The organism is Kitasatospora sp. NPDC091335 (genome assembly GCF_044757205.1).
In the GTDB taxonomy this organism is placed as follows: Bacteria; Actinomycetota; Actinomycetes; order Streptomycetales; family Streptomycetaceae; genus Kitasatospora.
Genome location: NZ_JBIVUM010000009.1, coordinates 57,672 through 173,014 on the forward strand (window position 1 = coordinate 57,672; position 115,343 = coordinate 173,014).

A 115,343-nucleotide genomic window follows, 5' to 3' on the forward strand; every position below is an offset into this window, starting at 1 on the left:
GCGCGAGGGCGCTCAGGCCGTCGTACGGACGCCTGCGGCGAGGTCTTCCACACGAGCGTGCAGGGTCGGTAGGTAGTGCTCGAACTCCGGCTTGATCAGCACGCTGCGCATCACCCGGGCCGCCTCCGCGTCCGCTGCCACGTGCGGGTGACGTCGTGTGAACGCACCGGCATCGGCGCGCAGCACACTCAGGAACACCGGGTCCGCCTCCGCTGTCATGGCGTCTCGCAGCAGCCGCTGCGACGCCGCGTCGATCGAGGACAGCGAGGCGTCGGCGGTCGCCGGGAAGTACGTCACGATGTCGAGGTCCGGGTGCTGGTACAGCTCCAGTTCGCCGGACGCGGTCAGCAGGTCCGCCCACCTCAGCGCGGCCCTGCGGTTCGCGGAGAGGATCCGCCCGAAGCCGTCCGGGGTGAGCAGCAACAGTTGCAGGGTCAGCCACAGGCCGGCGGCCGCCGCGCCCGCCCGCGAGCACTCCAGCTGATCTCGCCGAGGTGCAGGTCCGAGTCGGTGAAGTATGTGTACGGCGAGTCGTGCGCGAAGTGCCGGCCCGCGTGCGGGTCCGGGAAGAGGACCGCCCCGCAGCCGTACGGTTGCAGCCCCTGCTTGTGCGGGTCCACCACCACCGAGTCGCATTCGGCGATCGCTCGCCAGAGCGCCGCTTCGATGTCTGCGGCGCCCGCCCTGCCGAGGACCGCGTAGAAGCCGCCGTACGCGGCGTCGACGTGCACCCGCGCCCCGTAGCGGCGCGCCAGTGGCAGCACCTCGTGCACCGGATCGACCGCTCCGAGCCCGGTCGTGCCCGTGGTGACGACGACCGTGCCGATCCGCCCGCCGCGTAGCGCCGACTCCAGCGCACCGAGTTCGATGCGGCCGTGCTCGTCGGCCGGGATCCGGTGGCCCTGCATGCCCAGGACGTGACACATCCGCTCATGGGTGTAGTGGCACTCGCTGCTGTACGCGATCCCGCGTTGCGGGTGCAGCTGCCGGGCGACGTACAGGGCCTCCAGGTTGGCGATCGTGCCGCTGGTGGTGAGGTGCCCGGTGCACTGGCCGAGGCCGAACATGGCCGCCGGCTCCGCAACCGCCTCACGCTCCATCTCGGTGGTCGCGGGACCGCCCTCGGCGGCGTGGTTGTTGGGGTTGAAGAGCATGGCGGTGAGGTAGCCGGTGACCGCCGCCGGGTGGGGCGGCTTGACCATCTGTCCCGCGTAACGCGGGTGAAGAACGGATAGTTGTGGTCCATCCGTTTGGCGAAACGCTCGAAGACCTCCGCGAACGCGTCGGGGTGCACGCGGTGCGCGTCGTGAGTCTCGTACGGGCCGAACCGCCCGCCCCACCGTTCCGCCACCCCGAGCGTGTGCGGCAGCCATTCGCGCAAGTCGTGCAGGTCGTGCAAGTCCACGGGACCTCCCCCAGCGGCCGCCCCCAGGGCGGCACGAGTCAGACGTACGCGGGCATGCGCACGCCCATGAGGAGGATCGCGAAGACCCCGCAAGACCCACGCAACGCCGGGCGAGGACGCGCCCAGTCAGGCGCTCGGCCGTACACGGGGCCCGGTGTACCAAAACGGTGGCGAGCGGGGGCGGTCAGGTGATGGACACGCCGCTGTCGATGCTGATGACCTGGCCCGTCATGCAGTCCTGGTCCAGGAAGAGCCCGAGACTGCGGGCGACTTCTTCGACCGTGACGAAGCGGGGGATGGGAGCCTTGTCCTCCATCCCCTCGATCACGCGATCCGGGAGAGTCTTCGTCATACCCGTGATCATGAAGCCGGGCGACAGCGCGTTCACCGTCACCCCGCGCCGGCCGCACTCCGCCGCGAGGGTGCGTGTGAGGCCGATCAGACCTGCCTTGGACGCCGAGTACGCCGTCTGGCCAGCCGTCGCGATGATGCCCGATGGGGAGACGACGTTGATCACCCGGCCCCACCGCTGCCGCAGCATGTACGGCACCGAGACCCGCGCGGCGTGGAAGGACCCGATCAGGTTGGTCTGGATCACCTGTGCCCAGTCCGCCGGGTTCTGCATCGCCATCAGGCTGTCCTTGCGGATGGCCCCGTTGTTCACGAGGACGTCCACCGGGCCCAGCTCGATGGTGATCTGCTCGTAGAGGGCCTGGGTGGCCTCCCACGAGCCGACATCACCGGTCACCAGGGCGGACGGGTTCGTCAGCTTCTCCTGGACGGCCTCGGCGGCCTCCCTGGAGCTGTTGTAGTGGACCGCGACCCGGCAGCCCAGCGCGTCCAGCTCCAGTGCCAGCGCCTGGCCCAGGCCGCCCGAGGCACCGGTCACGAGCGCGACCGGGTGCTCCGGGCACTGACCCGTACTGTTCTTGCTCATGCGGTGGCACCGCCCCATTCCATCAGGATCGAACCCCACGTCATGCCGGCCCCGAAGCCGGCCAGCAGGACCTTGTCGCCAGGCTTGATCCGGCCCGCTTCGAGGGCCTCCGTCAGCGCGATCGGAATCGACGCCGAGGCGGTGTTGCCGTATTTCTCGAGGTTGGTGACCAATGCCTCCTGCCGCAGCCCGGTGTGCGCCAGGACCGAGTTGATGATCCGGATGTTGGCCTGGTGCGGAACGACATGGTCGACGTCCGCCGCGTCCACCTTGGCCTTCTCCAACGTCTCGCGGACCGTGCGGACGGTGTAGCGGACGGCGTTGAGGTAGATCTCGTTGCCGTTGATCTGCGCGTAGTGGAGGCCCGCGGCCACCGTCTCCGCGGTGGTCGGCATCCGGCTCCCGCCGGCGAGTACCTTGAGCGAGCCGGCGCAGGAACCGTCCGCGCCCAGGTTCCATGCCTTGACCCGGTTCTCCGCGGCCGGCTGGATGACGACCGCACCCGCGCCGTCGCCGACGAGGATGGACAGGTCCCGGTCGGCCGGGTTGGCCGTCAGGGTATGGGTGTCGGAGCCGATCAACAGGATCGGGCGGGGGTCGATGGCGATCAGCGCCATCGCGGACACCAGCCCGTAGACGAAGCCCGCGCATTCGGAGTTGACGTCGTACGCGCTCCCCAAGATGCCCAGTTCGTGGTGGACGAACGCGGACGTCGCCGGGGACGGCTGTTCGGGAGTGGCGGTCGCGACGATGAGGTGGGCGATGTCGGCGCCGGTCAGGCCCGCCTTCTCCAGCGCGCGCCGGCCGGCCTCGGCGGCCAGGGAGGCGGTGGTCTGCCCGGGACCGACCGCCCGGCGCTCGCGGATGCCACAGCGGCTGACGACCCAGTGCTCGTCGACGCCGAAACGCTCGGCGAGTTCGGCACTGGTGACGATGCGTTCGGGCACCGCCATGCCCCACCCCGTGATGTCAAAGCCGGTCACGTCAGCCCTCGCTACGCCTGAGCCGGGACGAGCAGGACGATCTTCGCGTACACGTCACGCAGGGTGGTCGTGTCGTCGAGGTCGGCGAAGAGCGACTCGTCGGCCGGAACGTGCGGGTACTGGGTCTGGAAGCCGTACAGCCACTCCATCAGGTCCAGCGAGTCGACGTCCGCGATGTGCTGGAGCGGGGCGTCGGGGCTCACCTCTGCGGCACCCGAAACGGCCTCGAGCTGGCTCGCCAGTTCTTCGATGGTGGGCAGCGACATGGGGTCGGTCCTCTCGACAGTGCGTGTGTGCGATTTCGGGAGTGATGAAATCCCCGCCCCCGCAAGGAAGGCGCAAGACCGAGCCTTCGCCGTCCTCGAATGTGTTGGTCGGCGGGGCCGGCGCGACGGCCCCGCGGGGTGCTCGCGCTGTCAGGCGGGGATGCGCTGGTACTCCTGTAACAGCGCGGTCCCGGCCGTACCGCGAATCCGCCCCGTCTTGCGCACGCCTTGCGGTGCATCCGGTTTTCTCGGACGCGAGTTCGGAAGTACGCCCCGGCGGACAGTCAGAAGCGAGGATTCAGGATGACAACGGTCGCCCCCAAGTCGGTGGACCCCGAAGTCGATGCGATCAGGCACCACTACGAGGTCAGCAACGATTTCTACCGGCTCCTTCTGGGCCCCACGATGATGTACTCCGGCGGCTACTGGGAGGCCGGCGAGGACCTGGTCGCCACCCTCGACGAGGCCCAGGAGCGCAAGCTCGACAAGTTCGCCGAACTCGCGAACGTGGCGACCGGCGACGTCAAGCGCGTTCTGGACATTGGCTGCGGCTGGGGCACCATGCTCAACCGCCTGACCACCGTGCACGGCGCGGAGCAGGCCGTCGGCCTGACCCTGTCCCGCACCCAGGAGGCCTTCATCGCGGGCCTCGGCAACCCGCGCATCACCACGCTGGTCCAGAGCTGGGCGGACTACAAGGTCGCGGACGACAGCGAGAAGTACGACGCCGCGTTCTGCATCAACGCCCTGGAGCACTTCGTCTCCTCCAATCTGCCGCCGAAGGAGCGCACCAAGCGCTACCGCTTCTTCTTCCAGCAGGTCGCGAACGCCCTGAACCCCGGCGCGAAGTTCGTACTCCACACCATGACCGCCGAGGCGCTGCCGATGAACCGCGCGCTCCTCGACGACCTGAAGTTCCTCCAGCGCTCCGAGTTCGCGGGCTGCCACATCCCGCACCTGAGCGAGCTGAGCGCCGCTGCCGAGGGGCTCTTCGAGATCGACGAGATCGTCAACGAGCGCGAGTCCTTCGCGATGGCCTGCCGCGCCTGGCTGGTCCTGCTGGCCGAGCGCCGGGACGAGGCCGTCGCCATGGAGGGCGAGGAGGTCGTCAACCGCTTCGAGCGTTACCTCGACATCTTCGCGTACACGCTCGAGGACAAGTTCTTCAACAACTTCCGCGTCACCATCACCCGCCGCTGAGGAGGACGACGTGACGAGCATTCTCGAGCCGGCCAAGGACGGCGGGGCACCTACGGGCACCGGGACGGTCTCCGGCGGGCACGGCCCGACCCGGCATCTGCGGGTCGCGGTGATCGGCACCGGCTTCTCGGGCCTGGGCACCGCCATCCGGCTGCTGCAGTCGGGCATCGACGACTTCCTGCTGTTCGAGGGGGCCGACGAGGTCGGCGGGACCTGGCGCGACAACAGCTATCCGGGGTGCGCGTGCGACGTCATGTCCCACCTCTACTCGTTCTCGTTCGCCCAGAACCCGAACTGGAAATCCACCTTCGGCAAACGCGACGAGCTGTACGCGTACCTGCGTGAGACGGCCGACCGCTTCGGCGTGCGCCCACACATTCGGTTCGGCCATGAACTCCTGGCCGCTCGCTGGGACGACGTCGGAAGGCACTGGAAGATCGAGACCTCGCAGGGCGACTACACCGCGCAGATCCTGGTCACCGGCACCGGCTACCTCAGTGAGGCGGCCGTACCGGACATCAAGGGCCTGGCGGATTTCGACGGGAAGATCTTCCACTCCTCGAACTGGGACCACGACCACGGTCTCGCCGGCCGCCGGATCGCCGTCATCGGTACGGGCGCCTCGGCCATCCAGTTCGTCCCGAAGATCCAGCCCGAGGTCGGGCAGCTCGACCTCTACCAGCGCACGCCTCCGTGGGTCGGCCCGAAGAAAGACAAGCCCACCAGCCCGCTCCAGGCCAAGCTGCTGCGCTCGGTGCCCGGCTACCAGAACTTCCGGCGGAACTTCAACATGTGGGGCCGGGAGGTCCTGGCCTTCGTGATGGCCCGCCCGAAGGTCGCCGGGAAGATGCAGAAGATGGCGAGCGACCATCTGAAGAAGTCGGTCCCGGACGAGGCGTTGCGTGCCAAGCTCACGCCCGACTACGTCATGGCGTGCAAGCGGCTGCTCTTCTCCAACACCTGGTACCCGGCGCTCCAGCAGCCCAACGTGGAGCTGATCACCGATGGGATCGAGGAGGTCCGCGCCAAGTCGATCGTCGGCAAGGACGGGGTCGAGCGCGAGGTCGACACCATCATCCTCGGCACCGGGTTCCAGGCCACCGACCGTCCGGTGGCGCGCCGGATCTGGGGCCGGGGCGGCGTGCAGCTGCGCGAGGCGTGGAAAGACGGCATGTCCGCACACCGCGGCACCACCATCGCCGGCTTCCCCAACCTCTTCATGCTGCTCGGCCCGAACACGACGTTGGGGCACTCCTCCCAGGTCGTGATGATCGAGGCGCAGATCGCCTACGTCCTCGACGCGCTGAAGCAGATCGAGAAGCGCGGCCTGGCCAGCGTCGAGGTCCGGCAGGAGGCGCAGGATGCCTACAACAAGGCGCTCGACGCCAGGCTCGACGGCACCGTGTGGAACGCGGGCAACTGCAAGAGCTGGTACCTGGACGCGAACGGCCGCAATCCGTCGATCTGGCCGACGTACACCTGGCGCTTCCGCAGCCAGACCAAGCGCTTCGACCTGAGCGAGTACCAGCTCGCCTCGCAGGTGCGCACCAGCAAGGCCGGTACCTCACCAGTAGCAAGTCATGCCGATCGGGAGACGGACTTCAGATGAGCACTACCCCAAGAACCGCCGCCGGGGCCTCCGAGGACGCCGTCGCGCAGCCGTCGCGACGCAAGTTCCTCGGCGGCATCGCCGCCGCGGCTGTCGTGGTCGGCTGGAACGCGGTCGACCGGACCTGGGCGACGGCCGCCGAGGCCGCCGGCGACGCGCGCGTCGTCCCGGTGCCGGCACTGAGCGGCACGCTGGAGGCGGCGCCGGCCACGGTCGAGGCCTTCGGCAAGGACTTCGGCCACCTGTGGGACGCCCCAGGCAACAGGCCGTGGGCCGTGCTGCGGCCGGGCGGGATCGACGACATCGTCGCGATCGTCAACTACGCCCGGGCCAACGGCATCAAGGTCGCGGTCAACGGGCAGGGCGGTAGGGGCGCCGACCTCGAATCGCACTCCGTGTACGGCCAGGCCCGGGTCCCCGGCGGCATCTCCATCGACGCCAAGGGCATGTCGAAGATCCTCTCGATCGGCAGCGACCACGCCGTGGTCGAGGCCGGTGTGACGTGGGGCCAGCTGACCGACGCCGCCCTGGCGCTGGGCAAGACCCCGCCCGCGCTGACGGACTACATGCACCTCTCGGTCGGCGGCACCATCAGCGTCGGCGGTATCGGCGGCACCGTACAGAGGTACGGCCTGCAGTGCGACACCGTGCAGTCCATCGACATCGTCACGGGCGACGGCAAGCTGGTCACGGCCAGCCCGTCGGTGCGGTCGGAGCTGTTCAACGCGGCGCTGGCGGGCGGCGGCCAGGTCGGCATCATCGTCCGGGCAACGGTCGCGCTGATCCCGGCGCCGGCGCGGGTGGTCCTCCTCAGCCTCTTCTACAACGACGTGGAGACCTACCTCGCGGACGCCGAGCAGGTGATGGAGGACGGCCGGTTCGAGATCCAGGCCGGCGAGATGCTCCAGAAGCCGGACGGTTCAGGCTGGCGCTACAAGATGGAGGTCGGTGCCGCCTACGACACGACCCCGCCGGACCGCGACGGGCTGCTGGCCGACCTGAGGGACGTACGGGCCGACGCGGTCATCGAGGATATGACGTACCGGGCGTACGCGTTCCGGATCGACGCGGCCGAGGCGTATCTGAAGCAGGCGGGTTACTGGCCAGGGCCCAAGCCCTGGCTGAGCATGTTCCTGCCGGCGTCGAAGGTGAAGACCTTCATGAAGCAGGTCGAGCAGGAGCTGACCGCGGCCTCGCTGGGGGGCGGGTTCCTGCTCTTCTACCCGTACGTCACCTCGAAGATCGGGCGGCCGCTGGCGATACAGCCGAACGAGTCGGCCGCCTATCTCTTCGACCTGCTGCGCTTCCCCAACCCGGGTGAGCCGAACATCCAGGGCATGCTCGACCAGAACCGCCGACTGTACGACACCGCGGTGGCCATGGGTGCCAAGCGCTACCTGGTGGGCGCGGTACCGAACATGACCCAGGCCGACTGGAGGGCCCACTTCGGTAACCGCTGGACGGCCTTGCGCGCAGCCAAGGCGAAGTACGACCCCAAGAACCTCTTCACTCCCGGCCAGGGCTTCTTCGCCTGACCGCGACCCGAGCGCGGCCCGGCCGGACGTAAAGTCCCGGCGGCGGGGACGGGGCCCCCGCCCTTTTCCGTATCCACTGGAGGCTTCGGCATGACGACGTACGACCTGATCGACGAGGCGGTGATCGACGTTCCGGCAGACGCCGTCTGGTCCGCGCTCGTCGCTGAGTTCCGCGGTGCGAGGAAGTGGTGGGTCCCCGCCAACACGTTCACCACGGTCTCCGGCGCCCCCGACGCCGTGGGCGGCAGGGTCAGCGTGACGGTGCACGCCAAGGGTGTCGACAAGGGCGGGCTGAAGCTGCGGTTCACCTCGCGCACCGTCGCGGTGGAGCCGGGTCGCCGCCTTGAGGTCGAGTACGTGGACGGCGTCTTCCGGGGCACCAGCACCTTCCTTCTCGAACCCCTGGCGGACGGCCGTACCCGGATCTCCATGCACTTCGACGGTAGCCCGCACGGCTGGCTGAAGCTGCTGGCCAAGGTCGCGGACCTGGGCGCGGAGCACTCCAAGGGCACCCTCGCCGCCTTCGTGTCGCTGGACCGGCAGCTGTCGGCGGTACCGCGGTGACGACGGCCCAGGACCTCACTCGCGAGCTGACGGCCCGTACGGATGACGGCGCCGGACTCGCGGTCACCGTCCTCGCCCCGCTGGCCGGCACGCCTTCGGCCGTCGACGTGGTGCTGGTGCACGGGTGGGCGCATGCACGCCGGGTGTGGGGCACGGTCGCGGACCGCCTGATCCGGGCAGGCCACCGCGTGGTGCTGTACGACCAGCGCGGTCACGGCGCCTCCACCCTGGGCCGTACGCCGGTCTCGGTGGAACGGCTGGGCGCCGACCTGGCAGCCGTGCTGGCGGAGACGAGCGCGCACGAGGCGGTGGTCGTGGGCCACTCGGGCGGCGGATTCGCCGCTCTGTCGTACGCCACCACGTCGCCGTCGGCGGGCCGGCTGCGCGGGCTGGTGCTGCTGGGCACGGCGGCACACGGCCAGGACACCCCGGACGGCGAGGTGAAGATGATGGGCAGCACCCTCTTCACCAAGGCCCTCCACCGGCCGTGGCTCGGGCGGAAACTGCTCGGCTCCACCATGGGCAAGGGTGTGGATCCCGTCGTGCGGGACGTGAACCGCCAGCTGTTCGCCGCGACGGTCCCCCAGGTCCGGTCGGACTTCTTCCGGTGCACCCGCGGCTGGGACGTCCGTGCGGCGCTGGCGTCCGTTACGGTCCCGGCGGTGGTCCTGCACGGTGAGGCCGACAAGGTGATCGACTCGGCCCTGGCGGAGACACTCGCGAGAGTCATCCCCGGCGCCCGCTTCGAACGGGTCCCGCACGCGGGCCACATGCTGCCGCTGGAACGCCCACTGCTCGCGGTCTCGGCGGTTGTCGAACTCGCCTCGCGATGAGGTGATCGGCCGTGATCGAGGCACTCCTGCCGCCGGGCGTCATGTCGTCGGAAGCCTTCGACGACATGGCGCCCGCGCCACTCTTTCCGGCCGAGGCGGCCCTGATGGAGGGCCGCCGGGCGCGCCGGCGCGCCCAGTTCGCGACGGCCCGCGCCTGCGCCCGCCGCTGTCTTGCGGAACTCGGCCACCCACCGGCCCCGCTGCTACCGGGCCCGGGCGGTGCCCCCGGGTGGCCGTCGGGCGTGGTCGGCAGCATCACCCACTGCGAGGGGTACCGAGCCGCGGTGGCCACCCCGGCCTCCGCGGCGGCGGCTCTCGGCATCGACGCCGAACCGGCCGACCCGCTCCCCACGGGCGTACTCGGCCTGATCGCCTCGCCGGTGGAACTCGCCCACTTGGACGCCCTCGTGCGGGCCGATCCCTCTCTGCCCTGGGACCGTATCTTCTTCTCCGCGAAGGAGGCTTCCTACAAGGCCTGGTACCCGGCCACCGGCATCTGGCTCGGTTTCCGCGACGCCACCCTGTTCCTGTCCCCCGCGGGCACCTTCACGACCACCCTCCGCCCTCCGGTCGCCCCGCCTGTGAACCCGGTGTACGAGGGCCGCTGGCTGAGTTCCGACTGCCTGGTCGTGACGGCGGTCTCACGCGGGAGCTAGCCTGAGCCCTCCGACCACACGCAGGTGCACCTCGCCTCGTGGTGGATCGGAATCGCCCGGTATCGCATCCGGCCCTGTACGCCTCCCCCACGCGTCGGCACGCCGCAATGTGCCTCCCCCACTATCCCTCCACGGCTATTTGCCTGCGCACTCGCCGACCCCGCTCGAAAACTGGGTCAGACTGCAGCGCGGCTTCACCCACCGCGCAGAAACCGCTGTCCAAGAACAAGCGGGAATTTCAGGAAGCAGATCACGCCACGCCTTCGACGAAGGCGCTCACGGTCACATCACCTCGCCCGAATCCAACTCTTGGGCAGCCGTTGCGCCTGTCGGCCGCACTTGATCGACGGAATGAAGCGTCAAGTGCAAACGCCTTGGCCGGAATCGGCGATCACAATGGGCAACCATCAATCCCATTTTTGGCGATAGACAGATCGGGCATACAGAAAGGATACGTGCATAGGGTCGCCGGTACACAACCCCGAGCAACATCAGGCCTCAGCGCAGGGCAGTGAAACCGTGAGACGGATGTGAGAGGAACGCTCCGGAGCACGCCGAAGGCCGCTTCCTCACGAAGGAGAAAACGGCCTCTGACCTGCGACAATGGAGCGAACTCCAGTCGGGACGACAGGATTTGAACCTGCGACCCCTTGACCCCCAGTTTAGTAGGGATATCCTATTACCCCTCAAAATGCGCCCATGCACACGTCGTACGCGTGCAGACGAGCATGTTCCGCGCACCTCGCGCGGCAGCGCGCATGACGTGTGGTCCCCAGCTGGTCCCCAGGTCAGGGGCTTGACGGAGGGTCCGGGTGGCGTTCATGTCTCCAGGGTAACGCCACTCCGGCCGTCAATCCAGTGATTCCAGTGGATCACCCAAAGAGCCACCGGACAGAAACCGATGAGTTCTGGCAGAGATTATCTGGCTCAGGCCGAACGCCAGCCGGAGATTGGTCACCAGAAATCCCACTATCGCCAATTCTGTTTGACCTCGCAGGAATTCCCGACGCCCGCCACCGCTCACTCCGGACCGCTTCGAGGCCCGGCGCCACGCACCGCACGTGCTCCGGGTTGTACGAGCCCGACAACCCACGGCCGACCGGCAGACCGCCTCCTCCCGGGCCATCGCCACTCCTCGCGACACCGAGCCGGTGCGGGCCGATGCTGCGCGATCAAGCTGCCCTACCCGCCATTCGCGCACCGTGATCACCCTCGCGGCGTGTCGCCAGCGCGTGTCCCGGCCCGTCGGCCTTGCCCATGCTCCACACCCCGCTACGCACGCTCTGCCGCCACGCCCATCACTTCCATAACTCTGGACACGCCATCACCGCCAGGTTCGAGGAGGAGTCCCATGGCGCAGCGTCCGAAGCGGGGCAGGGTGTATCGCAGGTGCGGGTGCAAGGACGGGAGCAGCGGGAAGCAGTTGGGTTCGTGGTGTCCGCGGCTGGCCGCCGATGCCGCGCACGGGCGGTGGACGTACGCGGTGGACCTGGCACCGGAGGACGGCAGGCGCCGTACTCGGCGGCGGGGCGGATTCGCCAGTCGCGCGGAGGCGGCGAGGGAGATGGCACGGGTGCTGGATGCCGAGTACCGGGGCGTATACGAGGACCGGACACTGCGGGTCGGCATGTTCCTGTACGAGTGGCTTGAGTCGAAGCGGCCGGCGCTGGCCCCCAACACCTGGACGGGCTACCGGGCGTGCATCGAGCGCGACCTGGTCCCCGCCTTCGGCGGCATGCTGCTCATCGACCTGCAACCCAAACACATCGACGCCTGGGTGAACGCGCAGCTCGCCGCCGGCCGCGGGCGCACCACCGTTCACCACGCGGTGGCGATGCTGCGCAACGCCCTGAACCACGCCGTGCGCACCTGGCGGCTGCGCTACAACCCAGCCAAACACTCCGTACCCGCCAAGCCCCGCGCCGCCGAGCGCACCTGCTGGACCCCCGACCAAGCCGCCGCGTTCCTTCGGCACAACACCGAGCACTACGCCGACCGGCTCACCGACCTGTTCGAGGCCATGCTCGGCACCGGCATGCGCCGCGGCGAAATCCTCGCCCTGCACTGGTCCGACGTCCACCTCATGGACCGCCAGCTCTACGTCCGCTGGACCCTGACCGCCGTGAACAACGGGAAGATCCACCTCAGCGAGCCCAAGACCGAAGCCAGCCGCGCCTGGATCAGCCTCTCCCCCAGAGCCATGGCCGCCCTCCACCGCCAGGCCGCCCTCCAGATGGCGGCCCACCCGGAAGGCAGGCTGGATGGGCTGGTGTTCGCCCGTCCAGACGGCGAACCCCTGCGCCCGCAGTGGGTCCTCAACCAGCTCCGCAAACGCACCGCAGAACTCGACCTGCCGAAGATCGGCCTTCACGACCTCAGGCACACCGCGGCCAGCATCATGATCGCCGCCGGCATCCCCCTCGCCGTCGTCTCCAAGACCCTGCGCCACTCCAACCTCGCCATCACCGTCGATCTCTACGGCCACCTCCTCAAGGACTCCGCCGACGACGCCGTCAAGGCCCTCTCCGCTGCACTCGACCGCGCCGACACCGAGGTCACTGGCCAGACGGGTCGCCGTGTCGAACACGGCTTCGGGACGGCGGCGTGATCCGCAGGTAGGGACTCTCCGGCCGGCCGCCGACCAGACCGCAGATTCGGCCTGCGCGCCGGCACGGGCACTCGCCACTGCGGGCGTCCATTTCCGCGATCTACTGGACACGGAGCGTGTGGGGCACCAATCTGATCTCTGGCCACGTTCTGCACGGCCAGTGCCGACTGCGCAGGGGGGAAGATGGCAAGGCGTAAGCAGGAGTTGAAGAACGAGCCGGTGTGGCGAAGCGACCCGCACACCCAGGTGAAGCACCTGGTCTACCGCCACTACTTGCAGTGCTGGATGGGGAAGATCCTCCAGACCTTCAAAGAGGCGACGATTGTCGACGCCTTCGCTGGCCCTGGTGTCTACAAGGACGGTCCGCCTGGCTCGCCGATCGTCGTGGCTAAAACGTTCCTGGAGCACTCAGCCAGGGGCCGCTTCAACCGGTTGAACCTCATCTGCCTGGAGGAACGGCCCGACCGGGTGGAAGAGTTGAGACGGCAAATTGATCTTCTGCCGCGCGACCCCCGTCTACGGATCACGGTGGCGGAGCCCGGTCGTGCCGTCGACCGCCAGGCCGAACTGTCAGCGCTTGCTCACCAGGGCGATCCCGACAGGCCTGTGCTCTGGCTGCTCGACCCGTTCAATCTGAAGAGCCTTCCCTTCGAACTAGTCAAGGCTTGCACCCAGGGCCGACGCGATGAGGTTCTGGTGTCGCTCTTCACCGGTGAGCTCCACCGGTTCTGCGAGCAGCCCGCCTTTGCGCCGGTCATGGATGCCTACTTCGGGGGCGGGGCCTGGCAGTCGGCAGTCGGAAAGTCGGGCCAAGTGGCCCGCAAGGAGGCGTTCGCGGACGCCTACCGCGCGGCGCTGGGCGAAGCCGGCCTACTCAGTGGGCATTTCGGCATCCAGGTCAGCAGGGACTCGGCTCGCTATCACCTGGTGCTGGCCACTCACAGCGAGGCGGGCCTCGCATGCTGGAACCCGGTGAAATGGAAGCTGGACGCCTATACCGGAAAGGGGGCGTCGGCACACGACATCGCGCAGCTCGGCCTGTTCGGTGAGGCTGATGTCAGCTCGCTCGAGAGCGCGCTCAGGGCACACTCCGGCATGGAGTGGTCCTGGTCCGCGCTGACCAGTGAGGCCCTGCGCCTTGGGTACAAGGAGGCGCACCTGCGAACCGCCCTGGACGACCTGGCCCAGGAGGGCCTGGCATTTCGCGTGCAGCCGGTGAAGGCCAACACCCGGTGGCCGCATGACAGCGTTGTCCGGTTCTACAACGAGGAGGACCTGGAGGAGGACGGCTTCGAGGACATCGAAGCCGACTCCGGCCAGGGCCGCCTCGTCTGAGCTCCAGCGAACGGTGGGGCGGGGCCGCCCGCGTGGGTGCGGTTCCTAACGGGCAGCTTCGAGGCGGTGGGCCGGCATTTCGTCCCAGAGCCGTCCGTCGAGCTCGCGGCCGTTGGCCTTGGGTGTGCTTCCGCCCCACTGCTTGAAGAAGAACGGCACGTCTGCCTCGTCGCAGGCATCCCGAACGTCTTCCACCCAGGCGGTCTCCATCGGCCGGTGTCCTGGTCCGGACTCACCGCCGACGATGACCCAGTCGATGTTTTCCAGGTTCAAGCCGTCCAGTGGGCCGAGCAGGGGCTCGCAGCTCAGGAAGCGCACCGCGGCCGGAACTGTCCGGAGGTCGTCGATCCGGTCGAGGGACTCGGCGTTCTCCACGGACACTCCCATCCACACGTTCGGCGGCCAGTCCAGACTTCCAGCGACCTTCCGCAGCCGGCGGGCTCGCTTCGTCAGGATCTGGTAGGTGTGCTGGGGGGTCTCGGTCATCACCTCGAACACCCGCTGGACGAAGTCCAGCGGCACCCGGGCGTGGAAGAGATCCGACATTGAGTTGACGAAGACGGTGCGCGGACTGCGCCACCCGTAGGGGATCCTGAGCGCGGCTTCGTGCGTCGTCAGGCCGAACCCCGGCCCGGAGGTGCGGGGGTCGCCATCATTCTGGTACTTGAGGGAGCCCATCGCCTTGAGGCGTCTGGCCAGCGCAAGGGCGTAGCAGTTGTCGCACCCCGCCGAGATGCGGTCGCAGCCCGTGGTCGGGTTCCAGGTCGCCTCGGTCCACTCAATACCCGTACGGTCGCTCACTGCCTCGCCTGCCTCTCGCCGGGTGGACACGCTACTGGCACTGCGGCTTCCACGACGGCTTTCCCCGGAACACGCACCGTTCGAGTGGCTCCCATCCCATGATACGAACAAATGTTCACAATAGCTGGGCGAACAGTCGCGCAGTCAAGAGGCCCCGCCGCCATCGGACTTGAGTCCAGACCACCAGCATGGGTGATCGACGCCGACGGGAGGTGCGGCCGATTGTCGCCGCCGCGCTGTTGCGGCTACAGCCAGGCGGAGAGGGGAATTCCGCTTTCGGCAGCTCTCTCATTGGGCATTCGTCGAAGTGATTCGACTCGGCGCCAGGCCAATTACATTCGCCTTTTTGTTCTATTTCCGTGAATTGTCAGTGCTTCTCTTTATGGTGCTCGGTGTCGCTGTGTCGTGGGAGTCGGACACTGGTCGCTGTGCCGTGTCTGGCTTCGGCTGGCTGCTTGCCTCGGCCATCGACGTGTCCGGGGAGTCGTACTCGAAAGGGCAACTGAAGGTGACCGGTGCCTGGTGGCGCATGCTCGACACGGACCTGTTCGGGGTCTTCGCCGACAAGGACGACGAGCGGAGGGAGTTGTCGGCGGCGGTACTCGGAGCGCTGCTGCTGGCGAGCAGTCGCGGGCCGATGTGGACCTTGTCCGACATCCGTGGGCTCCTCTCCGAGGTCGGATACGTCGATCTGGTCGGCAACGAGGCCCTGTCGGACGTTGTGGAGAGGCTCACGGACACGGGGTACGTGACCCGTTTCCGGAACTACAGCGCCCCGGTGGGCAGCTACGCCGATGGCGGGCGACGGCGTGAGGCGTGGTCGTTGACCCGGGAGGGGCGGGTGATGGTCGCCGCCGTGCGGGAGGCCGTGGGGCGGCTTGACCGTACCCTGCAGCTGCCGCCTCGGCTGCTCGATGCTGTGGAGCAGACCTTGCGCGGGCTGCTGCTTCACTTCCGGGAGGATGCGGGGATGCTCGCCCCGGCGCTGGCGCAGGTCAACGCGCATCTGGAGCAGTTGCAGGAGGCGGGCGGCGACTTCTACAGCGCGGTGGGGACGTTGGCCCAGCACGATGTCAGCAACGACGCCGTGTTCGCGACGAGCCGCGAGCACATTCTGCTGGCTCTGCGGCAGTTTGCCCGGCGCACCGAGCAGTCCTTGGGGCGGGTGCGGTCGGCCTTCGACGAGCTGAACGCAGTGGGTGTCGCGTCAGTGGTGAGGCGGGCTCTGCCAGGTGCCGGCATCTTGGAGCCCGAGGCCCAGGACAGCTGGGCCGCTGCCAGGGAAAGGGAGTTGGGCGACCTTCAGGCATGGTTCACGCCCAGGGGGTCCATTGAGCGTCTCGTGGATGCGGCCGCAGACGCCATCCACGCGTTGCTCGGCGCCATCGACCGCCGCTACTACGCCACGACGCGTGGCAGTGACGTGGGTGCGGACTTCCGGCAGATCGCTCGGATGCTGCACGCGCAGCCGACGACTGCCGCTACCTATGAGGTGTTCGCGGCGGCGTTCGGGATGTGGCCGGCGCGCCATGCGCTCGCGCCGGCCGAGGAGGACATCGCCGTCCACGACACCGCGTCGGCCGGGGCCTGTCAGGAGGTGAAGGTCGTCCTGCGCAGTACCGAGCGTGGTGCGAAGTCGACCGGGCGCCCTCGCAAGATCCCGGACCTCGGCCTCGAACGGCGCCAGGGAGAGGCGCAGAACGACGCGGAGCTGGACCGGCTGGAGGCGATTGCGCGCGATCTGGCCACTCCGGGCCCTGTTCCGCTGTCGTTCTTCAAGGGGCTGGCCGCGGACCACACGGCGGTGCTGGTCGGGCTGCTGGAGGAGGCCCTGAACGGTTTCGACGACTCCGCCGGGTGCGGGTCGACCTACACGGTCGGCGCGGCGCTGACCCTGTGGCCTGGCGATCCGGAGCAGATGGTGACCGTGGAGTTCGCGGACGGGACGTTGACCGCGCCGGATGTGCTCATCGAAGTCAGCCTGCTGGACTACAAGGAAGGGACGGTTGCGTGATGAGTGCTCAGTCTCGTCCTGCGGGCAGTGGATCGGCACGGTCGCTGGAGCCCGAGGCCGGCGTCGTGGTGGCAAGGATGCTTCGCCAGCAGATCCATTCCGTCGAGGACGATCCGGAGCTGTTCGGGCTGGCTTCCGCGCACCAGCGGGAGGTGGCTGCCTGGTTCGACCATACGGTCGGGTGGCGCTTCGAGGTCTACCGCTCCGAGGGGCTGTGCCGGTTGTACAAGCGGCGAGTCGATCCTCCGTCGGACCGCGGCCCCGTGGTGCGGCGGGGCAAGTCTGGGGAGGTTCCCGCTTCCCCGCTGGTCCTGGTGTTGGCCAGCCTGATCTGCGAGCAGTTGTGGCGCAGTACGCAGGCGACCTTCAACGACCTGCAGCGTGCTGTGGTCCAGGCGTGCGGAACGGAGGCGGAGCTCGGCCGCTTGCCGCGTTTTCGTCCGGTGGCCGATGCCGGCGAGAAGCAGGCGACCGCGGGCGCCCACCGGCGGGCGTTCATCGACGCCCTGCTGCTGTTGGAGTCCTGGCACGTCATCGAGTCGGACGTCGCCCTGGACCAGCTCGAGCAGGACCAGGGACTCGATCTGGTCATTACGGCGCGCCGCGAGCGCCTTGCCGTTCTGATTGCTTCCGTCGCGCCTTCGCTGCTGGACATCGATGTCGACCGGCCGGACACCCATGCCGCGGCTTTGTGTGCGGATCAGCGGGACCTGCCGGAGGACGCCCCGGTGAAGGCGCAGGAGAGGCGCCGCAGGCACCTGGCGATGCGGGCGGTCATTGATGATCCCGGTGTGGTGCCGGACCCGGCGACCGAGGCGGGCAAGTACCTGTCCTCCCACACCGGGCGGGAGCGTGCCCTGGATGCCGCCGCGGCTGCGGGCCTTGTGTGCACCGTGCGCCGCGACTGGTGGTCGGTGTCCGATCCGTACGGACGGAGCACCGACCTGACGTTTCCCACCGGGCGCAGTCTCGAACAGCACGGGGCGCTGCTCCTGCTGGAGGCTCTGGTCGGTCGGGACGAGCCGATGGACTGGTTCGGCATCGAGTGGGCGTCCTCGCAGCTGCGGCGGGAGCTGGCCGAGCGTCCGTGGTGGGCCCGCCGCTACCAGGGGCCGGGCGGGGAGCGTTCACTCGCCGAGGCCGGCATCCGGCAGTTGCTGTCGGCCGGGATCGTGAGCGCCGATCCTCCGCCGGGATCGGGCTGGCGGCCGACGCCGGCCGTCCACCTGTGGCAGGTCCGGGTTTCCCATGCCACCAGCGCGGCGAAGGCCGCGACCCTTTCAGGCGTTACCGATGGGCGGGAGAGCCTCGATGACTGAGCACCACCGTACGCTGGAGAGTCTGGCCGGGCTGGGCAGCCCGCGTAGGAAGACGGTCGTCCTGGACCCGCATCCGAGCGCCGTGGGCCGATGGCAGGCGACCCGGGCCGGCGCCGTGAACTCCTGGCAGTGGAGCGAGGAGCAGTTCCTCTTCAGTGCCGGGTGGCTGGCGCTCGTCGGCATGAACGGCTCCGGGAAGTCGCTGACCGGCGGCGTTCTGTGCCCGACGTTCATCGACGGCGATGTCAGCTCCAAGAGTCTCTCGGCCTCGGGCGATGCTGCCGGAACGCTGACCAGCATCCACACGCAGGGGCGGCCCGGCCCGGCGAAGAGCGGGACATGGTGGCAGGAGTACGGCCGCACCGATCCCGGCCCCGACGGCACGACCTGTACGCAGTGGCTGACCGCCGGCCTGTGGCTGAAGAGCAGCGGCGGCGAGCGCACCTCCCTGGAGCGGGCCTGGTTCCTCGTCCCGGCACGAGTGAACGCCCAGCTGACCCTGGAGCGCGACGGCATGCCGGTCGACATCGGCGACCTGGCGAGCCAGCTCGCCCAGCACGGCGGCCTGTTGTTCACCTCCTCCACCACCCTGGAGAACGCCTGCAAGGAGCACGCCTCGGTCGTGCGCCGCGAGGAGGAGTACACCGAGGCGGTACGAACGGCGATGTACCAGCCCCTGGACGCGTCCCAGATGGACGCGCTCGGGTCGGTCCTTCGCGCGCTGCGCAGCGTCCAGGCGAATGACAAGATCAGCCCGAGCACGATGCAGGCCACGCTCACCTCGGCGCTGCCGTCGCTGGACGCCAGGCGAGTGCAGACTCTCGCCGACGCGCTGGCGAAGACGGAGCAGCTTCAGGACCGGCTGCGCAGCGCCCGCAAGGAGAAGGAGGTTCTCGGCAGCGTTCGCACGGTCTACCGCCGCTACGTCGCGGCTGCAGCCTCCACCGCTGCGGTGGAGTTCCGTGACGGGCACGCGCGCCACCGCCAAGTCATCGGGCAGCACCGGGCCTTGTCCGAGCGGCAGCGCAACCTCACGGAGAGCCTGCGGGAAGCCGGTCAGCTGGTCCGGGACGAGGAGCGCCGGCTCGGCCTGCTGGCCCAGACGATCAAGACGTTGGAAGGCCGCGTCGCCGGGCATCCGGGTGCAGACCTCGGCAGTCTCGCAGCCTTCGCACAGCAACAGGAGGAGCGGGCCCGCACGAGCGCCAGGGAAGCCGGGGACGCAGCCGGTGCGCACCTGGAGGCCCAGAAGACGTGCGGCGAGGCGGAGCGGGAGGCCGAGGAAGCAGTCGGTCGGCTCGCCTCGTTGACGCGGGAGGTCGGCCGGTCGGCGGCCGAGGCCAGCGCGGGTGCCTTCCACGACGCCATGGCCCAGGCGGCCGACCGGCTCGGTGCGTCCCGTGGGACGCAGCCGGCCGTTGCGCTCGAGCAGGAGGTGAAGGGGGCTCGGGAGAAGATGGCCGCCTGGCTGGAGGCTCAGTCCTCCGCGGCGGAGGAGGTGAGTGCGGCCCTTGGTGAGCTCAGCTCGCTCCTCAAGGCGCAGGCCGATGCGCAGGAGAGGTACGACGGTGCCCAGCAGGACTCTGAGGCCGCCGCCGGAGAGGCCCAACGGCTGGTCGCTGCGGCTGAGCAGGCCGAGGAGGAGGCCCGCCGGGCGTTGGAGAGGTTCGCCGCGGGGCTGGTGCGTCTGCCGGCTCCGCCGAGTGAGCTCGTCGCTGCTTCTGCGCTGGATCCGGTCGCCATCCAGGGCTGGCTCCAGGAGAGCGCGGCCGAGGCTTTGACTGCGCTGGATCTGACCGGGGTGCAGGCCCGGGCCCAGGCGCTCGCTGCGGGTGCCGCGTCCGCCGTTTCGCAGGCGAAGACGGCACGGCTCGCTGCCTCCGAGGCCGGCAGTCGCGCCCGGGACCGGGCGGGTGCCCTTGCTGTCGAGGCCAGGAGCATGGCTCGCATCCCTACTGCGGTTGGGGAGATGGTCGAGGCCGTCCAGCAGGTCGCCGAGCTCGCCGAGCTCGCGCCCTCGCAGGACGCTGCCCCGATGACGGACCGCCTGGAGTCGACCGTCGCCGAACTCGCCGAGAGCGCCCGTGGCGAACTCGGGCGGCGACGGGAACTACTGCAGTCCGCGGGCGAAGCGCTCGACGCCGCGGCCACGGCGACCGCCCATGCCTCGCGTCTCGGAGACGAAGCCGGCGACGCACGAGAGGCCGCGACCCGGCTGCGGGCCCGCGCCGACGATTGCCAAGCGGATGCGGACCAGGCAGGCCGAGCCTGGGCGGCGGAGGCCAGGCGGTGGGCGGCATCGCTCACGGTCCTGGACCGTACGCTGCTACGGCTGCCGGACGAGCAGAGCATCCCCCGCCCCGTGGACGCGGAAGATCTGAAGGAGGACGCAGCCACGGCCCACCGCCTCGCCTTCACCCGGATCACCGCCGAGCTCACCACCGCGAAGATCGATGCGGCTTCCCGTGCGGCGCGGGTCGAGGAGATCGACGACCGGATCGCCGAAGCCGAACGAAGCGAAGCCGGCCCCGACCAGCCTGGGTGGCGCCCCACGCGCCACGGCCGTCCGGGTGCCCCGCTGTGGGCGGTGGTCGACTTCGCCGGCCACCTGCCCGCCGAGGAGGCCGGTCGGCTGGAGGGTGCGCTGCTCGCAAGCGGTGCGCTGGACGCCTGGGTGTCGCCCGACGGGGAACTGACGGCCGGTGACGTCGCCCTGCTGCCGACGTCCGCGTGCGAGGGCCCGACGCTCGCCGATCTGCTGGTCCCCGACCCACAGGCGCCGGTCGCCGCTGACCGCATTCGAGCGGTACTGGCCTCGATCCGGGTCCTGGAGCACGGCCAGACTCCCGCCCCTGGGCAGGCGGCCTTCACTTCCGACGGCACCGTCCACCTCGGACCGCTCCACGCCCAGAGTCCCGAAGGCTGGACGCCGCAGTACATCGGCGCGTCCGCCCGTGAGCGGATGCGCCAGATCCTGCTCGCCGACCTGCGCGTGGAGCGGCAGGAGGCGGTCGCAGCGCTCGAGTCCGCACATCAGCTGGTCGATGCGCTGACCGGGGACCTGTCCACCGCCGACCGGGAGCGGACTCTTCCCCTCGCCGCCAGGTGGCTGGAGCTGGCGAGCACCGCCACGACCGCCAGCATGGACGCAGCCAGGCAGGAGGCCACGGCCGAGGAGGTCGAGGGCGACGCTGCGTCGGCGCTGCGCACCGCTGAGGAGGCGGACCATGCCGGGGAGCTGGCGTGCCGAGCCGCATTCGTGGAACCATCCACCAGCTCGGTGCGCGCCGCCCAGGCAGTCTGCACGGAACTGCCCGGCCTGGTGATGGCGTGCCTCGAAACCGCCCGCACCGCGCTGGCCGGCACGACAGCAGCTCACGCCGCCGCCCAGAACGTTGTCACCGTTCAAGCCGAGCTCGCCGTGGCCGAAGCCGCCTGGCGAACCGTGCAGGACGCCGCAACCGAGATCGAGCAGGACCGCACCAGCCTGCCGGGCGAACTCGTCGCAGTTCTGCCCGCCCGGGCCGCCGCGGCCGAAGGGCTCCGCCGCGCAGCATTGGCCGCCGACGCGCTCGTCGACCTGGAGCGGGAGGTCGGCGGACGCGGCGCCCTGGTCCACGACGCGAAGACGACCCTGCGCAGCAAGGCCCGCACAACCCACGTCACCGTACCGACCGACGCCGACGCCCTTCACCGCCACCGACAGACGCTGCGCGATCTCCAGCGCGGACTCGGGGACTGGTCCGACGAGGCACTCCGAGCGTTCTTCACCCTCTCGACCGCAGCTGGGCACCGCTCGGCAGCCTCCGACGCGGAACGCCGCGCCGACGCTCTGCGCGAGCGAGCCGAAACCGACGCCACGGCCGCAGAGACCGCACGACACCACTACACCGAGGAACTCCGCCAGCACGACCAGCCCTACAAGGACCTGGTCACCGAACTGGAGGACTCCCAAAAGGCCCAGGCCGAGCTGCGCGAGAGCCTGGACGCGCACAAACAGGAGCGGACGGACGTCGAGGTCGATCTCGCTCTCGTGAGCCAGGAGCTCGACGGTTACGCCGGAATCCTCGCGGAGGCGGCCGCCGCGGCTGAGAAGGCGTTGGAGACCGTTCAGGGGCTCTTCGACCACGGCCTCGTCGACGAGCTCGCCGGAGCGGAGGCCCTCAGCCGTCCCGAGAGTTCGGCCGACGCCGTCCACACGATCCAGTCGATCCTCGAACAGGGAGGCACCTCCGCTGCTTTGAACGCGGAGGAGGCCCGCCGGGCGGAGCAGACGACGCGCAGCAACCTGGAAGGCCGGGTGCGTACGGTCCTGGAGAAGCTGCTGGAGATCCGCCGGCACGTGACCACCGAGGAGGACCCCCGAACCGGCTGGCGCCGCGTAGTCGTCACCGAACACGGCCACGATCAGGAGACCGGCACCGCATCCATCGGCGCCAAGCCCCTGCGCCAGGCGCTGGCCGACCTCGACACCGCCATCACCTCCCTGGAGAACGACTTCAACGACCAGGTCCAGACGGAGATCAAGGGCGTCGTCTTCTCCGAACTCCGCAAGGACATCAACGTCCGAATCCACACCGCCGAGACGATCGTCGAAAACATCCGCAACACGCTCAAGAACGTGCGCACCGGCGTCGCCCGCGTCGGGGTGAAGCTGGAGTGGAAGCCCAAGAACGACGACCCCGTGGCCCGCGAAGCCCTGTCCTTGATCCGCGACGTCAACCACGAGGGCAGCTTCGACCGGATGTACGACTTCTTCGTCGAGCAGCTGAAGAACGAAGAAGGCACCCACCTCACCTGGGCCAAGCGCGTCGAGCACGTCTTCGACTACCGGCACTGGTACACGTGGGAGATCTCGCTGACCCACCGGTCCTTCTCCGACGACCCGGCCGGCGACGCCGAGGTCTTCCAGACCGTCAGCCCACGCCGCAACCCACTCGCCCGGCTGTCCGCAGGCGAGAAGCGCCTGGCCACCATGCTGCCGCTGCTCGCAGCCGCCCACGCGTTCTACTCCACCAGCGGATACGAAGGCCCGCGGGCGGTCTTCATCGACGAACTGAACGCCGCCCTCGACGCCCCGAACCTGCGCATGCTGCTCGCCCTTCTGCGGACCTGGGACTTCGACGCGCTCGTCACGCTCCCCGCCATGCAGCCGCTCCTCGTGCCCGAGACCGGAGCCGTCGGCATCCACCGCATCCATCAGAAGAGCAACACCATGCGTTACACCATCCCCAGCATCTGGACCGGCCGCGGCACTCCCCAGACGGCGCGCATCCACATCGGCGCTCCCCGCCGAGCCGCAGACGACCTCCCCGTGGACTCCGCGGACCAGCGTCCCGACGATCTGTTCTCAGCCGCCCTGCAGGAGGACTGATGTCCGGAGACCTCACCGATCCCGACGTCCGCCCGCTGTGGGAGGCGGTCGCTGCCCGGCTCGCGCGCGGCGACGGAGCCGCTTCGATCAGGAACGTCACCGCACCGCTGTCACGGACTGGCCAGGCCATGGTCGCCGGCTGGCTCACCCGAGGCCGCCGAACGGGCGCCCGGTCTGTCGCCCTGCGCTCCACGGGTAGCGGCTGCATCGTCCCGGTCCCGAAGTTGCTCGATGCTCTCGGCCGGACCCCGGATGATCTCCGCGACTTGGTGGAGGCGGCCGGGGTAGAGATCCCTGACCTCGCTGGGCAGCGCCGGGACGCCGATCGGATGCGCGCGGACATCAACGACTACGCCGCGCGTGCGCTGCCCGACGCCCCGCTGCTGACCGCGCGGCTTCGGACCTACGGCATCAGCGACGAGTCGCTGGAGGAGCGGCGACGGCTCATCGACGCACTGTCTCGGCTTCGCGAACTCCTGCCTCTGCCACGGCCCGTGACGCTCGCGCGGCTGGCACACCACTGCGCTGGCGATCCACACTATTTCGACCTCAACGACAGCGGGCAGGGAGACAAGGTCGTGCTCCTCGCCCGCGACCTCCTTCAAGCCCTTCAACCGGACACGCCGGCCGCCGAGCGCGCGCTGCTCGCGCGCCTCGGCGTCATCGCGGACCGCCTCTCCCAGACAGTCCTCGTCCTCAACGTCACCGCCACCGGCGACGGGCCCACCGACCGCGCACTGAACCTCGCGCGCTCCGACAACCGCCCCGTCCACCTGACTCTCCACGACCTGACCGCCCACCCGCCGACACTCGAAAGCAGCCGGACCTGGCTCGTGGTGGAGAACCCGTCCGTCGTGGACGAGGCCCTCATGCGGGGGACCAACCGGCCGATCGTGTGCACCTCGGGAACGCTGACCGCGGTGGATCACACGCTCCTGGCGCTCGCCGTCGACAACGGCGTCCCGCTGGAGTACTCCGGCGATCTCGACCCCTCGGGGCACGCGATCGCCGCCGCCGTACAGGCGCGGTACCAGGCCGTGATCCGACACATGGACGAGGCGGCGCGGCGAGAAGTCGATGAGGCCAGGTCAACCTTCAGGTCGGCCCATCCCTCTGGGCAAGAGAGCGCCGAGCGCGACGAACGCGCCTCACCCACACAAACATCGACCAACCCGAAAACTGGCAGCCAGACCCGGCGGGTCATCTTCCAGGAACACTCTGTGATCTTGGACCGCCTCCTGGGCCCGAGCACCGGCGATCCGCTGTCGGTCCCACGACAAAGACGGGCAGAACGACTCCCTGGGGAGTCGCCGCACACCACTTGAGCCGAGAGAGCCAAGCAACCAACGGTGCCAGATGCCGACTGCTGCCCCCGCTTCGAGCAGATCGAGGCCGCCACTGAAGGTCAGACACCATGCCAAGAGGCCACCCCTGCGCCGCGCCATCTACGTCGCAGCGGGGGTGGCCTGTCCTCATCGCCGCCCGCCAGCGCTCCGCCAACGAACGCGATCGTCAGGAAGCGGGCACCTGCTCGTACAGCACCCCTTCTGCCTCGAACAGTTCTCGTTCCACGGTTTCGGTGAGGTTCGGGTTGTCGATGAGAACACCGAACTCGACATTGTTGTTCTCCGCGCTCCAAGAGAAGTTCGCGCTGGTCACGAGCAGGAGGCGGTGGTCAATCGCGAGAAACTTGGCGTGGTTTCGCACGTAGCTGCCGTCGAACTCCCGAGTCCGCCAGACCTCGGCGGGCTTCAGGTGCGCGGCAACTTCGACGGTCGTCGGTGACCAGTGCTGCCCATTGCTGTCAGCTGCCCTGGTATCGAGGTAGACGCGGACGGCCATGCCGGCACGCTGGGATGCTGCTTGCAGGGCAGTCCAGAGGCCGGAAGTCCGCTGGAAGTTGAAGGTGGAGCAGGTCACCGAGTGGCGCGCGTTGTTGACCAGGTGGGGTACGGAGGTGGTGAGCGGTCCGGTCTGGGCGAGGTGCCCGGGCATGGTCCACAGCGGGGACAGGGTGGTGGGCAACGCCCGGGCCCCCTCGACGGCACGGAGCACAAGGATGTGCCGAAGGCCCGCCCCCGGGCCGCTGGCGATCATGTCCAGGAGGCTTCGTACTTCGGCGCGGCGGCCGGCGGCGACCGCTTTGAGTGCAGTGGTGAGGGTGTCGCCGTCGGCGAGTCGGTCGGCAATGCCCTGGGCCTCGGTCCTGGTGAGCAGATGGCCGAGGCGCCGGGCGGCTTCGGCCTCACTCATTGGTCGTGAAGTAGCCGAGGTTGCTTGCGGGCAGGTCGAGGAGGAAGCGGCGGTCAAGGAAGCGGTTGGCCCGCTCGCAGGAGGTCTCCGAGGCCATGACGCAGCAGTGGCAGGCGGCGCCGTGGAGGAAGTCTTCCGGGTCCTGGGGGACGCGCATGGCGCAGACGGGGTCGGAGGAGCAGCGCCTGGCCTTGCGCAGGGCGCTCGCGACGACCCGCTCGAGCCGGGCGGGGTCGCTGAGCTGGACCAGGCCGCCGAGGGTGCCGTCGCTGTCGGAGGCGGTGGTGCAGATGAGCAGGCCGGCGGCCGGCTCGCGTCCGTCCGCGGCGGGCCAGGCGTAGAGGCGTTCGCTCAGGCTGGCGGCCGAGTAGCCGCAGGTGAGGGCGAGTTCGCGGATGAGAATGTGGGCGAAGGTGTGGACGAGCCAGTAGCGCGGCGGCTTCAGCCGGCTGTCGGGATTGACCTGGCCCGCGGTCTCGGAGAAGCGGCGCTCGAAGTTCCGGTGATGGGCCTCGCGGTGGGCGTACCACAGGCCGGTGTCGAGGATGTGCTTCTCCCAGGCCGCGACCTTGTCCTCGTCGAGCTGCAGGAAGATGCCCTCCCCACGGTCCTCGGTGGCAACCGTCCAGGCGGGGCGGGGGGTCCGGGTCAGCGGGGCGAGGCGGCGCGGCAGGTCGCCGACCCGGTCCATGTCGTCGATGCGGGTGAAGCCGACGAGCGCGTTGACCTTGCGGAGCCTCTCCACGGCCAGGACACGGGTGATCTCGGGCTGGAGGCGCTGCCCGCGCTGGCGTTTGGCGAGGGTGAGCCCGCTCTTGGAATCCTCGTCCCGGGAACCGGTGAAGTCTCCGAGAAGGTAGCGCCACTCGGGTACGAGGAGGTCGACCGGATCCCAGTCGCGGATCTTCTCCTCCTGCTCTTCCACGGTGGCCGGCGGAGCAACGGCAGCCTCCACTGCCTGAGCCAGTTCGTGGTCCGAGACCTGGGTGACGTCGACCCGGTCCTCCAGCAGGTCGCGGATCATGTCGAGGTTTGCCCGGTACTTGGCAAGCTTGTCCCCGAGCGAGGTGCGGATCCGGTCGGCGAGGTCCTCCTCCTTCTCCTGCTGGGACTCGGGCATGACGATGATCGACTGGGTCGCGGGGAACCACAGGTTGGAGGCGCCGACCAGCATCAGCTTCGTGGTGTTGCGGCAGCCCTTGGGCTCGAAGGCGTCCAGGTGGGGGTGGCGCCCACGGCACTGCGGCAGCTTGGCCTTCCCCGCCTCGCCCTGGGCCTCGTTCATCGGCCGCCTCATGTCGCACGACGCGCAGATGATGACCGCCGATGCACCCTTGCCGGCGGTCCGGTCCTCCATCTTCAGCGCCGGCATCTCCGCCCTGCTGCACGGCTGCCCACGGTGCACCCACAGCTCGTAGGGGAACTCGTCCAAGTGCCCGTCCGCGCAGGCCAGCAGGTACCGCGCGGGCACGGCAGGCCGGCGCATGGTCCCGCGAGCCCGGCTTCCGGCCCGGCCGGTGCACTTGGTGTGCTCGAACGTGGCCAGGTCGGTACGGAACGGGTGGGTGTTCTTGTAGTCGAACTGGGAGAGCATGCCGAGCATGTCGCACCCGGTGCAGCGCAGCCACTGCGGGAACACGCGGGCCGGGACGCCGAGGTCGTTGCCCTCGGCGGAGCGGCTGTGCTTCTTCGGCTGCCACGGGTGCGGGCGCAGCTGCACGTCGGGTGAGCGGAGCATCATGCGGACGACTTCCCGCAGCCGGGGCGCGTGGATCGTCAGGGGCGGGGAGTCGCGGCGGCGCCAGATGCGGTCCCAGTCGTCCAGGCCGGTGGGCATGACCGTGAACTGCGGCAGGTCCATGATCGATCCGGGGCCGTAGGTGTAGAGGAGGGACGAGGGGCGGGCCGAGCCGACCTTGGCGCGGTTGCGCTTGGCCGCCTTCTCGGCCTCCTCCTCCAGATCGCCGAGCGGATCGACGGCCCGGGTCGGGTCGTAGACGTAGCGGGTCTCGTCGGTCATGAGTTCTCCTCCGGCATCACCCACTGGGACGCGTTGGCGGGCGCGATGTACACCAGGCGTTCCTTGATCGGACTGACCAGGAGGTTGATCTCCGGCTGCACCTCGCGCATCGAGTTGGCCACGATGAACGGGGCCGCGTCACGGCTGTCGATGCCGGACTTGGCGTTCTCCGCGCTCATCATCAGTGCGTCGTGCCGGGTGTCGTCGGTGACCCTCTCGTAGACCAGCGACTTGCGCCGCTCCTCCAGGTGCTTGCGGCGCTTGCTCCACTGGTCGAGCCGGTTCTCCAAGCGGTGGCGGGCCCGCTCGGCGGCGTCCTCGTCCCCGGCCTGACCGACCCGGCGCGCCAGCGCCTCGATGAGCTCCACGGCGAAGTGCCGCTCGGCTTCGATCCGGGCCGCGCCGTCCTCCGGCGAGAGACCCAGCGCGCGTACTGCCTGCAGGACGCGGGCCGCGCTGACCAGCACACCGTCGAGACCGCGCTCGAGCGAGGTCACGGAGAACGGCGTCACGGACAGCGCCTCGACCTGCTGGTAGAACGTCTCGTGGTAGTGCCGGAACTGCTCGAAGTGGGCGAGGTCCCGGGGCCGCGCCCAGTTGCCGAGCGAGACCACCAGGCCGGGCCGCTCGGTGTCACGGCCGACGCGGGAGGACGCCTGGATGTACTCGGCGGTGTTCTTCGGCTGGCCGACCACGAGCATCAGGCCGAGGCGGGTCACGTCGACGCCGACCTGGAGCATGGAGGTCGCCAGCACCACGTCGAACGGGTTGAGCTCCCGCTCCGGGACCGGCTTCTTCGCCGCCAGCGTGGCGCGCCGGTTCCGCTTGCCGACGGTGGAGTCGAAGGCCGGGTCGAACGGCACCGCCATCTGGTCCAGGGTGGCGGTGATGTCGGCGCTGGCCACCCGGGAGGTCAGCTCCGCGACATGCAGCGACCCGAAGTTGGTGCCGGTACGGGCAGGGAGCTTGGACCACGGGCGCTTCCTGGCCAGGGCGGTCTGGATGTCGTCTCCCATGTACCGTGCCATGCCGGCGAGTTCCCGGGTCGCGCTGAAGTAGCCGACCAGGCTCATATAAGGGTCGGCCGCTGCCCCCGAATGGTCGAGCATCAACTGCCCGCCCGCCATGAGGATTTCCGCGACGCGGATCTCGGCCGTGGTCAGACGCACCCCGGTGGTGCTGATCCCGACGTAGCGCCGGCCCGGGGTCTCCTCGGAGGCAGGGATCTCCTTGGAGAAGAAGGTGTTGCCGGCGTCCAGCACCTGCGGCGGAAAGACGGTGACGTCCCGCCCGTACAGGGCCTTCACCTGGTCGGCAGCGTTGCGGGCGGTGGCGGTGGAGGCGACCAGAAGCGGGCGCGCACGGCGGCCGTCCTTGGTGCGCCAGTCGGTCATCACGTCGATGGCCACCTCGAACAGGCCGACCGTCGTCCCCAGCGCCCCGGTGATCAGGTGCAGCTCGTCCTGGATGACCAGGTCCGGAGGACGGAGCCGGCCCTTGGAGCGCAGATACGCCTGGGGCAGGCCGTCCCTGCTGCTCGGGTGCTTACTGTCGACCTTGATCCCGCAGTGCTGGTAGTCGGGGTGGACGAAGCCGTGCCGCTCGCACCGCTGCGAGACGTAGCCGAACAGCGAGGCCGCCTCGCCCTCCCGCGCGAGACGGGCGAACTTGTCGACCGTGGCGATCACGAAGGCCGGCGCGAGGCGGTAGATCTCCTCATCGACCGTCAGGACCGGCAGCCCCTCCTCAACCTCGCCACCGTCGGAGAACGGGCACCCGGCTAGCTCGTCACCGCAGTAGACGAGCACCCGGCGAAGACCCGGCTCGGTCTTGACATTCCGTGCCTCGACCCGGGTGCCGCACCACGGGCAGCGCTGGATCTGCAGCACCGTCAGCCGGTACCCGCGCCCCAGGTTGGCGTTGCGCAGCTGATCAGCCGCCTCGTCGTACCGCTTAGGACTCACATCGGTGCCGACCCACAGCCCGATCCGGAACGGCTCTTCACCCCACGTCGCCGGGTCCTCCATCCTCGCCCGCTCGGCCGCGCAGACCAGCGTGGTAGCGCGCTGGAACTGCTGGGCGGTCAGCAGGCGGAGGGTGTACCGCATCAGAACGGCTACCCCGAAGCGGCCGTCCAACGGCCCGTCGAAGGCATCCACCACGCCCTGACGGCGCCGGATCGCGAACGTGTACGCGGCCAGACCCAGGTACGCCTCGGTCTTACCACCACCGGTCGGGAAGAACAGCAGCTGAGCCTTCGCCAGATCACCGGAGCGCTTCTCGGCCCCCGGGTCGGACAGCAGCGGAAGCTGCATCAGGACGAACGCCAGCTGGAATGTACGCCAGGAGTGTGCGCGGTTCCCCTCGCCTTCCCGCTTGCCGGCCTCCAATACGGTCTCGCGGGCCTGATCGAGACTCTCGCGGCTGTCCTCCGGCTGGTTCGCGCGCCGCTGCGCCACCTGGGACTGAACACGCTGATCGGCCATCACCCGGTTCATGAACCGGAAGCACCGCAGCGCCTCCTCGTCCGCCAGCAGATGCTCGAGGCCCTCGGCGAGCTGCCGCTGGACCTTACGGGCTTCGTGAACAGCGTCCAGACCTTCGGAGCGAAGGTGCTCGGGCAGCGCCTCCGCCCGCGCCTCCTCGCCGTCCAACCAGGCGCCGTAGCCCTCGACGATCGGCTCCAGACCGGCCCGCAGCTCACCAGGGGTGGCCTCCGCGAGCTTCGTCATGTCGAGCAGGGCCGCGCTGATCTCCTCCGCGGCCGTCTGCGGCGTCTCACAGGTCGGCAGCCAGGTAGTCCACACCTTGCTGGCCAGGCGCGTGCCCTCAGCCTGCGCCCAGTCCACCGAACAGGTACGCCCGACCGCGAACTCCAGCCGGTCGCGGTACTGGAGACGCAGGCGGCGCAGCTCGTCGTCCGGCTCCTCGCGGGTATCCGTCAGCGCGTCGTTCACCGGCAGGAACACCGCTGCGCCGTCGGGTGCGGCGACCGACAGCTCGGTCTGATAGAGCCACGCCTCCACCGGGATCTTGCGCGGGGTCTCCAAGTCGTTGCACAGCGCGATCTCGATCAGGCGGCAGCCACGCTCAGTGTCGTCGTAGCGGTCCACCCGCAGCATGACCTTGTCCTCCAGCACGAACGGCATCGTGCCGGCGGAGGAGAGGTCGGCGACCTTGATCGGCGTGGTGTGCTTGTGCGGCTTGCGCTGGTAGCGGCGAAGACGGGAAGCGCTCTGCTCGCCCTCGGCGTGCTTCTCCTTCACCGGCTCGTACGTGCCCCACGACGTGGTGACCGTGAACTCGTCCAGGTCGTCGGGGATCTGACAGCGCAACCCCATCGACGCCGGGATCATCAGCCCGCGCTTCTGCGGCTGGTCCTCGACCTCGTCCTCGTCAGCGCCGGCGCTGCTCTCGTCCACAGCGGTGACGGGCACGCCGCGGCTCTCGGCCGCGTCCACGGCGTCACCAACGTCGGTCGCGGCGTCGCCGGAGTCGGCCTGGGTGGGGTCGTCTTTGCTCGCGGTGAGACGGACGGGGGCGATGCGGCCCACCAGGTACGCCGAGTCCGGAACACCTTCGAGGATCTCCTCGGGCCCACCCGCCGGCCCCAGGAGTTCACGCTCCAGGACATCGGCCAGGTTCTCCCGCACCGTCCAGGAACGTCCGTCCGGCGCGAGGTGAAGGCGGTACTCCTGCTCCTGCGGGACAGCAGGCTGCTGGGCGGATCGCATGGTCACTCGTCATCCCCTTCCTCGGCGTCGCCATCATCGCCCAGGGGTACGACATCGCCCTGTGCGGCGGCACGACGATGGTTCTCCTCCAGCAGCCGGTCCAAGATCTGTACCCGGGCCGCCGGGCTCACCGTCCAGCGCTCCATCTGCCGGTAGGTGTGGAAGCCATGGTCGAGCGGGATGTCATCCCAGCCGTAGGCAGCCAGGACGACCTCGTCCAACTCGATGTGGATCTGTCGCAGTCGGGCGACGTCACGGTCAGAGTCCGCGACGCCTGGGTCGTTGACCAGGTTGTAGAGCTTGGTCAGACCGAGATCGCGGCGGAGCATGATTTCGCGACGCTCGCTGTCGAGGGAAACTCCAACTTTGGAGATACCCTCGGAATTCCCCATCGGGAAGGGAAAGGTCAGAAAAACACTTGACGGCGTATAAACGGGATCCCCAGTGCGCGTCGACCCCCAGCACGTGGCCCAAATCCTATGAATCGACGAGCTGAGAATTCCAAGCACCACCGGCTCGCTCGAAGCAAATACGACCAGCTTTTGATCAAAAACCTGCCCAGTGGGCACAAATGCCGGAATTTGAGTTGCACTTGTCTGCGAGAGGACGATTACTCTATCCAAACCCGCAATTGCTTCCCGCATGGCGGGGCGCGCTCTCAAGTAAAGCCACCAGGGTGCTTCTCGGACTTCTCTGGCCTTCTTCATTCGCTCAGGCTTAACTCGCTCCAAGAGTCGCCCGTACGGAAGGCTGTACCTCTTTGCAACCTCTTCTGGACTGTCGTTGAAGTCAATTACCCAGCGGCTAGCCTTGAGCGCCGGATCGCCATTGATGTCGTTCTTTCCGTGCGGATAGGGGAATAGCACATCCTTGTTTCGCGGATCCTCATCGATCCACAATGCTGCCTCATCCGGCTCAAGAACAAAGCCCATGCCCAATACAAAACATCCCTTGAATGCAATCCCCGCATTCTCGAGCAGTGGCTTCGGCGCACCCTCCACACGGCCAACCGGCTCCAGTAGCGTGGAAATCTGCGATACTTCAAGGTCATCAGAGAACCTCGGCGCTCCTCTGCTAACCGCACCACGACTACCCCAGATCGCCGCGTACTCCAGATTAGCGCTCGCAGCAGGCCAAGGACGACTCTGAATCGCACGGGTGATCGTGAATCCCGCTGCGTCCATTTGGTCAAGTCCAACGCTGCGTGTGGGCCCCTGGGCAACCGTATTTGTCGCAATCACGCCCAGCCCACCCCGCTCCGACAGTAGCTCATAGGCTCGGAGAAGGAAGTATGCGACGATATCTGCACTGCCCTTCCGCTCGCCGGCCAAGACATTAACGAACCAGTCTCGAAGATTGGTCCCCAGCGCTCCAGTAATCTTGGATCCGCCCAGGAATGGCGGATTGCCGATGATGGCGTCGAAGCCACCACGCTGCATTACGTCCGGTACGGCGAGGACCCAGTGAAGCGGCTTCCATCGCTTGTAGTCCGTCGGAACGGTCGGTGTCAGCCCTGCCTCCAGGATGCCGTCGAGCATCGCCCGGTCCTTCTCGCCACCGCCCACGGGGTAGGCGAGTTCGACGGCAACGCGGAGGTTCTCGTACGCTGCCTTCAGTTGTTTTCCGGGCTTGCCGCCCCACTTCAGCCCGGCGGCGACCACCGCGTCCGCGACGTCGGCCAGCTCTCCAGTGATCTTCTGGTACTCCCGCCACTGGCGCCGTTTGGTCGCGGCCGAGCGCTGCGGGTCCTGCTCGTTGACCTCGGTGGCGAGCTGGCGGCGCAGGCGGGCAGCACGGTCCAGGATGGCGTCGATGTCGATGTTGAACATGCTGATCTGCTGGCCAGCGGCTGCCGGGTCGATGTGGAGGTCGCGGAGCTGGCGTGGGTCCGTCAGGCCGATCAGCGCGTTGCCGTGGAGGACCTTGTCGTCGACGAAGGAGAACGGCAGCTTGGGGTCGAGCGAAACGAGCCACAGGGAGAGCTTGCACATCTCCACCGCCATGGCGTTGATGTCCGCGCCGTACAGGCAGGTGGCGACGACCGTCCTTATGGCGTGGACGTGGAGTTCGTGCGCCGTCATGCCGTAGACGGCCTCTTCCCTGCGCCACGCCTCCACGAGCCGGGCGGCGAGGTAGCGGGCAGCGGCGACGAGGAAGGCGCCGGAGCCGCACGCGATGTCGGCGATCTTGAGGTCGAGGATCTGGTCGGAGGAGATCGGCTGCCAGTCGTCCTGGTTGGCGCTCTGGTGTGGGCCGGGCGAGTAGACCAGCGGTTCGAGGGCGTAACGGACGACTTCCTCAGCCAGGGAGCGCGGTGTGTAGTGTGCGCCGGCCGAGGCACGCGACGGAGTCTCCACGAGCAGAACGCCGCCGGGCTCGACAACGAGGGGCCGGTTGCGCAGGTCACGGCGGATAATGCCGAGGAAGGGACGTAGCCGCCCGCGCAGTTCCTCACTGCCGGTGAGGTCGTGCAGGGCGGTCTCGGCGTCGTCGATGAGTGTGTCGCCGGCCTTGAGGGCCTTCGTGAGGGCAGCCTTGGTGGGCGGTTTCGCGGCGGGCTGGTGCTGCTTGGCCCAGTTGAGGATCGCGTCGGCGAGAGCGGTTTCGCTGCGGCTGGTCTGAGCGAGGTGTTCGAGGGTTTCGAGGGGGATTTCCGGCTCGAAGCCGGGAGTGCCGGTCAGGCCGAGGGTGATCTCGTCCGTGTTCTCGCAGGAGTAGCCGAGCAGGCCCTCGTAGATGTAGCCGATCTGTTCGACGTCGATCTCGCGGAAGGAGATCCGGCGGGCGGGCTCGCCGCGCAGTTGCGCGATCTGAACGGCGCGCAGGACTTCGAGCATCACACGGTCGCTGACCGTGATGGCCAGGGCGCTGTGGGAGCCGCGAGTAATGAGGAAGGGGAAACGCGCCGGGTCGAAGAGGGAGCCACCGTATTCGGGCAGGCGCAGGTCTTCGAAGGTGGCTCCGCGGTAGAGGGCCTGGGAGGTGGCGAGGAGGCGGTGCCAGGTGAGGGAGGTGGCGTCGAGGGCCTGGTCGCCTTCGTCCTGCTGGCGCTTGTCGAGGCGGTCGAGTTCGTCGCTGATGCCGTAGCCCATGGCGAAGAGCTGGTTCTCGGGGAGCAGTCCGCGTTCCTCGGCGAAGAGGAGGAAGACGACGCGCATCATGACGGTGACGGCGGCTTCGTAGACTTCGCCGCGCTGTTCGGGGAGGGGGTCAGGTTCGCTGCGTTGTACGGCTGCCAGTCCGGCTTCGGAGAGGGCCTGAACGATGAGCTCGACGGCGCGGCGGACCTGGGTGCCGAGGGCGTCGGTGATCTTCTCGGCGGCGGTGACGGACTCGCCGAACAGTTCGGTGAGCCGGTCCTGCGGCTTTCCGCCGATGAGGCGGCGGCGCTGGAGGAGCTCGATGAAGGCGTTGCGGGTGGCGGGCTCTTCGATCCAGGTCTGGGCGTCGACGATGCCGGAGGCGACCATGGTCTTCTCCCGGGCGCTGACGATGGCCCACCAACGGCCGTCGGTGACCACGCCGATGGTGACGCCGGAGGCCCGCAGGAGGTGTTCCATGCGGTCGACGGGGCTGTCGGACCATCCGTCGGCGAGCGGGTCGCGCAGGGAGTCGACGGGGTCGGTGACCAGGACGAGTGCACCGGTTGCCTCACCCTGGAGGAGGGCTCCGTCGGCTCGGACGGTCACGGCATGGTCGGGTGAGCGGACCTCGGCTGTGGCCGGCGCTACGGACGTGTACGAGGCGGCCCAGCGCAGTCCCTGGCGCAGGACGAGGTCGACCCAGGTGTCGCGGGCCTCGCGATAGAGGGCGAGGGCTTTCTCGTCGTCGCGGTGGGAGTCCCAGCGCTCCCAAGCCTTCTCGAAGGCGGGTTTGGCGTCCTTGATGGCCGCGAGGGCGCGGGCGTCAGGCTGTGGGATGCCCTGGGGCCAGACCCGCTCGAGGACGGGAACGGCGAGGAACGGTCCGTCGGCGTCGACCAGTTCGAGCCAGGCACGGTGCAGGTCGGCAGTGGTCGGGGCGTGCTTGCGGCTCATGCCTGAACGCTTCCGTTCTTCGCGTCTTCGGGGGTCAGGGCGAACACGACGGCCGCGGCCGACACGTACGGGCGGATGTCGCTGTAGCGCTCCCGGATCGAGGCGACCTCGCGGGCCTCCTCGTCGTCCAGGCTGGCCAGACGTTCGTTCATGTTGTGGAGGTCTCGGCGGCGCTGCTTCTGCTGGTCGTCGCTGAACAGGACGTCTTCCTCCTCCGACCGGATGGCCAGCTCCAGCAGGTCGCGGGACTCGCGCAGGTTGATACGGAAGGCGCCGAAGATCTCGTGGGCACGGGCGATGTCGGTGTCCCGTCGCCGCGTGAGCGCTTCGGTGACCTTCTCCTGGCGAGCGGTGCTCTTGCGATCCATCGCGCTCAGAAGCCGGTCACGCAGGCGGGCTCCGTCCTCGTTCCACAGGGCGGCAAGGTGGGTGAGCACCTCCCTGTCGGCCAGCCGGAGGTCAGCCGAGTCGAGGGCTTCATCGAGGACCTGCTCGACCTTGGATTCGGCCAGCGCCTGCCCACGCAGCCGGATACCGGTGAGGAAGACCTCCTCGTGCAGGCGCAAGCCGCCGCGGCCGACCAGGACGAGCCTGGAAACGGCGGCGACGCAGGACTGGGGAAGTCCGTTGGTGACGACGGCGGTGACCCGGTTGACCGGCGCATCAACGCTGAACAGGGCGCTGCGCAGGGTGCGCGTGGCGCGCTGCATGAGCGCGTGGCCCAGGTGGATGTGCACGAGGTCGGTGCGCCCCCGCGCCGCTTCGTCGTCGAAGGTGACCGGGCGCGGAACGCCTGGCTCCAGACGTGTGTCGAGGCCGCGCAGGGCTGGCTGCCAGGAGCGGCCCAGCCTCGGTACCTGAAACACCTGGGCGTCGGTGTCCTCGTCGCCGATCTCCACCAGCGGCGGCTGGGCGTCCAGGAGGAGGGCGGCGTCCACGACACGGCGCGCGTTCGTGGGCGTGAGGTGCATGAGCGCCTTGCGCTCGTCGTAGGTCCGGGACAGCTCGGTGAGTTCGCGGTTCAGCTCGATGCTGCCGCGCAGGCTCTCGATCTCGGCCTGGTCGGCGTCGGCGGACGCGCTCGGACGCGCCTTGCGGGGAGTGCCCGTGGGGCTGAAGTGCCCCTGCACCTCGGCGTCGATGACCTGGTTGACCTTGCCAAGGTCCTTGGTCGCCGTGCTGACCTTCCGCGCGATGATCCCCATGAACTCCATGTCGGCCGCGTAGGTCGAGGAGGAGGTGACGGGCTGGAAGTGGTAGATCTCCGGGCTCTCGGTCTGCCCGTACCGGTCGATCCGACCGATGCGCTGTTCCAGGCGCGAGGGGTTGAACGGGATGTCGAAGTTCACCAGGCGGTGGCAGTACGCCTGCAGGTCGATGCCTTCCCCGGCGGAGTCGGTGGCGAGCAGCACCCGCACGGGGTGCTTGTCCGGCCGCTCCGTGAACCGGGCGCGGATCAACTCGCGCTCCTCGATCGGGGTCGATCCCTGGATCGTCTCCAGCACGCCACCGTAACCGCGCTGACGCAGGACACCCGCAATCCAGTCCAGCGTGGCGGCGTACTCGGTGAACACCACGACCCGCTCATTCGACCAGGTCCGTCCGTCCGGGCGGCAGACTGCGTCAAGGAAGGTGAGCAGGGCGTCCAGTCGGGAGTCCGGCTTGTGCTCGTAGCGCAGCCCCCACTCCACCAGCGACGTGGCCTCGTCTTCGAGACCGGCAGGCAGCGGGCCTGAGCCCTTGGAGTGCCGCAGTGCGGTGAACTCAGGGTGTTCTGCCGCTCCTTCCTCCTCGTCCGACTGCCCGCTGCCAAGGACCTCGACGTAGTAGTCGTCCTCGTCCAACTCCAGCTGTCGGCTGCCGGCCGCCGCGCCCTGGTACAGCTCCAGGGTCCGGGCGAACGACCACGGGCTGGACAGGAAGCGCTTCTTCAGCAGCATCGAGACGATGTCGCCGCCCTTGCCCCGGCCTCGCTCGCGAGCTGTCTCCGTGAGCAGCCGCACCAGCCGGTCGAACTGCTCCTGCTCGTCATCGCTGGGCGTGAACGGGATCGTAGCGATCTTGCGCGGCCGGAAGCCCTTGTCCGGCAGCTCAGTCTTCACCCGCCGGACCTTGACCTCGTCGAGCGCCTTCTTGTCGATGCTCGCGCCGCGGGAGAACCGGCGGCCGTCGATCATCTCCAGCAGGGCAGTGAAGGACTCCGAATAGCCGTTGTGCGGCGTGGCGCTGAGGAATAGACGGTGCTCGCACGCCTCTGCCAGCTTCTTCGTCGCCGTGGTGCGGTGGCTGTCCACCGCATAGCCGCGCTGGCCCGGGGCCGATGTCGGGCTGGCCGGCGCCACGTGGTGCGCCTCGTCGACCACCAGCACATCGAACGCGAAACGGCGGGCCGAGGACGCGTTTCGAGTGTCCGCCAGGACATCACGCAGCAGCCGCTGGGCCCGAAGCGACGGCAGCCACGCCATACTCACGATCACGCGCGGGAACAGCCGGAAAGGGTTGGCGTTCAGCCCATGACTGCGACGGACCTTCGCCATCAGCTCACTGTTGACGATCACGAAGTCCAGGCCGAACTTCTCCCGCATCTCGTCCTGCCACTTCAGCGACAGGCTCGGGGGACAGACGATGACCACCGTGCGGGCCCGGTGGCGCAGCAGCAGCTCCTGCACCACCAGGCCCGCCTCGATGGTCTTGCCCAGGCCCACGTCGTCAGCCAGCAACAGGTTCGTCCGCGAGGACTTCAGCGCCCGGCGTAGCGGTTCCAGCTGGTACGCCTCTACGTTCGCACCACTGCGAAACGGTGCCTGGAAGGAGTTGGCGTCCGCCGAGGTCACCGCACCCCACCGCACCGCGTCCACGAACGCGGCCAGCTTCTTCGGGTCGTCAAAGCCCTCCGGCCGGACGGTCTCCGGCAGACCCTGGTCCGGCTGCAGCGTGTGCCCGACCTCCAGCTCCCAGACGACCGCCAGTTCTTCGCCGAGCCGGTCCTCGTCCAGCGACTGAAGGCTCACCACGTGCGCGAGGCGGGGTGTTCCCTCGTCGGCGGGGCTTCGCGGCAGGCCCTGCTGTCGGACGTCCGACACAGCCCATGTGGAGCCGCGGACCTTCACCACCTGGCCAGGCTCCGGCACGGGCGGCAGCGCTTCCGGTCGTCCGGTGCGCTCCTCGGCGTCGCGCTGGTCTTCAGTGGTGGTCGTCGCCACGTGTCGGACTCCTCCATCGATGCAGCACACCCGAACTCCCGTCATTCTTCCATCGGCCCGTGACTGTGGGCTCGGAGACGTGTTCGGCAGGTGATCATTATCGCCGATACGGGATGTCCACCGCCGGAAATCGTAAGGATCAGTGACCGCGGTGGTTCATGGTGCTCAGCCTTCGGCTCGCCAAGGGAAAACCCCTGGTCAGAGGCCCCGGGTTGAGCCTGGCAGTCGCGTGGTGGTCGCGGGCAAGGGACGGGAGACTGGAGACCGGACATGCTCAGTCTCCGGAGGCGATCAGGATGCGCTCCTCAACCGACCGTGGTCGGGTCTACCGGCGCTGTGGCTGCCGCGACGACCACCGCCACCAGCTCGGCACCCACTGCCCTCTCCTCGCCGCCGACCCCTTGCACGGCAGCTGGGCCTTCGCCGTCGACGTGCCCTCCACCGACGGCCGCCGCCGCACGATCCGCCGCGCAGGCTTCCCCGACGAACTCGACGCACGCATCGCGCTGCGGCGCTTCAACGAGTCCCTGCCCCTCGGTGTCGTCACCGACCCGAGGCAGACTCTCGCCGACTACCTCACCGGCTGGCTCGCCGAGAAGGCTCTCCACCGCAAGCCCACCACCATCGCCCGCTACCGCCCCTATGTCGAGCAGGACCTGATCCCGGCCCTCGGCACGATCCCGCTCGACGATCTCACCCGCCGACATCTGAGCGTCTTCGTCACCAACCAGCTGCAGCGAGGCCGCGGCAGGGTCACCGTCCACCGGATCATGTCTACCCTCTCCAGCGCCCTCAGCGACGCCGTCACCGCCGAGCGCCTCGCTCGCAACCCGGCTAAGCCCCCGCTCATCTCCAGGCCCGCCCCGGCCGAGCGGCATCTGTGGACCGAGGAGCAGGCGGCCTGCTTCCTGCGCTTCACCCACGTCACCGACCCGCTCTATGCCGACCTCGCCGAGCTGATGATCGGCACCGGCATGCGCAAGGGTGAGGTCCTCGGCCTGCGCTGGGACGATGTCCACTTGCCCGAGCGCACCTTGTTCGTCCGCGCGACGCTCTCCGCGATCGACAACAACCAGCTCCTGCTCACCGCTCCGAAGACCAAGGGCAGCCGCGCCTGGGTCGCCCTGTCCGACCGCGCCGCCGACGCCCTGGAGGACCGCTCCGGTTCACGCGCCTTCGGCCAGATCACCCCTGCCGGCGGCTTCGTCTTCCACCGCCACGGCCGCCCGCTGCACCCCAAGACGGTCCTCGACCGCTTCCACTTGCTCTGCGACAAGGCCGGCGTCCCCCGCATCGCTCTGCACGACCTGCGTCACCTCGCCGCCAGCTTCGCCCTGGCCGCAGGCGTCCCGCTCCCGGTCGTCTCCAAGACCCTGCGTCACCGCACCCTGTCCACCACCGCGAACATCTACGCCGAACTCACCCGCCTTGCGGAGCGGGCGGCCGTCGACGCCATCGCTTGGACCCTCAGCGCAGCCGACCGCGCGGTTCTCGGTGTGCCCGCCTGCCGAGCCCGGCGCCCCTGGCACCAGAACCCACGCCCCCACCACCGCCTGGCTTCCCGTCAGGCGCCACAGGAAATCGAGCCGAGTACCACCTGGCCGATGTGGCCCGGCGACCACACTGCGACCACCAGCCGACGGAATATCAAAAAGGCCGCTCCCGCCAGAAGCGGAAACGGCCTACGACCTGCAGTTTTGCAAGTCGGGACGACAGGATTTGAACCTGCGACCCCTTGACCCCCAGTCAAGGGGTTCAACTAGTGTCGACAGCCGAGGCCTTGAGGCCTCGGCTTCTTTGCTTCCCAACTCCACTGAAACTAGGGATGGTTGAGGATCGTCGTGAATAGCGAGAGTCGGCAGACCCCAAACCCGGTTGATGCTCAGCTGGGTTCAAGTTCGTACATAGATGTCCGTAAGCGCTCACGGGCGCTCACCAGGCGCGGTCCCCAAATGGTCCCCAAGCCCCCGGAGCCGCCTTCGTCACCGCGAGTAGCAGCAATCTGTCGCCCCTTCAGCAGGACCCTTCTGCCGACCGCCGCAGCCCATCGTGCAGTGCCCCTGGCCGGACAAGGCGGCCCGGACGGATCAGGGTCGATTACCCACTGGATACGGATAGTGATCTTCCGGACGGTGTGTCGTCTTGAGCGTGTCCTCGCCATCCGGTTCTGAGTGCTTCGCGCACCGCCCAACGCGCTCTGCCGCCACACCCGACACAGCAGCCACTCTTGCCCCAGACTCACCAGGCAGTCCGGGAGAAGGGGAAGCTCATGGGACAGCGTGCGCAGCGGGGCAGGGTGTACCGGCGGTGCGGGTGCAAGGACGGGCACGGGAGGCAGTCGGGTGCGTGGTGTGTGCGGTTGCTGGAGGAGGCGGAGCACGGGTCGTGGACGTACTGCGTCGACCTGGCACCGGAGGACGGCAAACGGCGTACCCGGCGGCGGGGAGGGTTCGCGTCGGAGGCCGAGGCCGCGCAGGAGTTGGCGGCGGTGCTGGAGGGTGAGCTGAGCGGGGCGTACGAGGAGCGTCGCACCACCGTGGCGGAGTACCTGCGGGAGTGGTTGGGCGCGCGGAAGGCCGATCTCACCGTAAACACCTACGCCGGCTACAAGGCCTACGTGGAGAGGGACCTGATCCCCGCGTTCGGGCGGTGCCGACTGCTGGACCTGCGGCCGAAGCAGATCGAGGACTGGATGGCCGCGCAGCGCAAGGCCGGCCGGGGCCGGGTCACGCTCTACCGGGTGGTCTCGACGCTGCGCAACGCGCTGAACCACGCGGTGCGCTCCTGGCGGCTGAAGTTCAACCCGGCCGAGCACTGCGTGCCGCCCAAGCCCCGCGCCGACGAGCGCACATGCTGGACCCCGAAGGAGGCCGCGGCGTTCCTGCGGCACAACGCGGAGCAGTACGCGGACCAGCTGGCCGACCTGTTCGAGGTGATGCTCGGGACCGGCATGCGCCGCGGTGAGGTCCTGGCCCTGCACTGGCCGGACGTCCACCTCATGGACCGCAAGCTGTTCGTCCGCTGGACCCTGTCCGCCGTGGACAACGGCGACCTCCACTTCAACCAGCCCAAGACCGAGGCCAGCCGCGCCTGGATCAGCCTCTCCCCCAGGGTCATGGCCGCCCTCCACCACCAGGCCGCCCTCCAGATGGCCGCCCACCCCGACGGCCGACTGGAGGGCCTGGTCTTCGCCCACGCGGACGGATCGCCCCTGCGGCCCCAGTGGGTCCTCGACCAGCTCCGCAAACGCACCACCGAACTCGGCCTGCCCCGGATCGGCCTGCACGACCTGCGACACACCGCGGCCAGCATCATGATCGCCGAAGGCATCCCCATCGCCATCGTCTCCAAGACCCTGCGCCACGCCACCCTGGCCACCACGATCAACCTCTACGGCCACCTCCTCAAGGACTCCGCCGACCAAGCCGTCAACGCCCTCGACCAAGCCCTCGACCAAGCCCAGGAAAGCCGGCTCCGAGCCGTCCCCCGCGGCAACGACGACCTGCCGCTCGCGGCGTAGCAGTAGCGGCGGGCGGGGCCCCTCGCCGGTCCGGTGCAACAGCATCGGACCGGCGTCGCGGGGCGGACGGCCTTCAGGTCGCGGGGTCGGCTGGCCTCCCGCTCCGCCGGAACAGTGCCGCGGTCTACCAGCCCAGAGGCAGCTGTACGGGGATTCCGGTGGCCGTCTCGACCCGCGAGGCCAGGCTGGCCGAGATGGGCACGTCGAGCCGGATGGCGGTCGGGGTGTAAAGGTCGGTCTCGATTTCGGGTGTCGTGAGGGACACGAGGAGGGCGTAGGAGACCGGGCGGCCGACGCGGTCGGATCTGTTGTTGTACTTCCACCAGCCGCCGGCCGGGTAGACCGCCAGGGCTCCACAGTCGGCGAGCTCGGCGGCGGTGCCGCTCCAGATGTCGGCGTGCAGGGAGCCGCGGTTGCGGTTGTCGGAGCCGACGAGCCAGGCCTTGTCCCCCTCGAACTTGCCGACCGTGGTCATGCCGTCGTTCGCGGCCTGCGCGTCCTTCGCGACGCGTCCTTCAAAGTCCGACAGGTTCTCCAGCGGCCCCTTGATCGCGAACCTCAGCTTGTGGGAGGCATAGGTGTGCTGGCCCATGACACCGCGCCGGCCGGGATTCGGTTCGACGAAGTAGGAGAGGGTAACGCGCAGCTGGACCGGGGTGGCGCCGAGGTCGAGGAGCTGCTCGCGTGGCCAGGGCAGCTGGTGGAGCTTGAGCTCTCCCAGCTGCACACGGCCCTCGTCGCGGCGGAACGGGACGAGGGAGCCCTGGATCATCAGCGTGACGGCATTCGTCGCGCTGGACAGGACGCGCTCCTCGGTCGGCACTCCCCAGCCGTAGCGGCGCAGCACCGTGCGGGCGAAGTCCTTGCTGCCGTTGCCCTTGCCGGTGCGGCGGCGGCCGTTTGCGTTGAGGATCCCGTCGGTCATGGCGTTGGTCCAGCGCGCTTCGTGGACCAGGAGTGCCCGGATGGTTTCGGGTGTGAGGGCGGGGTAGGCGGCGTGGGCGATGGCGGCCAGGCGTGCGGCCTGGGCGGTGGCGGCGCTGGTGGCGTTGGCGGTGGTGAGCGGTCGGTCGAGGCCGTGGTGGGTGGTGGTGAGGCTGACGATGTCGTGTTCGTCGGTGAGGGTGACGTCGGCGTCGACGAGGAGGTTTCCGCCTTCGAGGACGATGTCCGGCTTGACGGGGGTGTTCACGGGCAGGGCGACGGAGGTGCGGCTGAAAGGTGAGAGTTCGCCGGCTGCGGCGAGGGCCCGGTAGCCGTGGAACATGGGGTCCCGGGGTGGCTGGGCGAGGTCGGTGTAGGCGCCGACTGTCAGGACGTTCCAGGCCTGGGCCGGGTTCTCTATCGGGGAGGTGTCGCAGAGTGCGAGGTGGTGCAGGGTTCCGTCGTCCTGGCGGAGGTGGGTGATGGGGTGTTCGCGGACGTTGCCGGCTGAGACGACGATGAGCCGGGAGGCCTCGGGGTCGGGGGCGCCGAGGAGTTCGATGCGGTCGTCGTGGACGGCGATGTCGGTGCCAGCGGCGAGCGCGTCGAGAGAGGCGGACCACAGGCTCGCCCGGCCGTCGGTGCCGTTGCGTTCGGGTGTGGAGCGCTGGGTGACGGCCATGGAGAAGACCCGGGCGTGTGGCTGGTCGACGGTGCCGGTCTCGGCGTCGGCGATCGCGTTGACGGTGACTTCCGCGTGGCTTCGCGGGGTGTCGTCGTGGCGGATCCGCTGGGGAAGGATTTTGACGGATTCCAGGCCGTGGGCGAGCGTGATGGTGCCGGTGGATTCGAGGGCGCCGGCGAGGTCGCCGAGGAGGGCGAGGCCGGCCATCTTGGTTCCGTGGCCGTTGTTGTCGTCCGGGCCCTCGTGGAGGAACACGCTCTGCGCGCGTCCGGCGAGGGCCTGCTTGAGGAGCGGGTGCTCCTGGTGGATGCCGGTGTCGAGGATGCACACGACGGGTGCGTCGGCGGCGGCGTGCTCGAGCCGGGTCGCGAGGTCGAGAGTGAGGTCGCGCTGGAGCGTGCGGGCGGTGGTGTGGATCTGCTCGGCGAAGCTGGGCTGCCGCACTTCGGAGGGACAGGCGTTGGTGGCGAGGAGCGTCTTGAGCTGGGTGCCGGTCGTGGCGATGTGGGCGATCCGGTAGTCGCCGATGGTGATCGACCGGTCGGCGACCGGCCAGCCGTTGGCGGCGGCGATGCGCTGGAGGGCGGCGATCTGGTCGGTGTCGGTGATGCCTGGGTCGAACCACAGCTCCCACCAGCGGTGTTCGCTCATGTCCGGCAGTGGTGCGTCGTCCTGCCAGAGGTGGTCGAGCAGGGCGTGCTGGATGCGTTCGGTGTTGGCGACGGCACCCTGCTGCTTCGGCTTGCCGCTCGGAGTGTTCTGGGTGAACTGGCTGATCTTCTCGGCGAACGCCTGGACTCGCCCGTCGGGGATCCAGATGACGGCTTCTTGCGGGCTGCTGCCGGTTGCCTCATGGACACTCATGAGCGTCAGCCCGGAGTTGGCGAGGCTGTCGACCTGGAGGTCGTACGTGTCGGCGGCTTCCACCCGGATCGCGAAACCGCTCGCCCGTTCGGCAGCGTCCACTTCCCGGCGATCGACGGTGGAGGCCTGCCGGGCTTCTTCGAGGCCGTCGAGCAGGCGGTCCACATGGCCTTGCCGGTCCGCGGACCGGTCGGCGAACTGCCCACCCCAGGTGGAGCCGGAGGGCCTCGGGGTGAGTGTCTTCGGTTCCCAGGGGACCAGGAGGTGCGGGGTGAACCGCGACGGGGCCGGGTCAGGCATGGCGCAGCGCGTGCCGCTCGTCCAGTCCTTCGGTCAAGAGGTGTTGGTCGACCACGTCGTTGCCTCCGAGAATGGCGCGTTTGGCCGCGGATTCGGCGGCCTTGACCAGCTCGGCGTGGCTGAGCTGGTCGACCTTGGTGATCAGGTCGGACCAAGGTACGCCGGTGGTGTCCATTCCGGCTAGGCGTCGTTGCAGAATCTCGATCGCCTGTTCCGGGGAGGGTGGTGCGTAGTGGACGACGAGGTCGAAGCGGCGGAAGAGCGCGCGGTCGAGGAGGTGGCGGTGGTTGGTTGCGGCGACGACGAGGCTCTCGGAGGGGGCTTCGTCGAGGAAGAGGAGGAAGGAGTTGAGGATGCGGCGGGCTTCGCCGACGTCGTTGCCGGCGGTGCGTTCGGCGCCGAGGGCATCGAACTCGTCGAAGAGGTAGACCGCGCGGGTCTCGGCGGCGGCTTCGAAGACGGTGCGGAGCTTGGCGGCGGTCTCTCCCATGAAGCGGCTGATCAGTCCGTCGAGGCGGATGGTGAACAGCGGCAGGGACAGTTCCTTGGCCAGTGCCGCGGCGGTCATGCTCTTGCCGGTGCCGGGCGGTCCCGACAGGAGGATGCGGTGCACGGGGGTGAATCCGAAACGCTCCAGACGGGCGCGCTGGCGCTGCTCGTGCAGGACCTTGTCCAAGGGCGCGCGGACATCGTCGGCGAGGGTCATGTCGTCGAGGCGAACGTCGGGGTAGCCGGCAGTGAGAAGGCTGGCGAGTTCGCCCCTGGGCTGGACGACCGGTGTCGGGGCGAGCCTGGGGATCTTCTCGGCGCGGGCGGCGTCGATGATCTCGCGGAGTTCGACGGCGATTTTGCCGTGGCCCTGGCGCGCCGACTTCGCCGCCACCTGCAGGGCGATGCTGTAGAAGCGGTCGTCGTCGCCGCTGGCGTGGGCGTTGAGGAGCGCCTTGAGGTGGTCAGCTGTGGCAGCCACGCACCTCACACTCCTCTTCAGCAGACCGGCCCGCCACTCTAACGAGCGCCTCGGGCGATGGATACCCCTGGCACGCGCGGGCCAGCGCCCTGTTCATCGTACGGCGGAAGGATTGGCCGCTCGACTGCGGGCCGGAGATGCGCGCGACCACCGAATCCTCGGGTGCGAGCGGGACCCGGTGGGCCGGTCCTGCGCGGAAGGCGGGGGGAGGGCGACGGGCGGCGTTGCGCGGGTTCGTCGGTCATGGCCGCTGGTTGCCGGGCAGGACCGCGCCGTCGCGCATGCGGACGGGCAGCTCGCTCCAGTCGTGGAGGGCGCCTTCGAGGAGGTTCTCGAACTGTGCCCTGCCCTCGTGGGCCAGGAGGTCTCGCAGGCAGGCGCAGCCCTGCATCACGGCACCACCGGTGAAGCAGACGAAGATCCCGGCAACTTGGAGGCCCAGTGCGGCGACAGCGATCTCCTGGCCGAACGGCAACGGTACCCGGGCAGCCAGTTCCCGTGCGAAAATCTGCTCGATCCGGGGCCGCCCCAGTACGGCCAACAGCCTGCCCACGACGCTGCCGAGCATGCCGTGCAACGACTTCTTCCCGTCCAGGAGTGCACGGGCGAGCGTCGCGAGCGCCTCGCAGCCCCTCCCCCGATGGCGCTCGACGAGAGCGTTCCAGGTGGTGTCACTCACGTGCCGCAGCGCCTGGGCGGCGATGGTGTCACCGCCTCCCGCCGCCACGAGTTCGACGCACACCCGGGCAGCGCTGTCCGTCTCGGCGCGGCTCACAACCCGCAGAAAACTCGGAGCCGGGCGGGAGGTGGTGCGCTGGGACGGAATCCGGGGTGTCCTCGACGGCGATGTGGCCCGCCGGCTCAACGACGGCCGGTTCACCGTGGAACTGGGCCGGCGAGGCCTGCGGACGGCCGACCTCGCAGGTGCGCCGCTCGCTGCCCGCCTGCGCGGGGACGGCTCCGTGGGTCGCGGGCCGGCGGGGAGGCCTTGGTGCAGGTGGCAGCGGAGTCCGGGGTCGGAGACCCGGTTCCTGCAGAGCTTCCTGTCCTTCTTCATCGCACGGCACCTGTTGACCATCCGCAGAGAGTGACCAATCCGGCACCTGCGGAAAAGTGGGCGGGGGCCTTACCGGTTTGAACGAGCCATCCCGGGCGGCCCTGCGACCTCCTGGGTCAGGCGTTCTCCGACATTGGAACAGCTCATGTGCGGTCTGCTGCCGCAGAAGGATGCCCCGATCCGTTCGACTGCCCGTTCGCCCTGCGCTGCCGCGCCGGGAAGGGGCCGAGCACCGTGTCGGGCCCGGAAGGTCCCTGCCGCCCGCCCGCCCGCCGGCGGCGGGCGGGCGGGCGGGCGGAGGTACTCGCGGGCCCGGCCGTTCAGCGGCGGAAGCCGCAGTGGGGGCCACGGGCCGTGACGTTCCCGAACGGTTCGAACCAGGCCTGCGCGCGCAGGTCGCCCACGCCCAGCTGCCGGTTGGCGTCACCGTCAGGGTCCTCGATGCCGTCGAAGCGGGAGCTGTAGAGCATGAGGACGTCGGTGTCCTGGAAGAACATGTCCGTGCAGGCGTCGAAGTCGTAGTCGTCGCGGTGGACCGGCAGTGTGGTGTGCGTGCCGTGCCCGGTGCCGTCGGAGTCGTCCCCGAGCTCGTCGGCGCTGTCGCCGGCGTCGTCGATGGCGAGGTGCAGGGCGAGTTCCTCGGCAGTGCAGGTCGGCCGCGGCCAGTGGCCTCGTTCGAGGTCGTCGGCAAGGTCGTCGGCTGCGCGGGCGAAGCGGCGCCGCCACTGGAGATCGGTGTCGAAGGTCAGCTTCGGCAGCCGCGGGAACACCCCCCAATTGCCCTCATGTTTGTCCAGGACGAGGCTCCCGTCACCGAGTTCCTCGGCGTCCTCGTACGCCTCGTCGGCCAGCAGCGACAGCGCGGTGTGGAGGAGGTCTGCCGTGCGGGGAGTCAGCTGCCACAAGCAGCTCTCTTCCTCACACTCCGGGTCCTCGCAGTGCGGGTCCTCCACGGGGAAGAGCGCCGCGAAATCGGGAAGTTCCTCCCCGAGGCTGTGCTCAGGGAACTCCCCGGCCTTGGCGGCACGCGGGCCGGGGCCGAAGTCCGCCACGACCGGCTCCGCACTCCACTCGGCGACCTCGTCGCCCTTGTTCCGCCGCAGCAGCGAGATGTGGCTGCGTTCGGTGAGGGCGTCCGCCCCGTCGACGTCGGCGGGCGGGTCCGCGAGCCACATGACCGCGCCGACCACGTCGTGCGGGTCGTCATCGTCGAGCTGATCGGCCGGCATCGGCTCCCACCCCTGCTCGCCCGCCGCATCCAGCAGGGCCTGCCGGTCGCGGACATGGAACTCCCGGAGCGAAGTGATACGCACGACCTGGCCCGGCAGGTCACGCAACCGAGCCTCACCCCGCGCGGGAGCGCCGGATTCCGGGGCCGCGTCGTTGTCGCCGCCCTCACTGTCGGCGCCGTCCTCCTGGTCGGGTTCCTCGGGCGCGGATCCTTCGGGCCAGGCGATGAGCGTTCCAGCCGCGGCCGACCAGGTGCCGGCGAGCACGTGAGCCACGGCCTGCCGGAGTGAGGACGCCGGAGCGTCCGGCAACTGCACGCACAGCCCGTCCATGGACTCCGCATGAAGGGCACCCGCCGCCCGGCTCAGGGTCCGGCGCAACAGTTCGGCCGCGCGGTGGGCGAGTTCAGGGTCTCGGCAGGTGAGGACGGCTTGGAGCGAGTCGGGGCCGTCGTCGTGGGAGAGGAGTGCGAGTACGCGGCTTTTGCTGGGGGTGTGTTCGCAGAGGAAGTCGCGGGGCGAGGCGGTGAGTTGGTGCTCGGGCATGCGGGGAACTCCGGTGTGGTGGAAGGCGCGCCCTGCGGAGGGCGGTGCGGAGGGGGGTGGAGTTCCGCAGGTGGGCGCGTTGCTGACGCGCCTCCGGACGGTGAGGAAGTCGGCTGACCGCAGCTGGTTCCGCCGATGCTGTCGGCGGTCCGGACCTGGTCCTGTCCGGCACCGTACCTGAGTCGCCGAGGAGTTGTCCCCACGACGACTATGCCGCTGGCGGCGAAGTAGCCCCGGGCGGCCGTGGCCCCAGGGATTCCCTGGCGCGTGGCCGCCTGCAGACGGCAGCGTAGGGACTGTCAGTGGGACCGGCTGGCGTGCTGGCATGCCGTCAACTACCGCCACTGTCCGTCGTGTCCCGCTCGGCCGTACCTTCACTCCGGAGATTCCGCTCGGCCCTGCCGGGAACGTCCCCCTCACCTGCTACGCCGCGGCGTCCGGCAAGGGCAAGCTCCATGGCGACGAGGCCTGCGGCACACTGCGGTTGGCGTCCTCCGTCCGCAGCGCCGAGATCCCGCTGGGTGAGGCTGTGGGACGGCTGCGTGGGAGCTGCCGCTGGCCGCTTCCCGTCGACAGTCCGATCCTCAGGCTCTTGGCGGCGGCCATCGACATCGGCGCCCTCGAGTTCTGGCTCGACCGCGAACCCGACTCGGAGGAGGAGAAGGCGGAGGAAGCGGATGCCGCGCTCGCCCTGGCCACCAACGAGTACCCCCGAGCAGTATGGGTGAGCCGTCGGACGAGACGGACGGCGAAGCCGGGGAGCCGGAGGAAGACTTCGACGACGAGGCGTGGCAGCGCTACTCCCGCGCCCGGGAGACGCGGCGCCACCGCCATGAGCACTGGCGCCGCCTGCACACCTACCTGATCAGGAGCAACAAGGCCCTCCAGGCGTTCCCCGTCCTGCGGCCCTGGGCCGAGCCGTTGCAGACCAGGTTCGCCGAGGTCATCGAGGAGGAGCGCCGCGCGTTCGCGGCCTTGGTGCAGCCGGTCCCGCTGGTGGAGGCAGCGGCGGTCAGACTGCTCCCGGAGCCGAAGTTCACACCGGGCCCGGAGCTCGCGGGTCTCGGAGCCGATGCAGCCAAGGTGAGAACGACACCCATTGGTGATCGGCGGGGCAGCCGTGACGTGACGGTGGCCGCACGGGTTCTTCGAGTGTGACCAAGAAGTGGGCCCGTGCGGCCTTGACCCATCCTGCCTTCTGCGGCGTCTCCCGTACACATCTCGGCGATTTGATCGAAGAGTTGGCCGACCCGTGGCTCGCCCGGTGCGAGTCGGCGCTGTACGAGCGGCGTGGTGTCGAGCGGCAGCGAGAGACCGGTGCCGGGCCCAAGCACGACCTGGTCTTCACCGACCGGCTGCTGGTCACCCTGGTCCACCTGCGCACCGGGCTCCCGCACGCCGCGCTGGCCGAGCTGTACGGCACGGCCCGCTCCACGGTCTCCCGGGTCATCGGCGAGATCCGGCCGTTGCTGGCAGCAGGCGGCTTCGCCGTCCCCGACCGCCCCGGCGTCCGGCTGCGGACCCTGGCGGACGTGTTCGCCTACGCCGAGGCCGAAGGGATCCGGGTGCGGATCGACGGCGCCGAGACCCAGGCCCGCCGCCCCAAGGCGTACCGACCTGGACCGACGGTGCCCGATCTTGGTGGCTAATTCCAAGTCTCTTGCGATGTCTCAGAGTTGAGATGCTCTGGGGTGGCCCGGGGAGCGGTATCGGACCTGTTCCTTGGGCCAGGGGTGGCAGCGTGGGCACGATGCAGTGGATCATGAGCGCTGGTGATCTCTCGGGCCTCGTCTTGGATCGGAGCATGTCGTGTCGGTGCAACCGCAGCCCTGGCCCCAGCCTGATCCGCAGATCGCGGCGGCGATCCGGGCGATGTACCGGGGCAAGCGGGAGGCTCCGCTGGCGGTGCAGGTCCGTGACCGGCTCGGCGAGCTGTTCCCGGACGCGGCCTTCGCCGACGCGTTCGGCCGGTCGGGCAAGCCGGGCTGGTCGCCGGGCCGGCTCGCGCTGGTCACGGTCCTGCAGAAGGCCGCGAACCTGACCGACCGGCAGGCGGCGGACGAGGTCCGAGAGAACCTGGCGTGGAAGTACGCACTGGGTCTGAGCTTGGAGGATCCGGGGTTCGACCACAGTGTGCTGTCGGAGTTCCGCTCCCGCGTTGTCACCCACGGGTTGGAGGAGCGGGCGCTGCCACCTTCACGCCGAGGACGAGAAGCTCGCCGTGAAGGCGGCGGTACCCCCACCCCGGATTCTCCGCGGCCAGGCGCAGCACCAGGGCGCGGATGGAGCGCACGGTACGCGGCCGCCCTCCGCGCTTGGGACGGGACCGGGCAGCGTGACGGCGGGCGACCAGGTCGCGGTGCCAGCGAAGAACGGTGTCCGGCCGTACCAGCAGTCGCATCCGGCGGAGCACCTGCGTCGGCAGGTGGTGGAACAGTGCCGCAAGGAATGCCCGGTCGCTCGCTTCGAACCGGACCCGCTGCCCGCCCAGCTGCCGTTCCAGCACCGCGATCTGATGGCGCAGGGCCAGGATCTCCACATCCTTGTCGCGGTCGCTCATCGGCAGCAGACGCAGCATCGCGAACGCGTTGGTCACGCCCAGGTACGCCAGTCTCAGCAGCACGATCCATCAGCCTGGCACGCTCATGCGGGCACCCTTGGCCGTTCGCGAGAATGCGCAGGTCACAGGCCCCGGATGAGGTTTTCGGCAGGAGCAGGCATGGAACAGAGGGCACATCACTTCAGACAGTGCTGAAGTCGGCCTGAAGGTTGAAGTTGGCGACATCCTCATCGTCAACGGTCAAGGCACTCACGTTGAGCTTGAACTTCGCGCGGGGGGTCTTGTCCTTGGGGAGGTCGATGACGGCGGTCAGGACCGTCTTCCCCGGCGGGATCGGGCGCTTGCCGTCGCTGGTGTTGCAGCTCAGCTTCAGGCTCTCGTCACCGCCACCGCGCAGTTCCTCGAAGAGGTCGTAGCGGCGCTGCAGAACCTGGATCATGCCGAGCTTGAGGGTGAGGTTGAAGTATGCGCCGTCCTTGATCTCCCTCGCCACGGCCGCTTCGATCCGTAGTGTGACGGCGCCTCCCGGCTTCGGCGGGTCCGGGGTGACCGCGACGGAAGTGATCCGCAGCCCGTCCGACGGCATACCTTGGTCTTCGTAGCTCCAGCTGGCCATGGAGAACTCCTTCGGTAGGGATGCACCTCGCCGGCGCGTGGCCAGTATTGGCTGCGGTGGGTGGGATCGTTGGGTGACGCCCCATCACGCCACTCGAACGGATGAATGAAGGTTTGCCTCGGCGCTCCGGGCGGTGGTCGGGTTCTGTGAGCGGTCCACGGCGGCTTGAGGGTTACTTCCACGCTCGGCTGGTCCGATCACAGCCCAGGCGTCCGGAGCCATGCATGGCCGCTGTCGCCGAGTCACCGGCGCGCGATCGCTGGTGACGGCGACGGGTCGGCCTTCACCGCGGCTGTCCCGGTGCGGACGCCCGTCGGATCCCGTCCATCTCTCAGGGCCGCGTTCGAGTCGGCGGCGGCGTGACCCGTACTCCGCGTGCCCCTGTCGGGTAGTCGGGCCTTCAGTCGATGGACCGTCGGCCTCGGCGATCAGGTAGCCGAGTTTGGCTCTGGGCCCGGACCGAGCTACCGACCTGCTGGAGGATCATCTGCTGGGTGAATGCTGTCGGCCCGGATGCGTCGGCGTCCGCCGTGGTCGGGGAGAGCGCCCGGAATATCTGGATCGTCTGGGCGGGGATGGCGTTGACGAGCGCCGGGACTTCCTCGGCGAACACGGCTGCGGTCTCCCCCTCGCTCACGCCGCACTGGTAAGCGTTGGCCGCGTTCTTCAGTCGCGACCAGCACAGCGAGCGCCAGGCGACGCCCCAGCCATAGCTGGTCATGCCACGGGCGGTGAGCAGCTTGGTGGCGCCGGCGAGCAGGGCGGCCGGGCTCCGGTCAGCGGTGATGCGGTCGCCGGGGAAGAGGCCGACCAGCGGGGACAGGTGGCGGTGGGTGCGGTCCGAGGTGTCGAGGTCCTGCGGGGTCATCCACTCCTCGAGCAAGCCGGTGTCCTTGCTGACCTGGGGGAGGTAGAGGCGGCTTTGCAGGTCGGCGACGGTGGCGGCGTAGGCCGGGTCCTGACCGAGGGTGGCGGCGGCCTCCCGGTAGAACTGGAAGAGCTGCCAGACCAGTTCCTGCGCGCGACGACCGATTCGCCCTCGTGTGCCCCCCGTCCGGCGACTGGGACCGTCGGCACCACATCCTCGTGCGGAGATCGGACCTCCTCGACTCGCTGATCGGCGTGTTCGAGTCGTTCTGGCAGATCGCCGTCCCGCTGCCGGCCGCCGCCGAGACCGCGGACGACGCCGGGACGGCTCCCGGTGCCGAGAACCGGCAACTGCTCACCTACCTCAGCGGCGGCCTGACCGACGAGTCGATCGCCCGCGAGATCGGCGTCAGCGAACGGACGGTGGCCCGCCGCATCACCCGCCTCCAGGAACTCCTCGGCGCGCGGACACGGTTCCAGCTCGGCGTCCAGGCAAGCCGTCGCGGCTGGCTCTGAGGAGCCGAGCCGTGCGGTACCCCGCGACGGACGATGACCGGCCTGCCACCGCGCGTCTACAGAGGCTGGCGGTACAGGGCCGCCGCCGTGGGCGGTCTCGTCGTGGTGGACCCGCACGTCTGCGGCCCGGGCGCGCGGCCGTCGGGGCGGCCGGTGCGCGACCCCGCACCGGGCGCCGGGCCGCGCACCCGGGACGTCCTCAGTTCGTCGCGTCCGGCTTCACGAGGTCGGGCAGCTTCGCGTCGAAGAGCCCGCCAAGCTTCAGCGAGGGCATGATGTGGCCCTGGTTGGCGGCGTCGTTGACGACGCTCGCGGCCCACGCGGACGCCGCGAGGCGCTGGTTGGGCGTGCCGTGGTGCCCGTAGCTGCGGAAGCCGCAGTCGCCGACCTGGTAGAAGGACTGCTCGGAGGCCAGCAACCGCTTGGTGTTGAGCGCCTCGCCGCGCGAGTGGGTGAGGAAGTACGTGCCGAACGCGTCCGCCATCATCTCGACGCGGCGGCTGGCCTCCGGCCCGGTCAGAGTGGTGTTGGAGATCAGGTTGTCCTCGAACTGCACGTGGTGGCCGAACTCATGGGCGAGGATGCTACGCGGAGCGGCGTCGCCCAGGCCCACGGCTGCCATGCCCTGCAGGATGCCGTCGCCCATGACGATGTGGTCGGAGATGCCCCGCGGGTGCGAGCTGCCCTTCTCGGTGTAGGCGATCGAGTTGAAGGTGAAGTACGGGTTGGTGCCGCCCTTGAGAGCGGGCTCCGAGTTGATGAGCTCGATGAGGTACCGGGCCACGGGGAGCTTGCCCTCGACGCTGCCGATGGGAACCCGCATGTACAGGGCGCGGGCCAGCCGCTCCGGGGAGGAGAAGACGTCACCGCCGTGCATCGGCACGATCTGGATGTCGTCGGAGTTGATGTCCCAGAACTTCTTGAGGTCCTTCCCTTCGGACCTCAGCTCGTTGGTGTATTCACCGTTGACGCCGAAGGTGGTGGACTTGGAGTCGTCGGCGGTCAGCATCGCGTCGTACATGGCGAGCGTCCCCACCCCGAGCATGGGCAGGGCATACCTGAAGACCGGGTCGGCGTCCTTGAGCGTGTCCCTCGCGTAGGCCGTCAGCGCCGTGTTGCTGCACTGGTAGTCGCCCGGATTGATGACGCCGTCGAGGATGTTCGCCCACGGGGTGTCGTCCACGCCGAACTCGGCGTCGGTGGCGGCGGCGCGCTCCTGCCAGCCGGCCGGCATCGCGGTCAGGATCTCGTCGACGAGCTCCCGCTGATGCGGAGTGAGCGAGGAGGTGTCGAGCCCGTAGGCGGAGGCCACGGCGCCGGCGGTGGCCGTCGTGCCGTCCGCGGCCGCTGCCGGCAGGGAGGCGCCGAGGGCGCAGGTGGCCGCGGTGACAACGGTGACGGCCCAGGCGAGCATCTTCTTCACGAGAACTCCTTCTGCGTACCGGAGCCGACACGCCCGCCCGCCCTGTCGGGGCGCACGAGGCGGTCGGCCGTGCCGTCGGCAAGACTGCGTGGAGAAGCACTTCCGGAGACAGTCCTCTGCACTGTCCGAATCCGGCATGACAGGAACTCGACAGACTCCACACGTCAGCGGGAATCCGCTATGTGACCGTCTCTCACGTCGGAAAGCCGAGCAGGTCACCGCACTCCTCATCGTGCGCCGCGTCCCCCGGCTGAGCGCTGAATCCGCCGCTGGTCAGGGCGAGTTGTTCACCGCCTGGCGTTACCACCCCGTCTTCACCGACAGCCCCTTCACCACGCTCCAGACCGAGCTCCAGCACCTGGCAGCACACGGTCGTCGAGCAGGTGATCGCGGACGGCAAGTCCGGCGCGCTGGCCCACCTGCCCTCCGGAAACTTCCAGGCCAACGCCGCCTGGCTGACCCTGTGGGCGATCGCGTTCAACCTGCTTCGGGCCGCCGGCACGCTCGCCGGGACCTTCCGCGCCAGGGCCACGACTGCCACCCTCCGTGCCCACCTGGTCAATATCCCGGCCCGGATTGCGCGCTCGGCATGGCGTCTGACGATACGCTTGCCGATGCAGTGGCACTGACGCGACGCCTTCACCACGTTCTTCGACGCCGCCCACGCACCGCCGACCCGCTGGCCGAACCCACCCACCCCGCCCGCGAGGGCCCGACCGGAGAGCCTGTGGAAGAGCTGGACAGACCAACGGGTGCCACACGCCCTCCCACCGGTCACCGCCGCCCGAACACCGACACGGTCACCTCAGAAGCGGAGCGGTGGATCCGGGCTGAGTCGGTTCGACCTCGACATCACCGGGCTGATAAGCGTCATCGGCGCGTTCACCCCGCAGTTGGTCAACGCTGCCGGCGAACGTGGCGTGGCCGACTTGATCACCCTCCTCGGCGGGCCGCTGCTCCCGTATCGTCGGTCGTATGACGCGTCCGCTGCTGCACCAGCGTTGGCCCGAACTGGCCCAGTCGCTGCCGCACCTCCCGCTGGGCGACGTGCCGACGCCGGTGCGGCCTCTGGCCAAGCTCGGCTGCCAGTCTCCGCTCTGGCTGAAGGACGAGAGCGGCTACGGGCACGGCGGATGGGGCGGAAAACAAAGTCCGCAAGCTGGAATGGCTGCTACCCGAAGCCCACCGGCGCGGCGCCCGGACACTCCTCACCGTCGGCGGTCTCGGCACCAACTGGGGCCTGGCAGCGGCACTCTACGCCCCCGAACAGGGCCTCACCGTCGCCCTCGCCCTGATCGACCACCCGGTCGACGATCACACCCGGGCCCAACTCTGGCGCCTTCGCGCATCCGGCGCCACCTTGCACTTCCTACACACCAAGACCCGCCTGATCCTCGCCGCCCCCTGGCTCTTCGCACGCCATTCCTCGATGCGAGGCCCCACCCTCCCATACTTCCTCCCGGCCGGCGGATCCTCGCCGCTCGGGACGCTCGGGTACGTCGAAACCGCACTGGAGCTGGCCGCGCAGGTGTCGAACGGGCTGCTGCCCGAGCCCGGCTGGGTCGTGACCGCGGTCGGCTCGGGAGGCACCGCCGCCGGCCTGGCCCTGGGGCTGCGGTTGGCCGGCCTGCGCACCCGCGTCCTCGGGATCGTCGTCAACGACACCCTGCGCCTGGACAGCACAGCGCTCAACGCCCTGGCCCGCAAGTCCGAGGCGCTGCTCCGCAGTCGGGGCGCCGCCCTGCCCCCACTCGGCCTCAGCTCGGACGACATCCGCCTCGACCGCGGCTGGCTCGGTCCCGGCTATGCCCACCCAACTGCCGAAGCCACCGCAGCACTCAACCGCGCCGCCTCCGACGCGGGGCTGGCACTCGAGCACACCTACACCGCCAAGGCCTTCGCGGCGCTCCTCGACCTGGACGCCTCCGGGCGCTTCGGCGACGAGCCGGTGCTCTTCCTCAACACCTTCGGCCCCAGATAGAAGGCATCAACCGACCAACGCCCGCGAGTACGGGGCCCCGGCCGATCCGGCAAGGGGACTATCACGATCTAGGTGTACGACACCCGGTTGGACTAGGTGTTGATCTTGCTGTCGGGCGTGGGCCGGTTGGCCTACGCCCGTCCGGCTGACAGGCGCCCGTCGAAGGTGATGTCGAAGGCGTTGAGGGCGGCCATCCAGCGGTTGCTCCAGCGTTGCCGGCCGCGGCCGGTGGGGTCGAGCGCGAGGGTCGCCAGGTAGAGCCGTTTGAGGGCGGCCTGCTCGCTCGGGAAATGCCCGCAGGCGCCGGCGGCCCTGCGGTAGCGGGAGTTGAGGCTCTCGATGGCGTTGGTGGTGCAGATGATCTTTCGGATCTCGGCGTCGAACGCCAGGAAGGGAACCATCTCGGGCCAGGCCCGCTCCCACAGTCGCACGACGGCCGGGTAGGACGCCTCCCAGGCGGCGGCGAACTCGGTGAACCGCTCCAGCGCCGCGGCCTCGTTCGGTGCGGTGTAGACGAGCTTGAGGTCGCGGGCAACCGCCGCCCAGTCCCGCTTGGAGGTGTAGCGGAAAGAGTTCCGCAGCAGGTGCACGATGCACGTCTGCACCACGGTCTGCGGCCAGACCTGGGCGACCGCGTCGGGCAGCCCCGCCAGGCCGTCGCAGATGAGGATCAGGCAGTCCCTGACCCCGCGGTTCCTGATCTCGGTGAGGACGGACTGCCAGTACTTGGCGCCTTCGCCGCCGCTGGAGGTCCACAGACCCAGGATGTCCCGGTAGCCGTCCGCCGTGACGCCCAGGACGACGTAGACCGGCCGGTTGGCGACCTGCCCGTCGCGGACCTTGATGTTCACGGCGTCCACGAACAGCACCGGATAGACCGGGTCAAGGGGACGCGTGCGCCACTCGGCCATGCCCTCCAGGACCCGGTCGGTGATCGTGGAGACGGTCTCCTTGCTGGTGGTCATGCCGTAGACCTCGGCCAGGTGCGCGACGATCTCCCCGGAGGTCAGGCCCTTCGCGGTCAACGAGATGACCAGGTTGTCCAGGCCCTCGGTGCGGCGGGAGTGCCGGGGCACGACCTTCGGCTCGAACGTGCCGGCCCGGTCCCGCGGGACCTCGAGCGTGACCGGCCCTGCCTCGGTCATCACGGTCTTCATCCGGTAGCCGTTGCGCGCGTTGCCGCCCTTGCGGGCCGAGCGGCCCGGCTCCGCGGTCGAGGCCAGGTGCTCGTCCATCTCGGCCTCCAGCGCCTGCTGGAGCAGGTGCCGGGTCAGCTGCTGCAGCAGTCCGCCCTCGCCGAGCAACTGCATCCCGCCGGCCCTGGCCTGCTCGGCCGCCAGCTCAGCGACCGAGGCCACCACATCCGACGCACCCGTATTCCTCCTCGGACCCATCTCCAAGGCATCGGCCGGACAGGGCTCCGACAAAACCGAACTGTCAGAAACCGACCCGATCCGGTGATCCGTCAGCGAGCTCATCAGTGTCTCCCTTGATCAGGGCGTCCACCTGATTCATGACACTCCCCCGGCAAGCAGCCGCCTGCGGTGTCCTACCGGATGAGCAGGGCCGTTCGGAGCGTGGTTTCGCGGAGGTGGGCGAGGAGTTGGGGGTCGTCGTCGAAGACGATCTCGGCGGCGGGGTCGAGCGCCTGGTGCAGCATGGCCTGAACGACGTCGGCCATCGGCTGTTCGTTGACGACCGCGGCCCAGCGGGCGGCCTCGTCGTGGTCCCCCTTCGCGGTGGCGTCGGCCCACTGGGCGACACAGGCCTTGGTGACGCGGTAGGCGTTCACCCTGCCCTTGGCCAGCAAGCCTCGGTTCAGGTCGAACAGGTCGATGGTGGCCCGGCCTCTGGGGGTCAGCGGGTGGTACTGGCCGACCGCCAGGACAAGCCGCAGGTGCGGTGTCGGGTCCTCGGCCGTGGGGTCGATGAGCAGCGGCTTCCCGTCTGGGTCGAGCGGGAAGACGGCCTTCTTGAGGTGGCTGTTGCACAGTGAGCAGGCGAGAACGTGGTTGGTCCAGTCGAAGGCGCGTATCGGGTGCCGGTCGATGGGATCGAAGTGGTCGATGTCGGTGCCCTGGTTGTCCCCGCAGTACATGCACCGCTCGCGACCGGCCGCCATCTCCCCGAGGAGGCCGCGCAACGGAAGGTGCACGTCACGTCGCACGGTGGTGTTCTTCCACAGCTGTCGTGCTCTGGCCTTCGGTTCCGGAGCCAGCACGATGTCGCAGGTGCATTCGGCCATGCGGGAGCGCGGCGGTTCCGGCAGGGGGAGCCGATGGATTCGGATCACGCGACGTGCCCGGTCAGGGAGTGCAGGCGGGCGGCGACCTCGTCGACCCGGGCGGCCGGCGAGCTGGTCAGGGTTCGCTTCAGCTGCCGGTAGCGCTCCCGCTCCTCATCGCCGGCCTCGCCTGCCACGATCTTCATCTCCAGCGCGACCAGGAGTGCCCGGGCCTCGTCCGCGCGCTGCGAGTACGGGGTGTCGAGGCCGAAGAGCTCGGACAGCACCGCGTCGTCGCCGCTGCCGAAGACCACCCGGTCGTACAGGTCTGTCCCGACGACCTCGGGGGCTTCGTCGACGTCCGGGCCGGGCAGGCGGATGAGCCCGGCGGGGTCGGCGGCCTGGCAGATGTAGGGGCTGTGGGTGGTGACCAGGAACTGCACCAGCGGGAAGTGCTGCTTGAGCCACCCTCCGATGCGCTTCTGCCAGGACACGTGCAGGTGCGCGTCGATCTCGTCGATGATCACGACGCCGGGGACGGTCACGACGGGGCGGCCGCTGTCGTGTTCGACGTGGAGGGCGCCGTACGTGTCGTGGAGCTGCTTGAGGATGTCGACCACGAGCGCGGCAACGGTGCGGTAGCCGTCGCTCATCTCCCGCAGGGGAAAGGAGCGACCACCGTGCGCGACCCACAGGCCGTCGGAGTCCACATTTCCGATGGCGTAGTCGTCGGGCAGGAGCTGGTCGCCGAGGATCTCCAGGGCGATGAGCTTCAGCTCCGCCGCGCCCGGGCGGTTCTCCAAGGAACGCAGGTGCTGCTCGATCAACCAGCTGACCCCCTCGGCCAGCGAGGCGTCCTCGTGGAAAAGGCTGGTCAGCCGGGCCACGGCACCCGACCCGGCCATGCGCCGCTGGACCTCCCCCGACCCGCCGACGAGCCGGCGGAACGGCCCGTAGCCCGCGCAGAACCAGCCCACCGGGTTGTCCGCCCACGGCCCGCGCTGGGCAGCGGTCGGCGCTTTCCTGTACGTCACCGTGGTCAGGGCCGGCTGTGCATGCCTGCCGGCCATGGCGGCGGTGTCCGGCGCGGTCCACTGCAGGCCCGCCCAGAACACGCCGGCCGGTGGCCTCCCCTTGTCGAACCGGTCCTCCGACGGGTCCGGGTGCAAGCACACCTCCGCGACGGCCTGGGACTGCTCGTCGCTGATCCACGAGTCGAAGTCGGTCACCAGCCCGCGCGCCGCACTCGGACCGCTGACCGCCAGGGCGACGGCGCGCAGCAAGGTGGATTTGCCGGAGCCGTTGCGGCCGGCCAGCACCGTCCATCCTGCGTAGGAGCCGTCGGGCCGGGTCAGGTCGAGGTCCACCTCACGGGCGCCGCGGAAGCCGCGTACGTTCCGCACCCGCACGTTCTTGAGGTACATGCCCCGTCCTCCAGCCCGTTTCCTCCGTCATACGTCCCGGTCCTGGGCCGCTGCGTCGACTCTATCCGTGCCCGGCACCGGAGGAGGACTTCGTCCTGTCCCGGTGGTCCGCCATGGCCCGTTGCGGTCTTGCCGGCTCCGCAAGCGCACCGCCTGGATCAACCTCCCGATGATGGGACTGGATGACCAACGCGGCAGCGGATCTCGGTCAGCCGGCAGGTAGCGCCTCAGGGTCGTGGTCGACATCGAGGAAGCGGTACTCGGTCGCCCGGGTGCGGCTCATCGCGTCGAAGGTGCGGCGTTGCTCGACGACGAAGCGGACTTGGTCGCCGAGCGCCAGGCGCATGGCGAAGAGCTGCTCGGGGTCGTCGAACTTCACGTCCCAGGCTGGTGACTTCTTCGAGACGCCGGTCTTGATCCGTACCACGCCGGAGCTGCGCAGCTCGGTGATCCGGCCGGACAGGCGCTGGACGTCGATCGCTGTGTGGGTCTCGCGCAGGCGGGCGACGTACGCTCGGCCGCGGGTTGTCAGGGTGGCGGTGCGAACGGCGCCGTCGGAGGCGAGCCATTTCAGGCCCATGCCGAGGTCGAACTTGTCGAGGGCTTTGACGACCACGTCGACCGGGTCGAGGATCTCGCTCCAGGCCCGGACGTCCTGCTCGTCTTCGAGGGCGCGCAGGAGGTTGACGAGAGCGCGCACGCCGGCGTCGGCCGGTGAGATGTCCAGCGGCAGGCCCTCGTAGTCCGGTTCGGGATCGGGGGCTGGTCGGGGCCGTACGTGCATGACGGTGCTGCCGCGGGACAGTCCCGTCAGCTCCAGGGGGACCTGGCGGTGGGCTGCCGCCGAGACGCTGTCCTGGAGCGGGCGCAGCAGGGCGTTGCCCCAGTCGAACTGGAGGGCTCCGGTGGCGGCGTGTTCTCCGGTGAGTCGGATCTGCAGTTCTTCCTCGGCCTGGGCCTGGGGGTCGTGGCGCTGGAGGTAGTCGAGGTTGGCGCGGCGCAGGTCGCTCTCGACGAGGTCGTCGTCCCGGTCTTCCGTGCCTTCTTCTTCCAGTCGGCGGGCGGTGCTCTCGCCGTGGAGTCGGCGCATCTGGTCTCGCCATTCGGCCGTCACAGGGTCACCTCCACGTAGCCTCGTACCGGCGCGGCGCTCTGCACGCTCGGTTCCCCCTCACCCGGCAGGCGGCATCGCTGCCACCAGTCGTCCCAGCGGCCGCGGTCGCGGAAGTACTCCAGTTCCTCGGCTGCGAGGTCCTGGGGCTGGAACACTCTGGCCACCGGCACGTACGGGATCCGCAGGGGAGCCACGTGGTACCGGTCCTGCATAGCCTTCCAGCTCTTGAAGGCGGTAGTGAGCCATTTCGAGCCGGGATTGCCTCGAATGGCCCGCTCGGCGTCGGGGTTCATCAGCAACGTGGCGTCCACATTGTGGGGGTCGAGCTTGGCGCTGACGAAGCTTCCTCCCAGCCAGACGCTGTGGATGAGTTCACGGCCTTCCAGCAGCGGCGTGAACTGCTCCTCCAGGTGGATGAACTGGTAGAGGTACTCCTGGAAGCCGTGCCAGACCTGGAGCCGGGTCGTGGACGTCCGGAGCCGTTCCGCGTGGACGAAGGCCTCGGCGGCCTGCGTGATGGTCAGCCGGTACCGGCCAGGCGGCAGGTGTCCGCGGTCATCGAAATCTGGCAGCACAGGCCCCCCTTACCGTTCGTTCACGGTGACCCTAGCGGCAGACGTCTGGAAGGTGCCCCTCTTGTAGGGAGATCATGCAGAAGCGTGATCTCTCGGACCTCACGCCGGGCTGCGGTCGATCTCCAGGACGTCGTAGAGGTGCTGGGGCGCTCCAGCAGACCACAGCTTGCGTTACCCGGACCGCGAGCGGGTGCTCGGGCGAGGTCCAGGTCGCCCACTCCCAGGTGCTCGGCAGCCCGATGTGCGGTTCAAGGTGGTCGACGGTACCGGCGGCCGTCTCCAGCCAGACGTCCGCACGCCCGTCGCCCGCGACGCCGGCCTGGGCGGTGCCGGTGGCCCAGTCGGCGGCGGTCAGGGCTGGTACTCGACGGGGCCGGTCACCTGCGCCGCCGGCCGACCCGGGGCGGTGACGGCCGGCGCGCGGGTCACGGCGGCGGCCGCGGTCACGGCGGCGGCCACAGCCACGGCGGCGGAGGTGGCGGCCAGCAGGGAGCGGCGGGTGGTTGGTTGGGTACGCCCTCCCGGCATCGGCCGCCGGGGCGCGGTTACGGTCCGCTGCGCCGGTCAGGGGCCCAGCGGTGGCCGGAAGGGGTCGGAAGGGGCCGGAGGGTGGTCGCGGTCACCCGGGGAAGACCTGGCCCAGTAGCCGCTGAAAGGTCTGCCGGTCCGCCTCGTCCAGCTGCTCCAGCCCGGTGAGGCTGGACGTCAGCTCCACCCTGATTTGCCGCACGGTCCGCTCGCCCTCCTCGGTCAGCAGCACGTTCTTGATCCGCCGATCGGCCGGGTCCACCTGGCGACGGACCAGTTCGCGGGCCTCCAGGCGGTCGACGATGCCGGTGACGTTGGAGGCGTCGCAGGCGAGCAGGTCGGCCAGGGTGCGCATGGGGCGGGGCTCGCGCAGCAGGCTGAGCGTCTTGCCCTGCATGAGGGTGAGGCCGCGTTCGGCCGCCAGTGCGGCGAAGTGCCGGTAGTAGGCGGCCGCGGCGTGGGCGACCTGGTCCATCAGCTCGACCGGTGTGGGCGCGGCGGCCGTGGGGGCAGCGGCGCCAGGAGGTGTGGAGGCGGCGGGCGGGGCGGCGGACTGGGTCATGCGTCGAGTGTAGGCGAGATTGCTTGACTTCCTCAATCTTTCAGGTTTACCTTCAAAGCATTGCTTGAAGACATCAACCTTGCAGGCTTCAATCACCCAGGTTCCGCCCGCCGCCTTCAAGCCCCGCCCGGCCCCACACCCCCCGCGGCCGCCCCCTCCCGGAAGGACCCCCTACCTGATGAGCCATGCCGCGCCCCGATCCGCCGCCGCCGGACAGCGCGGCAGTACGCCCCTGATCCTGGCGCTGGGCCTGGCCGCGATGGTCGTGGCCATGGCGCAGACCCAGGTCGTCCCGATCCTCGCCCTGCTGCAGAAGCAGCTGCACACCGGCGCCGCCGGCGTCAGCTGGGTGACCACCGCCGCGCTGCTCTCGGCTGCCGTCTTCACCCCGTTGCTGGGCCGGGTCGGCGACCAGTTCGGCAAGAAGCGCACACTGCTCGCCGTCCTCGCGGTGATGGTGGTCGGCTCGGTGATCGCCGCGACCACCACCTCGCTGGCCCTGCTGATCGTCGGCCGGGTACTGCAGGGCTCCGCCACCGCGATCTTCCCGCTCGCCCTCTCCGTGATCCGCGACGAGGTGCCGAAGGAGAAACTGCACGGGGCGATGGCGCTGGTCAGCGGCACGCTGGCGTTCGGCAGCGGCCTCTCGCTGGTGGCCACCGGGCTGCTCACACAGGGCGCGCACCCCAACTACCACCTGGTCTTCTGGTTCTCCACCGCGCTGACCGTGCTCGCACTGGCGGCCGTCGCCGTCGTGGTCCCGCACGGCGGCTCGCCCACCGGGGGCCGGGTCGACGTGCTGGGCGCGCTCACCCTGGCCGTCTTCCTGGTCCTGCTGCTGCTCGGCATCTCGCAGGGCCACGAGTGGGGCTGGTCCTCCACCCGCACGCTGGGCTCGCTGGCCGGTTCCGCCGTCTTCGCCGCCCTCTGGGTGCTGGTCGAGCGGCGGGTGCGCAACCCGCTGGTGGACATGCGGATGTTCGTCCACCGCCAGGTGCTCTTCACCAACCTGACCGGGCTCTTCGTGGGCTTCGCCTCGTTCGCCCAGTTCATCGGCATCTCCTACCTGGTCCAGATGCCGGGTCGGCTGACCGGCTACGGCTTCACCGCCTCGGTACTGCGCGCCTCCGTCGAGTACCTGCTGCCCAGCGCCCTGATCGCCCTGGCCGCGGCCCCGGTCGGCGGCCTGCTGGTGCGGCGGATCGGCGCCCGCTCCACCCTCGCGGTCGGCGCGCTGATCGGCGTGGCGGGCTTCGCCTGGCTGGCCTTCGGGCACGGCGCCGAGGGCACGGTGATCACGGCGGGCATGCTCACCGGCATCGCGATCTCCTTCGGCTACGCCGCGATGCCCGCGTTGATCGCGGCCAGCGTCCCCCTGGAGCAGACTGGCATCGCCAACGGAATCAACTCCATCTCGCGCTCGGTCGGCAGCTCGATCGCCAGCGCGGTGGTGACCTCGCTGCTCGCCTCCAAGACGGTCAGCTACGCCGCGCTCGGTGGCGCCGCGCTGCCCGCGGAGAGCCAGTTCACCCTCAGCTTCGTGATCGCCGCAGCCGCTCTGCTGCTGGCCGCCGTGGCCGCGATGGCCGGGCTCAGCAAGCACCACCGGCCGCTCACCGCGCCGGCCGCCGAGCAGCCGCGCGCCGTGGCGGCCACCGCGTCGACCAACGCCGAGGCCGTCCCCAGCAACTCCTGATCAACCCGCCCTCCCGATCACCCCGCAACCCCTTGCCAACCTGGAGCACCACCATGACTTCCGCCCTCTTCGTCGTCACCGGCGCCACCCAGTGGACCCTCGCCGACGGCACCCCGCACCCCACCGGCTTCTGGGCCGAGGAGCTCGCCGAGCCGCACCGGATCTTCACCGAGGCGGGCTTCGAGATCACCATCGCCACCCCCGGCGGCGTCGCCGCCCCCGTCGACCAGGGCAGCCTGAGCGCCGCGGCCAACGGCGGCGATGCGGGCGGGGGCCAGGAGAAGGCCGAGCGGCTCGCCAGCTACCTGGAGGCCATCCGCGCGGACCTGGAACACCCCGCGAAGCTTGCGGAGGTCGACCCGCAGGCGTACGACCTGGTCTTCTACCCGGGTGGCCACGGCCCGATGGAGGACCTCGCCGTGGACGAGGCCTCCGGTCGGCTGCTCACCCGGGCGCTGGAGTCGGGCAAGCCACTGGGCGTGGTCTGCCATGCCCCCGCCGCGCTGCTCGCCGCCCGCCACGAGGACGGCAGCTGGCCCTTCGCCGGCTACCGGATGACCGCCTTCAGCAACGCCGAGGAGCAGGCGGTGGGCCTGGCCGCCGGCGCCAAGTGGCTGGTCCAGGACCGCCTGGTCGAGCTGGGCGCCGACTTCGTGGAGGCCGCGCCCTTCACGCCGCACACCGTGATCGACCGCAACCTCTACACCGGCCAGAACCCGGGCTCCTCGGCCGAGTTGGCCCGCACCCTGGTCGCCGCCGTGGCCACCGACCCGGCCACCGTGGTGGCGCGCCTGCGCGCCTCCTTCGCCACCGGCCGCACCAGGCCGCTCGGCTGGCGGCTCGCCCAGCTGCGTGCGCTGCGTGCGCTGCTCACCGAGCAGTCCGAGGTCCTCCTGGCCGCGCTCCACGCCGACCTGGGCAAGAGCGCGACCGAGGCCTACCGCGGCGAGGTCGGCTTCACGCTGAACGAGATCGACCACACCGTGGAGCACCTGGAGCAGTGGCTGCACCCGCGGCCGGCCGCTGTCCCCGGCGCCTTCCTGCCCGCCGAGGCCCAGGTGGTCCGTGACCCGCTCGGCGTGGTCCTGATCATCGCGCCGTGGAACTACCCGCTGCAGTTGGCCCTCGCCCCGCTGGTGGGCGCCCTCGCGGCGGGCAACACCGCCGTGGTCAAGCCCAGCGAGCTCACCCCGGCGACCTCCGCCGCGATCGCCCGCCTGCTGCCGCGCTACCTGGACCGGGAGGCCGTGGCCGTGCTGGAGGGCGGTGTGCCGCAGACCACCGCGCTCCTGGAGCAGCGCTTCGACCACATCTTCTACACCGGCAACGGCCAGGTCGGCCGGATCGTCATGACGGCCGCCGCCAAGCACCTGACCCCGGTCACCCTGGAACTCGGCGGCAAGAGCCCCGTGGTGGTCGAGCCCGGCGCCGATCTCGCGGTCACCGCCCAGCGGGTGGCGCGCGGCAAGTTCCAGAACGCCGGGCAGACCTGCGTGGCCCCCGACTACATCCTCGCCATCGGCGACACCGCCACCGCGCTGGAGGCGCACCTGACCGAGGCCGTGCACGCGCTCTACGGGGCGGACCCGGCCAGCAGCCCGGAGTACGGACGGATCGTCAACGAACGTCACCACGACCGGCTCACCGCCCTGCTCGGCGACGGCCGGACCGTCACCGGCGGCGGCCACGACCGCGCGGAGCGCTACCTCGCGCCGACCGTGCTGGCCGAGGTCTCCCCCGAGGCACCCGTGATGCAGTCGGAGATCTTCGGCCCCATCCTGCCGATCATCGCCGTGCCCGACCTGGACGCCGCGATCGCCTTCATCAACGAGCGCGACAAGCCGCTCGCGCTGTACGCCTTCACCGAGTCGGAGCAGACCAAGCAGCGACTGGCGACCGAGACATCCTCGGGCGGCCTCGTCTTCGGCCTCACGGTCTCCCACCTGGCCGTGCCCGAGCTGCCGTTCGGCGGCGTGGGCGAGAGCGGGATGGGCCGCTACCACGGCGAGTACTCGATCGACACCTTCAGCCACGCCAAGGCCGTCCTCGACAAGCCCCTCAACTGACCCGGCGGTTGGCCACGCCCCAACCTCGATCTCGCATGACGGCCCGTCACCTCGGCTGGCGGGCCGTTCCTGCTGTCCAGGCGTGGTGTTTCTGCCTGCGGGCAAGGCGGAGCGCACGGCGGCGGCTGTTGGTGGCGAGTTGGGAGGCGGCGGAGAACAGCCGTAGCCACAGGCGCTTGGAACGCCCCGTCGATGTCGACCAGGGCGCCGGCTACACGGTCAAGCTGATGATCAACCTGCTCTGGTTCGCCCACCTGGTCGCCTCGTCCGAGGTGCTGGCCATGGGCGTCAAGGCCGGTGTCGACCTGGGCGTCCTGCGCTCGGCGCTGCTGGCGAGCCCCGCGGCGTCCAACTTCCTCGAGAGCGACATCATGGGCATACTCGAGTCCGGCGACTACGACGAGTCGTTCGCGATGGTGCCGGCCTGCAAGGACTTGGGCCTCGCGGTCGACCTGGGTCGAGACATCGGCGTCTCCACGGAGCTGTCCGCGCTGGTCGAGCAGATCTACCGCCGGGCCAAGGCCAAGTACGGCGACCTGTCGGGTGAGATGGTCCCGGTCAAGCTCTACGAGGAGTTGGCCGGTCAGGAGCTCCGTCTGCCCGTCGCGGAGGCGGCAGCGGCATCCTGACGCCCTTCCTGGGACAACGACGCGGGCACGCGTCCGCCCCTGTGCCCCGGCCGGTTAACTCCGGCCGGGGGCACACGTGTTGGTGCACCGGCCGGCCGGCTGGTGCACGAGGTCCTAAACATCGAAGGGCGCGGATCGCCGAGTCGCCGGTGGCGCGGACGGACCGGGCCGGAGAGCCGTCACCGTACCGATGCCCGGGCCGGACGGGACCGACCACCCCCACTGGCGCGCCCCCGGGAGCTTGCCTGGCGGGGCCGGCGGTACGCGCACGGGCGGCACCCGTGGGCCGGGCGTGCTCCGCCAAACCTGCTCACCGGCGCGCCGAGCACGCTGCCAGAGGACGTCACGCCGCACCGGCTGCCATGCCAGGGCCGTTGCGAAGTCCGGTGATCTTGTAGTCGCACTGGTCAGACGATGCCCAACAGGTCGAGCGGGCGGGTAAGGGGCCCGTAGGAGACGTGCCGGATGCCGGCCGCGATGTTGCGGTGTCCGGCGGCGCGGAGCGCGTTGATCACCAGGTGCCTGGCACTCCAGCAGGACTTCGATGATTTGCGTGCCCGGACGCTGCGTGGTGAGTGACGGGAAGGATGTTCATCAGGGGCGGTCTTCCTGGGTGTCCCGGACAGGAGATCTTGGCCGTTTTGCCAGGTGAGTTTGGGGGGCCGCCACAGCCCCCACTACAGCGCCAGGTCCGCCAGCCACTGCGCGACCGTCCTGGTGATCAGTGCCAGCGTCTCGGTCGCCGACTGTGGCGCCGACGGGGGCACCTCGAAGATGTGGTCCGCCGCCGGCACCCCGGCCAGCCTGTAGGGTGCCATAAATCATGCACAGCCCCTGATCAGGCACTTTGCAGCTCCAGGCGATCATGGCAGGCTCGGCCTGCATGGCGTTGCGTATGCTCTATCTGGTCTTCCTCCGGCTCGTCGGACTGCTCCGACTGCTGTCGCGCTCGGAGGCAGCCAAGGATGTCGAGCTCCTCGCGCTGCGCCATGAGGTCGCGGTGCTGCGCCGCCAGCTCGGCGTCCGGCCGCGACTTTCCTGGCCGGACCGCGCGGTACTCGCAGCCTTGGCCCGGCACCTGCCGAGCAGGCTGCGCCGACATCGCCTGGTCACCCCCGGCACCCTTGTCACCTGGCACCGCCGCCTGCTGCGCTGGAAGTGGAAGCAGAAACCTGTGCGCACGGGACGGCCGCCGACCTCCGAGGAGCTCACCGCCCTCATCCTGCGTCTGGCCCGCGACAACTCCACCTGGGGCTACACCAGGATCCAGGGCGAACTGCGGCGCCTCGGCCACCGGGTAGGCGCCTCCACCATCCGCCGTCTCCTGCGCAGCGCCGGACTCGACCCCGCACCCCGACGGAACCCCGGCGGGCGCCCAACCTGGCGCCAGTTCCTACGTACCCAGGCCTCCGGCCTGCTCGCCGCGGACTTCTTCCATGTCGACACCGTCATCCTGAAGAGGCTGTACGTGTTCTTTGTCTTGGAGGTCGGCACCCGTACCGTGCACATCCTCGGCGTCACCGCCCATCCCACCGCGGCCTGGGCCACCCAGCTCGCCCGCAACCTCCTCGCCGACCTCGGCGAGCGCGCCGCTGGCTTCCGTTACCTGCTGCGCGACCGCGACAGCCGCTACACCCAGGCATTCGACGCCGTCTTCACCGCCGACGGCATCGAGACCTTGAAGAGTGCGCCGCAGACGCCGCGGATGAACGCCCACGCGGAGAGGTTCATACGCACCGCACGAGCCGAGTGCACCGACCGGCTGCTCATCTACAACGAGCAGCACCTGCGCCGCACCCTTGCCGAATACGCCGGGCACTACAACTCCAGAAGGCCGCACCGGGCCTTGCAACTCCGAGCCCCTGCCGACGACCCCGACGTCATCCCGTTCCCTGCGCAGCACATCCAGCGCCACGACGTCCTCGGCGGACTCATCCACGAGTACCGCAACACCGCCTGACGAAGACCACAACAGCTGGCGAACACACAGGTCAGCGCATGCGCGGGACTTTTGGAACCCTACAGGGGGCCGGCGACGTGCGGCGATACCGCGTTGGAAGGTGTGAGGTCCATGGGCTCGGTGTTCTCCGGCGCTTGGGTGAATGCGGGGTGGTGGTCACGATGAACGGAACGGGTCATGGTGTGTCGCGACGGCGGGCGGCCTCGGCCTTGTCCTGGAGGTCGCGGACGATGCGCCGCCAGCGCCGGGATCCGCTGGTGTACCAGGTGTCGTGGCCGACCGGACGCCAGTCGGTCAGCTCCCGTAGCTGCTCCGTGATCACTTCCACATCGAGATGCTCGTAGCCGCCCCGTCCGGGGTTGAGGTCCTGGGCGATTTCGTGGAGCCGGTGCGCAGCGCGGTAGTACGAGAGCTGGGTGCCGGTCAGTCGGCGGATCGCGTAGCCCCAGCATTTACTGCACCAGTCGTAGTCGTCACGGGCGAGCAGGTCGGCCAGGGTCAGGAGGTCGTCCTCGGCGACGAGACCGCATTCCCTGGAGTGCGGGCAGAACGGTGAGTGTCCCTTGCCCTGGATCCGCGGGTTGGCGTTGGTCGTGTAGACCTGCACCTCGGCGAGGACGCCGAGGGGGATGCCGCTGCCTCCGCTCTTCCACTGGTCGCCGTCCGGGGCCTCGAACGGTTCCAGGTCCAGGTCCTTCGCGTGGGCGAGCAGTCCCTGCCACACCGGGCGCGGCATGCTCCGGGAGCGGCCTTCTCGGTCGTAGCCGCCGTCGAGGGTGCGCAGGTCGTGAATGCCGCGAGCCATGGCGAGCAGGCGCAGGTTGTGTTGTCCGTTGGCTTCGTGCTGGACGAGCCAGGCCGCCCGCGTGGCGCCCTGGGACAGCCCCAGTTCCTCACCGAACAGCGGGTCGTGCGGGCTGCGCAGGTGTTCCGGCCACAGGCTCAGCCGGTCCCCGGGCCTGGGCCCGACCTCGGCAGCCCACGGTTCGATCACCGCGTCGGGCAGGTCGGATGCTCCGGCGACGATGACGCCCCGCCAACCGTCGGCCAGGCGCTGCTCGATGACCGGCAGCGGCAGGACCTCGGCACCGCCGTCCGTGGAGAAGACGATGTACAGCTGGTCCTTGGTAGCCCGCACTGTATGCAGGAGGCGCAGGTGCTCCGCGGTGACCGGCTGGCGCCCGCTGACGGGCGTGTCGTCGAAGATCCCGGGCCGAACGGGTGCCGGCGCTTGGTCCGTCTGGGCGGGCCCGGGCGCGTTGTCGTGGGGTTCGCAGTCGAGCGGGAAGGAGCGGGCGAGGAGCCGGTCGGTGATGAGGCCGGGGACGTACAGAGTGACGGTGCGGCCGGCCCAGTCGGCGTCGGCGTAGTAGGTGATCACTACGCCGGTCGTCCAGTCGTCCAGCTCACTCAGGAACCCCCTGTCGTACCTGCGCGGGGAGTCCTCCTTGGTCTCCGGCAGGCGCAGGGTCACCCACCGCGTGGTGGCGGGGTCCGCGGTGGCAGCCTGCGCCGCCCGCTCTTCCCACGAGGCGACCAGCGCGTCGACCGCGGCGCGGGTGGTGTCGTAACCCTTGCGGTTGGGACGGATGCCATGGGTGGGCCCGTAGGCGAGGTAGGTGCGCTCACTCGGGCGGCCCCAGCCGTCGGCGGCCTTGCTCTGCCACTGGTGCCACAGTGCCCGCAGCCGCTTCGCGACCTCGCCGCTGTCGCCGATGGCGCTGAAAGCGCTGTCTGAGGACGGGAATTCGGGCAGTTGCATGCCCGCCGCCGCGGCTGCCGCCATCAGCCCGTGGGGATCGACGAACAACGCGGCCTGGGCCCGGAGTTCCTCCAGGTATCGCTCCTTCACCACGAGCTTCGGCTCCGCCCACGGCGCCAACCACGGGAACATCGCGGTCGCGGCCCGGGCCAGATGAAGGCTGCGTGCCGCACCGCGCCACGTGGACAGCACCGTCTCACGAAGACGCCGCGCTTCGTCGCGGGCCTCCCCCTCCTCAGCCTCGCCGTCCTCCTCATCATCTTCGGAGCTGCCAACGGGATCCGTCCGCAGGAGAGCGGCGGCGGCCTCGACCTCGTGCGCCTCCCAAGTGGCGTCCTCGTCCGGCTCGCTGTAGCACTGCAGTTGGTACAGCAAGCCGATCCCGCCGAGCGCCCGCAGGAAGATGCCCAGCCCGGTCTCCGGCCGTGCCCACGCGCCCCACTGCGCGCAGCGCGAGCACATCCTTCCGATCGTGTCCGCGTTCAGCGGTACTTCGGTGGTCGTCACGTCCCGGGTCCGCAGCTGGGTGCAGGTCGACTCGGCGTGGAGCTTGGCGTTCTTGCCCTTGGCCGTGTGAACGGTGACGGGCGTGCCCTCGAAGGGGCCGAGCGGGACATCGGCGGTCAGTGAGCTGTCGAGCACGTAACTCCCCTATCGGTCTCGGCTTGCGAGCCTAGCCGTGGGTACCGACAGGCGGGTCCGGAAGCAGCAGCCGCCGAGGGCGCAGTCGCCGTCTACCCGGTGCGCGGACTCGGCAGTCCGCGCACCGGGCAGACGGCGATTTCGGTGCTGCCACCCGCAGCGGGTGCCAACCCCAACCGAGCGGCGGATCGTCAAGGTCCGTGTCCTCCGCGTGCCGAGCAGGGCCCACCCCTCCTCCCCCAGAAGGTCCCGCACAAGTCCCACCAGGTCCCTGGGAGCCAGGTGTCGGCATTCCGACAGTTCAACACACATGCTCGGCGCCAGCATGCGCCGCAGCGAGATCCTCGCCCTGCACTGGTCCGACGTCCACCTCATGGACCGCAAGCTCTACGTCCGCTGGACCCTCGCAGCCATCGTCGGCGGGAAGATCCACCTCCGCAAACCCAAGACCGAGGCCAGCCGAGCCTGAAGAACGAGCTCAACCAGACGCTTCCGCAGCCCTCGTGACACCGGCCACCCTCGCGGAGCCACGGTCACCTGACCACGCTCTCTCACCCGCCCTTGCGTTCATCTGGCGAAGCTCGCACGGCGTCTACTCATAGACTGCCAAGCTCAGCGAAGTCCCTTGCAGGAGAGGGCCCTTCGCACTTGAACCAGCTGACTGCTCATGCCTATGCTACGGACTCGACAGCGCAGGCGATCAACTTCCCTACAGCGCAAGACAGAACAGTCTGGTCGTCTGAGTCAGCACCGCCGGGGGGCGTTCGCCGACACTCCACACACTTGTTGCCCTTCTGTGCACATTTGGCCTGATTCGTTCACCAGGCCGATGCATCTTTCCTGGGTCAGTCGATGGGGATGACCAGGGACCACAGCACTCGTCTCAAAGCCCTGACAAACAGAACAGCCATCAGTCAGTCGCAATCGGGGGAGCACTGAATGAGCAAGGCCAGACTGCGCATTGCCGTCATCGGAGCGGGGATCGGGGGGCTCGCCGCTGCGGTAGCACTCTCACGGGCGGACTGCGATGTGACCGTCTTCGAGCAGGCAGGCGGGTTACGGGAGGTGGGAGCCGGGCTCCATCTCGGGTCTAACGGGGCCAGGATTCTGCATCGTTGGGGCCTGGGTAGTCGACTGAACTCCGTCGGCGTGCGTGCTGCAGCGCTAGAGGTCAGGCATTGGCAAAATGGTCGCGTCCTGACCCAGCAGACAATGGGTGCGACCTGGGAGAAACGATTCGGCTCGCCCTACTACACGGTCCATCGAGCAGATCTGCACAGGATTCTCGCCGAACAACTCGGTGGTGCACGGCTGCGCCTGGGCAGTCGCCTCATCGGGCTGAACGAGGAAGAGGACAGCGTCCGACTCCGCTTCGCAGACGGGGATTCGGCACAGGCTGATGTCGTGGTCGGTGCAGACGGTGTCAATTCGGTGGTGCGCGGGAATGTCACCCAATCGGGTGCGAAGGTCTTCTCAGGGAACAGCGCCTTCCGCGGCCTCGTTCCCGCCGATTCGATACCGGACCTTCCCACCAAGACTCTGCTGATCTGGCCAGGCCCCGAAGCGAAACTCCTTCTTTGCCCCGTCAGTGGTGGAAGCGCCTGGGCGTTCGTAGCCGTGGTCCCTGACTCGGGAAGGCATCCGGAGTCCTGGAGCGCCACCGGGCGCGTGGAGGAAGTGGCGGCTGCTCTCGCAGGCTGGAACGTCGATGTGGACGGCATTCTCGGGGCAATCACCGAGGTCGGCTGTTGGCCCCTGTTCGACCGCGAGCCGCTGTCACGCTGGTCAAACGGCAGGGTCACTTTGCTCGGTGACGCCGCTCACCCCATGCTCCCCCATCACGGCCAAGGCGCCAGCCAGGCGATCGAGGACGCTGTCGCCCTGGCACACTGCCTCACCCGACCGGAGGGTCCGCAGCAGCGGGACCTGCCAGGCGACAGTTCCCCCTTGACAGAGGGGCTGCTCCGGTACGAGGCGCTGCGCCGCCCGCACACCGCCCGCGTGCAACTCGGCTCACGGGACGGCGGCACGATGCGGCTGTCCACGGCGTCGCCGCCCGACAGCGTGGCAGGACAGGGCCAGGCCCCCCTTGGTCAGATGGTCGAGGACGTTTCCTGGATCCAGGCCTACGACGTGGAAGAGGCGCTTGGAAAGCCCGTTGATGCCGATGGTCCGGCGTCTGGTTTCTGAAGGCCCTCATCGTCGTCCGACAAGTCGGCGCCGCCGAATATACCGTTGTCACCACCGGTGGCGGTCGGGAACTCCGCACCCTGAAACCTGCCATTCCGAGCAGGTTGCGAAGCCGGATGTCCATACGCCGGCTGGCGCGACGATCCACCGCGAGGGTTCAGTAGCCACGACGGCCTGCCCGGGCTCCTATTCGGCATTTTGGCAACCGAACCGCAATGGCTACGCCATGCCTGCCATGCCCAGAACCCGTGGCGGCAGCGGTCGTGCGAATGATCAGTTCCAACCCAACAGGAAAGGCAGGGCTGCCAATGCGAACCGGCCTGTGGCTGATCGGAGCCCGAGGATCGGTGGCCACCACCGTGGCTGCGGGAGCCGCAGCCGTTCGAGCGGGCCTCGGCGCACCGCTCGGCTGCGTCACGACGCTTGACGACTTCCAGGGTGTCCCCTTACCGCGCTTCGATGAACTGGTCTGTGGTGGGCACGACATCAGCGACATCGACCTGGTGAAGCGGGCCGAGCAACTGGTCACGGCTGGCGTTCTACCGGCCGGCCTTCCCGGCCTGGTCGAGGACGACCTACGTGCCGTGGACGCGAGAATCCGTCGGGGCACAAGCGGGGAGCGGGACAGCCGCCCTGGTGAGGTCATCGACTCCCTGGCTGCCGATCTTGCCGACTTCCGGAAACGGAACAACCTCGACTCCGTCGTCGTGATGAACGTATCCTCCACCGAAGGACCTGCGGCCCCGCACCCCGCCCATGCTTCCCTGACCGCGCTGAGGCGCTCGCTCTACGAAGAGCCGCACGCTCGCGAGCAGGCACCCGTGCTGCCGAGCAGCTCGCTCTACGCCTTCGCGGCGTTCACCGCAGGTTGCCCCTACATCGACTTCACCCCGTCGGCCGGGGCGCGTCTTCCGGCCCTTGCGGAATTGGCCCACGAGCGCGGGATGCCCTGGGCCGGCAGCGACGGCAAGACCGGCGAGACACTGGTCAAGTCGGTTCTGGCACCGATGTTCGCCCGCCGTGCGCTACGGGTCCGAGGCTGGTCCGGGACGAATCTGCTCGGCGGCGGGGACGGTGCCACCCTCGACGCCGAGGGACCGGTGAACAGCAAGGCGTCCAGCAAGGCTGTGGTCCTGCCGAGCATTCTCGGCTATCCGGTCGACGGTGGAGTCCACATCCACAACGTCCCGGCGTTGGGCGAATGGAAGACCGCCTGGGACCACATCGTTTTTGAAGGCTTCCTGGGCACGAGGATGTCCATGCAGTTCACCTGGCAGGGATGCGACTCCGCGCTCGCCGCACCCCTCGTTCTGGACCTGGCACGGCTGATGGCCACGGCGCAGCGGGCACGGCGCACGGGACCGGTACCGGAGCTGGCGTTCTTCTTCAAGGACCCGGTCGGCAGCCACGAGCACAGCTTGGAAAGGCAGTTCACCACTCTGGTGACGTGGGCACGCGGCCTCCGGGTGGGCTCGTGAGGAGTGGGCCCGATGAACGGAAGCTCCTCGCGGCTGCGCGGCGGCTGCGCCCCGTCGCACAGCTGTTGCGGGCTCCGGCCGCTTTGACGGTCCCGGGTGACGTCCTGGCCGGGACGCTGGCCGCCGGACAACCACTGCGGCCGAGAACCGCGCTGGCAGCCGCCTCCTCGGTGTGTCTCTACTGGGCCGGCATGGCCCTCAACGACTGGAAGGACCGGGAGACCGACGCCCTGGAGCGCCCTGAGCGTCCCATCCCTTCCGGAGAGGTATCGCCGGGGACCGCACTCGCGCTGGCCATCGGCCTGACGGCGGCTGGTATCGGGCTCGGCTCGAAGGCAGGGGGTCGCCGGGGACTGGTTTCCGCCACCATCCTGGCCAGCGCCGTCTGGTCGTACGACCTGGTGCTCAAGTCAACACCGTTCGGGCCGCTGTCCATGGCGGGTGCGCGCGGTCTGAACGTCCTCTCCGGGGCGGCCTCCAGCAGCGGGAGCATGCGCGCCACTGTGCCAGCGATCGCGGCGGTGGCGGTGCACACGGCTGTTGTCACGCAGCTGAGCAGGCATGAGGTCGATGCCGACCCAGGGGTGCTGCCGGTGGCCGCCATCGGGGTCAGCGGGGCCATCTGCGCCGGCCTCACCGCCGGGGTGCGGCGTGCGCCGCAGATGGACAAGGCAGTCACGACGACGCTGGCGGGACTCTACTTCGCCGGCTTCGGCAGAGCCCTCGTCGCCGTGTCCCGCGATCCTTCGGCGAAACGGGTGCGGCATGCCGTGGCTGCCGGAATTCACGGGCTGATGCCGCTTCAGGCCGCGCTTGCGTCGCGAGCGGGCGGGCCCGCGATCGCAGGGCTCATCGCCCTGGGTTATCCGCTCGTCCGCGGACTCGGTAGGCGGGTGTCCCCCACCTGAACTGCGCCTGAGTCGACGCTACCCGCGACACGCAGCGCCTTGCGTGCCGGTGGAGTGTCATGCCGCTTTTTCACAGTTGAGGAGATACACGTTCGCGATGACAGCGCCACCATCCCCCACCCGTGCCACCGAACTGGCATTCGGTTACGGCACCAATGGCTTCGGAGACCACTCGTTGGAGGACGCCCTCGCGGTCCTCGCCGACCTCGGGTACGACGGCGTCGGCCTCACCCTGGACCACCGCCACCTCGACCCCTACTCCACCGACCTGGTCCCCCGGCTGTCCCGGATCGCCCGTCGCCTCGACGCTCTCGGCCTCAGCGCCGTCATCGAGACCGGAGGTCGCTACCTGCTGGACCCGATGCGCAAGCACTATCCGACGCTACTCTCGGACGAGGGGGCGGAGCTCCGTACGGACCTCCTGCGCCGCGCCGTACGGATCGCGGCAGACCTGGGCGTGCACGTGGTTTCGTTCTGGAGCGGGGCGGCACCCACCGGACTTCCGGAGGATCAGGCCTGGGACCGGCTGACCGCCGGGTGCGCCGGGCTGGCCGAGTACGCCGCGGACCACGACGTCACCCTGGGCTTCGAGCCTGAGCCCGGCATGTTCATCGACACCCTCGACCGGTTCGACGAACTTCGCTGCCGCCTCGGCGGGCCCGACGTCTTCGGGCTCACCCTCGACATCGGCCACTGCCGCTGTCTGGAGCCGCAGTCCGTCACCGACTGCGTGCGCCGGGCGGCCGCCCACCTGGTCAACGTCCAGATAGACGACATGCGGCGCGGAGACCACACCCATCTGGAGTTCGGTGCGGGAGAGATCGACTTTCCCCCTGTCCTCCATGCTCTGGCCGACATCGGATACCGCGGGCTGGTCGCCGTCGAACTGCCCCGGCACAGTCACGCGGCGCCCGAGGTCGCCCGGCGTTCGCTGCAGTTCTTGCACACCGCCGTACGCTCCGCGTGCCCTGTCCAAGTCCGCCCATAGGAGAGTCCTGTGACCGTACCAGCCGAAACCGAGACCCTGTCGGCCCGGCTTCCCGCCGTCGCCGCACGCTGGCTGCGCGAGGCCCTGACCACCGTCGAGGCCGACCCGTCCCGCATAGACACGCTGCTCACGAGTGCAGGCCGCCATTGCGGCCGCCAACCGCTGCCCGGCGACCCGCCTCCCCCGGTCGGCAGGACCGTCGACGACGCCGTCCGCGCCCTGCTCCTGGCCAGGGTGCCGTGGCGTGGCGCCACGCTGGCCGACGCACTGTCCCGGCTGTACTGGCAAGGGGACGCGGCTGAACGTCGCGGCGTCCTGCGATCCCTCTCCTGCTTCGGTTCGCGAAACACGCTCGGCGCCTTGGCCCTACCGCTCGTACACGACGCCCTGCGGACCAACGACCCTCGCCTGATCGCGGCCGCGCTCGGTGACTACGCAGCCCGGCACCTGGACGCCGCGGCCTTCCGCCAGGCCGTCCTCAAGTGCCTTTTCTCCGGCATTCCACTCGTCGCCGTGGCCGGACTCGCCGAGCGCGCCGACCCGGAACTGACCCGCATGCTGACCGACTACGCCGAGGAGCGCAGGGCGGCCGGCCGCGCCGTTCCGTCCGACATCGAGCCGTTCATCGGAGCTGGACCCACTACCAGGGAGTGAGTGCCATGGACATCTTCGACCCCCACATCCATATGACGTCGCGGACCACCGACGACTACCAGGCGATGGCTGCGGCGGGAGTCCGGGCCCTGGTCGAGCCCGCCTTCTGGCTCGGCCAGCCCCGCACCAACACCGGCAGCTTTGAGGACTACTTCGACAGTCTGCTGGGCTGGGAGCCGTACCGGGCCTCCCAGTTCGGCATCGCACACCACTGCGCGCTGGCCCTCAACCCGAAGGAAGCCAACGATCCCCGGCTCGCCGGCGTGCTCGATCTGCTGCCCCGCTACCTGACGAAGGACCGGGTGGTGGCCGTCGGAGAGATCGGGTACGACTCCATGACCCCGGAGGAGGACAAGGCGTTCGCCGCCCAGCTCGCCCACGCGCTGACGTACGATCTGCCCGTTCTCGTGCACACTCCGCACCGTGACAAGGGCGCCGGCACCCGGCGCAGCCTCGATGTCATCCGCGAGTCCGGCATACCGGCGGAGCGGGTCCTGATCGACCACCTCAACGAGCCGACCGCGCGCATCGTCGCGGACAGTGGCTGCTGGATGGGGTTCTCCGTCTACCCGGACACCAAGATGAGCGTGGAACGCACGGTCTCGATCCTGGCTGAGTATGGCAGCGCCCGAATTCTCGTCAACTCAGCTGCCGACTGGGGTCGGAGCGATCCCCTCACACCGCGCCGAACGGGTGACGCGATGCTGGCCGCCGGTTTCGGTGAGAGCGACGTCCGCACCGTCCTGTGGCAGAACCCGATCGACTTCTACGGGCAGAGCGGGCGGCTCCAGCTGACCGACGGGAGCGATCCGGCGCATGACGACTACGCGGGCAATTCCATCAAGCGCGGCGAGGTGTAGTCGGCATGCGGCTACGCCACCGGGACGGATCCACCGTCCACCTTTCCTACTGCACCAACGTCCACGCCGCCGAGGATCTGAACGGCATCCTGGCGCAGCTCGCCGACTTCGCGGAACCCGTCCGAGAACGGCTCGGCGCGGACCGGCTCGGCCTCGGCCTCTGGTTCGCCCGCACCGCCGCGACCCAGGCACTGGTCGACCAGGGCGCGCTGACGAGACTCCGCCGCGAGCTGGACCACAGAGGTCTGGAGGTGGTCACCCTCAACGCCTTCCCGTACACGGGTTTCCACGCGGCATCGGTGAAGAAGACCGTCTACCGCCCGGACTGGACCGAGCCGGACCGGCTGTCATACACCCTCGACTGCGCCCGCATCCTGGCTGGCCTGCTGCCCGACGACGTCGACCACGGCAGCGTGTCGACGCTACCGCTGGCCTGGCGGACCCCCTGGTCCGCTGATCGGGCCGACCTTGCGTTCCACCACCTGGACCGGCTGGCCGACGGCCTCGCGGCCTTGTACACCGAAACCGGGCGTACCATCCGGGTCGGTCTGGAGCCCGAGCCCGGCTGCATCGTGGAGAACGTCGCCCAAGCCGCCGAGCTGTCGGGCCGTCTGGCCACCGACCACATCGGGGTGTGCCTCGACGCCTGCCATCTCGCCACCGGTTTCGAGGACCCGGTCGACGCGTGCGCACGGCTGGCTGCGGCCGGGCTGCCGATCGTCAAGGCCCAGGCGTCCTGCGCCCTCCACATCGACGATCCAGCCGACCCGGCCGCCCGTGCCGTGTTGGCCGGGTTCGCAGAGGAGCGCTTCCTGCACCAGACCCGGGTGTCGGACGTCGGTGCCGGGTCCGGCGTGCTCGGCGCCGACGACCTGCCCGACGCGCTCGGTGGAGCGCTGCTGGGGGACCACCCGTGGCGTATCCACTTCCACATCCCGGTGCATGTCACGCCCGACCCACCCCTGCGGTCGACACGGAGCGAACTGACCGCCACTCTGGACACCCTGTTTGGCGGACCGACCGCGCTGACCGACCACGTGGACGTCGAGACGTACACCTGGTCGGTGCTTCCGGTCCCGCCGGACCGAGCCGGGCTCGTGGACGGCATCGCCGCCGAACTCGCTTGGACACGTGACACATTGACCGCGCTCGGCCTGAAGGAGCTTCACCAGTGAACCGGCTGGTCGTCCTGAACGTCGTCGGGCTGACGCCTCGACTCCTGTCCCACATGCCCCGTCTCTCCGCCCTGCGCGACCGGGGTTTCGGCGCCTGCCTGGAGCCCGTGCTGCCGGCGGTCACCTGCTCGGTGCAGTCCACCTTCCTCACGGGTGAACTCCCCGCCGCGCACGGCGTGGTCGGCAATGGCTGGTACTTCCGTGACCTGGGCGAGGTGCTGTTCTGGCGGCAGCACAACCGGCTGATCGAGGGCGAGAAGCTCTGGGAGGCGGCTCGGCGGGTCCATCCCGGCTACACGGTGGCGAACGTCTGTTGGTGGTACGCCATGGGCGCTGACGTGGACTGGATCGTCACGCCCCGACCGGTGTACTACGCCGACGGCCGCAAGGAGCCCGACTGCTACACCCGGCCACCGGGCCTGCACGACGAACTCACGCGCCGCGGAGGCCCGTTCCCGCTGTTCGACTACTGGGGGCCGAGGGCCGGGATCGCGGCGTCCCGCTGGATCGTCGGCGCCGCCCGCTACTTGCTTCGTCGGCACCGGCCCGATCTCAGCCTGGTGTACCTGCCTCATCTCGACTACGCGCTCCAGCGCCACGACCCGCACGGAGGTCGGGCCGCTGCGGCCGCCGCCGAACTGGACGAGGCGCTCGCGCCGCTGCTAGATGAGGCCGAGCGTGCGGATGCCACCGTCGTGGTACTGAGCGAGTACGGCATCACTCCCGTCGACCGCCCGGTCGACGTCAACCGCACGCTCCGTCGCGCAGGCCTCCTGGAGGTCCACACCCAGGACGGCATGGAGTACCTGGACCCCTGGTCCTCTCGCGCGTTCGCCGTAGCCGATCACCAGATCGCCCACGTGTACGTGCGGGACCCGGGCGATCTCGATCGGGTCCGGGGGCTGCTGTCGGAACTCGACGGTGTCGCCGAAGTCCTGGACGACGCCGGCAAGAAGGACCATGGGATCGACCACCCGCGCGCGGGTGAGCTGGTGGCCGTCGCGGAGCCCCGCTCCTGGTTCACCTACTACTACTGGCTGGACGACGCACTCGCCCCAGACTTCGCCAGGATCGTAGACATCCATCGAAAGCCCGGCTACGACCCCGCCGAACTCCACTTCGACCACACCGACCCGTTGGTCAAGGTGCGTGCCGCCGCGGCTCTCGCCCGCAAAAAGCTCGGCATGCGCTACACCATGAAGGTCGTGTCGCTCGACCCGTCACGTGTACGCGGCAGCCACGGCAGGCTGCCGACCTCCCCTTCGGACGGCCCCGTCCTCCTGTGTTCCGACGACCGCCAGGCCCGTGCTGCGGTGGCCGCCACCGAGGTCAAGGACCTCCTGCTGACGCTGGCCGGGCTGGGGCCGCGAGACAAGGAGAACCACTGATGAACGCCGCGCTGACGTTTCGCGTACTGGGCCCCGTCGAGGCATATCTGAACGGTCAGGCGGTGGGGATCGGCGGGGTCAAGCCCCGGACCGTGCTCGCATCGCTCCTGCTGGCACCCGGTCGGACGGTGCACGACGCGCGATTCAGCGAACTCCTCTGGGAGACAACCCCTCCACGTACGCAGGCCGCACAGTTGTACACCTACATATCGAGACTGCGCCGCACCTTGGGAAGCGGAGTGCAGATCGTCAGGATGCACGGCGCGTACCAACTGCGCATGTCCTCCGCCTCACTGGACTACGACGACTTCGTCGACCTCAGCTGCCGGGGTGTCGCCCGGCTGGCGGTCGGCGAGTATGAGCCGGCCCATGCCCTGCTGAGCACGGCGGTCGAGCAGTGGACGGGATCCGCTCTCACCAACACGACCCGATGTTTGGCCGATGCCGAACTACCGGGGCTGACCGAGGAGTACTTGACCGCCATCGAGAACAAGACCACCGCTGCCCTCGGGCTCGGTTGGCACGAACGGATCGTCCCGGAACTCACGCGGCTGGTGGCCGAGCACCCCAGCCGGGAGCACCTGCGCGCCCAGCTCATGGCGACGCTGTACCTGTGCGGACGGCAGTCGGATGCGCTCGATGTCTACCACGCGGGCCGGCGCGCGCTGAGTGCGGGCTGGGGTGTGGATCCGGGAGTCGAGCTTCGCAAAACCTATCAGGCGATTCTCGAAGACCGAATCCCGGACATCGTCCACAACGGTTCAGCGGCGGGCCATCCGCTGGCGCCCCACTAGCGAGATCGTTATCGCCAGCACCAACAGCACTCCTCCGTAAGCGAGTTGCCAGGACCAGTAACCGGTCATCAGATCCTCGTCCCGCAGCCGGTCGCGGAGCGCCGGGCCGGCGGTGGTCAGGGCGATCCAGGCGACCAGAACGACTCCCATCGTCGGCAGGGTGCGCTGCAGCACCGTACCCGCTGTGAAGCCGAGCGCGACCAGGAAGAGGGCGACCGCAAACGGCGTCACACCGTGGGAGTCGAAGTACGCCTGGCTCATCGGGTCTTGGGTGAACCTGGACCAGCCCTCGGGGCGCCGGCCTGCCCATGCCACCGCGACGGACAGGCCAGCGACGCCCGCCACCGCCACCGCGGCCGCCACGGCGATTCGGGTCGTGTACCAGCGCCGGCGGCTGATCGTCTGGGTCCACACGAATCGGTGGGTACCCAGTTCGTATTCCCGCGCCACGGCGGGCGCGCCCACGAAGAAGCCCAGGAAGAGGGAGAAGTACTGCGAGAGTCCGGAGGTCAAACCGCGCATGCCCGGATAAGTGCTCTGCTCCCACACGGCCATGGCCGCGTAGAAGACCAGGATGGCGAGCAGTCCGGCCGCTACCGCACGCTGCTGGCGCCAAGCCAACCAGATCATCGGACCTCCTCCGCGTCCAGGGCCGATACGGCCCGATCCTCCACACCCCGCATGTAATCGAGAACCAGCTCTTCCAACTTCGGCGTGCGAACCGAGAGCCCCGAACCGTCGATCGGCGAGGCCAGCCGTACGAGCGAGGAGACTCCTCGCTCACTCCGGGAGGTGCGGATGACCTCGTGCACGTGTCCGGCCAATCGCTCCGCCACGTCCGACGGACCGGACAGCACAGCGTGTTCGGCGAGGATCTCCTCGATCCCGCCGCTCAACCGAATGCGCCCACCGGTGAGGAGCACCAGATAGTCGCAGACGTCCTCCAGCTCGGCGAGGACGTGGGAGGACATGACGACCGTCATACCGGTCTCGGCGACCGCCGCCATGAGGGACTCCATCACCTGATGGCGGGCCAGCGGATCCAGGTCCGCCATGGGCTCGTCGAGCAACAGCAGGTCGGCCCGTTTCCCGAGAGCCATTCCCAGCGCCACCTGGGTGCGCTGACCCCCGGAAAGGTGTTTGATCTTGGCCTCGAGCGGGATGCCGAGCGCTGCCAGCCGTTCCCGCGCGATCCTGCCGTCCCACACTGGATTGAGCCGTGGTCCGAGCTCGAGGGTCTCCTCAACTGAGAAGCCCGGATAGAGCGGCTTGTCCTGACCGAGGAACGCGACCCGGGCCAGGCCCTCCTCGCGCTCAGCGGGCTCGTCTCCGAAGACGCGGATGCTTCCGCAGCTCGGGGAGAGCAGACCGGCCGCCAGGTGCAGCAGGGTGCTCTTGCCGGCGCCGTTCGGCCCGACCAACGCGGCGATCCGGCCGGCGGGCACGGTGAACGACAGATCGCGTAACGCCCATCCCCTCTTGTAGCGCTTGCCGAGTCCGACCGCGCTCAACGCGTCGTCCGTCACGTCTCTCCTCCCTGTACGCCCACCTTGGCCCGCATCACGACGTCGAAGAGCGCACGCAGGTCGGCCGCCTCCATACCGCTGGCGACGGCGGTATCCACCCACCGTTCGAGTTCCGTGCGCAGGGCCGGATTCCGGTCTCCCGGCGAACTTCCCAGTCCCCGGAGAACGAAGGTCCCCTGACCGGGCCGAACCTCCACGAGGCCGACCCGCTCCAGTTCCCGGTAGGCCTTGTGCACGGTATTCGGGTTGATCGCCAGTTGTGCGACGACCTCCCTCGCGGTCGGCAACCGATCGCCGGGGGTCAGCATCCCCAGCCTCAATGCCTGCTCGATCTGGCGAATCAGCTGGAGATAGGTGGGCAGACCGGATCTCCGGTCAAGGTACAGCTCCAGCATGAATCCCCTTACCACTAAGCTCTTAGTAGTAGCGTAGTAGAAGGATGCTTCAGCCAGCAAGGCGCTTCACCCCTTCGTGGTGCCGCACGGGCCGTCAGAATCCGGCGCCCGCAGCCCCGATCCGGCCCCAGGGGACAGGCCCTACGTCTCCGGAACGATCCGGCGCAGCGCCTCCAGCAGCCCAATGCGCGTACTCCCGGCCCGAGCCAGAGCATGGGTAAGGTCCTGGACCGAGTTGAACCCTGCCTCCTCCGCCCAAACCGCATAGCCGGCCTCGCTCCTGCGGCCCGTCCACGCCTCGTGTTCGCCGCGCAGCTGCCGCGAGCCGCTCCTCGCCGCGACCTCCGCCGGTTCCACACCCGACTCCCGCGCGGCCTCCGCGGCCAGGGCAGCGCCCCTCCCCCACGTCTCGAACTCGTCGTTCCATCGCAGGTGATCCAACAACGGCTTGGCACTGCGTTCCGTGTGGTGCGCGTACAGCAACCACCGGTGCAGCGCCCGGCACTGCGCCGCCTCCCGCGCCAGGCCCCGGAACTCCTCAGGCGTGACCTGGTTGCGGCTCAGCCACCCCGCGAACGCGGCCTCGTCCTCGTACCCGTGCCGGGCCACCCAGCGGGAGGCCTCCTCGTCGATCTCGCGCTCCGAGGGAGTGACGCGCAGAAGCCTCGCCAGAACGAGGGCCACCGCCCGGTTCATGGCGTCCTCGTTCAACCGACCGGCCCCCGGGTGGTGCAGTTGGACGTGGTCCGCGACATCGGAAAGAGCGATGCGGACCCCGTTGAACTCCACCTGCCGTTCCCGGTTGTAGAGCGTGTCCAGACTAGCGGTCGGCACCAACTCCCATGGTGTGACCGGCTCGTGGGCGGCCCCGTGTCGGGCCGCCAGTTCCCCGAGCAGCGCGCGGGCGTCGTCCGCCTTCACATCGACGGGGGTCTCCCGCCAGAACACGTCGAGGCGGTATGCCTCCTCCGCTCCGGAAGTGCGCAGCATCGCGGCGATCCGTGCCCTGGACCGGTCGCGGTAGTGCAAGCCCTTCGCGGTGTCGACAGCCAGCCGTGCCGTCTCCGCGGAGATCACGCCGCGTGCCTGGGCGGTCGCGACGGTCGCTCTGATGTTGACCATGGGTTCCGAGAGCTTGATGTAGTGGCCGTCCTCGAACGCGTATGTCAGGGCGACCTCGTCGTCGTCGATGATCTCCCCGGAGGCGTACCGGGCGAAGACCTCGCCCCGTCCCCGCATCCCAAACGCCGCAAGCTCCGCCGCGCGCAGCGCTCCCATGCTCGAAGCGCCGTATACCCGGACCCCCCGTTGCAGGGCCAGCAGCACCTCCTTGTGCCAGACGGAGCGGGCCTGATGGAACTCGCCGTCGACCAGGGCGATGACGTCCGGATCGTGAACGGTGAGGACCGTCGCGATGTCCGCCTGCTTGGCCGGGGGGAGGAAGACCGCGTCGGGAAGGATGCCGCGTGCTTCGTTTAGTGGCAGGGAGGGCCCGAGAAAGACAACAACGGTCATGAGTCCGCTCCGATCGCGGGGTTCTGGGCGAAGCAGCGGGCACGCCTGCCCGGCGCGTAGTTCTCCATGCGGTAGCCCTCCAGCCCAGGAACCACGACCTTCACCACCGAGATCGGCGACCCCGGACGGCTCAGGTCCACAACGATCACGCGCTGTATGCCGACGGCCCGGAGCCGCTCCAGCATCAGGCAGATGTCCCCTTCGAAGGTGGCTGTCGCCTCCGAGGCTCCCGGACGGCCCGCCACCACGGGCGGTGTCCCGTCGACCATGGAGAGCATCCGCTCGTACTCGTGGTCGGCGTGGGCGTGGGTGTGGAGGTCGCGGTTGCGGAAGATGTCGTCCCGGGAGCCGGCGATGTGGACGGTGCGGGCCTGAACCGCCTCGGTGAGCGCACGGGTCAAGGCGATCTCCGGGTCGAGGTGGGCCCCGTAGCCTCGGTAGGTTCCGTCGACTTGGCGCGTGCGGTCGAAGATGTCCGCCATGTACACCGGCACCCGGGTGTCCACCGTGCAGTCGAAGAGCAGGACGCCGACGTCCGCTTTGCGCAGGCGGTCCAGCAGTTCGCGTACTGCGGGCAGTTCGACGGCGTCGGGATCGAGCACCGGGGGCGGGGTGCGCTGCGCGTCCCAGCGTTCCTGCTGACAGGTGGCCGCGTCCCGCTCGATGACCTCCGACAGGGCGGCGTGCAGGGCCTCGACGAGGTTGTTGCCCGAGGCCAACCCGCTGGACGTCACCTGGAAGGAGAACAGGTCGAAGACCCGGCTCGTCCGGTTCCCCATGTGGATCATCGAAACGGGAACGGCGACCTCCTCCTGGGAGAGGACGTCCCAGCCGAAGGTCCACAGGTAGGGCCAGTCGGGCGGGAACGGCGCTGCCCGGGAGAGCGGTAGGTCTTCTGGGTCCGGCACCGGGAATTCGCCACTGATCTCCTCGTACGACCTGCGGACCGCGATGGGCGACCACTCCTCGGCGTGGTGCAGTTCCAGGGACTCCATCGCCGCGGAGACCAGAGCCGCTTCGAGGGTCATGCCCTTGCCCGCGCTGTTGCTCAGTGTCCGCCCGTTGGGACGGATGGCCAGGGTCACCGGGATGCCGACCGTGTCGAGACCCGTGATATGCGCCAGCCTGGTGATGCCCGCCGCAGGGAAGAGCGGACGGATACGCCGAAGTGTCTCCTCCGGTGGGACGCTGCGCTGCGTGCCCTGGAAGTAGTTCTTCACCGCCTTCAGTTCGACGCCCCGGTAGTGAACCGCCGATAGGTGCGGCGGCTGGTCCCAAACACGCATGTCGTGTCCTTCGAGTTGCTCCGGCTTCATCGTCAGTCCGCCAGGCATCCGGCGATCAGCGCGGCGGCGCCGGCCAGTTCGGCGCCGGCACCACCGTCCGGGCCTGGCCCGGTGCCAGCGCGCAGGTCTCGGAGCGCGGCGTTCACCGTCGCACCCGGCACGTCGGGCAGCCCGATGGCGCCGGCAGCCCCAGCCGACGGACCGCCGTCGTACGCGAGCAGTCGCTCCGTCATCACCGGGTCCGTGAGTAGCAACCGATACGCGGCCTTCAGTCGGTCCTCATCCCGCCGCACCGGCGGTCTCCTTCCTTTCCTCCGAGCCGGTGTCCGCTCGCAGGGCACGCACGACCAGGTCACAGACCTCCTGCAGGCGTGTGGGGAGGTCCACCGGGAAGATCCGGGCGCCGTGCGAGGTGAGCAGTGCGGCGAAGGCCCGTCGGCTCCGGCCGTTGGTGTCGTCGACTCTGCACGCGTACTGGGTGAGCAGGGGCTCCAGGACGCAATCTCCGCTGGGCAGCGCCGAGCGGGCGGGTACCGGCACGGCCCGTGGCTGTGGCTTCGCCGGTACCGCGGCGGCCACCGCCGCCACGATGGCGATGTGCTCGTCCCGCCGACGGTCAAGCAGGGGCAGCCAGGCAAGGAAGTCGTCGACGCACCGCCGCAGGCGTTCCTTGTCCGTGGGACGGCCTGCGAGGAACCCGGCAGTCTCGAGACTGTCCGCCCGGTGCACTTCCTCGGCCAGGCAGAGCACGTCCGGCCCACCGTGCACGTCAACGTTCGGAGCAGCCGGCACGACGGCAGCCCGGACCACCTGGCCGCTGGCGACGAGGTCCAGCCCGAAGCGGTCCAGCCCGGCCACGGCTGTCGGGCGCTGCTCGGCGTCGGCAACCCGGCAGTCGATCCGCAGGGTGAGGCCGTGCCATTCGTACGACCACTGGGCGACGCACCCTTCGGCCGCCAGTTTCTCCATCACCGCACCGACCAACCCCGGCAGTTCGTCCACGGCCGTGGATCGGCACTGGTACTCGACACGGGCCCGGAACAGTTGGTGGGTCGGCGGGACCTGAGCGGGGGCGGTGCGCGGGCGCGGATCGCGCTCCGGGGGCAGCAGGAGGTGCGCGGTATGCCTGCCGCTGCCTCCGGAGACCACGGGGCTCTCGAAGTGCGGAAGTTCCTGGCAGGTCACGCCGCTCGGGTTCGAGAGAGCCTGCAGTGCCAGTTCGACGGCGGCCGGGGCCGACGTGTCCACCGGCAGGGTCTGGCCCCGGCCCGCGAAGGCGAGCCAGCGCCGGTTCCCCAGACCGGGCAGCGCGGCGCGCAGACCGGCGCCGACGTCGGGCGCGTCAAGGATGTCCTCGACGGCGGGGTCGCTCAACCGCCAGCGTTCGGGGGCGACGATGACGCGGCCAGCCACCACCCTGGGCAGGTGCGGCAGTTCCTCGCCGAGGGCACCCCAGGTCCACTGGACCGGGCCAGGGTCCAGGAACGGCTGCAGCATTGCGTCGAGCATCCGCTGCGGACCCTCTCCCGAGCGGCCCGACCGCGGCTGCACCCGGTCGCCGGTCCGCCGGTCCCAGAGCTCCGGACCTGTCCCGGGAGTCAGCGACACCAGGACGTCGCCCGGCTCTGGAGTGCCGCCGGTCTCCTCCGGCAGCACCCCGAAGTCCTGGAGCAGCGGCTGTGGAGGATGGTGGTACCCGCCGAACAGGACAGCGCAGTACCGCCCTTCGTACTCGTCGAGCAGGGCCGCGTGGATCCAGTCGGTCACACCGGTGTCCCTCGGGCTGTCCGGCCGGCCGGTCCCGGCCAGCAGATCGAAGGGCTCGCCGGTGCGGACCCAGTGGGCCAGTGCCCGCGCACAGGTCCGCTCGGCAGCTTCCCCAGAACGACCGGACCGCCAGGGCAGGTCGGCGAGCTCGGCCTCCAGATCCAGCAGTTCGGCCACCGGGACGGCACCATCGCCGTGGCGGGTGCGGAACGCCGCGTCGAGGGCCGCCTGACGGGGCGACTCGTCTACCAGCGACAGGACTCGCCCATAGGCCTTCCGCAGCACACCGAGCGACGAGTGGTCGACGGCCGGCCGGTCCGCTCCGGTACCGATCCGCACCCGAAGTCGCTCGCCCACGGGGACATCGGCCAGTAGCCCATCCAGCGACGCGGTGTAGCGCTGCCACACGCCAGCGACGCCTTCGGCCAGATAGCGCTGCAGCGGCTGCTCCTGGCCGAGTCCCGCCTGGAGCCCGTGAAGGCTCTGTACGACCTCCTCCTCCGTCGCAGCCGTGAGGATCTCCCAGGCCCGCTCCGGCCTGCTGTCGGCGGTCGTCGCAAGGTCGGCGAGGAGCACGCCCGCGTCGATCAGCCGGTCCAGGAAGGCGTCGAACCGTTCGGCCGGCGTCGAGGGTGACGCCGCTGCCAGAGCCGCGGCGGCCCCGGTCCGTCCGGTGCCGTGCTCACCGCAGGCGGCCAGGACCGCGTCGATCGCCGTGGAGGCACTCACTGTGGAGAGCACGAGGCCCGATCCCTGCCACGTGCGGAACTCGTACCTGGCACCGGCCCTGCGCAGCGTCGGGTTGCGCCGCAACCGGACGAGGTCCGGCCCGGCCGTCGTGACGGCGCGGTCGACCAGCGCGCGGATCGCGCCGTCGCCGAGGGCCGCGGTCACCGTGAGCTGTGGCCTTGCCGGTATGGTCAGTCTGCGTCGGTGCCCGATGGTGGCCGTGACCGTCACCGAGAGGCGGACGGGCCTCGCGGCCCGGGTCGCGCGGGTGTGCATGAAGGCGTCGAAGATCTCACCCGCGGTGGCGACGTCGCGACCGGCGCCGGGCGGGCGGGCGCCCGCCGCGGCGATCCGGGCGAGGTCGGCGGGAAGCAGGTCCGCCCGTCCCGCGGCAGCCACCTCGTCGACACTGACGATCGGGATTCTCAGGTGAACGGTCATCGGGCCGTCACTCCGCACGACCGGAACCGATGGGGACGGTGAGCAGCCGCTCCTCCCACAACGGGGGCACCTCCGAGGCGAGGTGGAGCAGCGTCAGGGCGACCCCCAGGTCTCCTTCGAGGAACGAATGCTCCGACCGCATTCCTTCCCGACCGTAGTACTCCAAGCCCCCTCTGGCCCGGCGGCGCTGGACGAAGTCCGTCCAGAAGTCGATCACGGCATCGGCTGCCGGTAGTCCGTGGTCGCGCCGCACGCGGTTCCCGAAGTAGATCAGCCCGGCGGCGCCGTGGCACAGGCACGGGTCCACCACCCGAGTGCGGTCCACGGGCCTGACTGCGGCGGTGGCCGCGACGTGCCGTGCGACCTCCGCCACCGCCGGGTCGTCGGTGGCCTTCGCGGCGACGTCCAGGGCCAGGGCGATGCCTGGGTCCCCGTAGCACCAGGCACTGCGCGAGATCTCGTAGCGCAGTTCGACGGCCTGCGGGAACACTGCGCCGTCCGTGTCGGTGCGCTGCTTCAGCAGCCATCCCAGGGATTCATCGAGCAGCTTCCTGGCCCGCTCCCGGGCAGGTGTGCCGCTCATCGCGACCGAGGCGAGGAAGGACACGAGGCCGGCATTGCCGTGCGCCATGCCGAGGTCGCGGTAGCCGACCAGGTGGGGAGTCTCGGCGAGCCTGAACCGGGCAGGCGCCAGCCGGATGAACGCTCCGTCCCCATGCTCGGTCCGCGCTTCGATCACGTCCATGACACCCGATGTGATTTTCTCCCTGGCGTTGCGGGAGGGATGCACCAAGCCGTAGACGCCGAGCCCGAGGACCCCGGTCGGCAGGTCCACGTCGACGTCTTCCGGATACTCCTCGACCCACCGCACGACGGTGTCGTCGATGGCCGTCAGGCCTCCCAGCCCGACGCCGTGGACCCGGGACAGCTGTACCGCCGTCCAACCCACGTGTGCAGCACCGCCGTACAGCCAAGGGGTGGCGCCGTGCCCGGCCCTCAGCAGGCCCATGGCATCCCGAAAGGTGCCGATCGCGCCTTGGTCCTCACCGGTCACCCGGGCGAACTCCAGCCGGGCCAGGGTCACGTCGAGCTGCAGGGACAGGTCGTCCGTCCCGGCCGCGCCCTCGAGCGCGTCCTTGTAGAGGGTGCGGGCCAGGGACATCAACTCCTCAGTGCCGAGCGGCGCCGGCGGCTCGTGATGATGATGATGACACGTTCCGTTCGACACTCAGGCCTCCGATCGAGCTTGACGCTCACGCATCTTCCGGGTTGCCAGTTCATGGGTCAGGAACTCGAGCCGCCGGGGATCGGAGGCGAAGATCCGGTTGCAGTGCATGTGCAGGACGGATGCCAGCACACGGATGGTTGTTCGGGTGTTCTCCGTGGAACGGAGGGATTCGATCAGCGCCTTGAGTGTTGCCGCGGTCCCCGGGCTCACCGCGCCCTCGGCCAACTCCCGGTCCAGTGCGGCCCGATGGTCCCGGTGGTACCTGCCCACCCGGTTACCCGTCTTGAAGAAGGAGAGGCCCAGGCCGTCCTGGCAGGCTTTGAGGAACCTGAGGCGCTGCGCGTCGTCGTCGAACAGCACGCCGCACCACTGAACGACGTCCGCGACGGCGCGGTAGAGGCGCGCGGTCTCGTCCGGGCCGCCGGCGAGGAACCGCGCGATGTCGTCGCTGTCGGTGGAGAAGAGCTCCTCCGCGAGCAGGAGGTTGGCCGGGCCGCCATAGCGGCCGATCTCCGGAACGTACTCGCCCGCCGCGGTACGGGACGCCAGCCCCTCGGCCACGAGCTCCCGGCCGAGATCTTCCATGGCCGCCAGCACACCGGGGCGGTCCCGGAGACGCACCGGCCGCATCCGCACCCGGACATGGTGCCCGTCGTCGTTGTAGCGCAAGAAGAACCAGGCGTTCACCAGCCCTTTGGACTCCAGGTCGGAGACCAGGCGGTGCACCCGCCCGATCAGGCGGTCGGCGGCGGCGGTACCCGTGTAGTACTTGAAGTACGTCCACCTGCGGCCCAGTTCCGGGTCGAAGGCCCTGGGCACCTCCGCACCGGACTCGGGCGGGACGGTGCTCCTCAGCGGGACGATGATCTCCGCGGTGTGACGGCCCCCGGGCCCCTCCACCGCCGGGGCCTCCAGTTGCGGCATCTCGATGAACTCGACGTGGCTGCGGGTGCGCATGCGCTCCAGGGCATCGCGCACCGACGCGTTGGAGTGAATGTCCATTGGCAGGACCTGGTCGTACTGCCCAACCCCGATCCAGCGCCGTTCGCCGAGGCCCTCCAGCGCGGCGCGCAGGTCCTCGGCCGGCCGCTCGGATCCCAGGATCTTGCGGACCTCGTCCGTCGTGAGGTGCCACACCTCCTTCGCCACGATGACGCGGCCGCAGGTCACCCGGGGCAGGTGCGGGAGTCCGCCGAGGTCGCCCCAAGTCCAGCCGATCGGCCGGATGTCCGCGACATGGCCGAGGAACGTATAGAGCGGGTGGGAGCCAACGGCTCCCACGTTGTGGGCCGAGTTCAGCTCGATGAGCACCCGTCGCCCGGTCTCAGCGTCGCGGATCCGAAACTCCGAGCCGACCAGGCGAATGAGCAGCCGGTCCAGGGTGAGAGTGCCACCCGCGCCGCCAGAGAACGCGATGGCGTCGTCGAGCAGTTTCGGTCGGAGCAGGACGTTTCCGACCCGCCCTTCCGGGGCGTGGACGAGTTCGGCGCGGATGGGTGCGGACGACGCCCCCTCGGACGGGTCGGCCTCGCGCTGCTCCTCCATCCAGGCCCGCAGCCGCTGTTCGGCGTCCGGCCGGGACAGCGCGAAGCGTGCCAGCAGGGCGGTGGGTGTCCGGCGGTGGCCCGCGAGCAGGACGCTGTGGAACCCGCCCTCATGGTCGCCGAGGAGGGCGGCATGGGCGGACTGCTGGGGGGTACGCTCGGCCATCGGGTAGACCCCGATGTCGAAGGACTCTCCGGTCTTGAGCCAGTGTGTCAGCGCCCGGACGACCGGCGAGTACAGCTGCAGCTTCGGAGCGGCACCGTAGGACTGGACGCCGGCTTCCTCGGCCACCTTGGACATCTCGCGCTCCGAGCCGGCGAGGATGCCGTTCTCCTGGTCGGTGGCTTCGAGCAGCGGCACCTCCGCGTCCTCGTAACGGGCCTGGAACGCCTCCCGGGCGCTCTTGAGAGCGTCGGGGGCGGGGAACAGGCCGTCGAGTCGCCGCAGCGTCTCCTCGAGGTCACGGACGGTATCGCGACTGACGGTCGCCTCCCGGACCGGGAGTTCCAGGTCGATGTGGTAGCGGTCCTTCGTCGGTACGCCGCGCAGTGCCGGAACTGATGCGCCGGCCCTGTCCCAGGCGCCGGCCAGGGTCCCGGTGAGATGCGGGCCGACCGGCCGGAGCCCGCAGGCCTCGTCGAGGAGCTCGCGGACGGCCACCGCGCGGCCGTGGCTGCCGACGCGCTCCAGCGTCTCGACGGTGATGTCCCCGGGCTCGCGCCCCGGCTCGATGAGGTTGATCGCCCGTAGCAGCAGGCCGGAGTCCACCAGGTTGCCCAGGAACGCGCCGACTGCGGAACGGGGGGTTCCGGGGCTGCGGGCCGTGAGCGCGTCGATGATATCGGCGCCGAACACCGTACCGGCGCCGCAGATCCGCCGGACCTCCTCGATCGCGGGGGTCGCCCGCAGCCGGACGACGTCGGCGCTGGCATCGCCCTGTTTCGCGTACCGCAAGTCGGGGCCGCTGCGGCGCGCGGTGGGATTCACCCGCAGCGGCCAGTTGGCCGGACCGGTTTCGTCCAGGGCCTCTTTGATGGCCACTTCCAGCGCCTCGATGTCCACCCTGATCCGGGCCCGGTCGCCCCCCCGGTCACCCAGGACCAGGCGTTGGACGGCGCCGATCCCGGCGATCGCAGTGCCGGCGAACAGGCCGTAGGGGGTCGCGCGGCCTCCCATCCTGCTGGCGTACCGGCCGATGGTGCTCTGCGCACGCGGGTGGTCCCCGGCCAGCGTGACCAACTCGGCACCCGCGGCCAGGGCCACGGCCGTGACCACCCTCGGGTCCCGGAGCACTTCGGCGGCAGGCCTTCCCCAGGTCTCCTCCACGCTCAATGCGGCGACGCGCAACAGTCCTATGTCGGCTGGCACTCGGTGTCCTTCCCTCTCAGCCGCAAAGCCCTGCGACCGCTTCGTAGATGTCCTTGACCGCTCGGCTGTGCGCGACGGGGTCCTGCGACACCTCGGCGATGACGACCTCGTCCGCACCGGTCATCCGCTGCACCCGGACGACCGCCTGGGCGCATTCCTCGACGCTGCCGGCGCAGTTGACGACCACGGGCCGGCGGTGCGCATCGGTGATCGTGGCGGCGGACCGGTCGCTGGTCAGCACCGTCATCGCCACCGCGGTCGTGCCCGAGTCCGGGCGCAACGAGCGGTACGTCTCGAACTGCTGCAGGCAGGCGTCCAGATTCGGGTTGAGGAAGAGGCCGTGGGAGTAGTTCAGCCCGAGCTTCCCGGCTACCTCAGCGGATCCGCCGCCCGCGCCGTGCATCCAGCGCTCGTGGGGCAGGTCCAGTGGCGCGATGGCCGGCGACCCGGTGTCGAGCAGTTCCAGCAGTTGGTCCAGTGCGGCCGTGAACTGCCGGTCGCTCTTGCGGAGGTGGTCGAGGATCTCGGAGCCCGGACCGCCGAAGTCACCGCGCCCGATGCCCAGGTCGAAGCCGTTGGGGCTGAGTCCGACCGCGTCCCCCACCTCGACGGCGGTGAGGTAGGGGTCGCGTACGCGCAGCAGGGTGACCGCCGAGCCCACGCGGGCGCGGCGGACGTGGGTGCCGAGCATCGCGGCGAGCAGTAGCGGGTTGGCACACGCGCTGGCCGGTCCGTGGTGTTCCGGGAGCCAGATCCGGGAGTATCCGACCTCGTCGGCCAGCAGCGCGGCCTCCGTCGCGTACTGCTGTTTCTCCTGACGTGACCGGTCCGGCGCGAAGTCGAAGTACTCGATGAGTCCGAGTCGCGGCGGCAGTGGGTGCTCGCCGGCCTGCCGGGTGGGGCCGTCCGTCCTGTCGGGGATCACCGGACCTCCGTGAAGACGCTCGCTTGCAGGGTGTACATCTCGGAGTAGAGGCCCTGGAGGGCCATTAGGCTCTCGTGCGTTCCGCTCTCCACCACCTCGCCCTTGTCGAGGACGAAGATCCGGTCGGCGTTGCGGACGTTGGAGAACCGGTGGGATACGACGATCGCGGTCCTGCCGTTCAGGTGGGCCTTGATGTCGTTCAGCAGCGCGTGGTCGGCCTGCGCGTCGAGCGCGGAGGTCGGCTCGTCGAGGATGACGAGTTCGCGGGAGCGGTAAAAGGAGCGGGCGATCGCGATCCGCTGGGCTTCCCCTCCCGACAGCGAGGTCCCGTCGACGAACTCCGGACCGAGCTGGGTGTCCACACCGTTGGGGAGGCGTCCGATGATGTCCTCCGCTCCTGCTTCGTCGATCGCGCGGTCGATCTCGGCGCGTTCCGGTGCACGCCGGACGTCACCAATGGACACGTTCTCAGCGACCGTGAACTGGTAGGTGACGTGGTCCTGGAAGACCGTGGTGACCTGGTCCCGCAGGGCCTCCCGGTCGTAGACCGCCGAATCCAGGCCGTTCCAGCGCACTTTCCCGGAGGTCGGCTCGTAGAGAAAGGCCAAGATCTTGGCCAGGGTCGTCTTTCCGGAGCCATTGGGGCCGACGAAGGCCACCAGCTCGCCGGCCCGGATAGTCATCGTGACCTCCTTCAGGGCGTCACGGTCGGCCGCGGGGTACCGGAAGCTGAGGTTCTCGACGCAGAGCTCATCGAGCGCCTCGGGCGACCGACCCGCACGGTCCGCGCCGCTCGTCCCCTGCGCGTACCGATAGAAGTCCTGCTGGTCACTCAGGAACAGCCCAGCTTCCGCGAGTTCACTCAAGGGCCAGCCGAGACTTCCGAGCTGGGCCCCAAGCTGCGACAGCGCCATCGCCGCCGCTATCACTTCCGGCGTGCCGAGCCGTCCCGAGTAGTAGAACCAGCCGAGGACGGCGATGCTGGAGGTCAGCAGCAGCCCGAGGGCGAGCTGCCCGCCCAGGAGGCTCCGCCGCTGCTTCCCTAGCAGTGCCCTGAGTTCGTCCAGCCGCTCGCGCGAGAGCCGATCGTACCGCTCGGACAGGTGTGCCATCAGGCCGAACGAGCGCACTTCAGGGGCAGGTTGGCGGGTGGAGATCAGTTGGCCCAGATACCGGCGCCGGCGCTCCAGCGGGGTCATCCGGCCGATGAACTGGAAGCGCTGGCCGGCCAGCCTGATCGACACAAAGAAGATGGGGACCACGGTCAGCAGCACGGCGGGCACCAGCAGGGGCTCCAGGAGGAAGAGCCAGCCGACCAGGGCGGTGGCCCGCAGGGCCGCTGCGATCAACGAGGTGGAACTGCGTACCACCTGGGTGGGCCGGTAGTCCGCCGTCGCCTCGGCCCTGGTCATCCGGTCGTGGATCTCGGGCCGGTCGAAATCGATCAGGTCGAGTGCGGCGATCGCCCGGTGCATGCGGGTGGCGGTCAGCCGCTTCACGTGCTCGGACAGCAACTCGCGGATGACCTCGCGGATGTTGTCGATCGAGGCACTGACGATGGTCAAGCCCACCGCGGCGCCGAGCCAGGGGAGCATCGCTTCGACGGCGACCTTGGCGTCGGGCGCGGGGCCGCGCCCGACGAACGCCTGGGCGGCTCCGCGGATGACGAACAGCTGGCCGACGCCGAACAGCGCCGCCACGGCCGGCAGGCCCACGGCGAGTACGAAGAGCCGGCGGTCCGCCTGGTAGCTGAGCCGCAGGGAACCTGCGATGTTCTGGACCAGTGTCCGTGATTGCGGCGCCTGCCGGCGACTGTCCTGTTTCACGCCAACTCCCTCATCCCTTTCCCCAACCCGGACCGGCCATGCGAGGACGACCGGCGCGGTGCGCCTCGCATGGCCGGCAGCAATCACGGCAGCGGGATCGCACCCGGGGGGCGACTACCCGTCACGCCGTTGTCAGCAGGTGCAGGTGGAACCCGGAGGGCAGTCGCACGTCCACTTGCAGCTCCAGCAGGTGGTGGACGTGGTCCAGTCACCCTCGACCGCCATGCTGGCACCGAGGTCGCCGCCTCCGGGGGCGGAGAACACCTCCTGGTCGATCGACAGGTCGAGCTCTCCGACCATTTCAGCAAGGGCCTGCGGCATATCTTTCTCCTTTCGGTGTGACCTAGATCTACACACTGGCACCCGAGCATCGATATCCGCTCAGGCCCATCCACAGAAGCACACGGCCACCGCACCGTCAACGCCCGAACGATGCCGCGTCGTCTATATTTTCGAGCCCTCACACTCCTCCCCTAGGGCACCTACCAAAAAGCCCGTGAGAGCATTTATCGAGGCATCACGAACGCTGCTGCGGGAAATATAGATGCAATATAGACACCCTTGCTAGGGTCGCTGCGGGCCAACTTCCGACCAATCAGGGGGCACCATGAATGACCGGCTCAGCCGGCGAGGAGTGGCGCGGGTTTCGCTCGGCCTCGCCGCAGGAGCGGTTATCGCATCGATCCCGGCCAACGCCCAAGCAGCAGGCCGGTCGCGAGGGCCCAACGCCCGCGACGACGCCCGCGCCATGGAGCTGTGGCACGCGTTCGACCAGGACACCTACCACCGCCCGGTCCCCGCTTTCGCCAAGGCGATGGATGAACTCCACCAGAAACTCGGCGATCAAGTAGAGGGGGCGCTTCTCACATCCTGGCGCTACCACATGCGCGCAGGCACTTACCCGCAAAGCTTCGCGGCCCGGATGAAAGATTTCAAGGATCAGCTCTCAGCCATCTCGCAAACCGAGCTCGCAGTCTTCGACAGATTTTTTGGCGAAGACTTCAAGGGCCTCACCCGTGCCTTCTCGACATTCGGACAGGGAACTCTCTTCGATCCGCGAGAAGAACAGGGAAACCAGGTCCACACCATGAACTACGGCCCGAACGGCTCGGCACCACTCGGATACCACATCTGGCACGCCTTCATTCGCGCCATGGCCGAAACGGGGATCGATGCCGACCGATGGAACCAGATCAACCCGCTCGTCGGATTCGCCTGGGCGCTCCAGACCGCCGCGAAACCGTCGGTGGCCACGCCCAACCCCGGACTCCCGCACGATGTGGTGCACCGACTGGCCCACAAGTGGCTGAGGATGGATCAGCAGCAGTTGGATCAGGAGTTCATGAGCATCCCCTACCCGAACGGGATGTCCTAAAGGCACTCCCTCCCGGGCAGGAGGGTGGGGGCCGCAGGACGGATCGGCTCTCCGAACCGTCCTGCGGCCCCTTGCCAATCGTGCCGCACGAGGTGGTTTACGGCAGAAGGCGGGAGCAGGACGACACCGCGACATAGGCCAGTCCGTCGTACTCCTCGGCCGGCACGGTCGGCGTCAGGCTCAACCGGTAGGTCCAACGCGGCACCAACGCACCGAAGCTTCGCATGACCTGGCTTTCATGGAGCCAGTGCTGTGCGCCCGCCGGGGCATCGGCGCTGGCCCGTAGATCCACCAGATGGTCCCCAGGGCAGGCGGCGGCGAGTCGCGACTCCACGGCAGCGGGGCGGGGTGGGCCGATCCGGTTGCCGACGGCGGGCGGGACGCCCGTCCATCGCCGATGTCCGGGCCACACCCGCCGCGCGCGAAAGGCGCCACTGCCGAACAGCAAACCGAGCGCGTAGTAGGCCGCACCGATCCGTGCGTTCAAGTGCCAACCCAGCACCGGAACCGCGCCACCCTGGCGGCCCTTCATGACATGGCAGTTGTGGGCCCACAACACGACCTTGGCGGACGGGTCCTCAAGCAGTTCCCCCATGGCATCGGCCATGTGGCGATCGCGTGCGGCGAAGGCGGTCTGCAACGGATCCGTGTGCCGACGAGCGTGTGTCGCCACGTCGGCGGCTCGCACCAGGATTCGGGCATGTTCGATCGCATCGGCCGCTTCAGGGCCGAACTCATCGAGAGCGTAGAGGAGTTCGTGCGCATCACGCACCAGTCGCCGGGCACCCGGGAACGATCCCGGATTCGCCATAGAGAGCACGCCGAGGGCAGAGTGGAGGGTGGTCAAGCGCTCCGGTGCCACTTCGCGAAGAAATGAGTCCAGTACTGCGAGCGAGCCCCCGCACCGCTGCGGATCGATGCCTGCGAAGCGCACCTTCTCATCCTCGGGTCGGCCGCGGTTGTAGGCGCGCATCCACTCGATCACCGCGAGCACCTCATGAGTCCGCCAAGTCCAGAACCCCAACCCGGCAAGCACCTTGCCAGCCTCCCCGGCACCATGGCGCACATAGGCGTCAACTGCCGGACCCGCCGACGCGCTCGCTTCCATGGCCAGGGTTCGGAAGCCCAGCTCCGTCACCAGGAACTCCAGCAGGCGATGCTTGAGCTGGAAGAATTCACGCGTGCCGTGCGTGGCTTCCCCCAATCCCACGATCCGTACGCCAGCGAGGACCTCCTTCAGCGGCTGAAGGTCAGCTGTGGGTGCTCCTGCGACAAGGCTGTTCAACGGCAGAGCATTTTGGGCCAGCCAGCCGGTCAGCTCGGCTGACGCGGCGTCCCGGTCCATCAGGCTTCGGTGTCGGGAGCCGGTCGGTGATACGCGTCTCTCGACTCCTCCCCGGGCTCGCCATTGTTGCCGATCAGACCGCGCTCAGTGATCTGCACGCCGTGGAGACGGAAGGCGCACTCCGGAGCCGCCACCCGGGCAAAGTCGATCGCCTCCACACTCTTCGACCAGGGCACGTACGTAGCCATGACGCCGCTGGCTCCAGCCAAGCCCCGTGACTCGCTCCAGATTCCGGGGTTAGTGACAAGGACCCAGCTGCGACTGTGCTCCAGCCACATGTATGAGTGCGTGACCTTGATGGATCGCATGTCGCATAGCTTACGCAACTACGGTGCCACACCGACAAATTGACGGATATCACGCGCTGTTCGACCAATGACAGTGAGCATCAGTCGAGTCAAGTCGCACTGCAAGGTGATCTCCACGTGCTGCGTCCACCTGGTAGATGGCCACCTGCTCAGCCTCTCGGCCACCTGGGGCGACAGCATGGATGACCTCCTCGGTACCGCGCCTGCCTCCGCACCGATCTCCTCGCGTTGGCCGGGCCGAGGCGACCTGACGCCGCGTCCCAAGGGCGACGGTCGCGGGGGAGGGGGCAGAGCCCCTAACTGCTCCGGCCGGAGGATCAGCCCGGCTCTCGGCTGCCGACGACGGCACTGCCTGCTGAACGTCGCGATCTCCTGGACCGGACGTTGGGCGTCCTCGCCCGCGACCTGTACGACAAGACCGCGACTGCGCCGATCGGCCTCGACGAACACCTGCGAAAGGCCACGATACGCCCGGCGCCGTGGTGGAGTTCGCAGTCGCCCGCCTCACCTCGGTCGTCATCGTGCCCCAGGTCTTCGACCAGCTCCAGTACCTCTTCTGCCGCGTCCCAATACGCTGGCGCAGCGTCAGAATAGCGCCATCACTGCTATCAGCAGACTCTGGAGGTATGCCTTCAATGACCCGTTACAGCATCGACCGTGAACGACACGAGCTGATCGCGACCTGGGGAACGGGCGAGGGTGATCTCGCCACCAGGATCACGGCTCTCCCCGCCGACGCAGATACCTCGACGCTTCTGGGCCTGACCCGCGCGCTCACCCACCTGTCAGAAGCCGCGTGGCACACCTACACCCACCCCGCCAGCGCCGCCGGTTCCCTGGAGCCGAACACCGAGGGCTGGCGCCGCGAGCAGGAACGCAAGAGCTTCGACGAGGTCGCCGAGGCCATTACCCAGCCGAACCTCCCGCAGGGCGGCATGCTCGACGTCTCCTACAGCCCCCTGGTCGAATCCGCCCACCGCACCGGCCGCGCCCTGCACGCCCTCGACAATTCGAACCTCACTGCGGCTGTCCTCGCGGAAGCCATCACCGAACTCGCCGCCGTGGAAAGCGCCGAACTCGGCGATCTCACCGACCGCGCCCGCCAGGCCGTCCTCCTCAGCCGGGAAAGCGCTTCCCCCGTCCAGATCGCCGCCGCCGACCACCTGCTCGAACAAAACCCCTTCGGCCCTGCGGCGCTGTTCTCCGAGATCGACCCCACCGCCGCGGCCGTCGCCGCGGCACACTGGCTTGCAGCGGCCGCCCAGGTCACCGCCGAAGCTTCCGGCCAGTCCCCCACCACCGTGCTCCTCGAAGCCGGCACCTCCCCCTACGACGCGATTACCGGCCTGGTACGCCACGCCCTCCACATCGCCGACGGCCTCCTCCCCGACCCCGCCGGGCTGCGCGAACAACTCGAAGGCCTCGACGACGAACTCGCCGATCACGTCGGCCCGGACGCCGACCCCGAGGACACCGGCCTGCGCCTGACCCCGCTCGACCCCAAACGCCCCGCCCACGACCTCCTCGAAGACCTCCTCGCCGGCATCCACGGCTGCTGGCGCCTCCACGAGGAATACGACGAACTCGACGACGAGGAGGGCTGGGACGACGAGCACGCCGAAGCGCACCAGGACCACAGCCGAAGCCATTTCGCCCAGCTCGTCCGCGAAACCGCCACCGTCCACCACGACCGGCTCGTCTGACCATCTGCCCGACCGTCGACCGGTCGCGCCCACCCGTGTCCATATTCCCCCGCACCGTCCAAACGAGGGCCAGTCGGCATCCACACACGGTTGCTCCGTCGTCGGCACGACAACACACCTCACCCTGGCGCCGCGCACTCCACTACGGCCAGCCCAGCTGCCCCGCCATTCGGTGACACCGTGTAGGCGGTCCTGTGGCGGTAGGCGTTCGGTGGCCACGCCGGGCTGCGTGCCCCCGCGACCCCCGTCACGAGATCCCCGGCCCGAAGTCTGTAGCCCACCCGGTCCCGCGAGCACCACGTCAGCCGGAGAGGGGGCCAACGAGCCCGAGCGGCAGCTGCCCCCGACCCGACGTGCCCAGATGCGTCGCCTCTTGCGGCTACGCCCACGAGATTGGCAGAGCGCGCACCCAGCGCCGCTTGGTCAAACCTGGCTCCGAGTCGGATTGGGGTGAGCGTGGTGTCGTGCGCTGTGGGTGTGCTTCGGGCCCCTTTGCTCGGTGCGACTTTGTGGCTGCTGGGTGGGCAGTCATGTGGTGGAAGTTGCTTGTGTGAAGGGAGAGTTCGATGGCGGGTAGTGGGGCTGAATTCGAGCGTGGGCGGGTCTACCGGCGCTGTGGCTGCCGGGGTGCGGATCGCCGTCCGATCGGGGCGCGCTGCCCGCGGCTGGCGGCGGATGAACTGCACGGGAGCTGGGCGTACGCGGTGGACATGCCGACGAACGGAGAGGGACGCAGCACCCGGCGGCGCAGCGGTTACGGGTCACGGGAGGATGCCGTGTACGCGCTGCAGTGCGTGCTGAACGCGGAGGTGACGGGTGTGTTCGAGGACCGCAAGCTCACGGTCGGTGCGTTCCTGCTGGAGTGGGTGGCGTTGAAGGAGCGGACGCTCAAGCCGTCCACCGCGGCGGCTTACGGCAAGTGCGTCCGTCAGGAGCTTCTTCCGGTGTTCGGCCGGATGCGGTTGAAGGATCTGCGCTCCCGGCACGTCGCCGCCTGGCAAGCCGACCTACGGGATCAGGGGCGCGGCGCGCCGACTGTCTATCGGCTCGGGGCGACGCTGCGCAGTGCCCTGAATCATGCCGTCCACAAGGAGCGTCTGATCGGCTACAACGCGGCCGAGGGCGCCATCGGGGCGCGACCGGCGGCGGCCGAGCGCCTGTGCTGGACCGCGGTGCAGGCAGCGGCGTTCCTGCGTCACAACGAGCTGTACTACCGCGACCAGGTCGCCGACGTGTTCGAGGTGATGCTGGGAACCGGGATGCGACGCGGGGAGGTGCTGGGGCTGCACTGGGAGGACGTCCACTTCATGGAGCGCAAGATCTTCGTCCGCTGGACCCTGGCCACCATCGACAACAACGAACTTCACCTCTGCGCGCCGAAGACCAAGGCGAGCAGGAACTGGGTCAGCGTCAACCCGCGGGTCCTGGCCGCGCTGCAGCGCCAGGCCGACTACCAGCGGTCTCTGCTGCCTCCAGGAGCGCCGTTGCGCGGACTGGTCTTCGCGGGCGTCGACGGAGCCCCGCTGCGCCCGCAGTACGTCCTGGACCAGTTGCGGCGCCGCCAGGCCGAGGCCGGACTGCCGCAGATCACGATTCACGACCTGCGGCACACGGTGGCGACCATCATGATCACCTCCGGGGTGTCCATCGCCATCGTGTCGAAAGCACTGCGTCATTCCACCATCGCGACAACCATCAACATCTACGGGCACCTGCTCAAGCACGCGGCCGACGACGCGGTCAACGCGCTTGCCCAGGCATACGAGCTGGCTGCCACCGATCTGGATGACTGGCCCGGTTTCCGGCCTCGCCACGCTGCTTGACCGGCCTGGGTGTCAGCCTCCCAGGAGCAGATCGGCTACCGCCAAGGGAGCGGTGAGTGTGACCTGGCCGGCCGACCAGTCAACACCGAACTGATGGACCGCGATCACCCCGGCTTGCCAAGGGGTGAGCGGATCGTGCTCCCGGCCGGTGAGCGGCTCCGTCTCAAGCAGCGGGAGCGCCATCTGAACCAGGCGGACGGGCCCGGCATGCTTCTTCTCGGCGTGCCGACGTGCCTGGTCGATTGAGGACGTGATGAGGCGCTGGACATTGTCCAGCGCCTCATCACGTCCTTTGCGCCGCCGACCGAACGCCTCGTAGACCACGGCGGACGCCGCCCGCACGCAGTCAGCCACCGGCGCCTCGCCCTCGGCACAGGCGCTCTGCCAGCGCGTCCATGCCTCCGCCAGCAGCCACTCCCCGTCGGCACCCCAGCTCCCCGTACAGGCTGGCAGCGCATCCCGGAGCCCGACCGGCGCGGGCATGGCGGCCACGCAGGCGGCCGCCAGCAGTTCGCGAGGGTCGATGCGGCGGACAACTGCTCCGCGAGCCTGCTCGACCGCGCCGGTCAGCGCGAACAGCCTCGGTCCCGCCCAGGGCTTCAGCCAGGGGAAGGCGGCGGTGGCCGCGAAGCCCTGCAGCGCGCGTGTCTGCGCGCGCCGCCACACTCGCACCGCCCGGGCGGGCTGGGCGCTCGCTGCCCCTGACGTCAGCGCCAGATCCGCCTGCGCACCCTCGCCCACCTCCACAGCGGGAGTTCTCAGCCCTGCCACCGCGAGCGCGAAGTCGTTGACGGGATGGTCTGCTGGCAACGTCCACGCGCAGGACCCGCACAGCGGCCCGGCCGCGAGCCCGACCCGCCCCGGCCGCGCACCGAGACCCAGCCGCCGGCATGCCCGGTCACCGTGAAGCACAGCCCGGGCCTCGGGCACGCTGTGGCAGTCCAGGAGGAGGGAACCCAGCGAACCCAGGGGCACGTCATCGCCGAAGATCTGCCCCAGCCGTACCCGGCGCGCCCCACCCGTCAGCACACCGTCTCCCGAAGCCCGCGGCCTGCCGGGCCCCTTTGCGCCCCAGCAAGGAGGACCGCCTGGCCAGGGTGGCTCCCGCCTGCGTGGTGGTCGCATGGTGGTCGCAGACCTTCGCCTTGCGGGGCCGCCCCCGCGCCGACATCTGGCCCAGAAAATGCGGACACAGCGGAAGAAAGCTCACAAATTGAACGATACTCACGCCCGGCCGCGTCAACCCCGTGACGCGAGGTCACCCGCCACAGGACGTCGTGAGTGGTTAACGATCCGGCCACCGATCGGGCCACGTGCGCCAACTCCAGCCATACAGCAGCGAGTTGACCAGGTCAGCCCGCGCCCGGCTGCGATCCGCGACCGGACGAGGTGCGACCACCCTGCGACCACCACCCCGCGACACGCACAAAAAAGGCCGTCCCCATCCTCAGATGGAAACGGCCTCCGACCTGCGGATTCGCAAGTCGGGACGACAGGATTTGAACCTGCGACCCCTTGACCCCCAGCTCCCGGCTCGACGCCATCGAGATCGCCGCGGAGACCTCGGGCCACACCGTGCTGGTGTCCGGCGTCACCGTGATCGTGTCGATGGCGGGCCTCTACCTCGCCGAGGAGGCCACCTTCGCCTCGCTGGCCACGGGTTCCATCATCGTCGTGGCCGTCGCCGTCCTGGCGTCCCTGACCGTGCTGCCCGCGCTCCTCGCCAAGCTCGGCCGCTGGGTCGACCGGCCCAAGGTCCCGTTCCTGTGGCGCCTGACCATGCGCTCCGGCGAGTCCAAGCTGTGGCGGGCGCTGCTGAAGCCGGCCTTGGTCCGGCCCGCGCTCACGCTCGTGGTGTCCGTCGGCGCGCTCGTGGCGCTCGCCCTGCCCGCCCTCGACATGAGCCTGAAGCAGCCCGGCTCCGACGACCTGTCCCGCGACATCCCCGTCGTCCAGTCGCTGGACCGGCTCACCGAGGCCTTCCCGAGCAAGGGCACCGGAGCGTCGGCGGTGGAGTCGCGCTGCACCAGGTCCGGGGCGAGGCCGGCCGCCGGATCGCGGCGGGTGAAGGAGCGGGGCCGGCGCGGGCTCACGCCCTGCAGGCCGGCCTGGCGCATCAGGCGCTCGACCCGCTTGCGGCCCACCCGGGTGCCCTCGCGCCGCAGGACCGCGTGGACGCGCGGGGAGCCGTAGGTTTCGTCGGAGTCTGCATGGATCCGGCGGATGTGCTCGGTCAGCTCCGCGTCGTGGCGTCTGCGCTCGCACGGCTCGTGATCCTCGCGGCGCCAGCGGTAGTAGGTGGAGGCCGGGATGTGCAGTTCCCGGAGAACGGGCTCGGCCCCGAAGCGGTCCTGGTGCTCATCGATGAGCTTCAGTACCGTCGCCGGGTCGGGTCGAGCTCCTGGGCGAAAAAAGCCGAGGCGGCCTTGAGGATCTCGCAGGACCGGCGAAGCTCAGCGTTCTCCTTCCGCAGAGCGGCCAGCTCCTCCTTCTCCGCCGTGGTCAGCCGGTCGTCCCGCTCACCCCGGTCCGCCTCGTCCTGACGGATCCAGTTGCGCAGGGCCTCGTGGTGGACTCCGAGATCGCGGGCCATCTGCCGGATCACGGGCTTCGGATCGGCGGCCCGGTACGCGGCAACGGCTCGCTGCCGCAAATCGGGCGGGTACTTCCAATGCCGCGTAGTTAAGGGGTGGTTGGGCCGGTCAAGACCACGTCCGGGTGATGTTCCAGCCGGTCGGGAACGGCCCATTCGGGAGCGAGGATGTAGGTCGCGGGAGCGACCTTGCGCAGGATTCCCTCCCTTTCCCAGCGGATGAGCTCACCGGTCAGGCTTCGATGGTGGGCAAGGCCGAGTTCCTTGGCGATCTCGGTGGCGTGCCGGGATCGGCAGGGGTCAGCGCGCATGAGCTGGAGCATGCGATCCCGTCGACCCTCGGGAGCGAGCTCGGCGCTCTGGTGAACGGTGACCGTGATCCCGGCCATCCGGGCGGTCGCCCGGAGCCGGCTCTGGTCGGGCCGGTTCGCGTAGCGGGAGACGGGGCACTTGACACGGCGGGGTGCGATGCGCGGCCGACGCCTGGGCAGCAGGTTCTCCAGGACTGCCTGGCCGATCCGGCCGGTCTGGAGGGGGCGGGTGGGGTCGGGCAGGATGCCATCGGCGGCGACGACCTGGTCTCTGGCGGCTTCGAGGGCGGCGGTGAACGCGGCCCGGTCGGGATCGGTGCCGGGCGCGGACTCCGCGGCTTCGGCCATGGCTCGGCGAAGAACCTGGTAGACGACCAGTTGGGCCCAGATCTCCTGCTGCACCTCAAGGGGATCGTGCGAGCGTAGGACGAGCCCGCCGGCCAGAGAGTGCCGCAGGGCATAGAACGCTGATTCGATCTCCCATCGCCCGCGGCAGAGGGTGACGAGCTCGTCAGCGGGGTAGCGGTGATGGTCGAGCAGCGTTGTGGCCAGGCGGTAGTGGCCGGTGATGCGGACGCCCCCGTGGATTGTCGCGGTGACCTGGGCGTCGATGACGCGCAGGCGGACCCCACGGATCCGTGTCAGGTAGGAACCGTCGGACAGGTGGGCCCACTTGGCGGGGGTGCGGCGGTTGTCGAGGCGGACCAGGAGCTGGGCGCCGGTGGCCGCGCAGCGGGCCAGGAACTCGTCGGAGTCGAGGCCGCGGTCGTTCAGCAGCAGCATGCTGTCGTCCAGTAGCGGCAGCAGTTGCTCGGCGTAGACGGTCTCTCCCGGGGCTACCGGGCCGAAGACCGCACCGAGCAGGGCGCGCGTCCCGGTCTCGCACAGGGCCACGAGTTTCAGCATGGGGTAGCCCTCCTGTCCGTAGCGGTGCTTGATCTTGCCGAGCCAGTCGCAGACGCGGTGCCGGTCGGGGGCCTTGGCAGAACTGCACCCGTCGAAGGCCACGGTTCGCCAGCTTCGGTAGCGCACGCCGGGCGCTGTCGGCTGGGCGACCGGCCCGGCGAGGCTGTCGAACAAGAGCTTCAGCGGGGCCGGCCCCAGTCTTCGACGCAGGTCACGCAGGGCCTTCCCTGAGGGGCGATGGATGTTCAACTGCCATGGGCCAGAGGTGAGTTTATCCCACACTCGCAGGTAGCCCAGGCTCGGGGAGAGAGCCAGGGCCAGAACGAAGTACATGCCGACCCGCGAGGGCAGCATCCGCAGCCTGGCCTGCGTGGTGCCCGTACGCGCCAAGACGTCGTCGACGAGTTCGAAGGGAATCTGCCGGGTCAACTCCCCCAGATGCCCCGGCGCGTACAGGCCCTTCGCGACGGTGACGGTACGAGCAAGCACGACAGTGGCACAATCATCGGACAACGGGACCCTTCGAGCAGGAAGACCTTGGTCGGCTTCCTGGCTCTACCCGGGGTCGCGCCTCCATGATCACCGCCGCTGCCTTCGACCGGCTGGAATATCACCCGGACGTGTTCTTGACCGGCCCAACCACCCCTTGACTAGACGGCATTGGGGTACTTCATCAGTGCAGCCATCGCAGAGGCTCCCTTCTCATGGCCCATCAGGCCACGTCCGGCAACCTTCCGCACCTCGGGGAACCTCACTGCTCGGGCAGGAAGACCCGCCCGTCGGTGACCTTCAGCTCTGTCCGGTTGACCGCCAGGTGCAGGCCCGCCAGCGTGTCCGGGCTGCTCACCGACCGGTCGCTGCCGGGCGCCGATCGGGTAACTGCCAGGCCGCGCGCCGGAATCCGGATCCGTAAAACCGGGCGAGCAGGTCGTCGCGCGGGGAGTCCGTGAGGACGAGGAGGTCGTAGATACCGCCCACCGCACCGGGCCAGGCCTGCAGGTGTCCGCGGTGGCCTCCCCAGGTGCGAGGAGGGACGGGACGGACGGTGACCGAAGGCTGCGGATGCGGTCAGCGAACGCTTCGACGTCAGCCCGGAGTCGGCCGCTGCCGTCGGCGGAAAGAGCCGAGACCTGCGCCGGTATGCGACGCGGGTCTCACGGGCGTGATATGGGATATGGGCCCCGGAAGGTGCGACGCGGGCCTCAGCTGCGGTGGCGGGCGCTCGGTCGGCGGCGCATCCGCACCATGAACCAGCGGGCGATCACCAGCACCACTACCACCACGACGCCCTTCGACACCCAGCCGCCGTACTCCTCCACCAAGTTCCAGTTGTCGCCCAACCAGTACCCCAACAGGACGAACACGGTGTTCCAGATCAGGCTGCCGGCGGCGGTCATGGCCGTGAAGGCCAGCAGCGGCATGCGCTGGATCCCGGCCGGTACGGAGATGAGGCTGCGTACCACCGGCACCATGCGGGCGATGAAGACGGCCTTGCGGCCGTGCCGCTCGAACCACGCGTCCGCCTTGTCGATCTCGTGCGCACTCATGAACGGGATGCGGGCCGCGAGTGCGCGGGTCCGGTCCCGGCCCAGGAGCGCACCTGCGGCGTAGACGATCCAGGAGCCGACGATGGAGCCGATCGTGGTCCAGACGATGACAGCCAGCAGACTCAGCTTGCCCTGCCCCACCGCGAACCCGGCGACGGGGAGGATGATCTCGCTGGGGATGAACGGCAGAACGGTGTCGACCAGATTGGTCAGGCCGGCGCCCACGGCACCGAGGGTGGTCATGACGTCGACGGCCCATCCGGCGATGCCGCCTGCGGGCTCGGCGGAAGCGGTAGCGAGCGACGCGGAAGCCAACGTTGCGATCATGCCGTTGACTCTAGAGGCCGGGGCCCGGCCGTCACCATGAGGTCAACCGCCCGGTCCTGCTGCGGTTTTCCGTAACCATTACTGTCGCCCGTGCCCGAGTCGCGCGGCCTGAGATTCTCATGGTCGGTCACGTGACGTACGCACCCGGCCCACGGGAACCAGGCACTGTTCCCGCAGGCGCCGCGAGCACAGTGTCGAGGTAGCACGACAGCGACGTAACGGGGAGGCCTCGATGCAGCGGATTCACTTCACGGGTACCGATCTGACACGCGTCCGGCTGCAGAGCAGCCTGGGGCCGCTGACGGAGGGTGTGTTCGCGCTGCGGCTGCTGACCCGGCCCTGGCGCGACGACGCGAACGTGCGGTGGTGCGTCGCCGTCCGCAACGCCCTGCGGGCAGGCACCCGGGCGGCCCTGCCGGTGCCGCTCACCCGGGGCGCCGAAAACCTGCCGCTGCGGCTGCTCGAACGCGCCGGCTGCGAGGAGACGGCGCAGCGTGCGCCGGGTACCCGTGCGGAGGGCACCCGGTTGGCGCTCGATGTGTGGCGCGCCGGGGTGTCCCCGTACTGGGCGAGGATCCTCGAACGGCTGGAGGCGGTGTGCGAGGCCCACGGCAGGGTCGCGGCCGGCGGCGGAGTGGAGCAGCTGCTGTCGACGCTCCACCCGCGGATCTCCTGGAAAGCGCCGGTCCTGGAGGTAGACGACGGGCCCAACGTGGCCCTCACCCTCGACGGGCGTGGCCTGGTCCTCAAGCCGTCGGTGTTCCTGCCCGGGGAGGCCGGGCGGCTGGTGGCCCACGAGCGGGACAGCGGCCATGCCGTGCTGGTCTTCGCCGCCTCTCCGGGCCTCGTCGCCGGGTGGGACGATGTCCCGGCCCCGGACGGCCACGCCGGTGACGAGGGCGAGTCCCAGGCGCTGAGCGCGCTCGTCGGGCAGACCAGAGCGGCCGCCCTGCGCCTGCTGACCGACACCTCCACCAACTCCCAGCTCGCCGCGCGGCTGGGGGTGTCGCCGGGAGTCGCGAGCCGGCACGCCACCGTCCTGCGGGAGACCGGGCTGATCAGCACCCGGCGGGTGGGCAGCAGCGCCCTGCACACGGTGACCCCGCTGGGCATGGCCCTGCTCGGCGGGCAGTCGCGCAAGGTCCTGCCGTTCACGGCCGCCGACGGCCCGAACGGCGGCTCCGGCCGTGCCCCGTATGAGGGCCCGGCCAGCGTCCGCTCGGCCTGAACCGGCCCGCTGGTCGGCAAGCCGGTATGACGTCTTCACACTCCGGAAGTGACTGCAGCACTGTCCCCGTCTTTCCCCGCTTCGCAGAATCGTGGCGCGGGCCCCGCAACAGTGGGGCCTCGCAACAGATCGAGAGCGACGACCAAGGAGTTCCGGCAGCAATGAGCACCTTCCCCACCTTCGGCACCATCACTGGCGACTCCGCCTTCAGCGCCGCCTCCACCACCGGCCTGGTGATCGAGGACGTCGACACCGTCGCGCCGCAGGGCGTGGCCCTGTTCACCGTCTGCGTCATGTCGGCCCAGACCGCCCCCTCCTCGACCACCGGGGGGCAGCCGGGCGCATGACCGACACACGGGGGAAGAGAATGCAGCTGGTCACCAGCGATACGGACCGGGTGGGCTTCAAGAGCCACCTGCGAGCCGAAACCGTGCCCGGACAGGCGGTGTACCTGGTCTCCCAACGCGGGTTGACCACACTGCGCGGAGATCACGCCGCGGTGCTGGCGCCGCTCCTGGACGGCAGCCGCAGCACGGCCGCCGTGCTGCGGGAGGCGGCACCGGCGCTCGCCTCCGGGGAAGCCCTCGGCTCCCTGCGGGCGCTGGCCTCCGCGGGCCTGCTCCGGGTGCGACCCGCGCGGGCGGACGACGACCGGGCAGACGACGACCGGGCGCACCACCGGACTGGGACGGGCACCGAAGGCCCGGCGGGGCACCGCGCACGGTCCTCCGGTCCGCCGCCATCCGCTGGCCCCGCCGCCGAGGCGTTCTGGGACCTGCTGGGGCTCGACGGCGGCCGGGTACCGGCCTCGCTCGCCCGCGCCCGGGTGCGGCTCCTCGCGCTGACCGACGCGGACCCCGCAGAGGCCTGCGCGGCCCTGAGCGGCGCCGGGCTGAACCCGGCGGCGGACCGGGACGCCCCCGCGGACCTGTCCGTAGTGCTGTGCGACGACTACCTCTCCCCCCGCCTCGCGGAGGTGGACGCCCTGCACCGCCAGGACGGCACTGCCTGGCTCCCGGTCCGGCTGGGATGGTCGAACCCGTGGTTCGGGCCGGTGTTCCGCCCGGGCGGGGGCCCATGCTGGCACTGCCTGGCGTCCCGGCTGCGTGGCCACCGCCACTCGGAGGAGCTGCTCCGGCACTCGCTCGGCCGGCCCGACCCGGTGCCGCTGCCGCCCGCGACCCTGCCCGTGGTGCGCACGCTTGCCCTGCACCTGGCGGCCCTGGAGGCCGCGAAGTGGCTCGGCGGACTGCGCGGCCCGGAACAGTCGTCCGTCCGCACCCTGGATACAGCCACGCTGGCCACCACCTCACACCCGGTCTCCCGGATCCCGCAGTGCCCGTCCTGCGGGGACCGGGGCCTGGTGGCGCGGCGGGTCCAGGCGCCGTTCCAACCGGTGTCGCGCCCCAAGGCCCCCGGGGCCGGCAACGGGCACCGGGCCCTGACGCCCCGGCAGATGCTGGAGCGCCACGGTTACCTGGTGGATCCGGTCACCGGGATAGTCAAGGAGATCCGGCGCGCTCCCGGCAGCCCGGACTTCGTCCAGGCCTTCCTGTCCGGGCCCAACCTCGCCATGCCCGGCCGCTCGCTCGCGGGGCTGCGGGCCGGGCTGCGCAGCCTGAGCGGCGGAAAGGGCCTCACCGAGACCGAGGCCCGGGTGAGCGCACTGTGCGAGGCCGTGGAGCGGTACAGCGGCACCCGGCACGGCGACGAGCCGGTGGTCCGCGACTCGCTGCGCGGGCTCGGGCCAGCGGCCCTACACCCCAACGCCGTCCAGTTGTACGCCGAGGAGCAGTTCCGAGAGCGGGACCGGTGGAACGCGCGCGGTTCGCGCTTCCAGTACGTGCCCGCGCCGTTCGACCCGGCCCGGCCCACCGAGTGGACCCGGGTCTGGTCGCTGACCGGGCGTACGCACCGGCTGCTGCCGACGTCGATGCTGTACTTCGGCGCGGAGGCCGCGCCCGACGGGCTGTGGGCGGACTCCAACGGCAACGCGGCCGGCAGCACCCTCGAGGACGCGCTCGTCCAGGGGTTCCTGGAACTGGTGGAGCGGGACGCCGTCGCGCTGTGGTGGTACAACCGCACCCGGCAGCCCGGTGTGGACCTGGCCGCCTTCGACGACGACCACCTGCCGGCGCTGCTCGACGGCTACCGCACGTCGAACCGCTCGGTGCACGTGCTCGACCTCACCTCCGACTTCGGAATCCCGGTCATGGCGGCCCTGTCACGCCGTACCGACAAGCCCGCCGAGGACGTGATCTTCGGCTTCGGCGCCCACTTCGATCCGCGGCTGGCGCTGCGCCGCGCGCTGACCGAGATGGGACAGCTCCTCCCGGCCGTCGGCGCGGTGACGGCGGAGGGCACCGGGTACCGGATCGACGATCCAGAGGCGCTCGACTGGTGGCGCACCGCCACGCTCGCGGGCCGCGACTACCTGACACCCGATCCGGCGGTGGCGCCCCGCCGCTCCGGGGACTGGGCGTACGCGCCGACCGAGGACCTCCTGGACGACGTCACCGCGATCACCGGGCTGGTCCGGGACCGCGGTTTGGAACTCCTGGTGCTCGACCAGACGAGAGAGGACCTCGGGATCCCGGTGGTGAAGGTGATCGTGCCGGGGATGCGGCAGTTCTGGGCGAGGTTCGCGCCGGGCCGGCTCTTCGACGTGCCGGTGGCCCTCGAGCGGAGAAGCTCACCCCTGCCGCGGGAACAACTCAACCCCGTACCGCTGTTCGTCTAGCAGAGCAGGACGGGTCACGCCCTGGCGCGGTGCACCCGCGGCCCCTGCCGGTCGGGTCTCCCGGAGCCCTCGACCGGCCAGGGGTCGCGTTCGCGTGCCGGGTGCGGCCATACCAGGTCGTCGACGACCGCGCCAGGCAGGTGACCGGATTTGTCGATCAATCAACTTTCGTCCGTACGCCAAGATATGATCGACGGAAGTGCTCACAGGGGGATGTGAGCAGAGAAGGCGCGGAGACAATGCAAGGTCTCGATGAGCTCAGCCACGACGACAGCAGTCGACCCTGCTGACCGGCCTCGTCGTCTACGGGCTGTCCCGACTCGCCGCCCTGGTCCGCCAGTTGCACGAGACGCAGAACGAACTGGCGCGCCTGGCCGTGATCCAGGAGCGGCTGCGCATCTCGCGCAACCTGCACGACCTGCTCGGCTACAGCCTGTCCGCCATCACCCTGAAGAGCGAGCTGATCCACCGGCTCGTCCTGGCCCAGCCGCAGCGCGCCAAGACGGAGGTCGAGGACGTCCTGGCGCTGTCCCGCCAGTCCCTGGCCGACGTCCGCCGGGTCTCGCGCGGCCTGCGCGAGATGTCCCTGGAGAGCGAACTCTCCTCGGTCGTCGCCCTGCTGGAAGCCACCGACGTGGAGCTGACCACCAGCGTGCGGCTCGGCGAGCTGGGCGCGCAGGTCAACACGGTGCTCGCGGCCGTCCTGCGCGAGGCGATCACCAACCTGCTGCGCCACTCGCGGGCCGGCCGCTGTTCCATCGAAGCCGTCCAGAACGGCGGCCGCGTACGGCTCGTGGTGACCAACGACGGGGTGGACCCGGACTACCGGGACACCTCGCAGCACAGCGGCGCCGGCCTGGAGAACCTCCGGATGCGACTGCACTCCGTCTCCGGCCGGCTGACCATCGCCCACGGGTGCGACGGAACGTTCCAGGTCATCGCGGAGGCCCCGGCCTGTACCGTCCCCGGGCAGCGGGACGCCGCCCGGGACACGGAGCCCTGGGAGTCCGGGGAGCCGTCCGCGCTGCCGCACAGCAGCCCGGCCGCCTGACCGTCAAGCCCCCGCCCGCCCCGGACCCCCCACGTCCGGATCCTCCCGCCCCCACCCCAGGCCCGCGCGGCCACCGAGGAGTATTGCGTCATGGAGATCCGCATCCTGCTGGCCGAGGACATGCACATGGTGCGCGGCGCGCTCGTCGCGCTGTTGGACCTTGAGGACGACCTCTCCGTCGTCTGCGAGGTCGCCCGCGGCGACGAGATCGTGCACGCGGCCCTGGAGCACCGGCCCGACGTGGCCGTCGTCGACATCGACCTGCCCGGCCTCGACGGGCTCACCGCGGCCGCCCGGCTGCGGGAGCGGCTGCCCGAGTGCCGCACCCTGATCCTGACCAACCTGGGACGGCCCGGCACCCTGCGCCGAGCCCTGATGGCCCAGGTCTCCGGCTACCTGCTCAAGGACGCGCCGCCCGGCGAACTGGCCACCGCGATACGCCGGGTGGCCGCCGGACAGCGGGTGATCGACCCGCAGCTCGCGCTGGACACCTGGAACAGCGAGGAGACCCCGCTGACCGAACGCGAGACCGAGGTCCTCCGGCTCGCCTCCGAGGGCCACGACCCGGTCGAGATCGCCAAACTGCTGCGGCTGTCCTCGGGCACCGTGCGCAACTACCTGACGACGATCGTCTCCAAGCTCAACGCGCGCAACCGGGTCGACGCGATCCGCGCCGCCCGCGAGGCGGGCTGGCTGCTCTAGGATCCGGTCGTCAAACCCGCGCCTGCGGGCGGCCCGGGTCGGCCGGAACGGCCATCCCGGCCGCCCGCAGGTACCCGATGACACCGCGGGTGACGCGGGGCGGCAGCGGGAGCGCGGCCACCGCGTCCTCCAGCAGGCACGGGCGGATCAGCATGCCGATGACCCAGAACACCTCGGGGCGGTGCACCACCACCCGGTACGGGCTGGTCGGCGTCTCCAGCACCACGCCTTCGGTCCGGACCACCAGCGACGCGCCGAGCACCAGCCGCAGCCGCCGCACCGGGAGTCCGACCAGGGTGAAGGCCGCCTTGGGGCTCAACGGGTACACCGACAGCAGCGGGCCCCCCAGGTCGTCCATCGCGAGGGTGCGCACCACCAGGTGCGCGACCTGCCGCAGGGCCGGCCGCAGGATCCGGTCCACCGGCACGCCACCGCCCGCGCCGGGCGGGTGTTCCACGTTGGTCAGGCGCAC

The 115,343-nt window shown here is 69.5% G+C and carries 88 protein-coding genes and 3 pseudogenes (1 of these 91 only partly in view); 43 read left to right on the forward strand and 48 right to left on the reverse strand.

Features of this window, described 5'->3' with window-relative positions; genetic code table 11:
* Positions 1-12: 12 nt before the first annotated feature.
* The 5 genes from ACIQOW_RS20270 to ACIQOW_RS20290 all read right to left on the reverse strand — a co-directional run bounded on the left by ACIQOW_RS20270 (position 13) and on the right by ACIQOW_RS20290 (position 3,591).
* Positions 13-423 (reverse strand): hypothetical protein, encoded by a 411-nt coding sequence (locus tag ACIQOW_RS20270; RefSeq protein WP_401086882.1) that lies wholly within the window; start codon positions 421-423, stop codon positions 13-15.
* Between the two features lie 11 nt (positions 424-434).
* The gene (locus ACIQOW_RS20275; protein WP_401086883.1) at positions 435-1,202 is read right to left on the reverse strand and encodes a pyridoxal phosphate-dependent decarboxylase family protein; all 768 of its coding nucleotides are present in this window, start codon (positions 1,200-1,202) and stop codon (positions 435-437) included.
* Between the two features lie 387 nt (positions 1,203-1,589).
* Entirely contained in the window at positions 1,590-2,342 is a 753-nt protein-coding gene (locus ACIQOW_RS20280) for an SDR family NAD(P)-dependent oxidoreductase (RefSeq protein WP_401086884.1), read from the reverse strand.
* Entirely contained in the window at positions 2,339-3,325 is a 987-nt protein-coding gene (locus ACIQOW_RS20285) for a 3-oxoacyl-ACP synthase III family protein (RefSeq protein ID WP_401086886.1), read from the reverse strand. The genes ACIQOW_RS20280 and ACIQOW_RS20285 overlap by 4 nt, the downstream gene beginning before the upstream one ends.
* Positions 3,326-3,336: 11 nt before the next feature.
* Positions 3,337-3,591, reverse strand: a complete 255-nt coding sequence (locus tag ACIQOW_RS20290; RefSeq protein WP_401086888.1) for a hypothetical protein — start codon at positions 3,589-3,591, stop codon at positions 3,337-3,339.
* A gap of 303 nt (positions 3,592-3,894) precedes the next feature.
* Between ACIQOW_RS20290 and ACIQOW_RS20295 the strand changes: the two genes are divergently transcribed.
* The 8 genes from ACIQOW_RS20295 (at position 3,895) to tcmP (ending at position 13,931) form a co-directional block, all read left to right on the forward strand.
* Positions 3,895-4,791: a class I SAM-dependent methyltransferase gene (locus ACIQOW_RS20295; protein ID WP_401086890.1), complete on the forward strand. Its 897-nt coding sequence runs from the start codon at positions 3,895-3,897 to the stop codon at positions 4,789-4,791.
* A gap of 10 nt (positions 4,792-4,801) precedes the next feature.
* Positions 4,802-6,400 (forward strand): flavin-containing monooxygenase, encoded by a 1,599-nt coding sequence (locus ACIQOW_RS20300; RefSeq protein WP_401086892.1) that lies wholly within the window; start codon positions 4,802-4,804, stop codon positions 6,398-6,400.
* Positions 6,397-7,935, forward strand: a complete 1,539-nt coding sequence (locus ACIQOW_RS20305) for an FAD-binding protein (RefSeq protein WP_401086894.1) — start codon at positions 6,397-6,399, stop codon at positions 7,933-7,935. The genes ACIQOW_RS20300 and ACIQOW_RS20305 overlap by 4 nt, the downstream gene beginning before the upstream one ends.
* 90 nt (positions 7,936-8,025) lie before the next feature.
* Entirely contained in the window at positions 8,026-8,499 is a 474-nt protein-coding gene (locus ACIQOW_RS20310; RefSeq protein ID WP_401086896.1) for an SRPBCC family protein, read from the forward strand.
* The gene (locus ACIQOW_RS20315; protein ID WP_401086898.1) at positions 8,496-9,332 is read left to right on the forward strand and encodes an alpha/beta fold hydrolase; all 837 of its coding nucleotides are present in this window, start codon (positions 8,496-8,498) and stop codon (positions 9,330-9,332) included. The genes ACIQOW_RS20310 and ACIQOW_RS20315 overlap by 4 nt, the downstream gene beginning before the upstream one ends.
* 11 nt (positions 9,333-9,343) lie before the next feature.
* Positions 9,344-9,988: a 4'-phosphopantetheinyl transferase gene (locus tag ACIQOW_RS20320; RefSeq protein ID WP_401086900.1), complete on the forward strand. Its 645-nt coding sequence runs from the start codon at positions 9,344-9,346 to the stop codon at positions 9,986-9,988.
* Positions 9,989-11,561: 1,573 nt separating this feature from the next.
* Positions 11,562-12,596: a tyrosine-type recombinase/integrase gene (locus ACIQOW_RS20325; RefSeq protein WP_401086902.1), complete on the forward strand. Its 1,035-nt coding sequence runs from the start codon at positions 11,562-11,564 to the stop codon at positions 12,594-12,596.
* Between the two features lie 183 nt (positions 12,597-12,779).
* Positions 12,780-13,931 carry a three-Cys-motif partner protein TcmP gene (gene tcmP / locus ACIQOW_RS20330; RefSeq protein ID WP_401086904.1) on the forward strand — a complete coding sequence of 384 codons (1,152 nt, stop codon included), beginning with the start codon at positions 12,780-12,782 and terminating at the stop codon, positions 13,929-13,931.
* A 45-nt stretch (positions 13,932-13,976) separates the two neighbouring features.
* Here the strand turns inward: tcmP and ACIQOW_RS20335 are convergent, their stop codons facing one another.
* Positions 13,977-14,732: a DUF5131 family protein gene (locus tag ACIQOW_RS20335; RefSeq protein ID WP_401086905.1), complete on the reverse strand. Its 756-nt coding sequence runs from the start codon at positions 14,730-14,732 to the stop codon at positions 13,977-13,979.
* A gap of 346 nt (positions 14,733-15,078) precedes the next feature.
* Between ACIQOW_RS20335 and ACIQOW_RS20340 the strand changes: the two genes are divergently transcribed.
* From ACIQOW_RS20340 to ACIQOW_RS20355, 4 genes are all read left to right on the forward strand, one after another.
* Positions 15,079-16,746, forward strand: a complete 1,668-nt coding sequence (locus ACIQOW_RS20340) for a DUF2397 family protein (protein ID WP_401086906.1) — start codon at positions 15,079-15,081, stop codon at positions 16,744-16,746.
* Positions 16,747-16,823: 77 nt separating this feature from the next.
* Complete coding sequence (locus ACIQOW_RS20345) at positions 16,824-18,065, forward strand: DUF2398 family protein (RefSeq protein ID WP_401086907.1); 1,242 nt, start codon at positions 16,824-16,826, stop codon at positions 18,063-18,065.
* Complete coding sequence (locus ACIQOW_RS20350; protein WP_401086908.1) at positions 18,058-23,439, forward strand: SbcC/MukB-like Walker B domain-containing protein; 5,382 nt, start codon at positions 18,058-18,060, stop codon at positions 23,437-23,439. The genes ACIQOW_RS20345 and ACIQOW_RS20350 overlap by 8 nt, the downstream gene beginning before the upstream one ends.
* Positions 23,439-24,764 carry a DUF2399 domain-containing protein gene (locus ACIQOW_RS20355; RefSeq protein ID WP_401086910.1) on the forward strand — a complete coding sequence of 442 codons (1,326 nt, stop codon included), beginning with the start codon at positions 23,439-23,441 and terminating at the stop codon, positions 24,762-24,764. The genes ACIQOW_RS20350 and ACIQOW_RS20355 overlap by 1 nt, the downstream gene beginning before the upstream one ends.
* 187 nt (positions 24,765-24,951) lie before the next feature.
* Here the strand turns inward: ACIQOW_RS20355 and drmC are convergent, their stop codons facing one another.
* Genes drmC through drmD form a run of 5 tightly spaced genes read right to left on the reverse strand, consistent with a single transcriptional unit; the run spans position 24,952 to position 38,686 of the window.
* Positions 24,952-25,692 (reverse strand): DISARM system phospholipase D-like protein DrmC, encoded by a 741-nt coding sequence (drmC, locus tag ACIQOW_RS20360; protein ID WP_401086912.1) that lies wholly within the window; start codon positions 25,690-25,692, stop codon positions 24,952-24,954.
* Positions 25,685-27,712 carry a DrmB family protein gene (gene drmB, locus ACIQOW_RS20365; protein ID WP_401086914.1) on the reverse strand — a complete coding sequence of 676 codons (2,028 nt, stop codon included), beginning with the start codon at positions 27,710-27,712 and terminating at the stop codon, positions 25,685-25,687. Before drmB ends, drmC begins: the two co-directional genes overlap by 8 nt.
* Positions 27,709-31,446, reverse strand: coding sequence for a DISARM system helicase DrmA (gene drmA / locus ACIQOW_RS20370; RefSeq protein ID WP_401087249.1), 3,738 nt, complete (start codon positions 31,444-31,446; stop codon positions 27,709-27,711). The genes drmB and drmA overlap by 4 nt, the downstream gene beginning before the upstream one ends.
* A 2-nt stretch (positions 31,447-31,448) precedes the next feature.
* Positions 31,449-35,483 (reverse strand): Eco57I restriction-modification methylase domain-containing protein, encoded by a 4,035-nt coding sequence (locus tag ACIQOW_RS20375; protein ID WP_401086916.1) that lies wholly within the window; start codon positions 35,481-35,483, stop codon positions 31,449-31,451.
* Positions 35,480-38,686, reverse strand: a complete 3,207-nt coding sequence (gene drmD, locus ACIQOW_RS20380) for a DISARM system SNF2-like helicase DrmD (protein WP_401086918.1) — start codon at positions 38,684-38,686, stop codon at positions 35,480-35,482. The genes ACIQOW_RS20375 and drmD overlap by 4 nt, the downstream gene beginning before the upstream one ends.
* A 296-nt stretch (positions 38,687-38,982) precedes the next feature.
* On the opposite strand from drmD, the gene ACIQOW_RS20385 reads away from it, so the two are divergent.
* Entirely contained in the window at positions 38,983-40,425 is a 1,443-nt protein-coding gene (locus tag ACIQOW_RS20385) for a tyrosine-type recombinase/integrase (RefSeq protein WP_401086920.1), read from the forward strand.
* Between the two features lie 614 nt (positions 40,426-41,039).
* Positions 41,040-42,206, forward strand: a complete 1,167-nt coding sequence (gene xerC, locus ACIQOW_RS20390) for a tyrosine recombinase XerC (RefSeq protein WP_401086922.1) — start codon at positions 41,040-41,042, stop codon at positions 42,204-42,206.
* Positions 42,207-42,330: 124 nt separating this feature from the next.
* Here the strand turns inward: xerC and ACIQOW_RS20395 are convergent, their stop codons facing one another.
* From ACIQOW_RS20395 to ACIQOW_RS20410, 4 genes are all read right to left on the reverse strand, one after another.
* Complete coding sequence (locus ACIQOW_RS20395) at positions 42,331-44,979, reverse strand: S8 family peptidase (RefSeq protein ID WP_401086924.1); 2,649 nt, start codon at positions 44,977-44,979, stop codon at positions 42,331-42,333.
* On the reverse strand, positions 44,972-45,949 hold the full coding sequence (locus ACIQOW_RS20400) for an AAA family ATPase (protein ID WP_401086926.1): 978 nt from the start codon (positions 45,947-45,949) through the stop codon (positions 44,972-44,974). The genes ACIQOW_RS20395 and ACIQOW_RS20400 overlap by 8 nt, the downstream gene beginning before the upstream one ends.
* A gap of 241 nt (positions 45,950-46,190) precedes the next feature.
* On the reverse strand, positions 46,191-46,691 hold the full coding sequence (locus ACIQOW_RS20405) for a hypothetical protein (protein WP_401086927.1): 501 nt from the start codon (positions 46,689-46,691) through the stop codon (positions 46,191-46,193).
* Positions 46,692-47,326: 635 nt separating this feature from the next.
* On the reverse strand, positions 47,327-48,781 hold the full coding sequence (locus tag ACIQOW_RS20410) for a hypothetical protein (protein ID WP_401086929.1): 1,455 nt from the start codon (positions 48,779-48,781) through the stop codon (positions 47,327-47,329).
* A gap of 720 nt (positions 48,782-49,501) precedes the next feature.
* Here ACIQOW_RS20410 and ACIQOW_RS20415 point away from each other — a divergent pair.
* The 3 genes and pseudogenes from ACIQOW_RS20415 to ACIQOW_RS20425 form a co-directional block, all read left to right on the forward strand.
* A complete protein-coding gene (locus ACIQOW_RS20415; protein ID WP_401086931.1) occupies positions 49,502-49,939 on the forward strand; it encodes a hypothetical protein in 438 nt (145 codons plus the stop codon).
* Positions 49,940-50,010: 71 nt separating this feature from the next.
* On the forward strand, positions 50,011-50,430 hold the full coding sequence (locus tag ACIQOW_RS20420) for a transposase family protein (RefSeq protein WP_401086933.1): 420 nt from the start codon (positions 50,011-50,013) through the stop codon (positions 50,428-50,430).
* A 223-nt stretch (positions 50,431-50,653) separates the two neighbouring features.
* Positions 50,654-50,896: pseudogene (locus ACIQOW_RS20425) on the forward strand (transposase); the annotation flags it as partial.
* Positions 50,897-50,966: 70 nt separating this feature from the next.
* On the opposite strand, the pseudogene ACIQOW_RS20430 reads toward ACIQOW_RS20425, so the two are convergent.
* The 3 genes and pseudogenes from ACIQOW_RS20430 to ACIQOW_RS20440 all read right to left on the reverse strand — a co-directional run.
* Positions 50,967-51,404, reverse strand: a pseudogene (locus ACIQOW_RS20430) (integrase); the annotation flags it as partial.
* Between the two features lie 118 nt (positions 51,405-51,522).
* Complete coding sequence (locus ACIQOW_RS20435; RefSeq protein ID WP_401086935.1) at positions 51,523-51,957, reverse strand: ML domain-containing protein; 435 nt, start codon at positions 51,955-51,957, stop codon at positions 51,523-51,525.
* Positions 51,958-52,357: 400 nt separating this feature from the next.
* The gene (locus ACIQOW_RS20440; protein ID WP_401087250.1) at positions 52,358-53,053 is read right to left on the reverse strand and encodes a glycosyl hydrolase family 95 catalytic domain-containing protein; all 696 of its coding nucleotides are present in this window, start codon (positions 53,051-53,053) and stop codon (positions 52,358-52,360) included.
* Here ACIQOW_RS20440 and ACIQOW_RS20445 point away from each other — a divergent pair.
* The gene (locus ACIQOW_RS20445; protein WP_401086937.1) at positions 53,044-53,340 is read left to right on the forward strand and encodes a response regulator transcription factor; all 297 of its coding nucleotides are present in this window, start codon (positions 53,044-53,046) and stop codon (positions 53,338-53,340) included. The genes ACIQOW_RS20440 and ACIQOW_RS20445 overlap by 10 nt on opposite strands.
* A 199-nt stretch (positions 53,341-53,539) precedes the next feature.
* Here the strand turns inward: ACIQOW_RS20445 and ACIQOW_RS20450 are convergent, their stop codons facing one another.
* Both ACIQOW_RS20450 and ACIQOW_RS20455 read right to left on the reverse strand, forming a co-directional pair.
* Positions 53,540-54,763 (reverse strand): hypothetical protein, encoded by a 1,224-nt coding sequence (locus ACIQOW_RS20450; RefSeq protein ID WP_401086939.1) that lies wholly within the window; start codon positions 54,761-54,763, stop codon positions 53,540-53,542.
* Positions 54,764-54,956: 193 nt separating this feature from the next.
* Positions 54,957-55,121, reverse strand: a complete 165-nt coding sequence (locus tag ACIQOW_RS20455) for a hypothetical protein (RefSeq protein WP_401086941.1) — start codon at positions 55,119-55,121, stop codon at positions 54,957-54,959.
* Positions 55,122-55,146: 25 nt separating this feature from the next.
* On the opposite strand from ACIQOW_RS20455, the gene ACIQOW_RS20460 reads away from it, so the two are divergent.
* Together ACIQOW_RS20460 and ACIQOW_RS20465 are read left to right on the forward strand one after the other, a co-directional pair.
* Positions 55,147-55,392 carry a hypothetical protein gene (locus ACIQOW_RS20460; RefSeq protein WP_401086943.1) on the forward strand — a complete coding sequence of 82 codons (246 nt, stop codon included), beginning with the start codon at positions 55,147-55,149 and terminating at the stop codon, positions 55,390-55,392.
* Between the two features lie 539 nt (positions 55,393-55,931).
* Positions 55,932-56,744 (forward strand): 1-aminocyclopropane-1-carboxylate deaminase/D-cysteine desulfhydrase, encoded by an 813-nt coding sequence (locus ACIQOW_RS20465; protein WP_401087252.1) that lies wholly within the window; start codon positions 55,932-55,934, stop codon positions 56,742-56,744.
* Positions 56,745-56,875: 131 nt separating this feature from the next.
* On the opposite strand, the gene ACIQOW_RS20470 is transcribed toward ACIQOW_RS20465, so the two are convergent.
* From ACIQOW_RS20470 to ACIQOW_RS20495, 6 genes are all read right to left on the reverse strand, one after another.
* Positions 56,876-58,138 carry an IS256 family transposase gene (locus ACIQOW_RS20470; protein WP_401086945.1) on the reverse strand — a complete coding sequence of 421 codons (1,263 nt, stop codon included), beginning with the start codon at positions 58,136-58,138 and terminating at the stop codon, positions 56,876-56,878.
* A gap of 155 nt (positions 58,139-58,293) precedes the next feature.
* A complete protein-coding gene (locus ACIQOW_RS20475) occupies positions 58,294-58,989 on the reverse strand; it encodes an HNH endonuclease (protein ID WP_401086947.1) in 696 nt (231 codons plus the stop codon).
* A gap of 44 nt (positions 58,990-59,033) precedes the next feature.
* Positions 59,034-60,392, reverse strand: coding sequence for an AAA family ATPase (locus tag ACIQOW_RS20480; protein WP_401086949.1), 1,359 nt, complete (start codon positions 60,390-60,392; stop codon positions 59,034-59,036).
* Between the two features lie 208 nt (positions 60,393-60,600).
* The gene (locus tag ACIQOW_RS20485) at positions 60,601-61,482 is read right to left on the reverse strand and encodes a hypothetical protein (protein WP_401086950.1); all 882 of its coding nucleotides are present in this window, start codon (positions 61,480-61,482) and stop codon (positions 60,601-60,603) included.
* 20 nt (positions 61,483-61,502) lie between these two features.
* Positions 61,503-62,081, reverse strand: a complete 579-nt coding sequence (locus ACIQOW_RS20490) for a DUF6932 family protein (RefSeq protein ID WP_401086951.1) — start codon at positions 62,079-62,081, stop codon at positions 61,503-61,505.
* A 619-nt stretch (positions 62,082-62,700) separates the two neighbouring features.
* Positions 62,701-63,171 carry a MarR family winged helix-turn-helix transcriptional regulator gene (locus tag ACIQOW_RS20495; RefSeq protein WP_401086953.1) on the reverse strand — a complete coding sequence of 157 codons (471 nt, stop codon included), beginning with the start codon at positions 63,169-63,171 and terminating at the stop codon, positions 62,701-62,703.
* Between the two features lie 178 nt (positions 63,172-63,349).
* On the opposite strand from ACIQOW_RS20495, the gene ACIQOW_RS20500 reads away from it, so the two are divergent.
* The 3 genes from ACIQOW_RS20500 to ACIQOW_RS20510 all read left to right on the forward strand — a co-directional run bounded on the left by ACIQOW_RS20500 (position 63,350) and on the right by ACIQOW_RS20510 (position 67,562).
* Positions 63,350-64,867 (forward strand): MFS transporter, encoded by a 1,518-nt coding sequence (locus ACIQOW_RS20500; protein ID WP_401086955.1) that lies wholly within the window; start codon positions 63,350-63,352, stop codon positions 64,865-64,867.
* A 53-nt stretch (positions 64,868-64,920) separates the two neighbouring features.
* A complete protein-coding gene (locus ACIQOW_RS20505) occupies positions 64,921-66,933 on the forward strand; it encodes an aldehyde dehydrogenase family protein (protein WP_401086957.1) in 2,013 nt (670 codons plus the stop codon).
* 176 nt (positions 66,934-67,109) lie between these two features.
* A complete protein-coding gene (locus ACIQOW_RS20510; RefSeq protein WP_401086959.1) occupies positions 67,110-67,562 on the forward strand; it encodes an NAD-binding protein in 453 nt (150 codons plus the stop codon).
* A 677-nt stretch (positions 67,563-68,239) separates the two neighbouring features.
* On the opposite strand, the gene ACIQOW_RS20515 is transcribed toward ACIQOW_RS20510, so the two are convergent.
* Positions 68,240-68,380, reverse strand: coding sequence for a hypothetical protein (locus ACIQOW_RS20515; RefSeq protein WP_401086961.1), 141 nt, complete (start codon positions 68,378-68,380; stop codon positions 68,240-68,242).
* 65 nt (positions 68,381-68,445) lie between these two features.
* Between ACIQOW_RS20515 and ACIQOW_RS20520 the strand changes: the two genes are divergently transcribed.
* Positions 68,446-69,522 (forward strand): integrase core domain-containing protein, encoded by a 1,077-nt coding sequence (locus ACIQOW_RS20520; protein WP_401086963.1) that lies wholly within the window; start codon positions 68,446-68,448, stop codon positions 69,520-69,522.
* Between the two features lie 175 nt (positions 69,523-69,697).
* Here the strand turns inward: ACIQOW_RS20520 and ACIQOW_RS20525 are convergent, their stop codons facing one another.
* Complete coding sequence (locus tag ACIQOW_RS20525) at positions 69,698-71,926, reverse strand: hypothetical protein (RefSeq protein ID WP_401086965.1); 2,229 nt, start codon at positions 71,924-71,926, stop codon at positions 69,698-69,700.
* A 310-nt stretch (positions 71,927-72,236) separates the two neighbouring features.
* Between ACIQOW_RS20525 and ACIQOW_RS20530 the strand changes: the two genes are divergently transcribed.
* From ACIQOW_RS20530 to ACIQOW_RS20575, 10 genes are all read left to right on the forward strand, one after another.
* On the forward strand, positions 72,237-72,395 hold the full coding sequence (locus tag ACIQOW_RS20530) for a hypothetical protein (protein ID WP_401086967.1): 159 nt from the start codon (positions 72,237-72,239) through the stop codon (positions 72,393-72,395).
* 470 nt (positions 72,396-72,865) lie between these two features.
* Positions 72,866-74,116, forward strand: coding sequence for an FAD-dependent monooxygenase (locus tag ACIQOW_RS20535; protein ID WP_401086969.1), 1,251 nt, complete (start codon positions 72,866-72,868; stop codon positions 74,114-74,116).
* A 308-nt stretch (positions 74,117-74,424) separates the two neighbouring features.
* Positions 74,425-75,594: an inositol-3-phosphate synthase gene (locus tag ACIQOW_RS20540; RefSeq protein WP_401087254.1), complete on the forward strand. Its 1,170-nt coding sequence runs from the start codon at positions 74,425-74,427 to the stop codon at positions 75,592-75,594.
* On the forward strand, positions 75,591-76,502 hold the full coding sequence (locus ACIQOW_RS20545) for an SCO3242 family prenyltransferase (protein ID WP_401086971.1): 912 nt from the start codon (positions 75,591-75,593) through the stop codon (positions 76,500-76,502). The genes ACIQOW_RS20540 and ACIQOW_RS20545 overlap by 4 nt, the downstream gene beginning before the upstream one ends.
* A 97-nt stretch (positions 76,503-76,599) precedes the next feature.
* Positions 76,600-77,490 (forward strand): sugar phosphate isomerase/epimerase family protein, encoded by an 891-nt coding sequence (locus ACIQOW_RS20550; RefSeq protein WP_401086973.1) that lies wholly within the window; start codon positions 76,600-76,602, stop codon positions 77,488-77,490.
* Between the two features lie 9 nt (positions 77,491-77,499).
* Entirely contained in the window at positions 77,500-78,144 is a 645-nt protein-coding gene (locus ACIQOW_RS20555) for an EboA domain-containing protein (RefSeq protein ID WP_401086975.1), read from the forward strand.
* A gap of 5 nt (positions 78,145-78,149) precedes the next feature.
* Complete coding sequence (locus tag ACIQOW_RS20560; RefSeq protein ID WP_401086976.1) at positions 78,150-79,004, forward strand: TatD family hydrolase; 855 nt, start codon at positions 78,150-78,152, stop codon at positions 79,002-79,004.
* A 5-nt stretch (positions 79,005-79,009) separates the two neighbouring features.
* A complete protein-coding gene (gene eboE, locus ACIQOW_RS20565) occupies positions 79,010-80,179 on the forward strand; it encodes a metabolite traffic protein EboE (protein WP_401086978.1) in 1,170 nt (389 codons plus the stop codon).
* Positions 80,176-81,567, forward strand: a complete 1,392-nt coding sequence (locus ACIQOW_RS20570; protein WP_401086980.1) for an alkaline phosphatase family protein — start codon at positions 80,176-80,178, stop codon at positions 81,565-81,567. The genes eboE and ACIQOW_RS20570 overlap by 4 nt, the downstream gene beginning before the upstream one ends.
* Entirely contained in the window at positions 81,567-82,361 is a 795-nt protein-coding gene (locus ACIQOW_RS20575; protein WP_401086982.1) for a BTAD domain-containing putative transcriptional regulator, read from the forward strand. The genes ACIQOW_RS20570 and ACIQOW_RS20575 overlap by 1 nt, the downstream gene beginning before the upstream one ends.
* On the opposite strand, the gene ACIQOW_RS20580 is transcribed toward ACIQOW_RS20575, so the two are convergent.
* From ACIQOW_RS20580 to ACIQOW_RS20635, 12 genes are all read right to left on the reverse strand, one after another.
* Positions 82,329-82,991, reverse strand: a complete 663-nt coding sequence (locus ACIQOW_RS20580) for a hypothetical protein (protein ID WP_401086984.1) — start codon at positions 82,989-82,991, stop codon at positions 82,329-82,331. The two genes, ACIQOW_RS20575 and ACIQOW_RS20580, sit on opposite strands and share 33 nt — an antisense overlap.
* Complete coding sequence (locus tag ACIQOW_RS20585; protein ID WP_401086986.1) at positions 82,988-83,887, reverse strand: ABC transporter ATP-binding protein; 900 nt, start codon at positions 83,885-83,887, stop codon at positions 82,988-82,990. Before ACIQOW_RS20585 ends, ACIQOW_RS20580 begins: the two co-directional genes overlap by 4 nt.
* The gene (locus ACIQOW_RS20590) at positions 83,884-84,282 is read right to left on the reverse strand and encodes a GntR family transcriptional regulator (RefSeq protein ID WP_401086988.1); all 399 of its coding nucleotides are present in this window, start codon (positions 84,280-84,282) and stop codon (positions 83,884-83,886) included. The genes ACIQOW_RS20585 and ACIQOW_RS20590 overlap by 4 nt, the downstream gene beginning before the upstream one ends.
* 141 nt (positions 84,283-84,423) lie before the next feature.
* Complete coding sequence (locus ACIQOW_RS20595) at positions 84,424-85,797, reverse strand: TfuA-like protein (protein WP_401086990.1); 1,374 nt, start codon at positions 85,795-85,797, stop codon at positions 84,424-84,426.
* On the reverse strand, positions 85,794-87,083 hold the full coding sequence (locus tag ACIQOW_RS20600) for a YcaO-like family protein (protein ID WP_401086992.1): 1,290 nt from the start codon (positions 87,081-87,083) through the stop codon (positions 85,794-85,796). Before ACIQOW_RS20600 ends, ACIQOW_RS20595 begins: the two co-directional genes overlap by 4 nt.
* A 32-nt stretch (positions 87,084-87,115) precedes the next feature.
* Complete coding sequence (locus ACIQOW_RS20605) at positions 87,116-87,316, reverse strand: hypothetical protein (protein ID WP_401086994.1); 201 nt, start codon at positions 87,314-87,316, stop codon at positions 87,116-87,118.
* Between the two features lie 46 nt (positions 87,317-87,362).
* Positions 87,363-90,020 (reverse strand): lantibiotic dehydratase, encoded by a 2,658-nt coding sequence (locus ACIQOW_RS20610; protein ID WP_401086996.1) that lies wholly within the window; start codon positions 90,018-90,020, stop codon positions 87,363-87,365.
* Between the two features lie 7 nt (positions 90,021-90,027).
* Positions 90,028-91,248, reverse strand: coding sequence for a lanthionine synthetase C family protein (locus ACIQOW_RS20615; RefSeq protein WP_401086998.1), 1,221 nt, complete (start codon positions 91,246-91,248; stop codon positions 90,028-90,030).
* Positions 91,249-94,278: a thiopeptide-type bacteriocin biosynthesis protein gene (locus tag ACIQOW_RS20620; protein ID WP_401087001.1), complete on the reverse strand. Its 3,030-nt coding sequence runs from the start codon at positions 94,276-94,278 to the stop codon at positions 91,249-91,251.
* Positions 94,178-95,086 (reverse strand): LLM class flavin-dependent oxidoreductase, encoded by a 909-nt coding sequence (locus tag ACIQOW_RS20625; protein WP_401087003.1) that lies wholly within the window; start codon positions 95,084-95,086, stop codon positions 94,178-94,180. The genes ACIQOW_RS20620 and ACIQOW_RS20625 overlap by 101 nt, the downstream gene beginning before the upstream one ends.
* The gene (locus tag ACIQOW_RS20630) at positions 95,083-96,999 is read right to left on the reverse strand and encodes an ABC transporter ATP-binding protein (RefSeq protein ID WP_401087005.1); all 1,917 of its coding nucleotides are present in this window, start codon (positions 96,997-96,999) and stop codon (positions 95,083-95,085) included. Before ACIQOW_RS20630 ends, ACIQOW_RS20625 begins: the two co-directional genes overlap by 4 nt.
* Before the next feature lie 45 nt (positions 97,000-97,044).
* Complete coding sequence (locus tag ACIQOW_RS20635; RefSeq protein ID WP_396253573.1) at positions 97,045-97,233, reverse strand: hypothetical protein; 189 nt, start codon at positions 97,231-97,233, stop codon at positions 97,045-97,047.
* A 286-nt stretch (positions 97,234-97,519) separates the two neighbouring features.
* Between ACIQOW_RS20635 and ACIQOW_RS20640 the strand changes: the two genes are divergently transcribed.
* On the forward strand, positions 97,520-98,287 hold the full coding sequence (locus ACIQOW_RS20640; RefSeq protein ID WP_401087007.1) for a hypothetical protein: 768 nt from the start codon (positions 97,520-97,522) through the stop codon (positions 98,285-98,287).
* A gap of 97 nt (positions 98,288-98,384) precedes the next feature.
* Here the strand turns inward: ACIQOW_RS20640 and ACIQOW_RS20645 are convergent, their stop codons facing one another.
* The gene (locus ACIQOW_RS20645) at positions 98,385-99,632 is read right to left on the reverse strand and encodes an erythromycin esterase family protein (RefSeq protein ID WP_401087009.1); all 1,248 of its coding nucleotides are present in this window, start codon (positions 99,630-99,632) and stop codon (positions 98,385-98,387) included.
* Complete coding sequence (locus ACIQOW_RS20650; RefSeq protein ID WP_396253576.1) at positions 99,632-99,940, reverse strand: hypothetical protein; 309 nt, start codon at positions 99,938-99,940, stop codon at positions 99,632-99,634. The genes ACIQOW_RS20645 and ACIQOW_RS20650 overlap by 1 nt, the downstream gene beginning before the upstream one ends.
* A 635-nt stretch (positions 99,941-100,575) precedes the next feature.
* Here ACIQOW_RS20650 and ACIQOW_RS20655 point away from each other — a divergent pair.
* Together ACIQOW_RS20655 and ACIQOW_RS20660 are read left to right on the forward strand one after the other, a co-directional pair.
* Positions 100,576-101,643, forward strand: coding sequence for a hypothetical protein (locus tag ACIQOW_RS20655; RefSeq protein ID WP_401087011.1), 1,068 nt, complete (start codon positions 100,576-100,578; stop codon positions 101,641-101,643).
* Between the two features lie 776 nt (positions 101,644-102,419).
* Positions 102,420-103,466 carry a tyrosine-type recombinase/integrase gene (locus ACIQOW_RS20660; RefSeq protein WP_401087012.1) on the forward strand — a complete coding sequence of 349 codons (1,047 nt, stop codon included), beginning with the start codon at positions 102,420-102,422 and terminating at the stop codon, positions 103,464-103,466.
* A gap of 12 nt (positions 103,467-103,478) precedes the next feature.
* Here ACIQOW_RS20660 and ACIQOW_RS20665 read toward each other — a convergent pair whose 3' ends face one another.
* Positions 103,479-104,495: a hypothetical protein gene (locus tag ACIQOW_RS20665; RefSeq protein ID WP_401087014.1), complete on the reverse strand. Its 1,017-nt coding sequence runs from the start codon at positions 104,493-104,495 to the stop codon at positions 103,479-103,481.
* Between the two features lie 567 nt (positions 104,496-105,062).
* Between ACIQOW_RS20665 and ACIQOW_RS20670 the strand changes: the two genes are divergently transcribed.
* Positions 105,063-105,659 (forward strand): MMPL family transporter, encoded by a 597-nt coding sequence (locus ACIQOW_RS20670; protein ID WP_401087255.1) that lies wholly within the window; start codon positions 105,063-105,065, stop codon positions 105,657-105,659.
* Here the strand turns inward: ACIQOW_RS20670 and ACIQOW_RS20675 are convergent.
* The 4 genes and pseudogenes from ACIQOW_RS20675 to ACIQOW_RS20690 form a co-directional block, all read right to left on the reverse strand.
* Positions 105,605-105,907, reverse strand: a pseudogene (locus ACIQOW_RS20675) (IS3 family transposase); the annotation flags it as partial. The gene ACIQOW_RS20670 and the pseudogene ACIQOW_RS20675 sit on opposite strands and share 55 nt — an antisense overlap.
* Positions 105,838-106,215 (reverse strand): transposase, encoded by a 378-nt coding sequence (locus ACIQOW_RS20680; protein WP_401087016.1) that lies wholly within the window; start codon positions 106,213-106,215, stop codon positions 105,838-105,840. The pseudogene ACIQOW_RS20675 and the gene ACIQOW_RS20680, both read right to left, overlap by 70 nt.
* On the reverse strand, positions 106,149-107,789 hold the full coding sequence (locus ACIQOW_RS20685) for an IS4 family transposase (RefSeq protein WP_401087018.1): 1,641 nt from the start codon (positions 107,787-107,789) through the stop codon (positions 106,149-106,151). The genes ACIQOW_RS20680 and ACIQOW_RS20685 overlap by 67 nt, the downstream gene beginning before the upstream one ends.
* Positions 107,790-108,478: 689 nt before the next feature.
* Positions 108,479-109,150 carry a DedA family protein gene (locus ACIQOW_RS20690; protein ID WP_401087019.1) on the reverse strand — a complete coding sequence of 224 codons (672 nt, stop codon included), beginning with the start codon at positions 109,148-109,150 and terminating at the stop codon, positions 108,479-108,481.
* Between the two features lie 232 nt (positions 109,151-109,382).
* Between ACIQOW_RS20690 and ACIQOW_RS20695 the strand changes: the two genes are divergently transcribed.
* From ACIQOW_RS20695 to ACIQOW_RS20715, 5 genes are all read left to right on the forward strand, one after another.
* Positions 109,383-110,378, forward strand: coding sequence for an ArsR/SmtB family transcription factor (locus ACIQOW_RS20695; protein WP_401087021.1), 996 nt, complete (start codon positions 109,383-109,385; stop codon positions 110,376-110,378).
* A gap of 161 nt (positions 110,379-110,539) precedes the next feature.
* A complete protein-coding gene (locus tag ACIQOW_RS20700; RefSeq protein ID WP_401087023.1) occupies positions 110,540-110,725 on the forward strand; it encodes a hypothetical protein in 186 nt (61 codons plus the stop codon).
* A 20-nt stretch (positions 110,726-110,745) separates the two neighbouring features.
* Positions 110,746-113,118 carry a TOMM precursor leader peptide-binding protein gene (locus tag ACIQOW_RS20705; RefSeq protein ID WP_401087025.1) on the forward strand — a complete coding sequence of 791 codons (2,373 nt, stop codon included), beginning with the start codon at positions 110,746-110,748 and terminating at the stop codon, positions 113,116-113,118.
* Between the two features lie 340 nt (positions 113,119-113,458).
* Positions 113,459-114,169, forward strand: coding sequence for a sensor histidine kinase (locus ACIQOW_RS20710; protein ID WP_401087027.1), 711 nt, complete (start codon positions 113,459-113,461; stop codon positions 114,167-114,169).
* Positions 114,170-114,259: 90 nt separating this feature from the next.
* On the forward strand, positions 114,260-114,871 hold the full coding sequence (locus tag ACIQOW_RS20715) for a response regulator transcription factor (RefSeq protein WP_401087028.1): 612 nt from the start codon (positions 114,260-114,262) through the stop codon (positions 114,869-114,871).
* Positions 114,872-114,881: 10 nt separating this feature from the next.
* Here the strand turns inward: ACIQOW_RS20715 and ACIQOW_RS20720 are convergent, their stop codons facing one another.
* Positions 114,882-115,343 carry the 3' portion of an NADH oxidase gene (locus ACIQOW_RS20720; RefSeq protein ID WP_401087030.1) on the reverse strand. The gene runs 180 nt beyond the window's last position, so only the last 462 of its 642 coding nucleotides appear in the window; its start codon lies beyond the right edge, outside the window; the stop codon is at positions 114,882-114,884.

Excerpts from the sequence above, each read along its gene's own strand:
- ACIQOW_RS20275 (WP_401086883.1), bottom strand. The coding sequence starts at position 1,202 with ATGGTCAAGCCGCCCCACCCGGCGGCGGTCACCGGCTACCTCACCGCC.
- ACIQOW_RS20280 (WP_401086884.1), bottom strand. The coding sequence starts at position 2,342 with ATGAGCAAGAACAGTACGGGTCAGTGCCCGGAGCACCCGGTCGCGCTC.
- ACIQOW_RS20290 (WP_401086888.1), bottom strand. The coding sequence starts at position 3,591 with ATGTCGCTGCCCACCATCGAAGAACTGGCGAGCCAGCTCGAGGCCGTT.
- ACIQOW_RS20295 (WP_401086890.1), top strand. The coding sequence starts at position 3,895 with ATGACAACGGTCGCCCCCAAGTCGGTGGACCCCGAAGTCGATGCGATC.
- ACIQOW_RS20305 (WP_401086894.1), top strand. The coding sequence starts at position 6,397 with ATGAGCACTACCCCAAGAACCGCCGCCGGGGCCTCCGAGGACGCCGTC.
- ACIQOW_RS20310 (WP_401086896.1), top strand. The coding sequence starts at position 8,026 with ATGACGACGTACGACCTGATCGACGAGGCGGTGATCGACGTTCCGGCA.
- tcmP (WP_401086904.1), top strand. The coding sequence starts at position 12,780 with ATGGCAAGGCGTAAGCAGGAGTTGAAGAACGAGCCGGTGTGGCGAAGC.
- ACIQOW_RS20345 (WP_401086907.1), top strand. The coding sequence starts at position 16,824 with ATGCTTCGCCAGCAGATCCATTCCGTCGAGGACGATCCGGAGCTGTTC.
- ACIQOW_RS20350 (WP_401086908.1), top strand. The coding sequence starts at position 18,058 with ATGACTGAGCACCACCGTACGCTGGAGAGTCTGGCCGGGCTGGGCAGC.
- ACIQOW_RS20355 (WP_401086910.1), top strand. The coding sequence starts at position 23,439 with ATGTCCGGAGACCTCACCGATCCCGACGTCCGCCCGCTGTGGGAGGCG.
- drmC (WP_401086912.1), bottom strand. The coding sequence starts at position 25,692 with ATGAGTGAGGCCGAAGCCGCCCGGCGCCTCGGCCATCTGCTCACCAGG.
- drmB (WP_401086914.1), bottom strand. The coding sequence starts at position 27,712 with ATGACCGACGAGACCCGCTACGTCTACGACCCGACCCGGGCCGTCGAT.
- drmA (WP_401087249.1), bottom strand. The coding sequence starts at position 31,446 with ATGCGATCCGCCCAGCAGCCTGCTGTCCCGCAGGAGCAGGAGTACCGC.
- ACIQOW_RS20375 (WP_401086916.1), bottom strand. The coding sequence starts at position 35,483 with ATGAGCCGCAAGCACGCCCCGACCACTGCCGACCTGCACCGTGCCTGG.
- ACIQOW_RS20385 (WP_401086920.1), top strand. The coding sequence starts at position 38,983 with ATGCGCTCCTCAACCGACCGTGGTCGGGTCTACCGGCGCTGTGGCTGC.
- ACIQOW_RS20395 (WP_401086924.1), bottom strand. The coding sequence starts at position 44,979 with ATGCCTGACCCGGCCCCGTCGCGGTTCACCCCGCACCTCCTGGTCCCC.
- ACIQOW_RS20410 (WP_401086929.1), bottom strand. The coding sequence starts at position 48,781 with ATGCCCGAGCACCAACTCACCGCCTCGCCCCGCGACTTCCTCTGCGAA.
- ACIQOW_RS20415 (WP_401086931.1), top strand. The coding sequence starts at position 49,502 with ATGGGTGAGCCGTCGGACGAGACGGACGGCGAAGCCGGGGAGCCGGAG.
- ACIQOW_RS20435 (WP_401086935.1), bottom strand. The coding sequence starts at position 51,957 with ATGGCCAGCTGGAGCTACGAAGACCAAGGTATGCCGTCGGACGGGCTG.
- ACIQOW_RS20470 (WP_401086945.1), bottom strand. The coding sequence starts at position 58,138 with ATGGGTCCGAGGAGGAATACGGGTGCGTCGGATGTGGTGGCCTCGGTC.
- ACIQOW_RS20475 (WP_401086947.1), bottom strand. The coding sequence starts at position 58,989 with ATGGCCGAATGCACCTGCGACATCGTGCTGGCTCCGGAACCGAAGGCC.
- ACIQOW_RS20480 (WP_401086949.1), bottom strand. The coding sequence starts at position 60,392 with ATGTACCTCAAGAACGTGCGGGTGCGGAACGTACGCGGCTTCCGCGGC.
- ACIQOW_RS20485 (WP_401086950.1), bottom strand. The coding sequence starts at position 61,482 with ATGCGCCGACTCCACGGCGAGAGCACCGCCCGCCGACTGGAAGAAGAA.
- ACIQOW_RS20495 (WP_401086953.1), bottom strand. The coding sequence starts at position 63,171 with ATGACCCAGTCCGCCGCCCCGCCCGCCGCCTCCACACCTCCTGGCGCC.
- ACIQOW_RS20500 (WP_401086955.1), top strand. The coding sequence starts at position 63,350 with ATGAGCCATGCCGCGCCCCGATCCGCCGCCGCCGGACAGCGCGGCAGT.
- ACIQOW_RS20505 (WP_401086957.1), top strand. The coding sequence starts at position 64,921 with ATGACTTCCGCCCTCTTCGTCGTCACCGGCGCCACCCAGTGGACCCTC.
- ACIQOW_RS20515 (WP_401086961.1), bottom strand. The coding sequence starts at position 68,380 with ATGGCACCCTACAGGCTGGCCGGGGTGCCGGCGGCGGACCACATCTTC.
- ACIQOW_RS20520 (WP_401086963.1), top strand. The coding sequence starts at position 68,446 with ATGGCGTTGCGTATGCTCTATCTGGTCTTCCTCCGGCTCGTCGGACTG.
- ACIQOW_RS20530 (WP_401086967.1), top strand. The coding sequence starts at position 72,237 with ATGCTCGGCGCCAGCATGCGCCGCAGCGAGATCCTCGCCCTGCACTGG.
- ACIQOW_RS20535 (WP_401086969.1), top strand. The coding sequence starts at position 72,866 with ATGAGCAAGGCCAGACTGCGCATTGCCGTCATCGGAGCGGGGATCGGG.
- ACIQOW_RS20540 (WP_401087254.1), top strand. The coding sequence starts at position 74,425 with ATGCGAACCGGCCTGTGGCTGATCGGAGCCCGAGGATCGGTGGCCACC.
- ACIQOW_RS20550 (WP_401086973.1), top strand. The coding sequence starts at position 76,600 with ATGACAGCGCCACCATCCCCCACCCGTGCCACCGAACTGGCATTCGGT.
- ACIQOW_RS20560 (WP_401086976.1), top strand. The coding sequence starts at position 78,150 with ATGGACATCTTCGACCCCCACATCCATATGACGTCGCGGACCACCGAC.
- eboE (WP_401086978.1), top strand. The coding sequence starts at position 79,010 with ATGCGGCTACGCCACCGGGACGGATCCACCGTCCACCTTTCCTACTGC.
- ACIQOW_RS20575 (WP_401086982.1), top strand. The coding sequence starts at position 81,567 with ATGAACGCCGCGCTGACGTTTCGCGTACTGGGCCCCGTCGAGGCATAT.
- ACIQOW_RS20580 (WP_401086984.1), bottom strand. The coding sequence starts at position 82,991 with ATGATCTGGTTGGCTTGGCGCCAGCAGCGTGCGGTAGCGGCCGGACTG.
- ACIQOW_RS20590 (WP_401086988.1), bottom strand. The coding sequence starts at position 84,282 with ATGCTGGAGCTGTACCTTGACCGGAGATCCGGTCTGCCCACCTATCTC.
- ACIQOW_RS20595 (WP_401086990.1), bottom strand. The coding sequence starts at position 85,797 with ATGACCGTTGTTGTCTTTCTCGGGCCCTCCCTGCCACTAAACGAAGCA.
- ACIQOW_RS20600 (WP_401086992.1), bottom strand. The coding sequence starts at position 87,083 with ATGCGTGTTTGGGACCAGCCGCCGCACCTATCGGCGGTTCACTACCGG.
- ACIQOW_RS20605 (WP_401086994.1), bottom strand. The coding sequence starts at position 87,316 with ATGACGGAGCGACTGCTCGCGTACGACGGCGGTCCGTCGGCTGGGGCT.
- ACIQOW_RS20610 (WP_401086996.1), bottom strand. The coding sequence starts at position 90,020 with ATGACCGTTCACCTGAGAATCCCGATCGTCAGTGTCGACGAGGTGGCT.
- ACIQOW_RS20635 (WP_396253573.1), bottom strand. The coding sequence starts at position 97,233 with ATGCCGCAGGCCCTTGCTGAAATGGTCGGAGAGCTCGACCTGTCGATC.
- ACIQOW_RS20640 (WP_401087007.1), top strand. The coding sequence starts at position 97,520 with ATGAATGACCGGCTCAGCCGGCGAGGAGTGGCGCGGGTTTCGCTCGGC.
- ACIQOW_RS20645 (WP_401087009.1), bottom strand. The coding sequence starts at position 99,632 with ATGGACCGGGACGCCGCGTCAGCCGAGCTGACCGGCTGGCTGGCCCAA.
- ACIQOW_RS20650 (WP_396253576.1), bottom strand. The coding sequence starts at position 99,940 with ATGCGATCCATCAAGGTCACGCACTCATACATGTGGCTGGAGCACAGT.
- ACIQOW_RS20655 (WP_401087011.1), top strand. The coding sequence starts at position 100,576 with ATGACCCGTTACAGCATCGACCGTGAACGACACGAGCTGATCGCGACC.
- ACIQOW_RS20680 (WP_401087016.1), bottom strand. The coding sequence starts at position 106,215 with ATGGGCCGTTCCCGACCGGCTGGAACATCACCCGGACGTGGTCTTGAC.
- ACIQOW_RS20690 (WP_401087019.1), bottom strand. The coding sequence starts at position 109,150 with ATGATCGCAACGTTGGCTTCCGCGTCGCTCGCTACCGCTTCCGCCGAG.
- ACIQOW_RS20695 (WP_401087021.1), top strand. The coding sequence starts at position 109,383 with ATGCAGCGGATTCACTTCACGGGTACCGATCTGACACGCGTCCGGCTG.
- ACIQOW_RS20700 (WP_401087023.1), top strand. The coding sequence starts at position 110,540 with ATGAGCACCTTCCCCACCTTCGGCACCATCACTGGCGACTCCGCCTTC.
- ACIQOW_RS20705 (WP_401087025.1), top strand. The coding sequence starts at position 110,746 with ATGCAGCTGGTCACCAGCGATACGGACCGGGTGGGCTTCAAGAGCCAC.
- ACIQOW_RS20715 (WP_401087028.1), top strand. The coding sequence starts at position 114,260 with ATGGAGATCCGCATCCTGCTGGCCGAGGACATGCACATGGTGCGCGGC.